Below are 87,648 nucleotides of genomic sequence, written 5' to 3' on the forward strand. Positions count from 1 at the left end.
GGACCGCGGACAGCTTCGGCGCAGGAGGGCCGCGGTTCACGCCTCGCTGCCGCTCGGCGGCTGCTCCGCGGTATCCGGACAGACCCCGGAGGCCGGCAGGGAGCGTCCCACCGGGGTTCGACCGCGGTCGCGAAGTGGAAGCCGGTGCTGATCGTGGTGACTGCCAATCGTCCACAGAGGGCGACTGGCGAGCCGACCGGATCAGGTCGGCCTCAACCGATGGCATGTCGGCGTAAGTTTCTCTCATGCTCAACACTCGTAGGCTCAGCCTGCTCCGGGACCTCGTCCGCACGGGGACCATCGCGGGAGCCGCTCAGCTGGCAGGCTGTACGCCTTCGGCGGCTTCGCAGCAGCTCTCCGCCCTGGAGCAGGAACTGGGGATCGCCCTGCTGGAGCGCTCCACCCGCAGCGTTCGCCTGACCGATGCGGGCCGGGTCCTGGTCGAACATGCGCATCGTGTCTTCGCCGAGCTCGATGCCGCCGAGGCCGCGGTGCACGCGGTGGCCGGACTGCGCGGGGGGAGAATCCGTGTCGCGGCGTTCAACAGTGTGGCGACCGGCCTCGTCGTGCCTGCCCTGATGGCCTTCCGGCAGCGCCACAAGGACGTGCGGATGACGTTCACCGAGGCGGAGCCGGAGTTGTCGATGCCGGCGGTGGCGAACGGCGACCTGGACCTCGCGGTCACCCACGAGTACGGGCGCCTGCCGAAGCCGGATCTTCGCGGCCTGCGGCAGGTACTCCTCCACCGCGACCGGCTGGTGCTGGCCGTGCCGCCCCACCTCCAGCGGGCGGGACAGATCAGCGCGAGGCTCCAGGACTACGCGGAGGCGACCTGGCTGTCCGCATTGCCCAGCTCCGGCTTCCAGGCAGCGACGGAGCTCCTCTGCCGCGCGGAGGGCTTCGAGCCGGACATCGCCTTCCGCACGGACCAGTACGACATCCTGCTGCTGCTGGTGGCTGCCGACTTCGGCGTCGCTCTCGTTCCCGCTCTTGCCGCGGTTCCGCGCAGTGGCGTGGCCTACCTCGAGGTCTCCCAACCGGCCGGTCTCACCCACGACATCCACGTGACGATGCGCGACGCCGACTCGTCACCGGCAGTCGAAGCCCTGACCGCTCTGCTCGTCCAACGCGGCTTCGGCGACGACGACCGGTCCGGTGATCGATCCGGCGGCGCACGGCGCTGAACTCCGGTCGTTCCGTGCGGCCGGCGTCACCCGAGTCCAGCCGAGCCGCCCGCTGGCGCGGGCTCCAGCGGTGCCGCCGCGGCTTCGGTCGCGGCCAGCCGCGAGTGCTTGCGGCCGTAACCGAAGTAGACGGCGAGTGCGAGCACCATCCAACCGGCGAAGAGAATGAAGGTGTCGGCCGGGAGGTTCGTGATCAGGTAGCCGCAGCAGAGCACCGACAGGGCCGGCACGACCGGGTGTCCGGGGACCTTGAAGAGGCGCTTCAGCCGGGGCTCGCGCACGCGCAGGACGATGACGCCGACCGAGACGACGGAGAAGGCGACCAGCGTACCCATCGAGGTGAGGTTGGCCAGCCAGTCCAGCGGGACGAACGCGGCGAGCACGGCGATGAACGCGCCGACGATGAGGGTGTTGGCGACGGGGGTGCCGCTGCGCGGGTTCACCTTGCGGAAGAGCGGCGGAAGCATGCCGTCGCGGCTCATGGAGTAGAGGATGCGGGTCTGGCCGTAGATGACGACCAGCGTGATGCTGACGATGGAGACGACCGCGCCCGCCGACAGGATCGCTCCGGGCCAGGTCCGACCCGTGACGCGCTGGAGGATCGCGGAGAGGCCCGCGTCCTGGCCGTCGAAGAGGGTCCACTGCTGCGCACCGACGCCGACGAGGGCGACGAGGCAGTAGAAGGCGGTGACCACCAGGAGCGCGCCGATGATCGCGCGGGGCAGCGCCCTCTGCGGGTTCTTGACCTCCTCACCGGCGGTGGAGACGGCGTCGAGGCCGATGAAGGAGAAGAAGACCGAGGAGGAGGCGGCACTGATGCCGGCGAAGCCGAGCGGCGCGAAGGGGTGCAGGTTGGCCGAGTGGAAGCCGGTGACGCCGACGGCGATGAAGAGGGTGAGTACGCCCAGCTTGATGAACACCATGACGGTGTTGGCCAGCGCCGACTCCTTCGCGCCCCGGATCAGCAGCAGACAGCACAGGACGACCAGGACGACCCCGGGCAGATTGATGTAGCCGCCGTGCCCGGGGGGCGCGGCGATCTCAGCGGGCATGGTGAAGCCGAAGAGGCGCCGGGTGAGGTCGTTGAGGTACTGCCCCCAGCTGACGGCCACCGCCGCGCCGGAGACGGCGTACTCCAGGATCAGGCAGGAGCCGACCGCCCAGGCGGCGAGCTCGCCGAGCGTCGCGTAGGCGTAGGAGTAGGACGAACCGGAGACCGGCACCGCCGAGGTGAGCTCGGCGTAGCAGAGGGCGGTCAGTGCGGCGGTGATCGCGCCGATCACGAAGGAGAGGATCACGGCGGGCCCGGCCTCGGGGACGGCCGTGCTGAGCACGAAGAAGATCCCCGTACCGATGGTGGCCCCGACACCGATCATCGTGAGGTGGAAGGTTCCGACGGTCCGGTGCAGTCCGCCGGCCGGATTCCCGCCCGCCTGGTCGGAGTCGGCCAGGAAGGCCGAGACCGGCTTGCGGCGCAGCAGCTGCTGACGGGGTCTTGCTTCGTCTGGCATGAGGTCGTGCCTTTCGTGGAGGCGGCGCTGACTCTTCGGCACGGGTGTGCGGAGGAAGGCCGACTTCCTGTGGTGTGATGCGGGGCCGCCGGTGATGATCCATCAGCTCGGCGGGTCGGGGTCCCCGCCACCTGCGCCGACCGGCGGGGGCGGCCGGGCAGCACGGAAGGCTCCTGCTGTGCCTCCGGGTCGGAATCGACGCAGGTGGGGGGTGCGACTGAGGCCGTGAGGTGAGGCCGTGAGGCTGGTCGCCCACGGGTGGGTTCAGACGGGAAGCGCCTTCGTTCAGGCGCCCTTCGCCGAAGCCCGGTTCTCGCTGAGTGCGATGAGCGAAATCAGTTCCCAGGCCGTGTGTGCCGCGGCGAGCCCGGTGACGCCGGCGTGGTCGTAGGCGGGGGCGACTTCCACGATGTCGCATCCGACGATATTCAGCCCCGACAGGCCGCGCAGGGTGGCGAAGAGTTCACGAGTCGTCAGTCCGCCGACTTCCGGGGTCCCGGTGGCGGGGGCATGGGCGGGGTCCAGTACGTCGATGTCCACGGAGACGTAGACGGGCCTCGCTCCCAGCCGTCGGCGGATCTGCGCGACGATGTCGCCGATCGGGCGGTCCTGGAACTCCTGGCTGTCGATCCGCTCGAAACCGGCCCTCCGGTCGTCGGCCAGTTCGCTGGGATCGTAGACGCCGCCGCGCGTTCCCACGTGCTGGCAGTGGTTCAGGTCGAGGATGCCCTCCTCGGAGGCGCGCCTGAAGGGCGAGCCGTGCCACACGCTCGCGCCCTGGCACGTGTCCCAGGTGTCCAGGTGCGCGTCGAAGTGGAGGACTGCGAGGGGACCGTGGGCCGCGGCCGCGGCCCGCATCAGGGGCAGCGCCACGGTGTGGTCGCCGCCGAGGGCCACGATGCGCGTTCCCCCTTCCACCAGGCGCCGCGCGGCCGCTTCGATCACCGCGACGGCGTGCTGGATGTCGAACGGGCCGGCCGCAACGTCGCCCGCGTCGGCCACCTGCTGGCAGGTGAACGGATACACGTCCAGGAACTGGTGGTAGGGGTGCAACTGCCGCGAGTTCTCACGGATGTGCGCGGGCCCGAACCGGGCCCCCGGCCGGAAGCTGGTTCCGCCGTCGAAGGGGACGCCGAGGACGGCCACATCGGCATGGGGCACTTCCTCGATGCGAGGCAGGAGCGCATAGGTGGCGAGCCCCCCGTAGCGAGGCATCCGGGAGTCGTCGCGCTGTCCGACTGGTGTGGGGTTGCCCATCGGGTGGTGCTCCGTTCGTGGCGGCGTGGAGCCGGCAGGGGTTTCTCCGGCCTCGGCCGAGGCCGCAGCCACGTGAGGACGTGCGGTGCGGCTCGACAGACGAAGGGTGACTCATCGGCGATCCACAGAAAAGGCAGTGCTTCTGATGCCGAGCATCAGCTTCTCTAACGGCGAACGGGGTGCCGGCCGTGCCCCTGACTCCCCTGCTCGGTTCGGCGGTGCGGAGGAGCTCGGGTCTCCCCCGGTCGACAGGAAGGGCCGGCCGAGGACGCCCCCGGTGGATCGGGGAAGCGTCCTCGGCCGGCCCTGGTGGTGCGGCGCGCTCGTTGCGCCGCACCTGGCTCCGCGCCTTCTCGGCGCCCGCGAGAAGGCGCGTACGGGTCAGGCCGGAACGGAGAGCGGCCAGGCGAAGGCCGACAGGTCGATCTCGGGGTGGACCGCCGAACAGTCGGCGCAGGTGCGCGCGCGGAGGTCGGCGGTGAATCGGGCGCAGGCCTCCGCGTACATGAGGGCGGCCGGCGTGTCGTTGTCGTGCTCCCACTCGTAGCGGTGCAGTTCCCTCTCGCACCCCGCGCAGAACCAGACCGCGCCCTGCAGGCCGGGCTTCAGCGGCAGGTACCGGATCGTGACGCCTTCCTGGAGGGGCACGATCCGGTGCGGGGTCCCGGCCGGCACGTAGATGTGGTCGCCCAGGTCCATCCGGAACCGGTTCACCGAGCTGTCGCGCAGGTGCACCTGCGCCGCTCCGGACAGCTGGCTGAGCACGGTGTCCTTCTCGCAGACCAGGTGGAAGGGCTGCGGCAGCCAGTTGCGCGAGAGGTAGATCTGGGGGTCGGTGTCGGCGGGCAGGACGGCGACGTCCTCGTAGTTGCCGATCCCGACGGCGGCGTCGAAGGCGTTGAGCGTGCGGCGACGGTTCACGACTGCTTCTCCTGATCGGTCGAAGTGGCTGCGGCATCGCGCAGCGCCTGGTGGGACGAGTTCACGGCGCGGGTCTGGGCGACCTCCCTGCGCCAGCCCCAGAGTTCGCCGGGGAAGAGGTCGTTGACGTGACCGCAGGCGTCGCACGTTCGGCCCTCGTCGGTGTTGCGCAGGACGCTGAATTCGGCGGAGCCGAGCGCGGTGGCGAACTGGCGTACCGGGACGCCCGGCCGGCCGTGACGCTCGGCGTCGTAGCCGGGCAGCGGGAAGGGCGTCGAGTCGTAGTCGTGCCGGAGGAGCTCCGCCTTGCAGTTCGTGCAGCGGGCGATCATCGCCTCACCCTGGTCGCCCTCGTCGGACTGGTGCTGGGTGACCACGATGACGGCGAAGGCCTCGGGGTTCTTCTCGTTGCGCAGGAAGGAGTTCACGCCGTGCAGGTTCTGGGCCGCCATGATCTGGCCGGAGGCGAGCATCGACTCGTTGGAGCCGTAGTTGACGATGACCTCGTTGACCGCGTTCCAGTGGAAGAAGTGCCCGTACGCCTTGTCGGGACCGCCCATGATCACGCTGCCGCACGGCACGATGGCGCCCGCTTCGTCGTACGGGAACAGCGGGGTGAGCTGAGCAGCGGCCTTCGCCATCTGCTCGTAGACATTGGCCTTGAGAGGTTCGCGGTCGGGGTCGGGCGAGGGGATCCGCCGCGTCTCCTTCAGTTTCTCCGACTCGATGATCGATGGGCTCGACTGGCTCACAACTTCTCCTTCTGAGAGGGATGTTGCATCATGCGGAACGATGTTCGCCATAGTGGCACTTAGCATGGTCGAGTGGCAAGCACCACAGACAGACCGGACCGATCCACCGGCCGGCGCGCGCCTCCGGCCCGCTGCCCGATTCGACGTGCGCCGGCAGCTGCTTAGAATGGATATTCTAGAGTCATCGTTCTAAGCGTGTTGAGGTGATCACAGGAATGACCGATCAACCGTTGCCGGACCCGACATCCCTCGACACCCCTGGGAGCTCACTGGCTCCGTCGGTCCTGTGGAAGGCCTTTCGGGTCCTGGGATCGTTCAGCCACAGCCGGCGGGTGCTGACGCTGGCGCAGATCATGCGCCGCAGCGGTCTGCCGAAGTCGACCACGCACCGGGTGCTGGCGATGCTGCTGGAGGTGGGCGCGGTCGAGCAGCACGAGGGCGGATACCGCGTGGGACTGCGCATGTTCACCCTGGGTGCCCTGCCCCCGGAGGTGGCGCTCCGGGACGCCGCGATGGTGCATCTCGAAGAGCTGCACCGCATCACCGGACAGACGCTGCACCTGGCGATCCTGCGGGACGGGGAGGCCGTCTACCTGGAGAAGCTCCGCAGCCGGAAGTCCGATCCGTCCCCCGCCGTGGTGGGTGGCCGGCTGCCCGCCCACTGCACCGCCATCGGCAAGGCCATGCTGGCGTTCTCGGAGGAACGGTTGGTGGCCGGGGCGCTGGGTGGGCCGCTGCACCGCAGGACGGCCCACTCCCTGGAATCGGCGGAGGACGTGCGTCGGCAACTGGCCGCCATCCGAGCGGACGGCTTCGCGGTCGACCGGGAGGAGGCCGTCGAGGGACTGGCCTGCGTAGCGGTGCCGGTGCTGGCCCAGCGTCGTGCCGTCGCCGCCGTCTCGGTCGCCTTCGCGGCCTCGGCCGGCAGCGGCCACGTCCTGATCAACGCGCTCCGCCAGGCTGCCGGGGCGATCTCCCGTTCGCTGGTATCCGTCTCCGGCCTCCAGCTCCTCACGGCGGGTGGATAGGGTGAACACCATGGATACGACCAGGTCGAACCGGGAGCAGATGCTGGATGCCGCCGAGAGCCTGTTCAGCTCGCGGGGCTATGCGGATGTCACCATCGTCCAGGTCTGCCAGGCATCCGGCCTGCCCGTCGGTTCGGTCTATCACCACTTCACCAACAAGCTCGGCCTCCTGGCGGCGGTCGTCGACCGTGCCTCCGGCCGGTTCTTCGACGACCTGCCCGCGGTGGAGGAGCTGTGCGGCACCGACCCGCTCGACCGCCTCGGCGCCTACTACGACCGGGCCGCCGAGGTCATGGGCGACCAGGCGCCCTTCATGCGGCTGATGTTCCTGCTGCAGTTGCAGGAGGACAAGGACGGAAGGATCGCACCCCTGGTCCACGAGGCACGCCGTCGCGTGCGGGACGAGCTGGCCGCCGCCATCGAACCGGTCGCCCGGGACAGCGGAGCGGCGGACGCGACGGAACTCGCGAGGGAACTGGCCGAACTCACCGTGTCGTTCACCGCCGGACTGGTGGTCTTCACCGAGAGCGGGACCTCCGGCGTCGCCACGGGGATGCGCCGCCTGCGCCAGTTCGTCCTGACGGCCATCACGGAGAGCGCCACCGGCCGGTCAGTGGCGACCCCCTGAACCCCGACGCCCCGGAGCACCGGCGGCGCGGGGTACGGGCAGTCCGAACCGCGCCAGGAGAACGACGGCCACGGCCATGGCCGCTCCGGTCGCCGCGAGCGCCACGAGGGCGTTCTCCCGCGGCGCACCACCCCCCTCCGGGGTGAAGGCGGCCAGCACCGCTGTGACGAGGCTGCTTCCGACCGCACCCCCCACCCAACGGGTCAGCGCGTTCGCGCTGTTCGCCATCCCGACCTGGGAGGGGGGTACGAACCGGGCCAGCAGCGCCGGGAGCGCGGCGTACGCCAGGCTCACCATCACCCCGATGGTGAAACCGGCGGCCACCACCTGCCAGGGCCGGTCGTGGGCCAGGGCGAGGACGGCGAAGCCCACGACGCCCGCGAGTCCGGACAGGACGAGGGTGCGGCGAATGCCGTGGCGGACGATCAGCCGACCGCCGACCGGCGCGGCGCACACGGCCGCCATGGCGAGCGGCAGCAGGTAGACCGAGGCGGTGGTCAGCGCCGAAGCGCCGAAGCCGTAACCCGAGGACTCCGGTGTGCTGCGCGCGAGGTGGCCCAGGAGCAGCGACGAGAGGTACATGACGGCTCCGACCAGCGCGGACACCAGGTTCGCGATCACGATCGGCCGGCGGCGCAGCAGTTCCAGGTCCAGCAGGGGGTCGTACCGGCGGCTCTCCGCCCGGAGGAAGAGCCAGAACGCCGCCACCGCGCCGACGGCCATCGCGACGACCGGCGTGGAGGCCCAGCCCCAGTCGGCCCCCTGCGACAGCGGCAGCATCACCAGCACCAGGGCGGTGCCCAGCAGGGTGGCTCCCATGACGTCCACCCGTCCGGTGTCGACGGCCGTTCCCCGCCGGGGCACGAACAGGAGCACCAGGAGCAGCGAGATCGTACCGAGCCCGGCGCAGAGCCAGAACAGGACCCGGTAGTCGGGGTCCACCCGGTTCAGCACGCCGGCGATCACCGGGCCGAGCCCGCCGCCCACGGCGAGCGTTCCGGACATCAGCGCCATGGCGGAGGTACGGCGCTGCTCGGGCACCTCGCGGTACAGCACCGTGATGGCCAAGGGGAACACGGCTCCCGTCGTGCCCTGGAGCGTGCGGCCCAGCATCAGCAGCCAGACGGACGGGGCGAGGGCGGACAGCACCGCGCCGGCGGTGAGCACCGACAGGCACCACACCAGCACACGGCGGCCGCCGCGCAGGTCGGCGATCCGGCCGAACACCGGGACGGTGACGGCCGACACCAACAGACCCGCCGTGACCGACCAGTTGACCGTGGAGACGGAGACATCCAGCTGGTGCGCGATGTTGGGCAGGACCGGCACGACGACGGCCGGCATCGCCCCGGCGACGACACCGGCGAAGCACAGGGCGAACAGCAAACGCCCGTAACGGGCGGAGGGTTGGTCCATGGGGCTCGGCATGGCGGCACCGTAGCCACCGGTCCGTCACGACGAGGCGCCGCTGTCCCGGTGGCCGGGACGCCCCCGATCACCGGCCCCGCACCGGAGGGCACCGGATCCCGCGTCCGGTGATGCGGACGCGATGGCGTTCCGACCACCGGAACGATCCTCCCCGCACGAGGTCCCGCACGCCGAGACTCCCCCTCAGTGGAGGCGATCGCGATGACCCCCGTGTCCTCACATCGCGGTCGCCTCCACCGCGCGGGCCATCGACAGCACACCGTCCGCACCCGCCCGTCCCCGCCGGGTCCCGCCGTCGTGACGGAGACCTCCGGCCCCGGGAGCGGGCAGCTGGTGCCCCCGGCCGCGGGTGCCAAGGCGACTCAATCAGTGGAGCAGAACTCATGGGCAACTCGATCGTCACATCCGACGTGACAACAGGGCAGCACAGCATCCGGCTCAACCGGGCCGGGGAGGGCAACGCGGAAGCCGTTCTCTTCCTGCACGGCTCGGGCCCCGGTGCCACCGGCATGTCCAACTTCAACGGCACCGTCCCGGAGTTCGCCCCTTCCTATGACTGCCTGGTCATCGACCAGGTCGGCTGGGGCGACTCCAGCCACCCGGACACCCCGCCCGGCGCCCGCATCCGCCAGAACGTCGAAGCCGTGCTGGGACTGCTGGACGGGCTCGGCCTCGACCGGGTCCACCTGGTCGGCAACTCGATGGGCGGCGCACTGGCGCTGCACCTGCTGGCCCGTGCCCCGGAGCGCTTCGGCAAGGCGGTTCTGATGGGGGCCGCGGGCGCCGGGAACACGACCGGGCCGACCCCGGCGATGATGCGGCTGATCAACTTCTACGACGACCCGACACCCCGGGCCATGGCCGAGCTGATCTCCTTCATGCTCCACGACCCCGACCTGTTCGGCGACCGGCTCGGAGCCATCGCCGAGGAGCGACTGGCGGTGGCGGTGCGCCCGGAGGTGGAGCGTTCCCACCGGCAGACGTTCACGATGGCGCCCGGCACGGGCCCCGGCCTGCCCGAGATCGCCTTGAACCGCATTCCCAACGACGTGCTGCTGGTGCACGGGCGGGAGGACGTGATCGTTCCGCCGGAGGGAAGCGAGTGGTTCGCGCGCCGCATCCCCAACGCCCGTCTGCACCTGATCCCGCACTGCGGGCACTGGGCGCAGATCGAGCAGGCCGCCCACTTCAACGCCGTGGCCCGTTCGTTCCTCGCCGGGCAGCTGTAGCCCGGCCGATCCACACCGAAGGAGAACCATGAGCATCGTGAGCGCCCTGGGCTACGTGGTCGTGCGCGGCCCCCTGGAGGAGTGGAGGCAGTTCGGCACGGACGTGCTGGGGCTCCAGCTCGGCCACTCGCCGGACCCGGACACCCTCCACTTCAAGAACGACAGCCGGTCCTGGCGGTTGGCGGTGGAGGCCGGTACTCCCGCCGGCCCGGCGTCCCTCGTCGCGCTCGGCCTGGAGGTCAGGTCGCGCGAGGGCCTGGACCAGCTGGCGGGAACGCTGCGCTCGCGCGGCATCGAGGTGCGCGAGGACGCGGCGCTGGCCGAGCGCCGCCGGGTCCGCCAGCTGATCACCTTCCGCGACGGCGGCGGCAACCGGGTCGAGGCGTACTGGGGAGCGACCGTCGACCGGGCCGGTTTCTCCTCCCCCCGCGGTGTCACCTTCGTCGCCGGGGAGACCGAGCACGGCGAAATCGGGATCGGCCACGCCTTCCTGCTGGCCGAGGACACGGCGAAGGCCGCGGCCTTCTACACGGACAACCTCGGATTCCTGCTCTCCGACACGATCGACTTCGGCCCGCAGTCCGCGCACTTCCTGCACTGCAATCCCCGCCACCACTCGGTCGCGTTCGCCGCGCTGGAGGGCGCGCCGGCCTCCGGCATCGGCCATCTGATGCTGGAGGTCACGAGCCTGGACGCGGTGGGCCGGGCGATGGACACGGTCAACCAGGCGGGCGCCCCCGTGCCGATCTCCCTCGGAGAGCACTCCAACGACCGGATGACGTCCTTCTACGTGCGCACGCCGTCCGGGTTCGACATCGAGTACGGCTGGAACGGCCGCGTCATCGACGACCGGGAGTGGACCGTGACGCACTACGAGACGACCAGCAACTGGGGCCACCGCTTCACCGCCCCGCCCACTCCCCCGACCGGCCGATAGCCGCGAAAGGCACCGTCATGCTCGATGTCAGCGAGCTGGTCCAGCCCGGGAAAGGGCTGATCCACCCCAGCATCTACACCGACCCCGAGATCTACCAGGCCGAACTGGAGCAGGTCTTCGCCCGCAGCTGGCTCTTCCTGGCGCACGACAGCCAGCTGCCCAAGCCCGGCAGTTTCGTCCAGGCGTACATGGCCGAGGACCCGGTGCTGGTGGTCCGCCAGCGCGACGGATCGGTCAAGGCGTTCCTCAACCAGTGCCGCCACCGCGGAATGCGCATCTGCCGCAGCGACGAAGGCGTGGCCAGGGCCTTCACCTGCACCTACCACGGCTGGGCGTACAACCTCGCCGGTGAGCTCGTGAACGTACCGATGCAGGAACGCGCCTACCACAACGAGATCGACAAGTCGCAGTGGGGCCCGCGGCGGGTCCCACGGGTGCACAACCACAAGGGCTTCTACTTCGGCACGTGGGACGAGGAGGCACCCTCCTTCGAGGAGTACCTGGGCGACATGGTGTGGAGGCTCGACGCCATGGCCGACCGGTACGACGAAGGCATCAGCCTGATCCCCGGCGCCACCAAGTGGGTCATCGACTGCAACTGGAAATTCGCCGCCGAACAGTTCGCCAGCGACATGTACCACGTGCCGTCCTCCCACACGTCCGCCCTGGTGGCCCTCGTCGAGGACCCCCAGGTGCTCGCCCGACTGCACGAGCTGAACCTGACCGTGCCGGGCCGCCAGTTCTCCGGGAACGGGCACGGCTCCGGGTTCGCCCTGCGGCCCGACATCATCCCCTCCCAGTCGGGGCCCGAGTTCGACGCCTGGCTCGACGCCCACCGCGAGGAGATCTACCGCCGCGGCGGCGAACAGCGTGCGCTCGCCGCGAACGGTCACAACACCGTCTTCCCCAACTTCTCGTGGCTCGACATCAACAACACCATGCGGGTCTGGCATCCGCGCGGCCCGGGGCAGATCGAGGTGTGGGCCTGGACCTTCGTGCCCCGGGGCGCGCCGGACGAGGTCCGCAACGAGATCCGGACCAGCACCATCCGCTCCTTCAGCCCCGCCGGCGTCTTCGAGACCGACGACGGGGAGAACTGGACGGAGATCCAGCAGGTCCTGCGCGGGCACATGGCCCGCAAATCGCTCTTCAACGCCCAGATGGGCCTGGGCCACGAGAAGCAGGGCACGGACGGCATGCCCGGCCGGGTCGCCGACGACATGTACACCGAGATGGCTGCCCGCGGCATGTACCAGCGCTGGGCCGACCTCATGTCCGGCCTGTCCTGGCAGCAGATCGCCGAACTCGACCGGAACCGGCAGCAGGAGGTGCACACGGCATGACCACCCCCACGCCCGACACCCCCACGCCCGACACCCGCAGGCCCGTCGACCCGACGGTCCGGCACGAGATCGAGCAGTTCCTCTACCGGGAGGCCGAACTCCTCGACGACCAGCGGTTCCAGGACTGGCTGGAGTTGTTCAGCGACGACGTGCACTACTGGCTGCCGACCCGGGTGACCCGGACCGTCCGCGAACGGAGCCTCGAGGTCGCGGGCCCGGACGGCGCCGCCTTCTTCGACGACGACAAGACGTTCCTGAGGGGTCGGGTACGCCGGCTCTCCTCGGGCCAGTCGTGGTCGGAGGAACCCCCGTCCAGGACCCGCCGGCTGATCACCAACGTCCGTCCCGTGGAACTGGCCGACGGCACCTTCGAGGTGCGGGCCAACTTCCATGTCCTGCGCAGCAGGGCGGAACGCCACCACGACACCTTCTTCGGCGAGCGGACCGATCTGCTGCGCCGGATCCCGCGGGAACCGGGTTTCCAGGTGGCCCGCCGCAAGATCGTGCTGGACACCACCACGCTGCTGGCACCGAGCATAAGCATCTTCCTGTGAGCGAACACAACACCGCATCGCCGTGGATCCGCGCCTGCCGGGTCGACGAGCTGGCCGACGAGCAGGCACGACGGCTGGACACCACTCCCCCCGTGTCGGTGTTCCGGACGAACGGTGAGTTCTTCTGCGTCGACGACACCTGTACCCACGAGGACTTCTCACTGGCCGAGGGCTGGGTGGAGGACTGCTCCGTCGAGTGCCCCCTGCACCTCGCGAAGTTCTGTCTGCGCACCGGCGCGGCGCTCTCCACGCCCGCCTACCGGCCGCTGCGGACTCACGAGGTGCGCGTGGACGGTGACGACCTGTACGTACGCATCGAACAGCGGCAGCCGGACGACCCGGCGTGCCCGAGCACGACCGGAGGTCTCGATGGGATGGCTTGACGGGACGTCGGCCGTCGTCACCGGAGGCGCCTGCGGCCTCGGCCGGTCGATAGTGGAGCGCTTCGTCACCGAAGGGGCGCGAGTGGTCGTACTCGACCGGTCCGCGGAGCGACTCGCCGACCTGAACGCCGGCCTGGGCGACGCCGTCCGTACCGTCAGGGGCGATGTCACCTCGTACGAGGACAACGCTCGCGCGTGTTCCCTCGCCGAGCGGGAGTTCGGCCGCCTGGACACCTTCGTCGCCAACGCCGGCGTGTGGGACTTCGCGCGCTCACTGACCGACACCCCCGTGGAGGAGCTGTCCGGCGGCTTCGACGAACTGTTCGCGATCAACGTCAAGGGGTACCTGCTGGGGGCCAAGGCCGCCGCACCGTGCTTGCGCAGGTCGCGAGGGAGCCTGATCCTCACGCTCTCCAGCGCCGCGCTCTTCCCCGGCCCCGGAGGAGGACCGATCTACACGGCGGCCAAGCACGCGGCACTCGGCCTGCTCCGCCAGTTCGCCTATGAACTGGCACCCGACATCCGGGTGAACGGGGTGGCGCCCGGCGTCCTGGAGACCGGTATCAGCGGGCCGCGGTCGATGGGGCTGGCGGATTCCCACCTCGACCGTGTCCTGCCGCTCGAACAGATCGTCAGCAAGGGCACGGCCCTCGGGGTCGTGGTCCGGCCCGAGGACGTGGTCGGACCGTACGTGCTGCTCGCGTCGAAGGACTCCTCGATCACCACGGGAACGGTGATCGACGTCAGTAGTGTCAGCGTCCCGCCCCGGAACTGAAAGTCGGCGAGGCACCGTCGGACTCCTCCCAGTCGGAGTCCGGCGGTGCCTCGCCGTCACGTCGGCAAACCGCCCCGGGCGAGACCACCGTCGGCCGGGAACGGGATCCGTTCGCCGGCGACCCCCGACGCCCGGGCCTGATGACGGCGTCCCACCCACCGGAACGCTTCTCCGCCCGTCCGGGAAGGCACTCCTAACCTTGCCACCGTCTGCCCAGTGGGGCACGGAAGAACGGAGGCGCACATGGACGGCGCGAAGCACCACCATGTCATCGTCGGGGGGAGCGCGGCCGGCATCGCGGCTGCTCTCGCGATGCGGCAGCACGGATTCGCCGGGCGGGTGACGGTCGTCGAATCGGGCGGCGAACTCCCCTACGAGCGGCCTCCGTTGTCCAAGAGCATCGCTGGTGGAGAAACGGGATCCCTGCGTCTCATCGCCCCTCGGGAGGCGTACGACGAGCACCGCATCGGCCTGCGCCTGGGCACCCGCGTCCAGGCCCTCGAACCGCGGCACCGTACCGTCGTGCTCGACAACGGCCAGGTGCTGCACGCCGACCGTGTGCTGCTGGCCACCGGAGTCGTCCCCCTCACCCTGCCGGTGCCCGGCTCCGGACTCTCCGGCGTCGTCACCCTTCGCGACGTGCGGGACGCCCGGGTCCTGGCGGCACGGCTGAGCGAGGGCGGGCCGCTGGTCGTCGTGGGCGGCGGCTTCATCGGGCTGGAGGTGGCGGCGGTCGCCCGGGAGGCCGGACTCGACGTCACCGTCGTCGAGATGGGCGCACAGCCGTTGGAGGGCCCGCTCGGCCCGACGCTGGCATCCCGGGTGACCGACCTGCACGAACGAGCGGGTGTCACGCTGCGCACCGGGATGTCCGTGGTCGCCTTCACCGGTACGGACACCGTCACCGGGGTCCAGCTGTCCACCGGGGAGCTGCTGCCGGCCGCGACCGTCGTGGTCGGCATCGGCGTGAGGCCCGACACCACCCTCGCGGAACGCGCCGGAGTGCACTGCGACCGGGGCATCGTCGTCGACCGACACTGCCGCACCAGTGTTCCCTGGATACTCGCCGCCGGTGACGTCACGAACCAACCGAACCCGTACCTGTCCGGTCGTGGCCGCATCGAGCACTGGGACAACGCCCAGAAGCAGGGCGCGGTGGCCGGGGCCGTCATGGCGGGCGTGCAGGAGTCGCACACCTCGCTGCCGTACTTCTATTCCGAGCAGTTCGGCCGCACCATCCAGATGTACGGACGGCCGGTCGCGGGGGACGAGTTCGTCCTCCGCGACGGGGAGACGGACAACGGATTCCTCGGATTCTGGACCCGCCGGGGCATCCTGGTCGCCGCCGCCGGCATGGCCCGCCCCCGGGAGCTGCGATCGGCGCGCACGCTGATCGAGCGCCGGACACCCGTCACCGGCGAGGCACTGGCCTCCCCCGCCACCGACCTGCGCGCGCTGGCCAGGGTGCCCGCGGCGCACTGAGGCCCGTGGCCGAGCCGGTCACCCACGCGGTGATCGGCTCGCGGACCGCCTGCCACCGCCGGCCCCTCGCATCGTTCAGCTATCCCAGCCGAGCGCCCAGCTCACGCGCGACGGCCGCGGTCGCGCCGCCGGTCTCGGCGGCCCAGACCGCGCCGGCGCGCGACAGCGGCGCCGTCGTGGCGAGCGCGGCGCGCGGGCGGCCCCGCTTGTCGCGCACCACGGCCGCGACCGCGCTGACGCCCTCCTCGCTCTCCGCGTCGTTGAGCGCGTAGCCGACGCGCCGCACCTCGGCCAGCTGCCGCCTCAGCTCGTCGAGCGTGGTGAGGGTGCGGGGGGTGACCGCCTCGAGTTCACCCGAGGGGTACAACGCGGCGAGTTCGGCGTCGGGCAGTTCGGCGAGCAGGGCCTTGCCGGCCGCGGTCCCGTGCGCGGGCAGCGTCCATCCGACCCGGCCGCCGGTACGCAGGACCTGCTTGCTCTCGACGCTGTCGAGATAGACCACATCGGTGCCGCGCAGCAGTGCCAGATGGGCGGTCTCGGTGGTCCTGTCACGCAGTTCCACGAGGGCGTTGTGGGCCAGGCCCCTGATGTCGATGTTGTCGAGCACGGCCAGGCCGATGTCGACGAGTGCGGGGCCCGGCTTGTACGCACGGGAGAACTCGTCCTGCTCGACGAACTGGTGGTGGCTCAGTGTCGCCAGCATGCGGTGGACGGTGGAGCGGGACAGGTTCATGTCGCGGGCGACCTGATTGACCCGGATCATCTCGTGGTCCTCGAACAGGCGCAGCAGGCGCAGGACGTTGTCGACCGCTCCGATCAGCCCGCTGGGGCGGTCGGCAGGGCCTGTCTCCTCGGCGTCTTCGCCTCTCGTCGCATCCACGAGAGCACAGTAGCGCAGCGATTTCCATCCCCCGTTCGGAGCCTTGATCTAGTCGCATCATGCGGTCTACTGTTCCGCATAGTGACACCATAACGAATGAGAGGACGTGTGATGTCTCTCTGCGGGAGCCTTCACCGGGCCTCCGGCCTGTCGCCGGAGGAGATCAAATGACCGAAAAGCCGCGCCTGGAGCGCCCGGTCACCCTGCAGTTCCGCGGTGACTGGGGCCAGGCCAACATGCACCGCATCTGCGGCTGGCTCGCCCAGGAGATCGGCGACCGGGCGCCCCAGGGCTCCCGGTTCGCCATCTGGTCGGGCACGGGCGGCCTGGACCAGATCGAGGCGCTGCGCGCCGGCGAGTGCGACATCACCGTCGTCACCCCGGCCGCCGCCGTGCGCACGCTCCATCGGGCGGGCGAGCTCGACGGCCTGTCCGCGTTGGGGGTGATCGGCCAGTACGACCGTCTCGTCGTGGCCGTCGACGCCGCCCTTCCGGTGAACAGCGTCCCCGAACTGGCCGCGATCGCCGACCGGCTGGTGGTAGCCACCTCGCCCGACGACGGCGTCAACCTCGTCGGGTTCGCGGCGCACAAGGCGCTGCGCCTCGCGGGCGTGGACCCGGACGGGCTCGCCTTCGCCTACAGCGAGCGCCCCTTCCCGGCCATCAGCCGCTTCGCCTCGGGCGAGGCGAACGTGCTGGTCCACGAGGCGTTGACGACTCCGCCGTGGCAGCGCATCGACCGGGCCCGCCCGGTCAGGTACCTGCCGTGGGGCGACGAGGTCCTCCGGGCCTTCGCCGCGGAGGGCTGGCCCGACGCCGTGGTGGAGGCCGGGTACCTGCCCGGGCTCCAGGAGGACCTGCGCACCCTCGAGTTCTCCGACTTCGTGGTGCTGTGCCGCGGCGATCTGCCCGAGGAGGTGGCCCACCTCACCGCGTGGTGCATGGTGCAGACCCGTCGGGCCCTGGAGGCGCAGTACGCGCACCTTCCGATGGACCACACGCCGGTCACGTATCCGATCGTTCCCGCCGACATGGCGCGTACGCCGCTGCCGCTGCACCCCGGAGCCGCCCGGGCCTACGCCGAGCTGGCATCCGCGAGCGTCCTGGACGAACCGTTGATGTGGGGCTGACCGTGTCCGTTCCCGTTTCGGAACCGATGACCTCGGAGACCGAGCTGCTGATCATCGGCGCCGGCCCCGCCGGTCTCTTCGCCTGCTTCTACGCGGGCATGCGCGGCCTGGGAGTCACCCTGCTCGACAGCCTGCCGCACCTCGGCGGGCAGGTCGCCGCCCTCTACCCGGCCAAGGAGATCTTCGACATCGCCGGCTTCCCCGCGATCACCGGGCGGGGCCTCGTCGACCGGCTGGTCCACCAGGCCCGGCTCGCCGAACCCGACATCCGGCTCGGCGAAGGTGCGGGCTCGCTGGACCGCGGACCCGACTCGGTCACGGTGTCCACGAGCAGCGGCCACCGCATCCGGGCCGGCGCCGTTCTCATCACCGCCGGGATCGGCCGCTTCACCCCGCGACCGCTGCCGGCACTGGAGGAGTACGACGGAAGCGGGGTGCACCACGTGGTGGCCGCCCCCGAGGAGTACTCGGGGCGGGACGTGGTGATCGTCGGCGGCGGCGACAGCGCCGTCGACTGGGCCAACACGCTCGCCCCGTACGCCCGTCGAATCACCCTCGTGCACCGGAGGAAGCGGTTCAGCGCTCACGAGCACTCGGTGAACCGGCTCATGGACTCCACCGTTCGGGTCCTGACCAACAGCGAGATCGCGACGGTCCACGGCGCCGGCCGGGTGGAAGCGGTGACCGTACGCGACTGCGGCACCCGGGCCTCGGTGCGTCTCGACGCCGACGTGCTGATCCCCGCCCTGGGACACATCGCCTCGCTGGGTGCCCTCAAGGACTGGGGACTGCGCCTGAGCGGCCAGCAGATCGAGGTCGGCACCGACATGTCCACCGGCGTCGACCGCGTCTACGCCGCCGGTGACATCACCACCTATCCCGGCAAGGTCCGGCTCATGGCCGTCGGGTTCGGCGAGGCCGCCACCGCGGTCAACAACCTCGCCGTGCGGTTGCACCCGGCGCTGGACGTCTTCCCCGGTCACTCCTCGGACCGGGCGTTCCGACCCATCCCACCGCAACCACAGGAAGAGGTGACGACATGGCGTATGTGATCAACGAGAAGTGCATCGGTGAACTCGACGGCTCGTGCGTCGACGTGTGTCCGGTCGACTGCATCTACGAGGGTCTCACCAAGCGCTACATCCAGCCCGCGGAGTGCATCGAGTGCGGCGCCTGCCTGGCCGAATGCCCGGTCTCCGCCATCACGGCGCCGGCCGGCACGGATCCGGTCTGGGCCGAGGACAACCGGGCCTTCTTCGCACTGCCCCTGCCCGGCCGCAGCGCGCCGCTGGACAGTCCCGGCGGCGCCTCCGGGAGCGGACCGATCGGCGTGGACACCCCGCTGGTGACGAACCGGAACCAGGGCTGACCGGAGACCGTGATGAAGGACGAGATAGCAGATACCGTACGTGCCGGCCGTGCGCTGGCTGCCGCCGGTCTGACCGACATGGTGTGGGGACACGCCGCCGTGCGCGACCACGACGGCCGCGGCGTCTGGATGAAGGCCGCCGGCTGGGGATTCGAGGAAGTGGACGCCGAGCGCGTACTCCTCGTCGACAGGGACGGGGAGGTGCACCACGGCCGGGGCCGGCGCCACATCGAGTTCCACATCCACACCGAGATCATGGAACGCCGCCCCGACGTCGGTTGCGTCGTGCACACCCACGCGCCCGCGCTCGCCGCCTTCGCCTCCCTGGACGCCGAACTGCGGCCGATCTCCCACGACGCGGTCCCCTTCTGCGAGCCGCGGTTGCCGCGGTTCGCGCACACGGGCTCGCTCATCGCGACGGCCGAACTCGGCGTCGCCCTGGCCCGGACGCTCGGTGATGCGCGCGCCTGCCTGATGCCGAACCACGGTGCCGTCACGGTCGGGCCCGACGCGGCCACCGCCGTGATGTACGCGGTCCTGCTGGAACGCGCCTGCCGGACGCAGCTCATGGCCATGGCCGCGGGCGGCCCGAGGATCTGGTCGGACCCCGCCGAGGCCGAGTTCAAGGACCGTCAGGTATGGAACTCGGCCCAGCGCGAGGCGGGCTGGCAGTACCTCCAGCGGCTTTCCGCGAGAAGCTCCCAGCCCTGAGGTCACCCGGTTCACCGCCTTGCCGGATCCCCCGGCTCTCCGATCCTACGAATGACCAGAGCAACCCCTTTGAAAGGTAGGACCCTTGTGAGCGGGACACCGCATCACGACCTCGGCCCGCGCCCGCTGTCCGACCGGGTGACCGCGCCTTCGAGCATCGACCTGCCCACGGCCGGCGAGGACCTCGTCTGGCGGCCGGTCACCGCCGCCGACATCGACCTGATCCTCGACCTGGAGCACGCCGCCGGCAAGGTCGACCACCCGCACTCGCTGGTGATGAGGGACGAGTTGGAGGAGGAGTTCGCCGGCGAGACCTTCGTGCCCGAGCAGGACGCGGTGATCGCGCTCGACGCCGGCAGGAGAGCCGTCGCCTACGGCTCGGCGGTGGCCCCGTCGGCCCCCGAGACGATCTTCTGGGTGGAACTCGACGGAACGGTGGCCCCGGACCGCCGGGGTGAGGGCATCGGCGCGGCGCTCCTCGCCTGGCAGGAGGCCCGCGGTCTCCAGCATCTCGCCTCCTGCGACGCCACCCTGCCCGGGTGGCTGGCCGTGGGCGCGGACGAGAGTGCCGCTCGAACGATCCGGCTCCTGGAGGCGCACGGCTACGAGCGCGCCCGGTGGTGGCTGGAGCTGGAACGCGACCTCACGGCGCCGCTCCCCGAACCGCCGTCGCCTCCGGAGACGCGGTTCGTGCCTTACGGCGAGGAATGGGCGGAGCGGGCCAGGTCGGCGTGGAACGAGGCCTTCCGCGACCACTGGGCCACTCAGCCGATGACCGCCGCCGAATGGGCCGCCGGTGACCGGCTGCAGGCGTCCCGTCCGGACCTCTCCGTGCTCGCGGTCGTCCCGGACGCCTCCGGGGGCGAGCGCGTCGTCGGCTTCGTCCTGGTGGACGTCACGCCGGAGGAATGGCCGCTGCGCGGGGCTCCGTTCGGGTACATCTCGTCCGTCGGAGTGAGGCGGGAGGCACGGGGGCAGGGCCTGGCCCGCGCCATGATGGCCCACGTGCTGCGGACGCTGCACGCCGACGGCCTGGACCGCGCCGTGCTGGACGTCGACGCCGAGAGCCCCACCGGGGCCCTCGGCCTGTACCAGAGCCTGGGATTCGCCGTCAGCGACCGCTCGGTCAGCCTCGTCAAGCGCTTCTGACCTCGAAGCTCCTCGCAGGAGCCGGCCGGCGCTGCACGCGACGGCACCGCCCGACCGACCCCGCCCGACCGCATCGGAGCAGGGCGGTCGGACGACGGCCCGCCTCCGGGCAACCGGAGGCGGGCCGTCGTCCGGGACCAGGTCCATGACGAATCCGTCCCTTCCCGACTCCACTGACTCCCCCACCACCGAAGGAGCTCACATGATGAGCGGCCAGCACGCCTCCGACGCCGTGAAGACCGACTGGCTCACCGTGGCCACCGCCGACGGCCCGATGCGCGTGTACGCGGCGCGTCCCGACCAGCCCGCCGACCGGGCGGTGATCGTCCTCCAGGAGGCGTTCGGCGTCAACGACCACATCCAGGACATCGCCCGGCGCTACGCGGCCCGGGGATTCCTCGCCCTCGCCCCCGACCTGTTCCACCGCAGCGGTGTCGGCACCCTCCCCTACGAGCAGCACGCCGACGCCATGCCGCTCATCGCCGCCATCGGACCGGACGCCGTCATCGCCGATGTCGAAGCCGTCCTCGCCCTCCTCGTCGACGACGAGGGCGTCTCGACGTCCCGAACCGTGATCAACGGATTCTGCTTCGGCGGCCGCGCCGCCTTCACCGCGGCCACGGCCGTCCGGGGGCTCGGCGCCACCGTCGTCTTCTACGGACCCGGCATCGCCGCCGGGCCGCACGCCGTCGTCGACCGTGCCGAGGGCATGGACGCTCCCGTGCTGATGCACGTGGGCGGCGAGGACCCCACCATTCCCGCCGATCACGTCTCGGCCGTCGACGCGGCGCTGCGTGACGCCGGCGTCGACTTCGAGAGCTACGTGTACGAGGGCGCCGGGCACGCCTTCGCCTGCGACGCCCGCCCGCACATGTACGTCGAGGACAGCGCGCGGACCGCGTGGCAGCGCACCTACGCGTTCCTCGACAAGCACGTGCCCCCGACCGCCTGAGTGCCCGTCACACCGGAACGGAGCGTGGGCGCCGGCCTGTTGGCCGGCGCCCACGACTGTCTTCGGTGCACAGCGGATCACCCGAGGGCGCGGTGGTGCAGCCGCGCGAGGTCCGCTCCGGACCCCGCGCGGCTGCACCGTTCGACGGCTCCTCAGAGCGGCGCTGTCTCCAGGGGGAGCGGCCGGAACATCTCCGCTTCCTCCTCCGGGTTCAGCGCCGTCGGACCGTAGATCCAGTCGACGAACGAGTAGTCGTAGGTGTCGCGGGCACGCAGGAGAGCGTTGCGCTGAACCCTCCGAACGCCGTCGAGGTGCCACAGCTCGCCCCATGACCGCGCCGTGTCGACGACCCTGCGGCAGTGCTCGGGCCGTACCGCCTCGTAGGCGGCGAGCACCGTGCCCCAGTCGACGCCCGAGCCGTTTCCGCTTCGTCGCGCGCGCTGGGCGGCGATGTGTTCTCCGAGGACCCAGCCGTCCTCGATCGCCATGATCGCGCCCTGCGCCATGTACTGCAGCGGCGGGTGCGCCGCGTCGCCGAGCAGGGCGATCCGGCCGCTCACCCAGGTCGTGATCGGGTCGCGGTCGTACATCCGCCACCACCGGTCGCGCCACATCAGCGCCAGTCCCTGCTGCACCTGGTCGCAGGTCGTGGCGAACGCCGCGTCCAACTCGTCCGGGGTGCCCCAGTCCTCCTCCCCCGCCAGCGCCTTCGGTGATTCGAACACCGCGACCTGGTTGAACATCGCGCCGCCCCGCAGCGGGTACTGCACGAAGTGGCAGTGGGGCCCGACGTACACGACGACGTCCTTGTCGTGGATGTCACGGGTGGCGACCTCCTCGAACGGTACGGCGGCGCGGTAGGCCACGTAGGCCGAACTGACCGGCTCGTCCCGGACCAGCAACTCGCGGGCGACCGAGTGCAGTCCGTCCGCGGCGATCACCAGTTCCGCCTCGTCGGCGCGGCCGTCGGCGAAACGGACCCGGGCGCCGGCACCGGTGTTCTCGTACGCCGTGCAGTGGGAGTCGGTGACAAGCTCCACCCCCGCCCGCTCACAGGCGCGGAGCAGGATTCCGTGCAGGTCGCTGCGATGGATCACCAGGTAGGGGTAGCCGTACCGGCGCTCCAGGTCGCGCAGGTCGAGGCGGGTCAGTTCACCGGCGTCCACGGCGTCCTTCATGATGATGTTCCCGGGCAGCACGCCCAGGGACGCCGCCTCCGCCAGGAGGCCGTAGCGGTCGAGGATACGGGTGCAGTTCGGCGCGAGCTGGAGTCCCGCGCCGACCTCGCCGAAGGCGGGGGCCTGCTCGTACACCCGGACCCGCAGGTCCTGGCGGGTCAGGGCGAGCGCCGCGGCGAGGCCGCCGATGCCGCCCCCGACGACGATCACGTCGGCGCGGGCGGAAGGGGATCGTTCCATGGATTCGGTCCTTGTCGTCACAGCCAGGCAGGAAGGGTCGGGGGGAGGCCGCCGTCGGCGGTGGTCACTCCGGTCGCGGAGCGTCCGGCCAGGTAGGCGGTCACCTCGGCCTGCGGTCCCCTGAGCTCGGGTACGGCGTCGCCGCCCCGCTTGGCGCGGATGTCCTCCTCCAGCGCCCGCAGGAAGCCGTCGGGGAGGCCGGCGAAGCGGACCCCGGTGGCGAGGTCCACGGCGTGCACCATCACCTCCCGGGCGCGCAGGTACGGGGTCTCGCTCACCGGCACCGTGCGGCCCTGCGCGGTGACCACCGGTGTCCGCCAGGCCTCCTCGGGCAGAGCCGACATCGCGGCGGCGAGGTTCACGGCCGAGTCGGTGAACCACCGGGTCAGCTCGTCCGCGCCCCGTCCGGCTCCCCTCTCGATCCCGGCAGCGCGTTCCCGCGGGTCGGCGTACATCGGGGTCCGCTCACCGGTGCGGGCCCAGTGGACGAGATTGCCGATCGCCTCGGCGTTCGCCGCCAGGTGCGCGACGAGGTGTTTGCGGGTCCAGCCCGGCAGGGCCGATGCGGCGGCGTACTCGTCCTCGGAGAGTCCGGCGATCGCCGAGGCGCACAGTGCCGTCCCCGTCCCGACCCAGCCGAGTGCGATGGCGCGGTCGTGTTCCATCAGGCGCTCTCGGGGACGACGGGGTTCTCCAGCCGGCCGATCGACTCGATCTCGGTGACGACCAGTTCGCCGCCCTCCAGGTAGACCTGGGGCTCGCGGGCGTGGCCGACGCCGCCGGGGGTGCCGGTCGCGATGATGTCGCCCGGGTTGAGCCGCACCATCGTCGAGACGTAGCGGACCAGGTCGACCGGGTCGAAGAGCAGGTCGCCGGTGTTGTCGGACTGCACCACCCGGCCGTCGACCTCGCAGCGGATGTCGAGGGCCGGCCGCGGACCGGTCTCGTCCGCGGTGACGAGGAACGGGCCGACAGGGGTGCTGGAGTCCCAGTTCTTGCCCTGCAGCCATTCCCGGGTCCGGAACTGCCAGTCACGGCAGGTGATGTCGTTGAGCACGGTGAATCCCGCGATCGCGCTGACCGCCTCGGCCTCGTCCGCCCGGCGCACCTGCCGGCCGATGACGAGGGCGAGTTCGGCCTCCCAGTCGAACCGCCCGGTCTCCGCCGGGCGCCGGATGGCGTCGTGGGCACCGATGAGGGTGTCGGCGTACTTGGCGAAGAGGGTGGGGTGTTCCGGCAGGTCCCGGCCCATCTCCTTGATGTGGTTCCGGTAGTTCAGTCCGACGCAGACGACCTTGCCCGGCTGCGGGACGACCGGGGCGAGGTCGGCCCCGGCGAGCGGGTGCCGCGGGCCGTCGGCCGTCGCGGCGGCGGCGAGGCCGCCGGGGGCGGCCAGGACCGCGCCGACGTCGGGCCGGCCGACCTCCACGAGCCGGTCGCCCTCGACGCGGACGGCGGCGGTGCGCCGCTCGTCCAGGCGGATGGTGGCGAGCTTCATCGGGTGCCCCTCTCGGTGTGGCTGCGGAACAGGTTGAGCTTCGTGAGGATCGGGGCGTCGCTGAACTGGAACAGGTCGAGCGCGCCCGAGTCGGAGTCCGAGGCCGAGGCTTCCGAACGGATCGACAGCGACTGCCAGGACGGGACGACGAAGAGGTCGCCGCGGGTCACCGCCCAGGAGCGGTCGCCGACCGTGACCCGTCCCGAGCCGTCGAAGACCTGGTAGACCGAGGAGCCGGTCTCCCGGTGCGGTGCGGTCTCCGTGCCGGCCGTGATCCGGTGGAACTGCGCCCGGATGGTGGGGAGCACGTCGTCGGCGCTGGTCGGGTTGGTGTAGCGGACCAGGGCGTGGCCGGGCTCGACCGTGCCCGGGTGGCCCTCGCGCTCCAGCGTCAGCTGGCCGGTGAGCGCGGCGTCGGTGTCGGCCCACCGGTAGCACAGCAGCGGAGTGCCCTCGCGCCGCCCGAACCGGGAGACCGGCACCAGGCCGGGGTAGCCCCACAGGCGCTGCGACCGGGAGCGGACGGGGGTGGTGTGCTCCTCCTCGCTGAGGACTTCCCGGCCGAAGTCGAAGAACTGTGCCTCGACGCCGTACTGGAAGGGGATGTCGAGCCCGTCGAGCCAGGCCATCGGCGCGTTCGCGGAGTTGTGGTGGGCGTGCCAGTGCATACCGGGCTGGGGCAGGAAGTCGCCGCGGCCCATCGGTACGGGGTCTCGCTCGACCACCGTCCACACGCCCTCACCCTCGACGACGAAACGGAACGCGTTCTGGGTGTGCCGGTGCTCGGGGGCGTCCTCGCCCGGCATCAGGTACTGGATCGCGGCCCACAGAGTGGGGGTCGCATAGGGCCGGCCGCCCAGGCCCGGGTTGGCGAGGGCGATCGCGCGGCGCTCCCCGCCGCGGCCGACCGGGACCAACTCCCCGGATCGTGCGGCGAGTTCGGACAGTTCGCGCCACGTCCAGCAGTGTGGCAGCGCACGGGAGCGCGGGTGCCGGGGCATCAGGTCGCCGATCTCGGTCCACAGCGGGACGAGCAGCGCCTCGTCGAAACCGCGGTAGAGGTTCAGGAGTTCGGGGGTGACGGGAGGCTGGTCAGGGCGGTCCTCGGCGGTGGGACCGGGCGGGGGCGTGAGGGCGTTCACTTCGGACATGGCCCGACTATCGGCCGCCAGGACGATCGCAGAACAGAGGATTCTGCACCGCGGAACAGCATGTGTGACGATCTGGGCATGGTGAAGTCGATGAAGATCCCGCCCACCTACGCGCCGAACAGCGTCGACCACGCCCTGCGGCTCGCCCAGATCCTCCAGCTCGACGGTTCGGTCACCGTGTCGGAGGCGGCCGCACGGCTGGGCGTCGCCCGCTCCACGGCCCACCGCCTGCTGACCGCGCTGGTCTACCGCGACTTCGCGGTGCGGAACGAGGACCGGACCTACCGGGTGGGCCCCGTCCTCGCCCTCGCCGAGCGCGCCCGCTCCGACCTCGGCGCGCTGCGCGCGGCGGCCCTCGGACCGATGCGCGCCCTGGTCGACCGGATCGACGAGACGGCGAACCTCAGCGTCCGCACCGGGCGCAACATCCGGTTCATCGCCTCGACGGAGTGCGCCCGGGCCCTGCGGGTGGGCAGCCGCGAGGGCATGGTCTTCCCGGCCCACCAGGCCACCGGCGGCCTGATCGAGCTGGCCGCTCTCCCGGACGAGGAGGTCGAGGCCCTGTACGCCGACGGCCCACGCGACCCGGGCGAGGAGATGCCGGACCTGGCCCACCTGCGCCGGGAGCTCCGGGTGGTACGGCGCAGCGGGGTCGCGCTCAATCTGGAGCGCACCGAGCGCGGCGTGGTGGCGGTGGGGTGCGCGGTGAAGGACCGCGCCGGCGGGACCACCGCGGCCCTGTCGGTCTCGATGCCCGGCGTCCGCTACTCGCCCGGGACGCTCAAGCCGCTCACCGCCGCACTCACGGTCACGGCCGAGGCGATCACCCGCGCGCTCTGAGGCGCCCCGCTCAGCGCGGGAAGTCGCGCCGGGCCAGTGTGCTGGCGAGCCCGGCCGCCGCCGCCCGTACCGGCGTCGTGTACCGGTCGGGCCGGAACCTTCCCACCGGCCCGGCCACGCTGATCGCGGCGAGCGGCTCGTCGTCGTACCCCAGTACCGGCGCGGCGACGCACAGGAGCCCCGGCGCCGACTCTTCGAGCTCGAAGGCGATGCCGGTCTCGGTGATCCGCCGCAGCTGGCGGCGCAGCGCGCCCGGTGCCACGACGGTGTGGGGTGTGCGCCGCTCCAGCGGCCCGGTGAGCACCTCGCGCCGCAGTGTGTCGTCGGCGTGTGCGAGCAGCGCCTTGCCGATGGCGGTGCAGTGCAGCGGCATCCGTCCGCCGATGCGCGAGGGGGCCTTGGCCTGCCGGTGGCCGCCGATCTTGGCGACGTAGACGACATCGTGGCCCTCGCGCACACCGAGGTGGACGGTCTCGTGGGTGCGTTCGTAGAGGTCCTGGAGGAAGGGCATCGCCATTTCGAGCAGGCTGCGCTCCGGCGACGCGAGCATCCCGAGCTCGAAGAGGCCGCCGCTGGGGCGGTAGCCGCCGTCGACCCGGTCGAGCAGGCGGTTGGCGACCAGGGCTCCGGCCAGTCGGTGCGTGGTCGCCTTGTGGAGGCCGGTGCGCCGCACCAGCTCGGCGAGGGAGACGGCCTGGTCCTCGGGCCGGAACGCCCGCAGGATCGTCAGCGCCTTGCCCAGCACCGTGTCGAGACCAGAGGTGTCCGCCATGGGCGCAGCGTATCGCTGAGCGAGACGAAGTGCTGGTTCGGCACGAGCCCCGGCCGCAGAGTGGGGCCGTGACCGATAACAACAGGCTCGCCACCGCGAGCAAGGACGACATCGCCGCAGCGGTCGCGCGGCTCGCCGGGGCGTCCGCCTCCGGTGTGCCCTGCGCACCGGTGCGGGACCTGATCGGCCGGGACGACCTGGCCGCCGCGTACGCCGTGCAGGCCGCGCTGACGCGGCGCCGCCTCGCCGCGGGCGCCCGGATCACCGGCCGCAAGATCGGCCTGACCTCGCCGGCGGTGCAGCGACAGCTCGGCGTCGACCAGCCCGACTTCGGCGTCCTCTTCGACGACATGGCCTACGCGGACGGCGACGCGGTCCCGGCCGGACGGATCCTCCAGCCCCGGGTCGAGGCGGAGATCGCGTTCCTGCTCCGTACCGATCTGGCCGACGGCCCGCTCGACGCCGCGCAGGTCCGGGACGCGATCGAGTACGGCATGGCCGCCTTGGAGATCTGTGACAGCCGGATCGCGTGGTGGGACATCAGCCTCGGCGACACGGTGGCCGACAACGCGTCCGCCGGCGCCTACGTGCTCGGGACGCAGGCCCGCACCCTCGGCCAGGTCGAGCCGGTGGACGTCACCATGACGATGAGCATCGACGGCGAGGAGGTCTCCACCGGATCCGGCTCGGACTGCCTCGGCGATCCGGTCGAGGCCGTCGTGTGGCTGGCCCGCACGGCCCGTGACCTCGGCGAGCCCCTGCGTGCGGGGCAGGTCGTGCTGTCCGGCGCGCTCGGTCCGATGCGGCCGGTGTTCCCCGGCAGCACCGTCACCGCCACCCTGTCCGGCCTCGGTGCCGTGACGGTCGGCTTCAGCGAGGGAGTGGCAGCATGAGCAGGACGAAGGTCGCGGTCATCGGGTCCGGCAACATCGGCACCGACTTGATGATCAAAGTACTCAGAGGGGCGCCGCACCTCGACATGGGCGCCATGGTCGGTATCGACCCCGCCTCCGACGGCCTCGCCCGTGCCGCGCGGTTCGGAGTCCGGACCACCCACGAGGGCGTCGACGGGCTGATCGCGATGCCGGACTTCGACGAGATCCGGATCGTCTTCGACGCGACCTCGGCGAAGGCGCACGAGGCGAACGCCGGCAAGCTGACCCCACTCGGGAAGCGGCTGATCGACCTCACCCCGGCGGCCGTCGGGCCCTACGTCGTCCCCGCCGTCAACCTCGACCAGCACCTCCACGCCGCCAACGTCAACATGGTCACCTGCGGCGGCCAGGCCACCATCCCGATCGTCGCCGCGATCAGCCGGGTCGTGCCGGTGGAGTACGCGGAGATCGTCGCGTCGATCGCGTCGAAGTCGGCCGGCCCGGGCACCCGCGCCAACATCGACGAGTTCACCGAGACGACCTCGTCCGCCATCGAACGGGTCGGCGGGGCCCGCCGCGGCAAGGCGGTCATCATCCTCAACCCCGCCGAGCCGCCGCTGATGATGCGCGACACGGTCCTCTGCCTCGTCACGGCCCCGGACCCGGCCACCCACGAGGAGATCCGGCGCTCGGTCGGGGACATGGTGTCCGACGTCGCCGCCTACGTCCCCGGCTACCGGCTCAAGCAACAGGTGCAGATCACCGCGATCCCCGCGGACCAGCCGGTCGCGACACTCCTCGCCGCAGGCGCCCCCCGGCCCACCCACCAGGTGTCCGTCTTCCTGGAGGTCGAGGGCGCCGCACACTACCTGCCGGCCTACGCCGGCAACCTCGACATCATGACCTCCGCCGCCATCCAGGTCGCGGAGCGCATCGCGGCCGGGAAGGCGGACCAGTGATGGGAACCCCGATCTTCGTCCAGGACGTCACCCTTCGGGACGGCATGCACGCCGTCCGCCACCGGATCACGCCGCGGGACGTCAAGCGCATCGTCACCGCGCTCGACCGGGCCGGCGTCGACGCGATCGAGGTGGCGCACGGCGACGGCCTCGCCGGCGGGTCTCTCACCTACGGCCCCGGGTCGCACACCGACTGGGAGTGGATCGAGGCGGCGGCCTCGGTACTGGAGAACGCCCGCCTCACCACGCTGCTGCTGCCGGGCGTCGGCACCCTCCACGAGCTGAAGCGCGCCCACGAACTCGGAGTCCGCTCCGTGCGCGTCGCCACCCACTGCACCGAGGCCGACATCTCCGCGCAGCACATCGCCGCGGCGCGGGATCTCGGCATGGACGTGTCCGGGTTCCTGATGCTCTCCCACATGGCGCCGCCCGAGGAACTCGCCCGGCAGGCGAAGCTGATGGAGTCCTACGGCGCGCACTGCGTCTACGTCACCGACTCCGGTGGCCGGCTGACGATGCGGGACGTGGCCGAGCGGGTCCGGGCCTACCGCGATGTCCTCGACGCCGGGACGGAGATCGGCATCCACGCCCACGAGAACCTCTCGCTCTCGGTCGCGAACTCCGTCGTCGCGGTCGAGAACGGCGTCCGCCGCGTCGACGCCTCGCTGGCCGGCCACGGCGCGGGCGCGGGCAACTGCCCGCTGGAGGCGTTCATCGCGGTCGCGGACCTCTCGGACTTCGATCACCGCTGCGACCTGTTCCGCCTCCAGGACGCCGCCGACGACCTCGTCCGCCCGCTCCAGGACCGCCCGGTGCGCGTCGACCGGGAGACCCTCACCCTGGGGTACGCGGGCGTCTACTCCTCCTTCCTCCGCCACGCGGAGGCCGCCGCCGCGCGCTACGGCGTCGATGTCCGCGACATCCTCATGGAGTGCGGACGCCGCCGCCTGGTGGGCGGGCAGGAGGACATGATCGTCGATATCGCGCTCACGCTGGCCGCCGAGCACGACCCGCTGCCGGCCTGATCGTTCCACGCCGGCGCTCCCGTCTCAACGGCGGGCGGTCGACGCCTCGCCGAGCGCCTCCCGGCGCAGCCGTACCCGGACGGGCGAGGGCATCCGCGACCGTGTTCGCGGTGCCCTCGCCCCCGGCGATGTGCCTGCCCGACGCGCCGGGCTAGAAGAATTCGTCGAGCAGCTGGTAGAAGGCCAACCTGTCCTCGTCCACACCGGCGCCGCCGTACCGCGCGAGGAAGCGCCGGGCGTACTCGGGACCGAACCAGGGGTCCTCCTCGATCTCCAGCTCACGGGTTGCCAGTGCGAGGTCGGCGTGGCGGTCGGCGAGACCGAGACGGCCCACGTCGATGACCCCGGTGACCTCGCACGTCCGGGGATCCAGCAGGACGTTGTTCGGGCAGAGGTCCCCGTGGCAGACGACGGTGTCCTCCGTCTCCGGCCGGGTGCGGTCGAGTTCGGCCAGGAGCTGTGCGCCGGACCAGCCCCGGCGCGCCTCGTCCAGGTCATCGAGGTCCACCAGCCCTGCCCGCAGGTTGTGGCGGGCCTCGTCCACCGCCACGGAGAGGGAACGGTCGAAGGGACAGTCCGCCACGGGCAGGCCGTGCAGGGCGCGGGCGACCCGGGCCATCGCCTCCGCGACGGCGAGCCGTTGGTGCTCGGGCCACTCCTCCGCGGCCGGGACGCCCGGTACGGCCTCGGTGACGATCCACACGGAGGTGTCGTCGCCCCCGCGCTCGACGACACGGGGGACCGGGATTCCGTGCCGGGCCAGCCATTCGAGCCGATCGGCCTCGCCCCCCAGATCGAAGGCCGAGTTGTCCGGGCCACGCGGGGCGATCTTCGCGTAGAGCTCGGACCGCGGCCCGGTGAGGCGGTGAACGAAGGCGCCCGACTCCCCTTCGGTGACGGGGTTCCACTCATGGTGCGGGTACTTCCGGTGCAGTGGGCTCTTCATGAGGTGCATGGTCTCCCGGCATTCGGCCTGATCCAAGGGGATGACGGAGCGGCTCTCCCGCGATCGCGGGAGCCCTGCGCGGCCGCCGCGTGCAGGGCCCCGGTCAACGGGCGAGCGCGCTGCGCGCGAGCGGGGCGACGTCAGTCGAGGCCGACCATCACGTGCTTGACACGGGTGTAGGCGTCGAGCGCGTACGTCGACAGGTCCTTGCCGTGGCCGGACTGCTTGAAGCCGCCGTGCGGCATCTCCGTGGCGTACACGCCGTGGCAGTTGAGCCAGACCGTGCCCGCGTCGATGCGGCCGGCCAGGCGTGCGCCGGCCGCCCCGTTCCGCGTCCACACCGAGGCCGCCAGGCCGTACGGGACGTCGTTGGCGAGCCGGACGGCGTCGTCCTCGTCCGTGAAGGGCTGGACGGTGAGCACCGGGCCGAACACCTCCTCCTGCACGATCGCGTCGTCCTGCCGCACCCCGGCCACCACGGTGGGCCGGAAGAAGAAGCCCGGACCGTCCGCCGGGCCGCCGCCCGCGACGACCGTGGCGTGCGCGGGCAGGCCGGTCAGGTAGGCGTTCACGCGGTCGAGGTGGGCGCGGCTGCTGAGCGGGCCGACCTCGGCCTTGGCCGCCCGGTCGGCGAGCAGCAGGACCATCCGGTCGTACGCCTCCTCGGCGACGAGCACCCGGCAGGCGGCGGTGCAGTCCTGGCCGGCGTTGTAGAACGCGGCCTCGGCGATGACGTCGGCCGCCCGCGCCAGGTCGGCGTCGGCCAGGACGACGGCGGGCGCGTCACCGCCCAGTTCCAGGTGGAGCCGCTTGACGCCGGCGGCGGCCGTGACCTCCAGGCCGGCCCGGGTGCTGCCGGTGAGCGAGACCAGGGCGGGGACGGGGTGGGCGACCAGGGCCCGGCCCGTGTCGCGGTCCCCGCACACCACGGTGACGACGCCCGGCGGCAGCACCTCCGCGCAGATCTCGCCGAGGATGCGGGCCGTCATCGGGGTCGTCTCGGCGGGCTTGAGGACGACGGTGTTCCCCGTCGCCAGCGCCGGGGCGAGCTTGTCCACCGCCGAGCCCAGCGGGTGGTTCCACGGCGCGATCAGCACGCAGACGCCGACCGGCTCGCGCAGCACCGACGAGCTGTATCCCTCGACGTATTCGCCCGCCACGGGCCCGTGGGCCCCGCGGGCGGCGCCGGCCATGAACCGGAAGGTGTCGATCACGGTCGTGATCTCGTCCTCGAACACCTCGGTGAAGTCCTTGCCCGTGTTGCGGCACTCGGCTCCGGCGAGTTCCACCGCCCGTGCGCCGATCGCGTCGGCGAGGGCGAGCAGGGCGTCCTGCCGTCGGGCCGGGGTCAGGCGCCGCCAGCCGTCGAAGGCGTCGGCGGCGGTGCGCACGGCGGTGTCCACCTCCTCAGCGGTGGCGACGGCCACGCGGTCGTAGACCTCGCCGGTGCGCGGGTCGGTGATGTCGGTGTAGGAGCGGGTGGTGTCGGTGGTGGTCACAGGATCTCCTGGAGGAAGGCGGCGATCCGCTCGCCGACGACGGTCGTCGGCAGGGCGGGGGTGGCACGGGGGACGTCGGGGAAGATCGAGGCGTCCGCGAGGTACAGGCCCTCTAGGCCGTGCACCTTGCCGGTGGGGTCGACGACCGCGCCCGGGTCGCCGTCCGGGCCCATCCGGCAGCTGCCGGCGGGGTGCCAGTAGTGCTGGTGGTTGGCCTTGATCCAGGCGGACAGGTCCCCGTCGGGGGTGAGCAGCGGGGTGCCCAGGTAGTGGGAGAGGTCGAGCTCCTGGACCCAGCGCACGCCGTGAGCGATCGCCGCGAGGTCGTCCGGGTGGCTCAGGTACGCGTGGTCGACGGCGGCCAGCGCCTGCGGATCGGCCGAGCGCAGCCGCACGGTGCCCCGGGAGCGGGGGTTCAGCAGACCGACCGGGAGGAAGCAGCGCCAGCCGTGCGGGAGCGTGTCATCGCGTTCGATCCACGGGTAGACGTGCAGGTCGTAGGGTGCGTCACCGGCGTACGGCGAGCGGAGTTTGGCGATCGCCTGCTCGTCCGGCAGCATCCTGGTCCGGGCGAACTCGGCCAGTTCGGCGCCGAGTTGCCCGGTGGCGGCGAACTCCAGGTGGACCGAGGGGTGGTCGTGCAGGTTCTCGCCGACACCGGGCAGGTGGTGCCGCGGGGGCACACCGACCTCGGTCAGGTGCTCGGCCGGGCCGATTCCGGAGCGCAGCAGTACCTCGGGGCTGCCGTAGGCGCCGGCGCTCAGCACCACCAGGCCGGCGTCGATCCGGCGCCGTGCGCCGTCCTGGGTTCGCACCTCCACCCCGGCCGCCCGGCCGCGGTCGAGGATCACGCGGTCGACCTTGACGCCGCCGACGACGGTCAGGTTGCCGTTGTCGCGGACCGGGTCCAGGTAGCCGAAGGCGGTGTTGAAGCGGACTCCGCCGGGGGTGATGTTCACCGGGGCGCAGCCGACGCCGAGCCCTCCGTCGAGGTGGTCGAAGTCGTGCCGGACGGGGAGGCCGAGTGCGGCGCCCGCGGTGATGAACGCCCGCTGGAAGGGCTGGACCTCGTCCTCGCGGTAGGTCCGGAAGCGCAGCGTCCTGGCCGCCTGGTCGAACAGCGGGGCGAGGGAGACGGAGTCCCATCCGGTCAGGCCGGCGGCGGCCCAGGCGTCGTAGTCGCCCGCCCAGCCGGCGCTCTGCGTGCAGCCGTTGTGGGTGGAGCAGCCGCCGATGACCCGGCAGCGCTCGAAGTTCAGGCCGGCGCCCCGGTAGCCCCAGTCGTGGGAGGCGGGCAGGGTGGTGGCGTCCAGCAGGTCGGCGGGCCAGGCGCCGAAGTCGGACCCGTAGTCGGGCCCGGCCTCCAGGAGCAGGACCTGATGGCGTTCGGCGAGGCGCCCGGCGACGACGCAGCCGGCCGTGCCGCCTCCGAGGACGACGATGTCGGCGCGGTCCGGTAGCGCGGCGGTGCGGGTGGCCGTGGTCCGGGCGGGTTCAGGACGGGACATCGGCGGTGACTCCTCGGTCGGGGTGTGCGGGGGCGGAGGTGGCGGCGGACGGGGCTGGGAGTTCGCGGCGGTGGCGGGTGCCGACGGCGTAGAAGACGCAGCCGAGCGTGAGGATCAGGGCGACCGGGACGAGTTGGCTGGCCGTGTAGGCGCCGCGCCGGCCCTCGAAGCCGGCGGGCAGGTAGGCGGCCGGGTCGCCCGCCGTTCCGAACCAGCCGACGCCCAGGCCGGGCCAGATCAGGGCGAGCACGGTGAAGCCCATGGTGCCGACGGTCAGCACGGTCGCCGTCCATGCGCCGAAGCTGCCGAGCGGCACCCGGTAGGGCCGTTCGACGTGCGGGAGCTTGTGGCGCAGGGCGATGAAGGAGGAGAAGGTGAGCAGGTAGGAGATGGCGGTGGCGGAGATCGCCAGGCTGATCCCGGCGGTGAAGTACGCCTGGACGTCACCGGCGCTGAGGCTGAGCGCGACGACCATCACCAGGAGGGCGATGGCGGTGGAGACCAGGTTGACCCGGGTGGGGGTGCCTTTCCGGGCGTCGGTCACGCCCAGCCAGCGCGGCCCGGCACCGTCGGCGCAGGCCACCGCCTGCGCCCGGCTGAGGCCCATCGCCCAGGCCGTCCCGCTGGTGAGCAGGCCGATGATCAGGCCGGCCGCCGCGACCTTGGCGAGCAGGGCACCGGCTCCGGTCAGCACGATCGTGCCGTCCTCGGCGATGTGTCCGCCGTAGACGGTGAAGACCGCGCGGCAGGCGTCGATGAAGCCGGTCAGCGAGCCGAGTCGGTCGCGCGGCAGGACGAGCAGGGTGCCGAGGATCGGTACGCCGTACAGCACGGCGGAGCCCAGGCCGCCGCGGAGCAGCGCGGCGGGCACGTCGCGCCGGGGGTCGGCCATCGCTCCCGCTGCCGTGCTCGGGATCTCGAAGCCCATGTAGTTGAAGACGATGATCGGGGTGAGGGCGACCAGTCCGAGGTACGTGGGGGCGTAGTCGCCGACCGAGAGCGGCTGGAGGCCGTTGCGCAGGGCGTAGACGACCAGCGAGACGACGAAGAACCCGAGCAGGACCACCCGGGCGATGGCGCCGACGATCGGCACCCAGCGGCCGATCACCACCGAGGAGTGGACGGCGAGTCCGGCCGCTCCGATGAAGAGCGCGCCGGCGAGGTACTTCCAGGCGCCGGGCAGGGGGTGAAAGAAGGTCTCGAACGTCGTGATCGCCACCACGCAGAGAGAGCCGCCGAGCCAGATCGGGTTGTTGATCCAGTAGAAGACCTGGTTGATGCCGGCGGCGAAGCGGCCGAAGGCCAGTTTGGTCCAAACGTAGGGCCCGCCCTCGGCGGGGAAGGCGGAGCCGAGTTCCGCGATCATCAGGCCGTACGGCACGAAGAAGAGGAGGCCGAGCACGGCCATCCAGGTCAGGCCCTCGGGGCCGTTCGCGGCGACCGAGCCGAGTGTGTCGAGGCCCACGATCGCGCACAGCAGCATGGCCAGCACATCGAGGCGCCGCAGTCCGTGAGCGGGCGCGGTGGAGTCGACCGATGTCATATCGGTTCCTTGGGGTGGGGGTGAGGGTGTCCCTGGGGCGAGGGTGTGGTGCCGGTGGAGTGCGAGGGCCGGTGTGGGTGGGTGCGGGACCGGCCGGGTCGGGATGACGCCCAGGGAGGGTGTGCCCGCCATGATGGCCAGACGCGTTCATAATCGTCAACAGTTCATGCGCAAATTGATCGCGCTAAGCTGTGCACCATGACCTCGACCTTCGACAGGGGCCTGGATCTGCTCGACGCGGTGCTGGCCGCCGAGGTGGGCGCGACCGGCTACCCCGGCAACGCCCAGCTCGCCGAACAGCTCGGCCTCGACCAGGCGCAGATCTCCCGCATGCTCAAGGACCTCGGTTCGCTCGGCCTGGTCGAGCGGGACGGGCAGGGACGCGGCTGGCGCGTCGGCCCGCACTACTTCGCGCTCGCCGCAGCCGCGGGTGACGCCGGGCTGCTGAGGGCGGCGCGCCCGCTACTGCGCGGGCTGGTGTCACGCTGGCACGAGCCGGCCTGGCTCTCGGTGCGCTCACGGGAGGTGGCGCTCACCGTCGAAGCGCAGCCCAGCCACTGGTCGTCCTCGGTGGCCGCGACACCGGGCGCGGTGACGCCGGTCTGGTGCACCGGGCCCGGGCGGGCGCTCCTGCTCGACCACTCGGAACAGGAACTCGCCGAACTGCTGGGCGGGGTCGAGTTCGTCGGCGGCGGCCCGCTGGCCGTTCGCGACGTGCCGGCACTCGCGGCCCGCAACGCCGCCGACCTGGCCGCCGGCGTGGTCATCGCCGACCGGGAGTTCGAGCACGACGTGGTCGACTTCTCGGCCCCCGTCCGGGACGGCTCCGGTGCCGTCGTCGCGGCGCTCAGCATCGCCGTGCCCCGGTTCCGGCTGGACGGGCGCTCGGCGGAGATCGCGGACTCGGTCCGAAGTGCCGCTCAGGCCTTGGAGGTCAGGGCTTCCAGCCGAGCAGAGCGGACAGCCGGTCGGCCGACCCCTTGATGATCCCGCCGTGGTGCCCGGCCAGCGGCGCGAGGCGGTCGGACGGCCCCTGGGTGTGCAGGGCGCAGACGATCTGGCCGGAGAAGTCCTTCACCGGGGCGGCCACCGCGAACACCCCGGGCTGCGACTCGCCGTCCACGACCGCGTAGCCGCGCCGCCGCGCCTCGAGCAGTCGCGCCTCGAACTCGGCCACCCCACTGGGTGCCTGCGGGCCGTGGGCGATGAACTCGGTGCCCGCGAACACCGTCTCCAGCTCCTCGCGGGTGCAGTCCCAGAGCAGCGCCTGGCCCGCGTCGTCGCAGTACAGCGGATACGAACGCCCGACCCAGGACAGCCCCGAGGGTACGTCCTCCAGGATGGCCACCGCTCCGTCCCCGCGCACCTCGGCGAGGAAGGCGCTGACGCCCGTCGCCTCCACCACCTCGCGCAGGATCCGCGGCCCCTCCACCATCAGCCGCGATCGTGCCGCGAGCGTCGCCCCGGTGCGCAGCCGCCAGCTGAGCCCGTACGTGCGGCTCCGGGAGTCGCGGGCCAGCAGGCCGGCGGCCTCCAGGCTGTGCAGGCTCCGGGCCACCTGCACCCGGTTCCGTCCGAGCCGCTCGGCGATCTCCGTCGAGGTCGCCGCCTCATCGAGGACGGCGACCTCGAGCAGCACGTCCAACCCCCGGCTCAGACTCTTCACGGTTCCAGCGCTCACCGGGAGAGCATAGTGGCCGCCCGTCGCCCGCCCGACCGCCCACCGGACCAGCACCGTCCGCGCCGCCGTCGAGCGGATCAGCGGGCTTCGCGGCCCGCGCTCAGCGGGGGTCCCGGCGCATGCACCAGGTGTAGGGGCCGCCGTCGAGCGGGACCTCGGCGGTGACCTCGAAGCCGAGGCGCCGGTAGAAGGCGACGTTGGACTCGGCGGAGGTCTCCAGGAAGGCCGGGTACCCCGCGCGGGCGGCCGCCTCGATGCCGGGGGCCAGCACCGCGGCGCCGAGGCCCCGCCCCTGGGCTTCGGGGGCGACGCCGACCGTGTTGAGGAACCACACCGGCTCCTGCGGCCGGTGTGGCTCGACGGCCTGCTCCGCGGCCCCGAAGGCGGCCGCGCGGTCCCCTGCCAGTTCGCCGAACAGTGGGCCGAGCTCGGCGAAGGCGGGCGAGGGGTCCTGCTCGGGGGTGGTCCAGGCGGCGACGGCGCGACCCCCGTCGGCAACCCATGTGCGTCCGTACACCATGCCTATGCGGGTCAGGCACAGCTCCTGGAAGCGCCGGATCCGCTCCTCATGGCCGTCGGCGGCGAGCACGTACCGGGTGAAGGGATAGTCCGCGAAGGCCCGGGTGAGGGTGTCGACCGCGGTGGGGACATCGGCCTCGGTGATCGGGCGAACGGCGACGATGTCCTGACGCTGAGTCATGCTCTCTCCAAGCGGTCGGGTCGGTCGACCGATCCCGGCACCGTCATGATGCCGGTACGGCCATGGGCAGCGAGGGGGTGAACTCCTTACGCTAACAGTTCTGACCGACGGCCCGGTACGCCCGGTTCCGGATCCCGCGCCCGGCGCCCCGTCCGGCGGCCGTCGCAGGGGCGGCGACGGTGAACGCGCCCCCGGCCGACCAGCAGGGTGCCGCTCAGGCCGCCACCGCGGACGGCGATCGCGCGGGACGCCCGTGCACCGCGTCCGCCCGGCCCGCTCGCAGTCGATGACGACCGAGAGGACCTTGCAGTCCGTGATCACTCGACAGCACGGCTGCTGGTCCAGGCCGGTTCGGGACCTTCGGCGAAGTTCAGGACCGTGACCGAGGGGCGGCGGGCGGCCAGCCACGGGACGGTCAGGGCGAGCGGCAGGAACGCGCCGAGGAAACCGCGTCCACCCGTCGGACGGACGTCGCGGACGGCCGCCACCGCCGGGCTCGCGGTGCGGAGCTTGTCACGCTCGCCGGCGTCCATCGCCCAGGGCATGGGGGGCACCTGGTAGGCGGTGGTGCTCATCCTCCCGCTCGCGGCGAGCCGGGCGAACCAGCGCGGTACGGCGTCCAGGACCATGGACCCCCCGGGGAACCGGTCCGCGCAGCCTGCGATCAGGGCCTTCACCCGGACCGGGGGAAGGTACATGCACAGGCCCTGCGCGGTGACCAGGACCGCACGGTCGCGGTCCACCTCGCCGGTCCACGTCAGGTCGGTGGCGTCGGCGGCCAGATAGCGCTGGCGCGGGCCGGGCGGCAGCAGGCGCTCGCGCAGGGCCACCGTCCCGGGGAGGTCGACGGAGAGCCAGCGGGCGCGGCCGTTGTCGACCCGCCAGTACTGCGTCTCCAGGCCCTCCCCCAGGCAGACCACCGTGCCGCGCGGCTCGCGGGCCAGGAAGTCCGCCACCTCACGGTCGAAGCAGGCCACCCGCAGCGCCTGGAGCTGGGACTGAAACCCACTCGTGCCGAACCGCTCCGCGAAGGGGTGGTCGATCCGCTCGACCAGCTCGACGGCCTTGGGGTCGTGGAGCACGGCATCCGGTCGGCGGGCCTCGACGGCCCGGTGCCAGAGCGTCCACAGCGCCGTCTCGGGCACCGCCGCCAGCTCCGGCCGCTCCACGCTGCTCATCTCTCGCTCGCTCCCTCGGCGGTGGCGGGTGTTCCCGCGCGGACCCGCCGATTCTGACACCGCCGGGCGCGCGAGCCGGGGTGCGGGCGGTGTCGGCGCGCCGACAGTCGCTTCACGCGCTCAGCCGACGCTGAACGCGCCGTCCGGGGGCGGCGGGGAGTCGGTGGCGGTGGCGTCGGTGACCGGCGCCGTGCGGGCCACGAAGGCGGCGAGGTCCTCGCCCTCGGTCAGCCGGGCCGGGAAGATGTCCCCGGCCAGCCGGCGGGCGAGGTCCTCGACCGGCAGCGGCCCGGCCGAGCCGACCAGCAGGATGTTGCCGTAGCGGCGCCCGCGCAGCACCGGCGGCTCGGCGATCAGGCAGACCTGCGGGAAGACCGCGCGCAGCGTCGCCGCCTGGGCGCGGGCGAAGGCGAGCGGCGGGCCGTCGGCGAGGTTCGCCGCGTAGCAGCCGCCCGGGCGCAGTGCGGCCGCCGCCAGCCGCAGGAACTCCACCGAGGTGAGGTGCCCGGGGGTGCGCGAGCCGTGGAAGACGTCCGCGACGACGAGGTCCAGCGAGCCGGGCGCGGCCTGCGCGGTCGCCGCGAGGGCGGTGCGGGCGTCCTCGACCTCGGCGGTGATGTCGACGCCGGGGCCGCGCCACGGCAGGTGCTGCTCGACCAGGGCGAGCAGCGGGCCGTCCACCTCCACCACGCGCTGGCGCGAGCCGGGGCGGGTGGCGGCCAGGTAGCGGGGCACGGTCAGCGCGCCGCCGCCCAGGTGCAGGGCGTGCAGCGGGCGGCCGGGCTCGGCGAGCGCGTCGACGAGGTGGCCCAGGCGCTGGGTGTACTCGAACTCCAGATGGGTCGGGTCGCCGAGGTCGACGTAGGACTGCGGGGTGTCGTCGAGGGTCAGCAGCCACCCGCCGTCGTGGTCGACGTCGGGGAGCAGCTTCGCCTGCCCGAGGTCGGTGCGCCGCGCCACCGGCACGGGTTCGTCGGCCGGGGGCCGCGGCGTGGCGCTCGCGTCCGGCGGCGAGTGGGGCGGGTCGGGCATCTCGGGCATGTGCGCAGCATAGGCGCCCGGCCCGAGTCGCCGTCACCCCGGAGGCTACCGGCCGGTATCGTCGGGGTTCCCCGAGATTCCGAGCAGAGAGCGGGTGCGTGCGGCCATGGAGTTCCGCGAAGACATCCTGGGTGCCCCCTACGAGGCGGCCGAACTGCCGCTGCGGCCGGACGAGGAGGGCGAGGTCTCGGCCACCCTGGTCCGCCGGCTGGTCCCCGGCTCGGACCGGGCCGTGCTGTACATCCACGGCTACAACGACTACTGGTTCCAGACCCACCTCGCCGACCACTACGCCGCCGCCGGCTTCTCCTTCTACGCGCTCGACCTGCGCAAGTACGGCCGCTCGCTGCGCCCGCACCACTCGCCGAACTTCGTCCGCGACCTCGCGACGTACGACGAGGAGCTGGACCGGGCGGTGCGGATCATCCGGGAGCAGGACGGCCACACCCGGCTGCTGGTCAACGGCCACTCCACCGGCGGGCTGATCGCCGCCCTGTGGGCCGGGCGCCGCAGCGGGCGGGGCCTGGTCGACGGCCTGTTCCTCAACAGCCCGTTCCTCTCCATGCCGGCCGCCGCCGCCGTCCGCACCCTCGGCGCCCCCGCGCTGGACGCGATCGGCCGCTTCGCACCCACCCGGGTGCTGCCCTCCGCCCTCAACCCGCACTACGTGCACAGCCTGCACCGCGACTTCCGCGGCGAGTGGGACTTCGACCTGAAGCTCAAGCCGGCCGAGGGCGTGCCGTTGTTCGCCGGCTGGCTGGCCGCCGTCCAGCGCGGCCACCGGGAGCTGCGGCGCGGACTGGGGATCGACGTGCCGGTGCTGCTGATGGCCTCCACCGCCTCCATCTCCACCACCCGCTGGCACGCCGCCCTGCACCACGCGGACGCCGTCCTGCGCGCCGACGACATCGCGGCCGCCGGCCCCCACCTGGGCCGCCATGTGACGATCGTCCGGATCAAGGGCGGCATGCACGACCTCGTGCTGTCCGGCGAGACCGCCCGCACCCAGGTCTTCGCCGAACTCGACCGCTGGCTCGGGGCCTACTTCCCGCTCGCCGTGCACTGAGCCGGCCGACGCCCCGCGGGGGGCCGGGGTGCGCGCCGCCCCCGGCCCCCCGCCCGCTCCCCGTGCGCCTGCTGTGCGCCCGCGAGTCTGTGGAAGGCTACCCGGGCCCCTGTCACTTCCCTTGCCGAACAGGCGAGTTGAGGAGCCAGCATGCCGCATGGACACGGCCCGCAGCACGACCGGCAGCCCGGCCACAGCGATCCCTCCCTGTACCGCACGCCCGCCGAGGCGATCGCCGCTCCGCCGGAGAAGCTCGCCTATGTGGCGGGCTTCGACCGGTCGGCGCAGCGGCCGGACGCGCTGATCACCGTCGACACCGACCCGGCGTCGGCGAGCTACGGGCGCGTGCTCAACCTCACCGACATGCCCGGGGTGGGCGACGAGCTGCACCACTTCGGCTGGAACGCCTGCTCCAGCGCGCTCGCGCACGCCGGCCACCACGACGCCGAGCGGCGCTATCTGCTGCTGCCGGGCCTGCGCTCCTCGCGGCTGCACGTCCTGGACACCCACCCCGACCCGGTCCGCCCGAGACTGGTGAAGACGGTGGCGGCGGAGGAACTGGCGGCCAGGGCCGGGTACTCGCGCCCGCACACCCTGCACTGCGGGCCGGACGGCGTGTTCCTGTCCTGCCTGGGCGCGGCGGCCGGCGGCGACGGACCCGGCGGGGTCGCCCTGCTCGACCACACCACCTTCGACGTGCTGCGCCCCTGGGAGACCGAGCGCGGCCCGCAGAACTTCGCCTACGACGTGTGGTGGCACCTGGGCACCAATGTGGGCGTGACCAGTGAGTGGGGCACGCCGTGGATGGTCGAGGACGGCGTGGTGCCGGAGCTGCTGCTCGGCCGCAAGTACGGGCACGCGCTGCACTTCTGGGAGCTGGACTCGGGGCGGCACCTGCAGCGGATCGACCTGGGCGACCAGTACCAGATGGTGCTGGAGCTGCGCCCGGCCCACGATCCGCAGGCCGAGTGGGGGTTCGCCGGGGTGGTCACCAATGTGGAGGACCTCTCGGCCTCGGTCTGGCTCTGGTACCGGGACGGCGAGGCGTTCACCGCGCGCAAGGTGATCGAGATCCCCGCCGAGCCGGCGAAGGCCGAGGACCTGCCGCCCGTGCTGCAGCCCTTCGGCGCCGTGCCGCCGCTGGTCACCGACATCAACCTGTCGGTCGACGACCGCTGGCTGTACGTCTCCGCCTGGGGCACCGGCGAGCTGCTGCAGTACGACGTGGCGGACCCGTTCCACCCCCGCCTCACCGCGTCGGTGCGGCTCGGCGGGGTGGCCGCCCGCACGCCGCACCCGGCCGAGCCGGACCGGCCGCTGAGCGGCGCGCCGCAGATGGTCGAGATCAGCCGGGACGGGCGGCGGGTCTACCTCACCAACTCGCTGTACGGGGCGTGGGACGACCAGTTCTACCCGGGCGGCATCGAGCCGTGGATCGTCAAGCTCGACGCCGACCCGGAGGCGGGCGGGCTCACCGTGGACCCGCGGTTCTTCCCGCACGGGGAGGACTTCCAGGGACTGCGGGTGCACCAGACGCACCTGGCGGGCGGGGACGCCTCCTCGGACTCGTACTGCTACCGGTAGCGGGGGCGGCCGCGGGTGCCGTTGCCGGCCGGGCCCGGGCTTCGGCGGGTGCCGGCCGGGGCGGCGGCGGCACGGGCCGGGGCGGCGGGTCCGGTCTCAGAGGCGGCTGAGCACCGGGTCGTGGTGGATCCGGGTGGCCGGCAGGCCGGAGGCGGTCAGCCGGGCGCGGACCTCGTCGACCAGTCCCGCCGGGCCGCTGACGCAGGCCAGGTGCTGGGACCAGTCGCCGGCCCGGCTGACCGCCTCGGCCAGCCGGCCGCCCGGGCCCGCGGGGCCGTCGGCGACGTCGTCGGCGACCGGGATCAGCTCCAGCCAGGGCTTGCGGCCGCCGAGTTCGGCGAGGGCCGGCCAGTCGTAGAGGTCGGCCCTCGCCCGCGCCCCGACGAACAGGTGGACCCGGCGCCCGCGCGGGCGGTGCTCCACCAGCTCCTCGACGATCGCCTTCATCGGCGCCAGCCCGGTGCCTCCGGCCACCAGCAGGAGGTCCCGGGTGTCGTCGTCCGGCATCAGCGTGCCGCGCGGCGGGCCGAGCCGCAGCCGGTCGCCGACGGCGGTGTGCTCGACCAGCGCCTCGCTCACCCCGCCCGGCCCGGTACGGCGGACGTGGAACTCCAGCTCGTTGTCGGCGCGCGGCGCGCAGCCCATCGAGTACTGCCGCCAGGTGTGCGGGAGCAGCGGGTGCTCGACCGTCCCGTACTGCCCGGCCCGGTACGGATAGGGCTCGCCGGTGCGCACCCGGACCACGGCGAGGTCGGCGCGGCGGCGCTCGTGGCCGACGACGGTGGCGTGCCAGTACGGGGGTTCGGTGAGCGCCGACTCGGCGCCCGCGACCATCGACCGGACGGCGAAGCGCAGCATCCGCGTCCAGGCGGCGTCCAGCTCGGCGCTCCAGCCCGCGCCGGCCCGGAGCCGGATCGCCTCGCGGAGCGCTTCCTCGAAGGCCTCGTAGTGGACCGGGCGGACGCCGAGCTTGCGGTGGTCGCGGCCGAGCTGGGCGAGCGTGGCGGCGAGCCGGTCGGGCTGGTGCAGGTGCTCGACCAGGTACTCGAACATCCGCTCCAGGTGGATCTGCTGGAACTCCATGGACTCCGGGAACAGCGCGCGCAGGAAGGGGCGGCGGCGGAACATGAACGTGTACAGGTGGTCGATCAGGTCGGCGAACGGGGTGACCAGGCCGAGGCCGCCGAGGATCAGCCGCTGATCGGCGGCGGCGTCGTGGTCCCGGTGGTAGGTCTCGTTCGGACCGCTCGCACCGCTCGCACCGCTCATGCCGGCCGCGCCCGGTCCGATGTGCGCACCGTGGCCGCCGTGTCCGCCGTGCGCCGAGCGGTCGCCGCCGGGTGCGCCGACCGGGCCGGCGGGCGCTGCGGCGAAGGACGGCGCCGGCGCCAGGATCTGCCGGCGCAGGCGCATGGCGTGGTGACGCGCGATCAACCGGTCGTACTCGGCGGTGCTGCTGGTGCTGTCCATGTCCATGAACCGCAGCCTAATCATCCGTCAGTCACCTCCCGGACGACGGCTGTTCACCGTTCGGACGGGTTCCGGCCCGGTTCCGGGCAGGGGGTGGCCAGGACCGGCGGCAGGTCCAGTAAACGGCCGCGCACGGGGTCCGGACAGGGTCGGCGGTCCCGGTGGACCCGGGACCATCGGACCAGGTCAGGCCGGGTGAAGAGGACTACCGGCCCGTCGACGGACCGGGTCCGGGTTCCGGTTCCGGCTCCGGTGCCGGCTCCGGTGCCGCCGTGGGTGCCGGTTGTGCTTCATGGACCGGTCCGGGGCCGGTCGCGCTCCAGCTGGCCAGCAGGCGCAGCGACTCGGCCGACGGGGAGCCCGGGGCGGCGTGGTAGGCGACCAGCACCTGGTCCGGGTCGCCGGCCAGGCGGAACGTCTCGTAGCGGAGGGTCAGCCGGCCGACCACCGGGTGGTGCAGTTCCTTGACGCCGTGGCCCTTGTCCCGGACGTCGTGCGCGGCCCAGAGCCGGCGGAAGTCCTCGCTCTTGACGGACAGCTCGCCGATCAGCGAGGCGAGCCGGGGGTCGTCCGGGTCGCGCCCCGCGTCGAGCCGGAGCATCCCCACCAGGTCGTTCGCCTTGCTCTCCCAGTCCAGGTACAGCTCCCGGGAGGCCCGGTCGAGGAAGACCAGCCAGGCCAGGTTCCGCTGCTCCGGCGGCAGCGCGGCGACATCGCCGACCAGGGCGTTGCCGAGGCGGTTCCAGGCGATCACGTCGAGCCGCCGGCCGAGGACGTACGCTGGGACGCCGTCCATCGCGTCCAGCAGCTGCTGCAGCTCGGGCCGCACCCGCTGCGGACGCGCCGAGCGGGACCGCCCCGGGGATCGGCGGGCCGGCTGGGTGATCCGGCGCAGGTGGTCGCGCTCGGCGGCGTCCAGGCGCAGGGCGCGGGCGATCGCGTCGAGGACGGCCGTCGAGACGTTCTCCCCGTGCCCCTGCTCCAGCCGCACGTAGTACGCCGTGCTCACCCCGGCCAGCTGGGCCAGCTCCTCGCGGCGCAGACCGGGCACCCGCCGCCGGCCCCCGTAGTCGGGCAGGCCGACGTCGGCGGGCCGCAGCCGCGCCCGGCGGGACCGCAGGAATTCGCTGAGCTCGGTGCGCTGGTCCATGCCAGCAGTATGGGCCCGCGCCCCGGGTCACGGGAGCGCCGAGGGTGACACTGCCCGTCGTAGGAACGGGGATCGTACGACGACCACTGGCCTGGCCGGCCCCGGACGGCGCGCCGAGCCTTGAGGCATGACGAACACGACGATCACCGACACCGAGGCCGACACCACCGCCGGTGCCGCTCGGGCGGATGCCCGGCCGACGGATGCCCGGCTGACGGATGCCCGGCCGGCGGGCGCCGCGGATGGGGCCGGCCGGATCGCGGTCTACGCCGCTCCGGCCCCCAAGGCGTCGCTGGTGCGGACCACCGTGCCGCGCCGGGCACTCGGCGCCCACGACATCCTCATCGACGTCCACTACGCGGGCATCTGTCACTCCGACATCCACCAGGTCGGCGAGGAGTGGGGACCGGGCATCTTCCCGATGGTCCCGGGCCACGAGATCGCCGGGGTGGTCGCGGAGGTCGGCTCCGCGGTCTCCCGCTGGTCGGTCGGCGACCGGGTCGGCGTCGGCTGCTTCGTCGACTCCTGCCGGGAGTGCGACAACTGCCGCGCCGGGCTGCAGCAGTACTGCACGGGCGAGGGCGGCGTCGTCTTCACCTACAACGCCCTCGGGCGCGACGGCGCGCCGACGTACGGCGGGTACGCCAGGCAGCTGGTGATCGACGAGCAGTACGCCCTGCGCATCCCCGACCCGCTGGCGCTGGACGTCGCCGCGCCGCTGCTCTGCGCGGGCATCACGCTCTACTCCCCGCTCACCCACTGGGGTGCCGGGCCGGGCCGGAAGGTCGCCATCGTCGGCCTCGGCGGGCTGGGCCACCTGGGGGTGCGGATCGCCCGGGCGAAGGGAGCCGAGGTCACCGTGCTCAGCCAGTCGTTGCGCAAGCGCGAGGACGGGCTGCGGCTCGGCGCCCACGACTACCGGGCCACCTCCGACCCGGCGACGTTCACGGAGCTGGCGGGCCGCTTCGACCTGGTCGTCAACACCGTCTCGGCCGACCTGGACCTCAGCTCCTACATCGGGCTGCTGCGGACCGACGGAACGCTGGTCCAGCTCGGCGCGCCGGAGAAGCCCGTGGGCCTGCACGCGCACGCGCTGCTCACCGGGCGGCGCTCGCTCGCCGGCTCGATGATCGGCGGGCTACCGGAGACCCAGGAGATGCTGGACTTCTGCGCGCAGCACGGGATCGGCGCGGAGATCGAGCTGATCCGGGCCGACCGGATCAACGAGGCGTACGAGCGCGTCCTGCGGAGCGACGTGCGCTACCGCTTCGTCATCGACGCGTCGACCATCTGACGCGTCGGCCGCCTGACGCATCGGCCGCCTGAGCCGTCGGCTGCCTGAGCCGTCGGCTGCCCGAGGCGTCGTCGGGCGTAGCTGTGCACGGCGCCCCGTCCCCGGCGCTCTCCCATCGCCGGGGGCGGGGCGCCGGTCCTGGGCGCACCGCCACCTGGCCGGCGGCGGGGCGGCCGGTCGCGGCCGCGCCGGACGCGGGGTCTGCGTCGGCGCCGGCCGCGACCGCCTCAGACGCCGGCCGGGCCGGCGGCCTTCCGGCGGGCCTGGCCCCGGCGCAGCAGGCGGCGGCGCGGGGGCTGGTCGGGTATCCAGCCGAAGGTGAGGCAGCTGCCGATCACGCCGAACAGCATGCCGATCAGGAAGCCGCCCAGGTTGGAGGTGAGCCAGCTGCCGAGTGAGGCCAGGACGGCGAGGATCGAGTAGAACAGCCGCTGGGCCGGGTTGAACAGGATCAGCAGGCCGCAGACCACCATCACCGTCGGGACCAGGTAACCGGAGAGCCCCTGGAGCCCGATGTGCAGGACGACGGGCAGCGGGGCGCGCAGGGTGAAGAGGATCTCCGCGCCGCCGAACAGGACCAGTACGCCGCCCCAGAACGGCCGCCGGCCCCGCCAGCCGCGCCAGGACGGGCGGCTCCGGGCGGCCGTGGCCGCCCCGGCCCGGGCGGTCGGCTCGGGCACGGCCGTCGGCACGGCCGTCGACGCGGCCTCGGGCGCCGGCTCGGGTGCTGACGCGGCCTCGGGCGTCGGCTCGGGCCCGGCCACCGTCAGCAGCCCTCGGAGCTGAAGCTCAGCCGCAGGTTGGGCAGCTTGAAGGCACCGGCCGTGGTGGCGTAGTTGTGCTGCCGCAGGTTGGTGATCTTGACGGTGTCGGCCTGCTGGCCGAAGACTCCGGGCAGGCCCTTCACGCCGGCCTTGGTGTAGGTGCTCGCGTCGCCGCCGATCTCGATGTTCTTGAACTCGGCGTCACCGGAGAGCAGGTCGGAGTCGGTGGTGAGGTCGGTGGCGGTCACCGGCGTCCCGGCGTCACCGGCCTTGATCAGCAGGTTGATGCCGCCGAGTTCGACGCTCTGGCAGAGCTTGGTGAGCGAGGCCTCCTTGATCGCGGAGACGGCGACGAGCACCTGCCCGCCGGTGTCCCCGGCGTTGGGGCTGTCCTCGATCATGTGGTCCAGGCTGCCGAACTGCTCGAATCCGACCCCGTCCAGGCTGTCGGCGGTGACGGTGAACGGCATGCCGGAGATCGCGAACTGCGCGGCGAGCACGCCCTGCGCGGTCAGGGTCATCAGCACGGCGCCGGCGGCGACGGCGGGAACGGCCATCAGCGCGGTGCGCTTCAGCCGGACCCGGCCTCTGCGCTGCGCGGGCGCCTCGGCGTCGGCGGTGCTCTCGGTGCTCTGGGCGGCGTCCTCGGACGTGGCCATGTGTGCTCCCTCGGGTGATGGGGACGGGCAGTCACTGGCACGTTGTCCTGGCGCGGACAGCGTTCTGCGGCACGGCCGGGAGGGACCGCCCCTCGGCAGCGGGGCGGGCCGGTCGGGCCGCAGTGGGTAACTGGGAAGCTACTGCCCGGTATTGAGCGGGTCAATACGGGTGCACGAAGGATCATCGTCCGCTTCTCCCGGTCGCCGGCCGCTGCCGCGCTCCTGCCGCGCTACGGCATCGGGTCCAGGGCCAGCCGGCGCGCGGCCTCGGCCGGACCGAGGAAGGGGGCCAGGCAGAAGAGGCTCAAGGTCGGCAGCAGGTCGGGGAGTTCGGTGGTCCGGTCGGTGTCGATGCAGCGCTGCAGGGCGCTGTAGACGCCGCCGACCACGGCGTCGACCATCGCCTCCGTCGTTACCCCGCCGGGGAGTTCGGGCACCTCGGCGAAGAACGCCCGAAAGCGGGTGAGGAGTTGATCGCGCTCACGACGGCCGGCCGGGCCGACCGCGTCCAGCTCGATGACCGCCATGGTCGCGAAAGCCGGCACCCCGGCCAGCAGTCCGAGCATCGCCCGCAGCGACTCGCGGATCCCGGTGCACCAGTCCGGCGCCGCCGCGAACGCCGCCGCCATCCGCCGGATCACCACCCCGGTGCCGTACCGGTGGGCGGCGAGGAAGGCGTCCTCCTTGCCGGTGAAGAGCTCGTAGAAGACCGGCCTGGTCACCCCGGCGGCGCGGCAGATGTCGCTCACCGTGGCCCGCTGGTACCCGTGTTGCGCCACGGTGAGCACCAGCCCGTCGAGCAACCGCTCGCGCTGGGTCGCGGCGACCACCCCCGGCGGCAGCCGGCTCGGTCCGCGCTTGATCGACCGGGCGGGGTCGCGCCCGGTGCGCGCGCCGGGCAGCAGGACGGTCTCGATGTTCCGACGGGCTTCCGGTTTCATCGCCAACTCCTGTGCTTCTTCTTGACATTGCCGCGACGTCCGGTTTACAACACTGGCGGGTTTCCAATCCGCGGCGGACGCCGCCGGAAGCCCGCACGCGTTCCGACTGCTCAGTATGGCGAACGCATGCCCGGCGGTGGCAGCCGCCGACGTGCACCCGCACCGCACGTACCCTCGTGCCCCACCCCGCACCGCCTCCGCTCCATTTCGCCGTACTCAGCCGTACTCGACCGCGGCCGGCCCCAGGTGGCCGTGAGCGGTCGACCCGGGCCGCGCCGTACCCGCCGCACAGCGTCGTGCCGCCGGTACCGCCGCCCGGACGGGTGGGCCCGTGGCGCCGGGCCCGCCGAGTCGCAGTCCGCGGCGCCCCACCCCGCACCACCCGTCGCGGTCATGTCGCGGCCGACGCCGCCGCGCGCCCCCTCACCGACCGCACGGGCCCCCACCCGACTCGCCCGGAGAGGCACACCCTCATGCGTATCCGCCGTTCCCTCGGAACCGCAGCCCTCGCCGCCGCCGCGGTGCTGGCCGCCGGCACCGTCGCCCCCGCCCAGGCCGCCGACGGCACCGCCCCGGCCGCCGCCTCCGTCGCCGTGCTCACCCACACCTCGCTCGGCGGCCCGAACGTCTCCGTCGGCGACGTGCTCGCCGCGGACCTGGTGGCCGGCACCAACGCCACCTTCTACTCCAGCGCCACCGGAACCAGCGGCATCAAGTGCGCCACCTCCTCGTTCTCCGCGACCGTCCTCACCAACCCGACCGCCCCGGGGGTCGCCACCGAGTCGCTCAACACCCAGTCCTTCGGCTCCTGCACCTCCAATGTGATCGGTGTGACCGGAGTGCAGAGCATCACCGTCAACAACCTCCCCTACACCAACTCGGTCAGCGACGCTCCGGGCAACCCGGTCTCGCTCGACCCGACCTCCGCCGGTCCCGTGCAGACCACCGTGGTGCTGAAGACCATCCTCGGCACCATCACCTGCGTCTACCGGGCCACCGGCGGCCTGAGCGGCACGACCAGCAACGTCGGCCAGACCATCGGCTTCAGCGCCCAGGCGCTGCCGAAGTCCTCCGGCCCGAGCACCTGCTTCCCGGTCGGCTACTTCACCGCCCTCTACGGCCAGGTCCGGGACATCTCGGTGCCCGGCAGCCCGATCGTCTGGGTCAACTGACGCCCGCGCGGCACCGGTGACACGCCCGGTCGGCGGACCCTCGGCCGCCGACCGGGCTCCCGCCCCGGTGCCGCCGTGCCCGGGACAGCGAAGTGACCCACCGGTAGGGTGCTGCCGACAGGCAGCGCACGACCGGGATGTGGGGCACGCATGGGCGGCGAGGGCACGCAGTTCTTCGAGTCGGTGGCCGACACGGCCGCCCGGCTGGCCGAGGCCGGCTACCTGGCCTCCACCGAGGTGGCGACCACCGTCTTCCTCGCCGACCGGCTCGGCAAGCCGCTGCTCGTCGAGGGGCCGGCCGGCGTCGGCAAGACCGAACTCGCCAAGGCCGTCGCCGCGATCGGCCGCGCCCGGCTGGTCCGGCTCCAGTGCTACGAGGGCATCGACGAGGCCCGCGCCCTCTACGAGTGGAACCACGCCAAGCAGCTGCTGCGGATCACCGCCGGGCGCGACGAGGGCTGGGACCAGGCCCGCAGCGACATCTTCGGCGAGGAGTTCCTGCTCACCCGACCGCTGCTGACCGCCATCCGCGGCGACGAGCCGACCGTGCTGCTCATCGACGAGATGGACAAGGCCGACGTCGAGGTCGAGGCGCTGCTGCTCGAAGTGCTCAGCGACTTCCAGGTCACCGTGCCCGAGCTGGGCACCATCACGGCGAGCCGCCGCCCGTTCGTCCTCCTCACCTCCAATGCCACCCGGGAGCTCTCCGAGGCGCTGCGCCGGCGCTGCCTCTTCCTCCACCTCGGCTACCCGGAGGCCGAGCTGGAACGCCGGATCGTCCGGCTGCGCGTCCCCGCCCTGGACGCGGCGCTGGCCGAGTCGCTGGTCCGGGTGGTCGGCGCGCTGCGGGCGATGGAACTGCGCAAGGCGCCCTCGGTGGCCGAGACCGTCGACTGGGCCCGCACCCTGCTCGCCCTCGGCGCCGACACCCTCGACGAGACGGTCGTACGCGCCACCCTCGGGGTGATCCTCAAGCACCAGGACGACGTGGTGAAGGCCGCCCAGAAGCTCACCCTCGCATGACCGTCCCGCCCCAGCCCGGCGACGGCACTGCGGCGCCCGCGGGCGGCCCGCCCGCCGACCTCGCCGCCCGGCTGACCGGCTTCGTTCGCACGCTGCGCACCCATGGCCTGCGGATCGGGCCGGCCGAGACGGTCGACGCCGCGGCCGTGCTGGACGTCCTCGGCCTCGCCGACCGCGAGCAGGTCAGGGCCGGGCTGGCCGCCGCCCTGCTGCGCTCCGACGGACAGCGCGGGGTCTTCGACTCCGCCTTCGACCTGTTCTTCCCGCTCGGCGTCGGCGATCCGGAGGCCGTACGCCGGGCCGCCGCCCCGGGCACACCCGATCCGGCCCCGCCCGATCCGGCCGCACCGGCCCCGGCCACCCTCGACCTCGCCGCCCTCGACCCGGCGGGCCTCGACCCCGCGGCCCTGCGCGAGGACCTCCGGGCGCGGATCGCCGCCGCGCTCGCCGCCGACGACCGGGCCGCCCTGGCCCGGCTCGCGGGCGAGGCGGTGGCCGCGTTCGGCCGTTACGGCACCGCCGGCGGCTCGGGCCGGCCCGGCAGCGACGGCTGGTCGGCCTACCAGACCCTCAGCAGGCTCGCCCCGGAGACCCTGCTGGCCCGGGTGCTCGCGGCGCTGCGGGCGGGCGCCGACGGCCGGGGCAGCGACGGTCCCGACCTGGCCGATCACCTCCTTCCCGACGAGATCCGCCGCCGCATCGAGAACTTCCGTGCCATGGTCGGCACCGAGGCGCGCCGGCGGGCGGCCGAGGTGCGCGGCACCGAGCACGTCGCCCAGCGGGCCGTCGCGCCCAGCCCCGATCGGATCGACTTCCTCGCCGCCGGGCACGACCAGCTCGCCGAACTCCGGCGCACCGTGCACCCGTTGGCCCGGAAGCTGGCGACCCGGCTGGCCGCGCGCCGGCGCCGGGCGGCGCGCGGGCACATCGACCTGCGCCGCACCCTGCGCCGCTCGCTGTCCACCGGTGGTGTCCCGCTGCGCCCGGCCCACCGGCTGCGCCGCCCCGTCCGGCCGGAGCTGGTACTGCTCTGCGACGTGTCCGGCTCGGTGGCGGGCTTCTCCGACTTCACCCTGCTGCTGGTCCAGGCGATGCGCGACCAGTTCAGCAAGGTCCGGGTGTTCGCCTTCGTCAACCGCACCGCCGAGGTGACCGACCTGCTCACCCGTGGCGGCGGCGACCCGGCCGCCCTGGCCCGGCGGATCCTCACCGAGGCCAAGGTCATGGGCTACCACGGCAACAGCGACTACGGCTCGGCGCTCGGCGAGTTCGCCGATCGCCACCTGGACGCCGTGGGCCCGCGCACCAGCGTGCTGATCCTCGGCGACGCCCGGAACAACTACCGGGACCCCAATCTCTCCTCTCTCCATCGCGTTTCCGCGCGCGCCCGCCGGGTCTACTGGCTCAACCCGGAGCAGCCCGCCCTCTGGGGCACCGGCGACTCGGCCGCCCCCGCCTACGCCCAGGTGGTCGAGATGCACTGCTGCCGCAACGCCCGCCGGCTGGGCGAGTTCATCGCCCGGCTCCTCCCGGTCTGAGGAGGAGGTGGCGGGGCGGAGCCGGCTGGACCGGTCCGGCCCGCCCCGCCGGTGGCCTCAGCCGTCCAGGTGCTGGAGGAAGTCCAGCAGGGCGGCGGTGACCTCGGCCGGGCTCTCCTGCTGCGTCCAGTGCCCGACACCCGGCAGGGTGACGCGCCGGTACAGCTTGGGCGTCAGGTGCTGCAGCAGCAGCCGCATCCCGTCCTCCGGGATCATCGACGTGACCATGTCCTGGTCCCCGGCCACGTAGAGGGCGGGGACCTCCACGGGCCGGCCGACGAGCCCGGCGAGCAGCTCGTTGTTCCGGTCGATGTTGCGGTACCAGTTCAGGCCGCCGGTGAACGCCCGCTCGCCGTGCTCGGCGTAGTCGGCGACGAAGGCCTCGATGTCCGCCTCCGACAGCCAGTCGGGCAGCTTCTCCGGCTCGACGAGGACGTCCAGCAGGGTCTGGCCCTCGCCGACCACCCAGGCCTGCGACTCCCCGCCGCGCGGACGGTCACCGGAGCCGCTGTAGAACAGCCGGCGGAACGTCGCGTGCGGATCCTGGACGAGTTCGGCGTCGGCGACGCCGGGGCGCTGGAAGTAGACCTGGTAGAAGCCGTCACCGAACCGCTCCCTGGCCTGCGACAGCGGCGGCAGGCTGAGGGTCGGCAGCGGCGGGACGCTGAGGCCGGCCACACCGCGCACCAGATCGGGGCGGAGCGTCGCGGTGGTCCAGGCGACCGGGGCGCCCCAGTCGTGCCCGACCAGCACCGCGCGCTCCTTGCCGAGCGCGCGGATCAGGCCGACGACATCGCCGACCAGGTGGAACAGGGTGTAGGCGTCGACCGACTCGGGCTGCTCGCTGCGGGCGTAGCCGCGCTGGTCGACGGCGACCACCCGGTAGCCGGCCTCGACGAGCGGCGCGAACTGGTTCCGCCAGGAGTACCAGCTCTCCGGAAAGCCGTGCAGCAGCAGGACCAGCGGCCCCTCCCCCTGCTCGGCGACGTGCAGCCGGACTCCGTTCACCTCGACGTGACGATGCGCGATCTGTCCGTACGCCTGCTTGGTCATGCGGCCCTCCTCATTGACGCTTCGTCAATCGGTCGAACGGATAGCGACCGACCGTTCGTTCCCTTCCCTGCCCATCCGGCCGTCCCGGGAAGCGCTTCTACCGCACCATGGGCTTCCTCCCGTCCCTCAAGGCTTCAGCCGATAGGCGTGCAGGATCGTCTGCTCGACCGTCGAACCGTCCGCGTCCTCAGCGGTGACCCGCAGCGAGACGTCCGCGTCGCCCTGCGCGGGCGGGTCGACGGTGATTCGCCGGCCGCCCTGGCCGGCTCCGCCCACGGTGGCGCCCCGCCAGGTGGCGCCGCCGTCGAAGGAGACCTCGGCGGTGAGCCGCGTGGTGGCGGGCGCGGGGGCGCCGCTCTGGCGCTCGACCTTGGCCGTCACCGTGTGCCGGCCGCGCGGTGCCCGGCTCTCGGCGTCCACCGGCGCGCTCAGCCGGACGACGCCGATCGGCAGGGGCGCGGTGCGCACGGCACCGTCGGGACCGGGCGCGACGGGGCCTGAGCGGAAGGTCCACGCGGCCTCGACGGTGCTGGAGAGCGCCCACGCTTCGGCGCGGGTCGCCTTCGCCGTCAGGCGGTAGGTGCCCTCGGCCGGCGGGACGGCGAAGGTCGCCTGCGGGGTGTCCGCGGCGCCGATCCGCCGCCCGTCGCCGGCCAGTTCCAGGTGGACGGTGTCGTCCAGCCGCAGCGGCAGCGGGGAGCCGTAGTGCCCGGGCGCGGGGTCGGAGAACAGCTGCGGGAAGACCGTCAGGAAGTGGTCGCTGGTACGGGCCATCGTGGCGGCGCCGTCCTTGCCGGCCGCGAGGCCCGGGCCGGTGACCGCACCGTTCCACCACTCCGTGCAGGACGTTCCGGCGGAGCAGGGCACCACGCCGATCTGGGTGACGGCCGGCGGGAAGAGCTCTCCGCCGGGGCCCGTCTCCTGGCCGAAGTACGTCTCGCGCTGCTGCCCCCGGGTGGTGAAGTACTCGGTGCGGGCCGCGGGCAGCGGGAAGGTCGGCTCGCCGTAGGTCATCCCACCGAGGCCGTCGGCTTCCGCGTAGCTGCTCATCACCCCGCTGGTGCCGGCGGACTGGGCGCCGTAGAGGGTGGAGACGGTGGCGAGATCGGCCCGGGTCACCCGGAACGCCGGGTCAGGCAGGCCACCCGTGGTGTGCAGGAACAGGTCGTAGCGGTCGGGCAGCCGGCCGTCCTTGCGGTCCGGCCCACGCTGCAGGCTCTGCACCGCGAAGTCCACCGTACCCCCGGTCGGCCGACCACCCGGGATGACGTAGAGGTTGCCGGGGGTGCCGAGGGTGAAGCCCTCGCCGGCGCACGGTGCGTCCTTCGCGCTCCGGTAGCAGAATCCGGCCCACAGCGAGAACGGCACGGCGTTCTCGTCCGGCACGGCTACGGTGATCTGCCGGCCCTGGCGGGCGTCGACGGCGAGCCTGCCATCGGTGCGCAGGTCCAGCTCCGGCTGGAGCAGCAGGGTGGCGGTGGGGCGACCGCCGTTCCTGCCGGGGGTGACGAGCTTGCCGACGAGGTTGTAACGGCCCTCCGGGACCCGGACGGTGGCGGTGCCGTCGGTGAACCGAAGCTCGTAGGCCGCGCGGGTGGCGAGGTCGACGAGGTGGAGCATGGAGCGGCCGGTCTGCCAGTCACCCGGGCCGAGCGGCGCGCCGTCGCGGTCCACGGCCTGGACGGTGATCTCGTGCTGCACGGCCTCCCGGCTCAGGGCGAACGCCGTGGTGACGGAGGGGGCCGCCGGGTCGGCCTGGTGGCCGCCGGCCCCGCTGATGCCCGCGGTGACCCGGCCACTGAGGGTGGCGCCGGCGGCCACCGCGGCCGGATCCACGGTGACGGTCGCCTGGCCGCTGCCGCCGGCCGGCAGCGTCAGCCGGGCGGGGGCCACGGTGAGCGCGCCCGCCGGTCCCGAGGCACCGTCGGTGGCGGTGACCGAGGTCGCCAGGTCGAGGGCGACCGGCTCCCGGCCGGTGTTCCGGTAGGTGATGGTGCGGGTCACCGCGGGGCCGCTCCGCTGGTCCGTGAAGCGGACCCCGGTGGCCTCGGCGGTGGCGAGGACGGTCTGCGCGGTGGCGCGGGCGACGTCCAGCCGGCCGGCCCCCTGCTGGTAGCTGCTCTGGTCGGCGGCCGGCCGGGCGGAGGAGGTGAGGGCGGCCTTGAGCTGCGGGCCCTTCCAGTCCGGGTGCTGCTGCAGCAGCAGGGCCGCGGCGCCGGCGACGTGCGGGGCGGCCATCGAGGTGCCGGAGATGGCGGTGTACTGGTCGCCGACCGGGCTCGGCCCGGTGGTGCCGGCGGCCCGCGCGGCGACGATGTCGCTGCCCGGCGCGGTGAGGTCCGGCTTGACCGCGTGGTCGCCGGTGCGCGGCCCCTGGCTGGAGAGCGGGGAGAGCCGGTCGGCCCGGTCGACCGCCCCGACGGTGAGCGCGGCGTCGGCCGAGCCCGGGGTGCCGACCGTCCCGGCCCGCCCGCTGTTGCCCGCGGCGGCGACGAAGAGCGTGCCGTACCGCTCCGAGAGGGTGTTGACGGCCTGGGCCATCGGGTCGGTGCCGTCGGTGGGCGCGCCGGTGAGGCTGATGTTCACGATCGGGGCCCGGGCGGCGGCCCACTCCAGGCCCTGCAGCACCCAGGACTCCTGGCCGTTGCCCTGGTCGTCGAGGACCTTGCCGACCAGCAGTTCGGCATCGGGGGCGACGCCCTTGAAGCGGCCCCCGGAGGCGGCGCCGTCGCCGCCGACGATCGAGGCGACGTGGGTGCCGTGCCCGTCGGCGTCGTTCACTCCGGCGGTCCCGCCGGTGAAGTCGGAGCTCTCGCCGAGCGACCCGGCGAGGTCGGGGTGGCCGCCGTCGATCCCGGTGTCCAGCACCGCGACCTTGACCCCCTGGCCGGTGAGGCCGGAGCGCCAGGCCGCGGGCGCGCCGATCTGCGCGGTGGAGCGGTCCAGGGCGGCGCCGACCTTGCCGTCCAGCCAGATCTTCGCGATGCCGGGGGCGAGCCCGGCGCCCTCGGCGAGGCCCACGGCGGGCGCGGCCGCGGCCGGACCGAGCCGCTGCCAGAGGTCCCCGGCGCGCTGCTTGTCGGCGCGAAGCGCCGTGCCGTGCACGCTCTCCAGCTCGCGGCCGACGGTGGTGCCCGGCGGCGGCGCGGTGGCGGCGAGGCCGGCGCCCGGGCTCGCCCCCGGCTCGCGGCCGACGATCAGCGGCAGCTCCCGGCTGCCGCCGTCGTCGTAGCCCTGGGCGATCAGCCCGGCGATGTCGAAGAGCCGCGGGTCGAGCCGCCCCTCACGCAGCGGCTGCTCGGCGTCCTGCGGAACCAGGTTGACGCTGCCGGGGGCGCCCGGTACCCGGCTGAAGGTCAATTCGGCGCGTCCGGGGCCGGGGCGGACGCCGACGAGCGCCACCCCGCCGTCGGCGCCGACCCGGGCGGTGACCCGGTCGCCGGTGATCAGGGTGACCTGGACCGGCCGCCCCGCCCCGGGCGCCCCGCCCGGGGTGCCGGCGGCGGGCGCGGCGGCCGGCCGCGCCCAGGCGGCCGGTGCGGCCACCGTCCCCACGAGCACCGCTCCCAGCAGAACGGCCGTCAGCCGCCCCGTCCTCGATGTCCTGCGCATGCGCACCCGTCCCCTCCGGCGGGGCCCGGTTTCGGGCCGGTCCCCGCGTGTTCGGTCTGTCGTGGGGTTCGACGGAAGGGAGGGCGGTGGAGGATGTCATGAGACGTCAGGAAAAATCCTCGGAAAAAATTCGCCGAGCCGTGTCATCTCCGGGGCCTGCCCGTTCCGTCGGTGTGTACAGAGACGAACGGAGGCCTCCCATGCGCACCTCTGACCTGGACGAGTTCCGCACCTTCGCCGAGGAGCGGCTGTCCGACATGCGGCGTACCGCCTACTGGATCTGCGGCGACTGGCACCACGCCGAGGACATCACCCAGATCGCGCTGACCAAGCTCTACGCGACCTGGGACCGTCGACACCGGATCGACAACCTGGAGGCGTACGCCCAGACCGTGGTGACCCGCGCCAGTATCGACCACTGCAGACGACGGTGGCGCAGGGAGCGGCCGACGGAGACGCTGCCCGACTCCGCCGGACCGGCGACGGACCTGTCCCTCAGCCTGCAGGTCAGAACGGCGCTCAACGCCCTGCCGACGCGTCAGCGCGCGGTCGTCGTCCTGAGGTTCTGGGTCGACATGGACATCCCGACGACGGCGCGGGCGCTCAACTGCAGCGTCGGCACCGTCAAGAGCCACACCGCCAGGGCGCTCGCCAAGCTCCGCGAGCTGCTGGGCGAGACCGATCCGTTCGAGCAGCTCACCGCCGCTCCCGCGCCCGTGCCCGCGACGCGCACCCGGTGAGCGCATCCCGTGAAGGAGATCCGATGAACCCCGTGAAGGACACCCCGTGAGACACGACGACACCCAGGACGACCAGGACCACATCCGCCTCCTCCTCGCGGCCGGGCTCGGCGCCGAACCGCCGCTGCGGGCCGGCACGGTCGAGGCGGCGATGGCCGCCGGCCGCCGCCGCGGCGGGGGGCGGGTGCTGGCCAGGACCGGGGTCGGTGCGGGCGTCACCGCCGCCCTCGCCGCCCTGGTGATGTGCCTCGGCTCGGCGGCGCCCGCCCCCGCCTCCGCCGGCGGGCCGACGGTCACCGCCGCCGATCCGCTGACCGGCCCGGTGGCACTGGTCGGCGAGACCGGCGAGGTCCCGCAGGCGCTGCGTCCCGATTCCTTCGGGGCCAGCAGTGACCGGCCGACCGGCTGGTCCAGCGAGCGGCTCGGGGCGACGCTCGCCGGACTGCTGCCGTCCGGCGCCGCCGACGTCCGGGCCGGCGACATCGCCGGGCGCACCTTCCGGGTCGTCTGGAACGGCGCGGCCGGCCCGGTGGAGTTCATCGGCGGCGCCGAGCGTTCGGCGGACGCGCCGAAGGTCCCGCTCTGCGCCACGGTGGCCTTCCCGAAGATCACCCCGGCCCCCGGTCACCCCAGACCCGAGGAGGTGTTGCCGAAGAACCGGTGCGAGCTGGTCGATCTGCCCGGCGGCGGCCGGGCCGAGGCGGTGACGCTCACCTTCCCGCAGGGTGGGCGCACCTCCCAGTACGTCCGCGTCCTGCGGGGCGACGGCCGGACGGTCACCCTCCAGCAGTTCCCGGAGCGGCCGGAGGGCTCGTTGGACACGGCGGCGCTGCTGGCGATCGCCAACGACCCGGCCTGGCGGTTCTGAGCGCGGGCCGCCTCCCGCCGGTCGGCATCCGGTCGACCGGCCGGAGACGGCCAGCGGGAGACGGCAGATGACAAGGACCGATGGGTTCCGGTCGGGGGACGGGGCGTGGGCGCCGCGTCCCGTTCCCCGACCCGCTTCCCCCGTGCAGCGCCCGGCATGCGGGGAGCGGGGTCAGCCGGCCTCGGCCCGGGCCGACTTCTCCCGGGCGTCCGCCAGGTCCTCCGCCGTGGGCGCGTCGTCCTGGGTGAAGCGGTGCCGCCAGTAGCCGCTGAACTCGACCGAGGCCTTCGGCACGCCTCGCTCCTCGACCAGGTGGCGGCGGAGCGTGCGGACCGCGGACGCCTCGCCGGCCAGCCAGGCGAACGGGGTGCCGGCCGGAAGGTCGGCGGCGGCGACGGCCTCGACCAGCCGTCGGCCGGGCGCGGCACCGTCACGGTGCAGCCACCGCACGGCCGTTCCGGCCGGGCCGGGCAGTGGCTGTTCCTCGGCGCGATCCTCGACCTCGGCGAACACCACGATGTCGGTGCCCTCCGGCAGCGCCTCCAGCAGGGTGCAGATCGCGGGCAGCGCCGACTCGTCACCCACCATCAGAACCCAGTCCGCCACCGCGGCGGCGGACGTGATCGACAGCGGGGAGGCATACATCGCGGAAGGTCCGACCATGCCCAAGCGGTCCCCGGGCCGGGCCCGTTCGGCCCAGGCGCTCGCCGGACCGGTGTCACCGTGCAGCACGAAGTCGATCTCCAGCCGCCGGCTCCCGGGCCGGCGCCGGCGGAGGGTGAAGCTGCGCATCCACGGCCGCTCCGCCTGCGGGATGGCCAGGTAGGCCTGGTACCAGCCCATGGCGTCGTCGGTCCGCCCGGGAAGGACGGGGGCGTCCTGGCCGGGGCGGGGGAAGCAGAGTTTGACCTGCTGGTCCGGCGAGGCGCCGACGCTCGCGTCGAGTTCCTCGGCCTGGAAGGTGATCCGGGCCGTCCGAGGCGTGATCCGCGCGACCTCGGCGACTTGGACGAAGGTGACGGGAAGGCTCATGGCTCAACCTCCGGTTTCGATCCCCCGTTGATACCTTATGCCGTAAAGAGTTCCTCGGAGCCGAGGTTACCTTATGCGATAAGGAGTTCCGTCGTGACCGTCTTCGCCGGACAGGGCGACGCCCGCCGCTCCATGGCGCTGCTGTGGCGCGCGCCCGAGACGCCGCGTCCCGGGCGCAGCGGGCCCAAGCCCGGGCTGAGTGTGGACGCCATCGTCCTCGCGGGGATCGCGGTCGCCGACGCGGACGGGATGGCCGCGCTCTCCATGCGCGCGGTCGGCGAGCGCCTCGGCCGCACCGCCATGGCCCTCTACACCTACGTCCCGGGCAAGGCCGAACTCCTCGACCTCATGCACGACCGGGTGCTCGCCGAACTGCCCGCCTCCCCCGACCCGGGCCGGGACTGGCGAGCGGGCGTCACCGCCTGGGCCGACGACGCCCTGGACTGCTACCTCCGGCACCCCTGGGTCCTGCAGATCTCCCAGGCCCGCCCCGTCCTCGGGCCCGGCGAGCTGGGCGCGATGGAGGCCCTGCTGGGGATCCTCCGGGGGGCCCGCCTCGGTCCCCGGGAGCTGCGGGGCGCGGTCGCGGCCCTGTGGCAGTTCGTCCGGGGGTCCGCGCAGACCGCGGCGGACGCCCGGGCCGCCGCGGCCACCACCGGTGTGCCGGACGAGGAGTGGTGGCACGCCCGGGCCGGCCGGCTCGCCGACCTCGCTCCCGACTTCGCCGAACGCTTCCCCCTGCTCACCGCCCTCGAACGGTCCGGCGCCGCCGAGGCCGGCACCGGCGACCCGGCTCCCGACCGCACCCGGGAGGCCTTCCGGACCGGGCTGGCCGTCCTGCTCGACGGCGTCGCCGCGGCCGCCGCCCGGACCGGCCCGTCCACCCCCGACCGGGATCCCGACCGCAATCCCGACCGCGGTCCCGAAGACCACCCCGGAGGTGATGCCTGACACCGGTCCCGACGACGGCCGCGCACCCCCACCCGGGGCTCAGTCCCTGCTGCCCAGGCGGTCCAGCAGGCCCGTGCCGACGGCGAGCAGAATGCCCAGTCCGATCATCACGAAGTAGCCCACCGTCTGGTGGTCGGCGGGGACGAGGTAGCGGACGAAGCCGAAGAGGCGAAAGCCCCACAGGTGGTCGGCGAGCAGGCCGCTGATCCCACCGACGATCAGGACGAAGCTCACGAAGCCGAGGAAGTTCTTCATGGCCACGACGCTAGGCAGCCGTGTCCGGCAGGGAATCCGACTTTCGGCGCGACCGGGCGTCACCAAAGTCGCGCGAGCGGAGCACCGGCACGGCGGCGAGGGCCGGGGCCGCGGCCAGGGCGAAGCAGAGCGGCAGCGGGAGATGACCGACCAGCAGGCCCACGCTTGCGCCGCCGGCGGCCGACCCGGCATTGAAGGCGGTGTTCACCCAGGCACCGGCGCGCGTGCGGGCGTCGGGGGCGACCGCCTCGTCCGCCACCAGGTAGGCGGTGGTGAGAGCGGGTGAGACGAAGAGCCCGGCGAGCGCGACGACCGCGCCGAGCACCAGGAGGTTCGGCGCGAGCCCGGCGACGGCCAGCGCCAGGCCGAGGCCGGCCGTCAGCAGCGGCAGCCGGACGGCGTTGGGCACCGGACGGTCCAGCGCGCCGAGCCCGAGGCCGCCGACCGCGCTGCCGACCGACAGTGCGGCCAGGACCCAGCCGACCGCCTCCGGCCGCCCCTGCCGCTCGGCGAAGGCGACCACCATGAGGTCGAGCGCACCCAGCGCCAGCCCGGTCACGGCCGCCGCGAGCACCGCGCACCGCAGCGCCCTCCCACCACCGAGCCGCCCGGCGCGCCGCGACCGGCGTCCACCAGTCCGGCGTCCACCGGTCGTAACGTCCCCGGTCGCGCCGTCCCCCATCGCGCCGTCCTCCGTCGCGCCGTCCTCCGGGACGCCCGCCGCCGCCAGGGGCGAGGCGACCAGCAGCAGGGCGCCGGTGAGCAGCAGGGCCGCGCCCGCGACCACGGCGCCGGAGGGACCGACCAGTGGCAGCAGCACCCCGACCAGCAGCGGGCCGGTGACGAAGAGCAGTTCCTCGGAGACCCCGTCGAGGCTGTAGGCGCGGCGGAGCAGTGCCGGGTCGGGAAGGAGCCGGCGCCAGAGCGTGCGCATCACCGGCCCGAGCGGCGGGGTGCAGGCGCCCGCCGCGACGACCAGCGCCGCGAGCGCCGCCGGTGCCGTGCCGGGCCGCGCGGTGGCGGCGGCCACGGCGAGCAGCAGGGCGGTGTACAGCACGGCCATCGGCGGCAGCGCGCGCCGGGGGCCGTGACGGTCGACCAGGCCGGCCCTGACCGGGGAGAGGAGGACGCTGGCGAGACCGAACAGGGCCATCGCCGCGCCGGCGGCGGAGTAGGAGCCGGTGGCATCGCGGACGGCCAGCAGCAACGCGAGCGGGACCACGCCGTACGAGAGGCGGCCGAGCAGCGCCGCCCCGAAGGTGCGGCCGGCGTGCGGGGCGGCGAGGACGGCGCGGTAGCCGGGGCGCGCGGAGGAGGCGTGCGGAGGCACGGAAGCGGAGGAGGGCATGGGCACGTTCCTCGGTGAAGACCGGGCGGCGGGCGGGGAACGCCCAGCGGCACCGGATGTGTGCGGGGACACCGGAGGACCGCGCCGACGGCAAGTCGGGGCGCGGTCGCGACGGGTCGCACTACACACAGGGAACGAACATGCCCCGTACCGTACCAGCCGGGAATCCGGGCCGGGGCCCGGACGGAGCAGCGGGCAGGGCGGGGCGGTGGTCGCCCGGGTTACGTTCGCCATGTGCAGCAGAGGCCACCCCACGTCAGCAGCCGCGCCCGGGTCCGGATACCGGCGGCGGCCGGCGCCGTCGCCGCGCTGGCCCTCGCGGCCGGCTCGCCCGCAGCCCCGGCCGCGGCGCTCCCGGCCGACCGGCCGGGCGCCGTCAGCGCGGCCTCCGTCACCGCGACCTCCGTCACCACGGCCTCCCCCACGGCGGTCTCACCCGCCCCCGAACCCGCCGCCGAGCCCGCCCCCGAGCCCCCCGGGCTCCCCACCGCCGTCCCCGAAGCGGCGCAGGACGCGACCACGGTGGTCGGCGGCGAGCGGCTGGCGCGCCCCACCGTCCAGGTGGCGCCCCGGGCCGGGGCACCGGCGTTGCCCGCCGGACTGACCGGGCGGTCCTGGCTGATCGCCGACGCCGCGACCGGCGAGGTGCTGGCGGCCCGCAACGCGCACCTCCCGCTGCCGCCCGCCAGCACGCTCAAGATGCTCTTCGCCGACACCGTGCTGCCCAAGTTCGACCGCTCGCTGGAGCACCGGGTGAGCCCGGCCGAGCTGGCCGAGGTGGGAGCGGGCAGCAGCCTGGTCGGGATCAAGGAGAACCTGCCGTACCGGGTGGAGGACCTCTGGCACGGGGTCTTCCTCGCCTCGGGCAACGACGCCGTGCACGTGCTCTCCCACATGAACGGCGGGCTGGCCCTGACGGTCGCGCAGATGCAGGAGCGGGCGGACGCCCTGCAGGCCCGGGACACCCGGGTGGTCACCCCGGACGGCTACGACCAGGACGGCCAGGTCTCCTCGGCGTACGACCTCACGCTGTTCGCCCGGGCCGGGCTGCGCAACCCCGACTTCCGCAGCTACTGCGCGACCCGCACCGCGCGCTTCCCCGGCGGGCTCGACCTGGCGACCGGGCAGCGGACCGCCTTCGACATCGCCAACACCGACCGCCTGCTGGGCAAGTACCCCGGGCTGATCGGGGTGAAGAACGGCTACACCACCAACGCGGGCGCCACCTTCACCGGCGCGGCCGAACGCGGCGGCCGCACGCTGCTGGTGACGGTGATGCACCCGGAACAGCAGTCCAAGGTGTACGACGAGGCGGCGGCGCTGCTGGACTGGGGCTTCGCGGCGGCCGGCAAGGTCGAGCCGGTCGGCGTCCTGGTGGAGGAAGACGGCGCGGACGCCCCGGCCGACGGTACCGAGGAGCCGGCCGACGGGGGGCTGCCGCACGCGGCCGGGGAGGACGGCCCCGCCATCCGGCGGATCGACCACGCGCTCGGCCCGGCCGGGTGGACGGCGGCCGCCCTGTGCGGGGCACTCGCGATGTGGGCGGCGGCCCGGATCCGCGTCCGCCGGCGGCTGTACACCCGCACCCCCGTGGCCGCCCGGCCACCGGTGCTGCCCGCCGCCCCCACCGTCCCCGCGCACCCGGCGCCCGCCCCGTACGGCACCGTCACCCCCTACCGCACCGCCGCCCTGCGCGGCGCCACCGCGGTGGGCGGGTCCACGGCGGTGGGCGGTGGCGGTCGCCGCCGGTTCGCCCGCCGGGCCAGGAGCCTGGTCCGCTCCGCCCGCACCCGGCTCGGCTCGGCCGGCGCCCGGCGGCCGTGATCACGGGCCCTAGAATGCCCGGCATGAGCGCCGCCACCCCCAACCCCGACCCGCACCGGCAGAAGCGGCTCGAACGCCTCGTCAGCCTCTGCTCCGGAAGCTATCTGCTGGTCACCACCTTCAAGAAGGACGGCACCGCCGTGCCCACCCCGGTGTGGGTGGTGCGCGACGGCGAGGCGCTCGGCATCTGGACCGTCGCCGACTCCTGGAAGGTCAAGCGGATCCGCAACCGCCCGGACGTCCTGGTCGGCCCCTGCGACGTGCGCGGCAACCCCACCGGCGAATCCCACCCGGCCACCGCCGAGATCCTCGACCCCGAGCGCACCGCCGCCTACCGGACGCTGCTGCGGCAGAAGTACGGCCTGGTCGGCGTCGTCACCCTGCTCGGCAGCCGGCTACGCCGCGGCGAACGCGGCACCGTCGGCATCCGGCTCACCCTCACCGAGGACTGACGGCTGACGGCTGACGGCAGGCGACTGACGGCAGGCGACTGACGTCCGACGTCCGACCGTCACCTCCGCCTCCTCCGTCACCCGGGCCACAGGCGACTCGGCCGGTTCATGTCAGCCGAAACGTTCTTCCGTTGTACGTCTGGCTGTCCGCCAGAGCGCGCGGTATGGCAACGGTGGCGCTGCTACAACACACAGCGCCCCACCATCATCCGTTCGCGCGTCAGGAGGACGCCCCATGCGGCGAACCGATCGAGTCCGGCTCCGTGTGCTGGCGGTGGCATCGGCCGCCGCCGTCGTGGGAGCGGTGACAGCCCTGCCGGCCGGCACCGCGCAGGCGGTGTCGCCGGACCTCGTGATCAGCCAGGTGTACGGCGGCGGCGGCAACTCCGGCGCCCCGTACACCAATGACTTCATCGAGCTGTACAACCGCGGCACCGCGCCGGTCACGGTCACCGGCTGGACCGTCCAGTACGCCTCGGCGGCCGGCTCGTCGTGGTCGAAGACCACGCTCTCGGGCACCATCGCCCCCGGCGCCTACTACCTGGTGCAGGAGGCGGCCGGGGCCGGCGCCGGCGCGGCCCTCCCGACGCCCGACGCCACCGGCACCATCGCCATGGGCGCCAACGCCGGCAAGGTCGCGCTGGTCACCAACTCCACCGCGCTGACCTGCTCCACCGGCTGCGCCACCCAGCCCGGGGTGAGGGACTTCGTCGGGTACGGCACCACCGCCAGCTCGGCCGAGGGCTCGCCGACCGGCAACCTCGCCAACACCACCGCCGCCGTGCGGGCGGGCGGCGGCGCCACCGACACCGACACCAACGCGAGCGACTTCGCCGTCACCGCGCCCACCCCGCGCAACTCGTCCTCCACCGGCGGCGGGACCGGCGGCACCCGCATCCACGACATCCAGGGCGCCGCCCGCACCTCCCCGCTGGCCGGCCAGTCGGTCAGCGCCGTCCCCGGTGTCGTCACGGCGGTCGGCCCGAGCGGCTACTGGTTCCAGGACCCGCAGCCCGACGCCGACCCGGCCACCAGCGAGGCGGTCTACGTCTACACCGCGGGCGCGCCCGGCGTGGCCGTCGGCGACTCGGTCAAGGTCGCCGGCACGGTGAGCGAGTTCCGCCCGGGCGGCACCGGCGGCACCACCAACCTCACCATCACCGAGCTCACCGGGGCCACCACCGGTGTCCTCGCCCACAACGTCGCGCTGCCCGCCGCCACCGTGGTCGGCGCGGGCGGCCGGGTCCCGCCGGCCGCGGTGATCTCCGGCGTCACCACGGGCGACGTCGAGACCGCCGGCGGCTTCCAGCCGGCCACCGACGGCCTGGACTTCTGGGAGTCCCTGGAGGGCATGCGGGTCCAGCTGAACAACGCCGCCGTGGTCGGCCCGAGCAGTTCCTTCGGCGAGATCCCGGTCGTCCCGCAGGGCTCGACCACCCGCACCAACCGCGGCGGCATCCTGCTGCAGGCCGCCGACGGCAACCCCGAGCGGGTCCTGCTGGACGACGTGCTCGCCCCGACGCCGACCGCCAACGTGGGCGACACCCTCTCCGGCGCCACCGTCGGCGTCCTCGACTACTCCTTCGGCAACTTCAAGCTGCTGGTCACCGCGACCCCGACCGTCGCCCCGGGCGGCCTCACCGCCGAGACCACCGCCGCCCCGGCCGCCGGCGAGCTCGCCACCGCGACCTTCAACGTCGAGAACCTCGCCCCGAGCGACCCGCAGAGCAAGTTCGACGGCCTCGCCGCGGCCGTCGTCAACCACCTCCGCTCGCCCGACCTGGTCGCCCTGGAAGAGATCCAGGACAACTCCGGCGCGACCGACAACGGGGTCGTCGCCGCCGACCAGACCGTCGCCAAGCTGGTCGCCGCGATCGGCGCGGCCGGCGGCCCGGCCTACTCCTACCGCCAGATCAACCCGGTGAACGACCAGGACGGCGGCCAGCCCGGCGGCAACATCCGCCAGGTCTTCCTCTACCGCACCGACCGCGGCCTGACCTTCACCGACCGCGCCGGCGCGGGCTCCACCACCGCCAACTCGGTCGTCAACAACGCCGGCACGCCGGCCCTCGCCTACTCCCCCGGCCGGATCGACCCGGCCGACTCCGCCTTCAACGCCAGCCGCAAGCCGCTCGCGGGCGAGTTCCGCTGGAACGGCCGCCCGGTCTTCGTGATAGCCAACCACTTCAACTCCAAGGGCGGCGACCAGCCCCTCTTCGGCCGCTACCAGCAGCCGGCCCGCCCCTCCGAGACCCAGCGGCACGCGCAGGCCACCGTGGTGAAGAACTTCACCGACCAGATCCTCGCCGTGGACCCGAACGCCTCGGTCATCGTCCTCGGCGACCTCAACGACTTCGAGTTCTCCCAGACCACCGCGCTGCTCACGGCCGGCGGCTCCCTGGTCGACCTCCCCCGCACCCTGCCCCTCGCCGAGCGCTACACCTACGTCTACGAGGGCAACTCCCAGGTGCTGGACCACATCCTCATCTCCCCCGCCCTCGCGGCCAAGGCGTACAGCTACGACATCGTCCACCTCAACAGCGAGTTCGCCACCCAGCTGAGCGACCACGACCCCCAGGTCGTCCGCATCCCCCTGCCCTAGCGCACCCCACCCGGCCCCACTGCCCCGGCGTCATCTCCCCGACGCCGGGGCAGTGCCGTACCCACGGTCCGCAGGGCCATCAATGAGGAAGCGCCCGTGGACGGAGACCCGCGCGCCATCCAGGTGATGGGGAGCCGGGAGCGTCCGATCCGCCAGGTCCGCTTCCAGGACCGGCGGCGAACCCGGCGTCAAGGTGCTGGCGGCCCAGGCCCGACGCGGCGCGCGGGCGCTGGGGCGCTTGCGGGTCGCACGGACCGCACAGACCGACCCGGCGACCCGGGGGCGCCGCCCGTCGCCGGGCGATCGGCTGCCGGAGGGCTCCTCACGGAATCGCCGGGTTCCTGCTGGAGCCGGCCAGGACCGCGGGAGCACCCGAATCAACGCCCAGAGCGGGTTCGTCCGGGGTACCGGCGCGGGAACGGGCACGGGGTAGGGGTATGTGATTCGGGTCATTCGGGGTGTTCGGGAACTCTCCGGGGCGGTGGGACGACTGGTGGGGGGTGAGTGGGATGTCGCCGGGTGGCCGGCCGTTGAGTGTGCTGGCGGGGTTCGCCCTGCTGCTGGTGGTGGTGTTCGTCGTGGCCTTCGCGGTGGGGCGCGGGGCCGGGCCGGTGACGCCCGGGCTGACGCCCGGGGGCGGAGGCGGCGGTAAACCCGGGATGGGGCACGACATGGGGGCGGGCCGGTGACATCCGTGACGGAGGGTACGGACGCCCAGGTGAGCACCGATCTGACGGTCGGCGGGATGACCTGCGCGGCCTGTGTGAGCCGGGTCGAGAAGCGGCTGGCGCGGATCGAGGGCGTGACCGCCGGGGTCAACCTGGCCACCGGACGGGCGCGGGTGCTCCACCCGGCCTCGGTGGGCGTGGACGAGCTGGTCGCGGCGGTGGAACGCGCCGGGTACACCGCCGAGCCCGCGCCCGACGGGGTGCCGGCGACCGGCCCGGCCGCGGAGGACGCCGGGGACCGCCGGCGGCTGCTGGTGACGGCCCTGCTGACCGTTCCCGTGCTGGTGCTGTCGATGGTGCCCGCGCTGCAGTTCCCGGCCTGGCAGTGGGTCTGCTTCGGGCTGGCGCTGCCGGTGGTGAGCTGGGGCTCGGCCGCCTTCCACCGGCGGGCCTGGCAGGGCCTGCGGCACGCGGCGGCGACCATGGACACCCTGGTGAGCCTCGGTGTGGTCGCGTCGTTCGGCTGGTCCGCGTACGCGCTGCTGTTCGGCGGGGCGGGCGCGATCGGCATGCGGATGCCGTTCTCGCTGACCGCGGACGGCGGCGGCACCGCGCACGTCTACCTGGAGGCGGCCGTCGGGGTGCCGCTGTTCGTGCTGGCCGGGCGGCTGCTGGAGGGCCGGGTGCGGCGGCGCAGCGGTTCGGCGCTGCGGGCGCTGGCCGAACTGGGTGCCAAGGAGGTCTGCGTCCGCGATCCGCGGGACGGCGAGGAACGGCTGCTGCCGATCGAACGGCTGCTGCCGGGGCAGGAGTTCGTGGTCCGGCCGGGCGAGCGGGTGGCCACCGACGGGGTGGTGGTGGAGGGCGGTTCGGCGCTGGACCTGAGCCTGCTGACCGGCGAGTCGGTGCCGGTGGAGGTCGGGCCGGGCGACCGGGTCGCGGGCGCCACGGTGAACGTCGGCGGGGCGCTGGTGGTGCGGGCGACGGCGGTCGGCGCGGACACCCAACTGGCCCGGATCACCGCGCTGGTGGCGGACGCCCAGGCCGGCAAGGCCAAGGCGCAGCGGCTCGCGGACACGGTCGCCGGGGTGTTCGTGCCCTGTGTGCTGACGGTGGCGGTCTGCGTGCTGGGCTTCTGGCTGGGCGCGGGCGCCGACCCGCAGGCGGCGGTGACGGCGGCGGTCTCCGTGCTGGTGGTGGCCTGTCCGTGCGCGCTGGGACTGGCCACCCCGACCGCGCTGCTGGCGGCGACCGGGCGCGGCGCGGAACTGGGTGTGCTGGTGCGCGGCCCGGAGGTGCTGGAGAGCCTGCGCCGGGTCGACACCGTGGTGCTGGACAAGACGGGCACGCTGACCACCGGCCGGATGGAGCTCGCGGCGGTGGCCGTGGCCGCCGGCGCGGGGGTCGACGAGGACCGGGTGCTGCGGCTGGCGGGAGCCGTCGAGCACCGCTCGGAGCACCCGATCGGGCGGGCCGTCGTGGGGGCGGCCCGGGCCCGGTGCGGCTCCGAGCCCCTTCCGGCGGTGGCCGGCTTCACGGCCACCGCCGGAGTCGGGGTGTCCGGCGAGGTCGAGGGAGTCCGGGTGCAGGTGGTGCGCCCGGACGAGGCCGGCGGGCCGCTGCCGGACGGGCTGGCGCGGGCGCTGGCGGACGCCTCGGCGGCGGGCCGCACGCCGGTGCTGGTGGAGCTGGACGGGCGGCCGGCGGCCGTGCTGACGGTCGGCGACACGCTGCGCTCGGGCAGTTGGCGCGCGCTGCACCGGCTGCGCGGCATGGGTCTGGAGCCGGTGCTGCTGACCGGGGACGGGCCGGGCGCGGCGCGGGCGGTCGCGGCGGAGCTGGGCATCGAGCGGGTGCACTCCTCGGCCTCTCCGGAGCGCAAGGCCGAGGTGGTCGCCGAGTTGAAGGCGGCCGGGCGGACCACGGCGGTGGTCGGCGACGGGGTCAACGACGCCGTCGCGCTGGCCTCGGCGGACCTCGGGGTGGCGCTCGCCTCGGGCAGTGACGCGGCGATCGGCGCGGCCGGGCTGACCCTGGTGCGCGGGGACATCGAGGCGGTGGTGGACGCCGTGCGGCTGGCCCGGCGCACGCTGGCCACGATCCGGGTCAACCTGCTGTGGGCGTTCGGGTACAACGTGGTGCTGATCCCGCTGGCGGCGGTGGGGCTGCTGAATCCGATGCTGGCGGCGGTGGCGATGTCGCTGAGTTCGCTGCTGGTGGTGGGCAACAGCCTGCGGCTGCGGACGTGGCGTCCCGGGCGGGGCACCGCGGACGGGCGCGGCGGCGGGGCGCGGGACGGCGGTCCGGGCGCCGGCGGCACGACGGGCGCCGCACGGCGGCCGGCCCGGGCGCGGCGTTCGGCGGGTGCGGCGTGGTGAGCGGGCGGGCGGACGGACGGTTCACGGCGGCCCGGCGGTCCAGGACGGCCGAGCGGCTGCGGGTGGCCGGGCCGCCGGTGGCGGCCGCCGCGGTGGCGCTCGCGCTGCTCTCGGGATGGACGGCGGTCGGCGGGGCGGGGCGGGCGCGCCCGGTCGAGGTGGGGCCGGGCTGGCTGCTGCTGCCCACGGCGGGCGGGGCACCGGCCACCGCCGCCTTCTTCACGGTCCGCAACCCGGGCGACATCCCGGACGAGCTCACCGCGGCCAGCTGGGAGTTCGGCGGCAAGGTGACGCTGAAGCGGCATCTGCACCAGGGCGCCTCGGGCCGCTGGGAGCCGGCCGCGGCGCTGCCGGTGCCGGAGCGCGGCGAGTTGGTGATGTCTCCGGAGGACTCCGATCTGATGATCACCAATCCGCCCCCGTTGAAGGTCGGGCAGTGGGTGGAGTTCACGCTCAGCTTCCGCAACAGCCCGCAACTGCGGGTCAGGGCGGAGGTCCTGCCGCCCGGCGGACGGCGCGCCGGCGGCTGAGCACGGTGCGGCGGGCACGGCGGGCACGGCGGGCACGGCGGGCAGCAGCGCAGCAGGGCACCAGGGCACCAGGGCACCAGGGCACCAGCGCACAGGCACACCGGGACACCCCGACACCGGAACACCCGGGGTCCTCGAACGAATTGTCGGTCGGGTCCGGTAGTTTGTGCCCAACCCGAGGAGGCTCCCGGGAAAATCGGGTGCCCGCCCCGAGGGTCCTGTGCTTTTCTGTGCCACGCCGTCAGGTCGCACACGAACGCACGCCCGTACCCGCCGCACCGGCACCCGCCGACCGCACCCAGGAGCGCCCCATCAACACCGTGATACGCCGGTCCGCCCGCACCACCCTGGTCGCGGCCGCCTGCAGCGCCGTTCTCGCCACCGGGCTCGCCGCGTGCGGCACCGTGCAGCAGCTCAGCGCCGCCGACAAGGTGTCGACCGCCTTCGACAAGCTCGGCCAGGGCAAGTCCTTCAGCGCCAAACTGTCGGTCGAGGCCACCGCCGACCAGATCGAGGCGTTCGGGGCGGCCGCCGGCGAGAAGATCGACAAGGAGAGCGCGGCCGCGCTCTCCGCCGTGAGCCTGTCCGTCGCGTTCAGCGCGGACAAGCCGCTGAAGGACGTCCAGCCGTCCAAGGGCACCGGCAACGGCGGGGCCCCGAAGCCGGACCCGTCGCTCTCCTCCTCGTTCGCGCTCACCGGCAAGGGCGGCGCGTCGCTGTTCGAGCTGCGCCAGATCGGTGACCGGGCCTTCGCCCGGGCGGACCTCGCCGCCGTCGGGGGCCTGTTCGGCGAGGACGTCTCCGAGCTCGACGAGCTGACCAAGGACCTGCCCGCCACCCTGCAGGGCGCGCTGAAGGGCAAGTGGGTCGCCTTCGACGCGAAGGAACTGGAGAAGGCCGGCGGGTCGGACGCCGCGGGCGGCGGCGCCTCCCCCACCCCGACGGTCGACCCCAAGCTCGAGGACGGGCTGGCCGCGTCGCTGAAGGACATCCTCAACCACGACCTGTCCTTCGAGGACAAGGGCAAGCAGGACGGCAAGGAGCGAATCACCGTCACCGCCCCGGCGCGCAAGCTGGCGGACGACCTGCTGAAGGCCTTCGAGCCGCTCGCCAAGGAGGTCCCGGAGCTCGGCAAGCTGCCGAAGACCGCCCCGACGGAGGTGCCGGACCGCAACCTGGCGCTGGACGTCTACCTCGACGGCGGCGCGCTGTCCGCGGTGACCTTCGACCTCGCCCAGCTGGACGCGAAGGCCGGCACCGGTACGCCCCTGCCGCTGCGGATCGCGTTCGGCAAGGACGCGCCGGCGGTCCAGGCGCCCGCCGACGCCACCACGATCACCTCGGACGACATCGCCGGCCTCCTCGGCGGGTTCGCCGGCGGCCTGCTGGGCTCCGGCTTCGACGGCACCGGCCTCGACGGCACCGGCGCCGGCTCGGGTGAGCCGGGTCAGCCGGGTGAGGCGGCCACGCCGCTCACCGACGCCCAGGTCAAGGAGCTGACCGCCGGCGGCGCCATGAACGAGGAGCAGGTCCGGCTCTACAACAAGCTGGGCCTGAGCTACCAGGACATCAAGGACCTCGCCACCATGGGTTCCTGACCGTGAACCCCCCGCCGCCGGGCGTCCGTCTCCTTCACTGAGGGGGCCGTCCGTCGGCGGGCGGCCTCGGTCAGGACCGACTGAGGAGTGTCCGTGAAGCAGATCAAGACCGCGGTGGCCGCCGCCGTGCTCGCCGGTGTCGCGGTGACCGCGGTGCCCGCCACGGCCACGGCGGCGCCCGTCGTCGCCGCGACGGAGCCGATGCACTGCGTCAGCCCGGCCTGGGGCGGGGAGTACCTCTGCGGCGGCGAGTACGGCTCGCCCGGCATCATCGAGTACGCCTACCGGGACGGCCGCCGGCAGGTGTTCGTCATCGGCACCGACCACGCCGTGTGGACGCGTTCGAGCAGCACGTCCGGCAAGAAGGGCTCCTGGTCGTCCCTGGGCGGCTACCTGATCGGCGGGGTCGGCATCACCGCCTCCGACATGGGCAACGGCCGGTTCGAGATCGCCGCCCGGGGCACCGACTACAACCTCTGGGCACGGCGCCACGCCTCGGACGGCAGCTGGTCCGCCTGGGCCCGGATCTCCTAGCGGGGAACAGGTCCGCCGGGCGGCCGGGGAAGCGACCCCGGATCCGCCCGGCGGACCTCCGCGGAGCGCCCTCGCTACGCCGTCGGCAGGTCGAGGACGTCCTCCAGCGGCCGGCGCGGCGTGGCGGCCCCGGGCGGCCCGTAGCCCACCCGCAGCACCAGCTGGACGTGCCCGGGCCCCTCGACGGGGTCGCGCAGGCGCCAGCGCAGATCCGGCCATTCGACCGCCTGGTGCCACACTGTCAGCCGCAGCCCGTGCACGGTGGCCAGCAGCCAGACCCGCTCCAGCGCCTGCCCGGTGCACAGCCAGTCGGCCGGGCCGTCCCCGGTGGTCGCGAGCGTGCACAGCTGGGGCAGCGCCTCGAAGCGCTGGGAGGGCTGCGACGGCCCCTCGTGGTGCGGCGGGCGCCCGGCGAACTCGCGCATCGGCACCCGGGCGTCGTGGTCCTGCGGGCCGAGCACGGCGTACGGCAGGCCGTCGGCGGCGGTGCCCGCGTCGGACCGCAGCCAGGAACGGGTCTCGGCCTGCCGGTCCGGGTCGTGGGCGATCCGGTCCTCGGCCTCGACGGTGACCTCCAGCACCCGGCGCACCCCGGCCTCCTCCAGCACCGCGAGCGCCACGCCCTCCTCCCGCGCGGCCGCGATCAGCTCCGCGGCGACCGTCTCGGGGACGTCGCGGTTGGTGAACGGCTGGCGGCTGGAGTGGCGCTCGGCGATCGCCGGGTAGAGGTCCCGTCCGAACGGCCCGTGCCCGTCCGCCGGGAGGGCTCCCCCGGCGGCGGGGACGGCGAGGTCGAGGATCGCCAGCAGCCGCGGGTCGGCCGGGTCCGGGAGCAGCCGGACGGAGGCCTCCCGGCCGAGTCGCGCGGAGGCGACCCGGAGGTTGAACAGGGCGGCGCCCGCCGCGACGTGCAGGGCCGCGCCGTTGGCGTCCGCGAGCGGGACGGAGCGGTCCGGGTCGGCGAGCACCTCCACCCCGCCCCCGTCCGGGGTGGGACGGAACCGCCACGGCTGGCTGTTGTGCAGCGAGGGCGCGGCGCCACCGGCGGCGGCGAGCAGCCGCAGGTCGGCCGGAGTGAGGGCTGCCTGGGTCATGGTGATCCTCTCCTTGCCTCGACGCTCCGGAGCCGGTCGCCACGGCCGGCACGGACACGAGTCCCGGTACTCCCGAGGGTGCGCCGGGCCGGCCGGCGGCGACAGGGTCCAACGGCCCGGATGCCGCCGGCGGCCGGCCCGACCGTACGGGGCGGCGGACCGCCCCCGGGTCAGTCGTGCGGGACGACCGCCACCGGCGCCTGGGCGTGGTGCAGCACGGCGTGGGCGACGCGGCCCAGCCGGGGTCCGAGGTCGAGGGGGCGGCGACGGCGGCCGACCACGACCAGGCCGGCGCCGGCGGAGTCCTCGACCAGGGTGCGGGCGGCGCCGAGCCGGACCTGCTGGACGACCTCGACCTCGGGGTGGCGCTCGCGGTGCGCGGCGAGGGCGGCGGCCAGCGACTTCTCCTCCGCCGCCTGGAGCTGGGCCATCTCGACACCGGACGGCAGGAAGCCGACCACCGCGAAGGCGGGCGGCAGGTCCCAGCCGTGGACGGCGCGGATCCGGGCGCCGCGCAGGGCGGCCTCCCGGAAGGCGAAGTCGAGCACCGCGTCGTCGGGCGCGGTGGCGTCCACGCCGACCACCACCTCGGGCACCGCCGGCGCCTCGCCGGGCGCGTCCGCCGCCGTGTCCGCCGCCTCGGCCGGCTCGGTCGGCTCGGTCGGCCGGACGACCACCACCGGCACGGCCGCACGGGCGGCGACCGCCATGCTCACCGAGCCGAGCAGCAGTCCGGTGAAGCCGCCCAGTCCGCGCGAGCCGAGCACCAGCAGGCCGGCGTCCTCGGCGGCGGCGACCATGCCGTCCACGGCGGCGTCCAGCACCACGTCGGTCCGGACGGTCAGGCCGGGGTGCCGGGCCTGGACGTCCTCGGCCACGGCGGCCAGCATCCGCTGGGCGGCGACCGGCAGGTCCTCGGGGTCGGCGAACGCGGCGCGGCCGTCGGTCAGCCAGGGCCAGGCGTGCAGCAGTCGCAGCGGGGCCCCGCGCCGCAGCGCCTCCTCGGCGGCCCAGTGGGCGGCGGCGGTGCTCTCGGGCGATCCGTCGACTCCGGCCAGGACTGCGGGCGTCATGGGAGGTTCCTTCCGCTGCTGGCCCGCCGCACGGGGCGGGCCTTCGGGGTGGCTGCCGGTTCGGTCGGCCGGGGTGCGCTGACGCACCGTCGGCCCCTGGTCACCACCCTGGTCCCGGGCCGCGGCGCCCGCCAGAGGCCGCAGGGCCCTTCGGCCAGGGCCGTAGGTCCCGTGGACCGTCCGCAGGGATGGCGCGAACAGCGCGCAACCGGCGCGCGAGTGGCCGGTTGCACCCCGTCCGGCGCGTTCATGACCGACCCCGGCGTTTCGCGCACATGCCTGCGGCACTAACGTGAATCCGGCAATCCGACCGGTCGGCCGACCGGGATCGGACCCGGACCAGCAGCACGGAACCACGAGGAGGACGCCGGTGGGCGGCGCGGAGGACACGCGGGCGGGCACCGGCGGAGACCAGCGCGGACGGGCGGACGACGCCCCGCCGCCCGGCTGCCCGGCCCACGCGGGGACGGCGCTCACGGGCACGGTGGAGCCCGCGCCCGCACCGGCGGCGCGCGCCAAGGTCGCGCACGCCGCCCCGCCCGCCTCCGCCGCCCCCGGCGGCCCGCGGATCCCGCAGCTGCGCCTGGACGAGTTGCTGGAGGAGCTCCAGTGGCGGATCGACGCGGCGCGCGGCACCCGGGACCGGGTGCACAGCCTGCTGGAGGCGGTACTCGCGGTCGGCCGCGAGCTGGACCTCTCCCAGGCGCTGCACCGCATCGTCGAGGCCGCCGCCGACCTGGTCGACGCCCGCTACGCGGCGCTCGGCGTGATCGGCGCGGACGGCTACACGCTCTCCCAGTTCCTGACCGTCGGCCTCACCCAGGAGGAGATCGACGCGATCGGCCCGCCACCGACCGGCCAGGGCATCCTCGGCGAGCTGATCCGCGACCCGCAGCCGCTGCGCTGCCCGGTGCTCTCCGAGCACCCGGCCTCGGTGGGCTTCCCGCCGAACCACCCGCCGATGCACACCTTCCTCGGGGTGCCGGTCCGGGTGCGCGGCGAGGTGTTCGGCAACCTCTACCTGACCGACAAGCGCGGCGGCCTGGACTTCGACGCGGACGACGAGGCGGTCATCTCGACGCTCGCGGTGGCCGCCGGGGTCGCGATCGACAACGCCCGGCTGTACGAGGAGGCCCACCGCCAGCAGCGCTGGCTGCGGGCGAGCGCCGAGATCACCCGCAGCCTGCTGTCGGGCGCGCCCCGGCTGGAGGTCGTGGAGCTGATCGCGCGCCGGGCCCAGGAGATCGCGGGCGCCGAGCTGGCGGACGTCTCGGTGGCGCTGGCCGAACCGGGCGAGCGGGCGGCCGAGCTGACCGTCGAGGTGGCGCTGGGCGGCCGGGCGGAGGCCCGGCTCGGGGTGACGGTGCCGGTGGACGGCACGCTGTCCGGCGCCGCGTACGCCTCGGGCTCGCCGGTGACCAGTGACGAGCTGGAGCACGACCGGCGGTTCCCGGCCGGTCCGCCCGGGCGGTTCACAGGGCTGGGGCCGGCCGTGGCGGTGCCGCTGGGCACCGGCGAGGGGTTCGGGCGCGGCGTGCTGCTGCTGGCCCGGGAGAGCGGCCGTCCGCCGTTCACGGCCGAGGAGACGGGTCCGCTGCTGGGCTTCGCCGACCAGGCCGCGCTCGCCCTGGAGCTGGCCGAGCGGCGGCGGGACGCCGAGCAGCTGACCCTCCTGGAGGACCGCGACCGGATCGCCCGGGACCTGCACGACCTGGCCATCCAGCGACTGTTCGCGACCGGTATGACGCTGCAGAGCGCGGGCCGGCTGATCGAGAGCCAGAGCGCGGCCGACCGGGTGAGTCGGGCGGTCGCGGACCTGGACGAGACCATCAAGATCATCCGCTCGACCATCTTCGGCCTGCGCGCCCACAGCGAGCCGGACCGGGGGCTGCGCGCCCGCGCCACCCGGGTCGTCGGCGAGGCGCAGGCCACCCTCGGCTTCGCGCCCCGGCTCAGCATGGAGGGCCTGCTGGACACCGACGTGCCGCAGGAGCTCGCCGAGCACGTGATGGCGGTGCTCGGCGAGGCGCTGAGCAACGCCGCCCGGCACGCCCGCGCGGGCCGGGTCGAGGTGGCGCTGCGCGCGGCCGGCGGGACGGTGACGCTCACCGTGACCGACGACGGCGTGGGCGTGCCCGCCGGCGGCCGCCGCAGCGGCCTGCGCAACCTCGCCGAGCGCGCCGAGCGGGCGGGCGGCAGCTTCGAGCTGCTCCCGGCCGAGGGCGGCGGCACCCGGCTGGTCTGGCAGGCCCCGCTGGGCGTCTGACCGGCCCGGCCTCCCCCGCCGGGCCCCGCGCCGCGGACGGCGCGGGGCCTCAGGACGGATCGGGCGCCAGGTGCCGGCCGACGACCAGTTCGGGGGCGATCCGGATCTCCGCGCGGGTACCGGGCGCCGGGGACGGCCGGCGGACCTCGGCGCGGCCGAGGACCGTGACGCACCAGCCGGTGCCGTCGCGGCCGTCCACCTCGTCGGCCTCGAAGGCGATCACCGCGCCCTCCACGGCGCGGGCCAGTTCGGAATCGGCCGCCGTGGAGAGCAGGACACCGCCGAGCGGGTCCAGCCGGAAGCGGACCGGGAGGACGGCGGGCAGCGCGCCGACGGTGTAGACCACGCGGCCCACTCCCGTACGGCCCAGCAGCTCCAGCGCCCTGGTCTCGTCGAGTTCCCGCGGGTGGCGGGGCTGCGGCCGGACCCGTGGCTCGACCTGCACGGACGCGGCTTCAGGATCGGCGTTCATAACACCGATCGTCGCCCGCCGGGCCCGGACCGGGCGAGGGCCGATGGTCCCGCCGAGAGTCCCACCCGGCCTACGGCGAACGTCCCTGGCGTGAACGGAAGAGAACGGGAACGATCCGGACCGGACGGGAACGAACGGACACCCGGGGGCCCGGACGGCGGACGGCCCCGGTCACCGCAGGCGGGCGGGCGACCGGGGCCGGGTACGGGGGGCGACGGCGTCAGCCGCGCGGGCCGTGGCCGAGGATGCGCGGATGGTGGGACCGGTCGGCGGCCGACTGGCGCAGCTCGGTGGCGATCAGCGCCGCCTGCACCCGTCGCTCCACGCCGAGCTTGGCGAGCAGCCGGGAGACGTGGTTCTTGACCGTCTTCTCGGCCAGGAAGAGCCGTTCGCCGATCTGCCGGTTGGTCAGTCCCTCGCCGATCAGCGCCAGCACCTCCTGCTCGCGGGCGGTCAGCTCCGGGCCGCCGCCGGACGGCTGCTCGGGCTCGGCCTCGCTGCGCAGCCGGTTGAGCAGCCGGGTCGCCGCGCCGGGGTCCAGCATCGAACGGCCGGAGGCGACCGTGCGCACGGCGGCGATCAGGTCGGTGCCGCTGATCTGCTTGAGCACATAGCCGGCGGCGCCCGCCATCACGGCGTCGAGCAGGGCCTCCTCGTCGTCGAAGGAGGTGAGCATCAGGCAGGCGAGGTCGGGCATCCGGGAGCGCAGCTCGCGGCAGACGGCCACGCCGTCGCCGTCGCCGAGCCGCACGTCCAGGACGGCGACGTCCGGGCGCAGCGCCGGGATGCGGACCAGGGCCTGCTCGGCGGTGCCGGCCTCGCCGACCACCTCCAGGTCGGGCTCGCCGTCCAGCAGGTCGTGCACGCCGCGGCGCACCACCTCGTGGTCGTCCAGCAGGAACACCCTGACCGGTGCCGGCGTCTCGGTCCCGGTCGTCTCGCTCGCCATGTCGCGGCTCCACCCTCTCCGTGCCCGGCACACCACACGCCGGGTCCATCGCATCATGCCCCACCACCCGGGCCCCGCCCAGGGCCGAACGGCCCCATTCGGCTCGCCGGCGCTACCGGTCCCGGAGGGCTCCGAGCACCCGCTCGACCGCGCCGAAGGCCACCGCGCTGTCCAGCGGGTTGGAGTAGGTGCGCGACCAGGTGATCAGTCCGCCGCGCACCCGGGCGAACACCACCATGTCGAGGGTGAAGCGCTTGCCGGTGGCCAGGACCTCGCCGTGCAGGCGGTACTCGGCGACGGCCAGCTCGGGGTCGGTGGTGCCGTGCACGCTGACCCGGTCCACGGCGTCGAAGCGCTGCATCGCCGCGCCGCGCCGCAGGTGCTCGACGAAGGCCTCCCGGCCGGGCCGCTGCGGGGGCACGCCGGGCAGCAGGTAGGGCAGTTCGAAGACGGAGTCGGTGGTGACCAGCTCGGCCACCGCCGGGTCGGGGCCCTTGCCCATGAGCTGGACGAACTGCTCCAGCACCTCGCTCGGGGAGGCGGTGGCGGTCATCGGACGCTCCTCTCGACGGGCCGGGGCGGCACCCCGGTCTCCTGATTGACATCCGGACCGGCCTCGGCTCAGCAAGGGTACGGCGAAAGAGGACTGACTGTCGGTCAGATGCGGTGCCGGCGGGCGTTGCCGAGACCGATGAGCAGGAAGGCGGTGGAGACCGCGACCGCGCTGCCCGCGGCGGCGGCCAGCCGGGGGGCGAGCGGGCCGCCGCCGGAGAGCAGGATGGAGGCGGCGCCGAGCGAGGCGACGGCCAGGCCGACGAGCAGCCAGCCGAGCAGGGCCCGGGGCGAGGGGCGCACCGGCAGCGGCGCGGTGTTCGGGTCGATCAGGGCCCAGCGCACGGCTTCCTCGCGCTGTTCGGTCCGGCTCTGGAGGTGGGCGCGGACCCGCAGCAGGACGCCGGCGACCAGGCCGGCGAGCGCGATCTGGGCGGCGGGCTGCCAGGCGGGGACGGCCAGCAGCAGGCCGCCGGCCAGGGCCAGGCAGGCCCACCAGGTCACGCAGGCGGCCGCGGCGGTGCGGGCCGAGCGGGGGCGGTCCTCGGCGGCCTGGAGGTCGGCGATGGCGGGCAGGTACCAGACGCAGCCGGACGCGGTGATCGCGGCGGTGCCGATGGCCAGGACGATGTGGGACATGGTGCCGTGCACTCCTCAAGCCTCGGGCGGTTCGGAGGGAGCCGCTCCCGCCCGCCCGGGGGCGACGCGCGGGCGGGAGCGGCGTTCTGGGGGCCGGGGCCCACGAGGGGCGTCGGCCTTTCAGCGGTCGGTCGTCAGGGTTCGGTCGTCAGCGGTCGGTCGCCGCCGTCAGCCGCCGTCAGCCGCCGTCGTCCGGACGGCCGGACGCGGCGCCGCCGTCGAGCGCGTGGGCGCGGCGCGACCTCGGCTCGTCGTAGGCGGCGGGGACGACCCCGGCCAGGTGCTTGGCGCGCTCACCGTTGTGGTCCAGGTAGTCGCGGGCGGCGATCTCCGGGTGGTGCAGGTCGAACGCCGGGGACTCGGAGCGGATCCGCGGCAGGGTGACGAAGTTGTGCCGCGGCGGCGGGCAGGAGGTGGCCCACTCCAGGGAGCGGCCCCAGCCCCACGGGTCGTCGACGGTGACCTTCTCGCCGTACTTGGCGGTCTTCCAGACGTTGTAGAGGAACGGCAGGAGGGACAGGCCCAGCAGGAAGGAGCCGATGGTGGACACCGTGTTGAGCGTGGTGAAGCCGTCGGAGGCCAGGTAGTCGGCGTAGCGGCGGGGCATGCCCTCGGCGCCGAGCCAGTGCTGGACCAGGAAGGTGGAGTGGAACCCGACGGTCAGCGTCCAGAAGCAGATCCGGCCGAGCCGCTCGTCGAGCATCTTGCCGGTCATCTTGGGCCACCAGAAGTGGAACCCGGCGAACATCGCGTACACCACGGTGCCGAACAGCGTGTAGTGGAAGTGCGCGACGACGAAGTAGGAGTCGGAGACGTGGAAGTCGATCGGGGGGGCGGCGAGCAGCACACCGGTCAGGCCGCCGAACAGGAAGGTGACCAGGAAGCCGACGGTCCAGAGCATCGGTGTCTCGAAGCTCAGTGAGCCCTTCCACATGGTGCCGACCCAGTTGAAGAACTTCACGCCGGTGGGCACCGCGATCAGGAAGGTCATGAACGAGAAGAACGGCAGCAGCACTTGTCCGGTGACGTACATGTGGTGCGCCCACACCGTGACCGAGAGGCCGGCGATGGCGACGGTCGCGGCGATCAGGCCTCCGTAGCCGAACATCGGCTTGCGGCTGAACACCGGGATGACCTCGGAGACGATGCCGAAGAACGGCAGCGCCAGGATGTACACCTCGGGATGGCCGAAGAACCAGAACAGGTGTTGCCAGAGCATGGCCCCGCCGGAGGACGGGTCGAAGACGTGCGAGCCGAACTTGCGGTCGCACTCCAGGGCCAGCAGCGCGGCGGCCAGCACCGGGAAGACCAGCAGCACCAGGACCGAGGTGAGCAGGACGTTCCAGCAGAAGATGGACATCCGGAACATGGTCAGGCCCGGGGCCCGCATGCAGATGATCGTGGTGATGAAGTTGACCGCGCCGAGGATGGAGCCGAAGCCGGAGAGCGTGACGCCCATGATCCACATGTCGGCGCCGACGCCGGGCGAGTGGATCGCGTCGGACAGCGGCGCGTAGAGGAACCAGCCGAAGTCGGCGGCGCCCTGGGGGGTGGCGAAGCCGGCGGCCGCGATCAGCGAGCCGAACATGAACAGCCAGTAGGCCAGCATGTTCAGGCGCGGGAAGGCGACGTCGGGGGCGCCGATCTGCAGCGGCATGATCCAGTTGGCGAAGCCGGTGAACAGCGGCATCGCGAACAGCAGCAGCATCACCGAACCGTGCATGGTGAACGCCTGGTTGAACTGCTCATTGGAGAGGATCTGCGTCCCCGGCCGGGCGAGTTCGGCGCGCATGACCAGGGCGAGGATGCCGCCGATCAGGAAGAAACCGAACGACGACACCAGGTACATGGTGCCGATCGTCTTGTGGTCGGTGGTCGTCAGCAGCCGGACCAGGGACGAGCCGGGTCGTTTGACCCGTGCCCGCCCCGGTCGGGCGGCCGACGGCGGCAGCGCGCTGTCGCCCTGTGCCTCGATGGCGCTCAAGGACGCACTCCTTCGAAACTTTCTGCGGATGGATGGCGATCCATGATCGGAACCCTCCACCCGTGCGCCCTAGGGCCGTTGGACCCAGCGGGCCCGGGCCGGTGGGCCTCGGATCCGGGCCCTCGGGCGGGACCACTGTCCGCCCGGCCGCCCGGCCCGCCGCGGCCGGCCCCGGGTACGACGAAGAACCGGCGCGGCCGGGAGAGTTGACGTTCTCCCGGCCGCGCCGGCGGGGCGCGGAACGGTTCTTCCGCGCCGGGGTCCCGGTCCGCCGGACGTCCCGCCCGGGAAGGGGGCGTCCGGGGACCGGGACCCGGATCGGGGCCCGCGTCGGGGCGGATCACGGACCCCGGGCCGGGAGGCGGCCGCGGTGCTCGGCGGCGGCCGTGCTCAGGAGGCGGCGGCCGTGCCCGCGATGAGCCGGTAGCCGGCCACCAGGTCGGGCTGGATGGCCACCGTGTGGTCCATCGAGGCGTTCACCCAGGGGCTCAACAGGGCGCGGTAGCGGGCCAGTCGGGCGGGGTCGGTGACCGGACGGGCGAAGCCGGTGACCACCACGCTCCAGCCGAGCCGGGTCACCGGGTCGATCGCGTCGGCCTCGTAGGCGACCACCACACCGGTGTCCTCGCTGCCCGCCGCGGCCGCGGTCAGCGCGGCGCCGTCGTGCGTGCGGATCACGATGGTGTCGTCGACCAGGAGGTGGTTGACCGGGCGGATCGCGGGCAGCGCCCGCACCGTGAAGACGATCCGGCCGAACGGCGCGCCGCCCAGCAGCCGCAGCGCCTCGGCCCGTTCCAGCGGCACCAGTTCGCGCGGCGGCGCCTCGGCGGGCGGCCGGGGGCGCACCACCGCCGCGGCACGGCGGGCCGGCGGTTGCGACCCGCCGGAGCGGCGCCGCTCGCGCAGCCGGCGGCGCACGGATCCGCCGCTCACGAGGCGGCCGCGATCAGGCCGAGGCCGCCGTCGAAGCGCCGGTAGAGCACCCGGCCGCGTCCCGAGCCCGGCTGGGCGAAGAACAGGTAGGGCAGTTCGGCGGCGGTCAGCCGCCGCACGGCCTGGTCCTCCGTCAGTTCCGGCGCGCCGCACGGGCTGAGGGTGAGCGGGGCGGCCGGACGGGTGGGTGGTCCGGCGGCCACCGTGCGGGCCAGCCGGTAGCCGGTCGGGCCGACCCGGTAGACCACCGCGTCGGTCTCGGTGGCCGGGTCGGTGAACAGGTGGATGTCGAAGTCCATCGCGTCCATGGTGCGGGCGGCGGCGTCCGGCGAGCACCACACCAGCTGGGCCCGCTTGCGCCGGACGATGCGCTGCGGCCAGGCCGGGTACGGGAGTTCGGGGCGCGCCACGGCGGCCTCCGGGCCGGCCGGCGCCGCCGGCCCGGCGGCCGTCAGCAGCGCGCGGGCGCGGGTCCGGCGCGGCCACGGCCGGGGCGTCCAGCCCGAGGTGACGGCGCCCATCCGGGCGCGCAGCCCCTCGGTGAGCCGGTCCAGCGCCTCCCCGAGGTCGGCGGCGGCCTCCTGGACGCGGATCCGCCGGCCGTCCACCTCGGCGTTGACCTGGGTCAGCACGCCCGCCCGGTCCGCCCCGTCCGGGGAGCCCGCCGTGCCGAGCGTGCCGACCCGTACCCGCAGCGACTCCACCAGGGCGTCCGCTCCGCCCACCACGGCGGCGATCCGGGCTCTCGCGTCGGCCGCGAAGCCCCGCGAAATCCCCTCGCACACCCGCACCGTGACCAACTCGCCCACCTCAGGCCTCTTCCCGTTCCGCCACACTCTGGTCCTTCCGCGCCGACCCGCCCCCGGCGGCCCCGCACTGCGGCGCGGCGATCACCATCCCTCCCCGCCATCCCGCTCACAAGGGCCGAACGGCCCCATCGGCCCGCGCCCACCGGCCCCTTCGCCCCCGGAACACCCCGGGAGCCGAACCGCCGTTCACCCGTGGCATCATCGGCCCATGACGGCCCCAGACGACCAGACCGCGTACTGGAACTCCACTGGAACCACCAAGACCTTCGGCCACCCCCTGAACCCCGCCTGGACGGCGGGCCTCGCCCGGGACGCCGCCCTGCTCGACTACGGCTGCGGCTACGGCCGGCTCGCCGGCGAGCTCGCCGCCCTGGGCTTCACCGACGTCGAGGGGGTGGACGTGGCGCCCGAACTGGTCGCCCGCGCCCGCGCCGAACAGCCCGCCGCCCGCTTCACGGTGCTGGCCGACCCGCCGCGGATCGGGCGGCCGGACGCCGCCTACGACGCGGCCTTCCTGTTCGCCGTGCTCACCTGCGTCCCGGACGACGCTGCGCAGCAGGCCCTGGTCGCCGAACTCCACCGGGTGCTGCGCCCGGGCGGCCTGCTCCAGGTCAGCGACTACCTGCTCCAGCCGGACGAGCGCAACCGGGAGCGCTACCGGCGGTTCGAGGCGCGCTACGGCCGCCACGGGGTGTTCGAGACCAGCGACGGCGCGGTCTGCCGCCACCACACCCGGGAGCGGCTGGACGGGCTGTTCGCCCCGCTGTTCGAACCGGTCGACGAACGCGAGCTCGCGGTGCTCACCATGAGCGGCCGCCCGGCGGTGGCGACCCAGCTGCTGCTCACCCGGAGGTAGGGGTCCGTCCCCGCCGATGGGCGGGGGCGGGGCGGATCGTGCGGGCCGGCCGTCACAAAGATGGGGGCCGGTCCCCCATGCCCCGACGGCCGCGTCGACGACAGGATCAGCAGCGAGGGCGGCGCCTTCGACGGCAGCGCGGCCCTCTCCCGGCATCGGAGGTGCGGTGGTGGCAGAGGTGGACGCCGTGCGCAGCACGCGCCTCGACGGGGGCGCCGGACCGGTTCAGGGCCCGGTCGCAGCGGCGGTCCCCTCGGCCACACCGTTCCCGCACACTCCGATGCCCGGCGACTTCCCCGCCCGGACTCCCCGCTCCCACCCCGGTCGGCTCCGGTCCCCCCGTGCCGGCGGCCCCCCGTGGTGGGAGCGGGGCCTGACCCCGGGTCGGCCGGTGCCCGCCGCCCGCCCGGACTGGGCCGCCTTCACCGAGGCCGCGGTGGCCGCAGCGCCGGTGCGCCCGATGGTGCCGCGCGCCGCCTACCCGGGCCTGAGCGGCTTCGCGCTCGTCCTGCAGCCCTTCGCCGACCGCGCGCAGGTGCGGCTGCTGACCGCGCTCTCCCCCGCCGTGCGCGCCGCCGACCAGCTGGGCCGGATCGACCTGGCCGCCCTGCGGGCCGAGTTCACCGCGCGGCTGACCGAGCGGCTGGCCCGGATCGCCGCGCGCACCCTGGTGCTGGAGCTCCACACCGCCCGCGGCGCCGGGCGGCTGGCCGGCGGCACCCCGCAGGAGCGGTTCCGCTCGTTCCTCGCGCTCACCGCCCGCCGTGAGGGCCTGGCCGCGCTGCTGCGCGACTACCCGGTCCTGGCCCGGCTGCTGGCCCGCGCCTGCCTGGACGCCGCCGACGCGCACGCCGAGCTGCTCGACCGGTTCACCGCCGACCGGAACCTGCTGGTCGCCGGGCTGCTGCACGGCCGCGACCCGGGCGCGCTGGTCGCCGTCACCGCCGACGCGGGCGACCGCCACCGGCGCGGGCGGGCCGTCGCCGTGCTGCACTTCGCCAACGGCACCGCCGTGGTCCACCGGCCCCGCCCGCCCGCCGCGCACCGGCACTTCAACGCGCTGCTCGGCTGGTACGGCGGGCGGCCCGGGGTGCCCCGGCTGCGCGCGCTGGGCCTGCTCGACCGGGGCACCCACGGCTGGACCGAGTTCGCCGAGGCCCGCCCCTGTCTGACCCGCTTCGACGTCGAGCGCTTCTACCGGCGCCAGGGAGCGCTGCTCGCCCTGCTGCACGTCCTGGACGGCACCGACCTGCACTTCGAGAACCTGGTCGCCTGCGGGGACCAGCCGGTGCTGGTGGACGTCGAGACGCTGTTCCACCCGCCGGCCGGCGGCCCCGTGCCGGCCGAGGACCCGGCGGCCCGCGCGCTCGCCGAGTCCGTCCACCGGGTCGGCCTGCTGCCGCAGCTGCTGCTCGGCGACGACGGCGCGGTGGACGTCTCCGGCATCGGCGGCGGCTGCGGCGGGCGGCGGCTGTCCCCGGTCGACGGCGTGGACTGGGCGGCCGCCGGCACCGACGAGATGCGCCTGGTGCGCCGCCCCCGCCCGTTCGGCGAGGCGCACAACCGGCCCCGGCTGGGCGGCGCGCCGGTCGAACCGGCCGAGCACACCGAGGCGCTGGTGGCCGGCTTCCGCGCCGGGTACACCGCGCTCGCCGAGGGCCGGGGCGAACTCCTCGGCCCGCGCGGGCTGTTGCGCTCCTTCGCGGACGCCGAGGTGCGGGTGGTGCCGCGAGCCACCCGGGTCTACGCCCGGCTGCTCGACGAGTCCACCCACCCGGACGTGCTGCGCGAGGCGGGCGCCCGGCAGGCCGTGCTCGACCTGCTGCGCACCGACGCGGTCGACGACCCGGGGCGCCCCGGGCTGGCCGACCACGAGGTCGCCGACCTGTGGACCGGCGACGTCCCGCTGTTCACCGCGCGGCCCGGTTCGCGCGACCTGTGGACCTCCGACGGCCGCCGGCTGCCGGGCGAACTGGTCGAGCCGGGGCTGGCCCGGGTCGAGGCCAAGCTCGCCGCGCTCGGCGCCGTCGACCGCAAGGACCAGGAGTGGATCGTCCGCGCGGCCATGGCGGGCGCCGCCGGCACCCCCGCCCACCGGCCGGGCCGCCCGGTGCCCGAGAACGTCTGGGCCACCGCGCCCGAGCCGGAGCAGCTGCTGGCCGCCGCCCGGGGCCTCGGCGACCAGCTGGTCGCCGCCGCCTACCAGGGGCGCTCCCGCACCAACTGGCTGGGGATGGAGCTGCTCGCCGACCGCTACTGGCGGGTGCGGCCGCTCGGCGCGGACCTGGCCGGCGGCTACACCGGCACGGCGCTGTTCCTCGCCCAGCTCGCCGCGCTCACCGGGACCGAGCGCTACGCCGAGGTCGCCCGCCGGGCCCTGGCGCCCGTCCCCGGGCTGTTCGACGCGCTGGCCGCCCACCCCGACCACCCGGCCGCCGTCGGCTCCGGCGCCTTCGCCGGCCTCGGCGGCATCGCCTACGCGCTCACCGAACTCGCCCGGCTGCTCGGCGATCCGCTGGTCGCGGCGTGGGCCGGCCCGGCGGTGGCGCTCACGGCGGCGGCCGCCGAGCGCGAGGAGGACCCCGGGGTGCACAGCGGCACCGCCGGCGGGCTCGCCGCGCTGCTGGCCGTGCACGCGGCGGGCGCCGACGGGCAGCCGGGCGCCGACGGGCGGCCGG

General features: G+C 73.9%; 80 protein-coding genes (1 of these 80 running past the window's edge). 42 read left to right on the top strand and 38 right to left on the bottom strand.

Annotated features, from left to right (window positions below; genetic code table 11):
* Both ABTX81_RS24125 and ABTX81_RS24130 read left to right on the top strand, forming a co-directional pair.
* Window positions 1-236: the 3' portion of a hypothetical protein gene (locus ABTX81_RS24125; protein ID WP_350549070.1), read on the top strand. 214 nt of this gene lie to the left of the window's left edge; the window shows 236 of its 450 coding nt (coding positions 215-450); the start codon falls outside the window, past its left edge; the stop codon is at window positions 234-236.
* A gap of 9 nt (window positions 237-245) precedes the next feature.
* Window positions 246-1,184 carry a LysR family transcriptional regulator gene (locus ABTX81_RS24130; RefSeq protein WP_350549072.1) on the top strand — a complete coding sequence of 313 codons (939 nt, stop codon included), beginning with the start codon at window positions 246-248 and terminating at the stop codon, window positions 1,182-1,184.
* 26 nt (window positions 1,185-1,210) lie between these two features.
* Here ABTX81_RS24130 and ABTX81_RS24135 read toward each other — a convergent pair whose 3' ends face one another.
* From ABTX81_RS24135 to ABTX81_RS24150, 4 genes are all read right to left on the bottom strand, one after another.
* Window positions 1,211-2,695, bottom strand: a complete 1,485-nt coding sequence (locus tag ABTX81_RS24135) for an APC family permease (RefSeq protein WP_350549074.1) — start codon at window positions 2,693-2,695, stop codon at window positions 1,211-1,213.
* A 285-nt stretch (window positions 2,696-2,980) separates the two neighbouring features.
* The gene (gene speB, locus ABTX81_RS24140) at window positions 2,981-3,952 is read right to left on the bottom strand and encodes an agmatinase (protein WP_350549076.1); all 972 of its coding nucleotides are present in this window, start codon (window positions 3,950-3,952) and stop codon (window positions 2,981-2,983) included.
* Between the two features lie 381 nt (window positions 3,953-4,333).
* Window positions 4,334-4,873, bottom strand: coding sequence for a cupin domain-containing protein (locus tag ABTX81_RS24145; protein WP_350549078.1), 540 nt, complete (start codon window positions 4,871-4,873; stop codon window positions 4,334-4,336).
* The gene (locus ABTX81_RS24150) at window positions 4,870-5,625 is read right to left on the bottom strand and encodes a hypothetical protein (RefSeq protein WP_350549080.1); all 756 of its coding nucleotides are present in this window, start codon (window positions 5,623-5,625) and stop codon (window positions 4,870-4,872) included. The genes ABTX81_RS24145 and ABTX81_RS24150 overlap by 4 nt, the downstream gene beginning before the upstream one ends.
* A 215-nt stretch (window positions 5,626-5,840) precedes the next feature.
* Between ABTX81_RS24150 and ABTX81_RS24155 the strand changes: the two genes are divergently transcribed.
* Complete coding sequence (locus ABTX81_RS24155) at window positions 5,841-6,653, top strand: IclR family transcriptional regulator (protein ID WP_350549082.1); 813 nt, start codon at window positions 5,841-5,843, stop codon at window positions 6,651-6,653.
* 10 nt (window positions 6,654-6,663) lie between these two features.
* On the top strand, window positions 6,664-7,281 hold the full coding sequence (locus ABTX81_RS24160) for a TetR/AcrR family transcriptional regulator (protein ID WP_350549084.1): 618 nt from the start codon (window positions 6,664-6,666) through the stop codon (window positions 7,279-7,281).
* On the opposite strand, the gene ABTX81_RS24165 is transcribed toward ABTX81_RS24160, so the two are convergent.
* Window positions 7,264-8,709, bottom strand: coding sequence for an MFS transporter (locus ABTX81_RS24165; RefSeq protein WP_350549086.1), 1,446 nt, complete (start codon window positions 8,707-8,709; stop codon window positions 7,264-7,266). The two genes, ABTX81_RS24160 and ABTX81_RS24165, sit on opposite strands and share 18 nt — an antisense overlap.
* Window positions 8,710-9,119: 410 nt before the next feature.
* Here ABTX81_RS24165 and ABTX81_RS24170 point away from each other — a divergent pair, with 410 nt between their 5' ends.
* The 7 genes from ABTX81_RS24170 (at window position 9,120) to ABTX81_RS24200 (ending at window position 15,412) form a co-directional block, all read left to right on the top strand.
* Window positions 9,120-9,938, top strand: a complete 819-nt coding sequence (locus ABTX81_RS24170) for an alpha/beta fold hydrolase (RefSeq protein WP_350549088.1) — start codon at window positions 9,120-9,122, stop codon at window positions 9,936-9,938.
* A gap of 28 nt (window positions 9,939-9,966) precedes the next feature.
* Window positions 9,967-10,875, top strand: coding sequence for a VOC family protein (locus ABTX81_RS24175; RefSeq protein WP_350549090.1), 909 nt, complete (start codon window positions 9,967-9,969; stop codon window positions 10,873-10,875).
* Window positions 10,876-10,892: 17 nt separating this feature from the next.
* Window positions 10,893-12,218 carry an aromatic ring-hydroxylating dioxygenase subunit alpha gene (locus ABTX81_RS24180; protein WP_350549092.1) on the top strand — a complete coding sequence of 442 codons (1,326 nt, stop codon included), beginning with the start codon at window positions 10,893-10,895 and terminating at the stop codon, window positions 12,216-12,218.
* Window positions 12,215-12,772 carry an aromatic-ring-hydroxylating dioxygenase subunit beta gene (locus ABTX81_RS24185; protein WP_350549094.1) on the top strand — a complete coding sequence of 186 codons (558 nt, stop codon included), beginning with the start codon at window positions 12,215-12,217 and terminating at the stop codon, window positions 12,770-12,772. The genes ABTX81_RS24180 and ABTX81_RS24185 overlap by 4 nt, the downstream gene beginning before the upstream one ends.
* Window positions 12,769-13,155 (top strand): bifunctional 3-phenylpropionate/cinnamic acid dioxygenase ferredoxin subunit, encoded by a 387-nt coding sequence (locus ABTX81_RS24190; protein WP_350549096.1) that lies wholly within the window; start codon window positions 12,769-12,771, stop codon window positions 13,153-13,155. Before ABTX81_RS24185 ends, ABTX81_RS24190 begins: the two co-directional genes overlap by 4 nt.
* Window positions 13,142-13,930, top strand: coding sequence for an SDR family NAD(P)-dependent oxidoreductase (locus ABTX81_RS24195; protein WP_350549098.1), 789 nt, complete (start codon window positions 13,142-13,144; stop codon window positions 13,928-13,930). Before ABTX81_RS24190 ends, ABTX81_RS24195 begins: the two co-directional genes overlap by 14 nt.
* 243 nt (window positions 13,931-14,173) lie before the next feature.
* Complete coding sequence (locus tag ABTX81_RS24200) at window positions 14,174-15,412, top strand: NAD(P)/FAD-dependent oxidoreductase (RefSeq protein WP_350549100.1); 1,239 nt, start codon at window positions 14,174-14,176, stop codon at window positions 15,410-15,412.
* A gap of 79 nt (window positions 15,413-15,491) precedes the next feature.
* Here ABTX81_RS24200 and ABTX81_RS24205 read toward each other — a convergent pair whose 3' ends face one another.
* A complete protein-coding gene (locus tag ABTX81_RS24205) occupies window positions 15,492-16,292 on the bottom strand; it encodes an IclR family transcriptional regulator (protein WP_350549102.1) in 801 nt (266 codons plus the stop codon).
* Window positions 16,293-16,459: 167 nt separating this feature from the next.
* On the opposite strand from ABTX81_RS24205, the gene ABTX81_RS24210 reads away from it, so the two are divergent.
* From ABTX81_RS24210 to ABTX81_RS24235, 6 genes are all read left to right on the top strand, one after another.
* Window positions 16,460-17,422, top strand: coding sequence for a TAXI family TRAP transporter solute-binding subunit (locus ABTX81_RS24210; RefSeq protein WP_350549104.1), 963 nt, complete (start codon window positions 16,460-16,462; stop codon window positions 17,420-17,422).
* A 26-nt stretch (window positions 17,423-17,448) separates the two neighbouring features.
* Window positions 17,449-18,474, top strand: a complete 1,026-nt coding sequence (locus ABTX81_RS24215; protein WP_350549106.1) for an NAD(P)/FAD-dependent oxidoreductase — start codon at window positions 17,449-17,451, stop codon at window positions 18,472-18,474.
* Window positions 18,462-18,791 (top strand): ferredoxin family protein, encoded by a 330-nt coding sequence (locus ABTX81_RS24220; RefSeq protein WP_350549108.1) that lies wholly within the window; start codon window positions 18,462-18,464, stop codon window positions 18,789-18,791. Before ABTX81_RS24215 ends, ABTX81_RS24220 begins: the two co-directional genes overlap by 13 nt.
* A 12-nt stretch (window positions 18,792-18,803) precedes the next feature.
* Window positions 18,804-19,502 (top strand): class II aldolase/adducin family protein, encoded by a 699-nt coding sequence (locus ABTX81_RS24225; protein ID WP_350549110.1) that lies wholly within the window; start codon window positions 18,804-18,806, stop codon window positions 19,500-19,502.
* A gap of 87 nt (window positions 19,503-19,589) precedes the next feature.
* The gene (locus ABTX81_RS24230; RefSeq protein ID WP_350549112.1) at window positions 19,590-20,651 is read left to right on the top strand and encodes a GNAT family N-acetyltransferase; all 1,062 of its coding nucleotides are present in this window, start codon (window positions 19,590-19,592) and stop codon (window positions 20,649-20,651) included.
* 205 nt (window positions 20,652-20,856) lie between these two features.
* Entirely contained in the window at window positions 20,857-21,603 is a 747-nt protein-coding gene (locus tag ABTX81_RS24235) for a dienelactone hydrolase family protein (protein ID WP_350549113.1), read from the top strand.
* Between the two features lie 152 nt (window positions 21,604-21,755).
* On the opposite strand, the gene ABTX81_RS24240 is transcribed toward ABTX81_RS24235, so the two are convergent.
* Genes ABTX81_RS24240 through ABTX81_RS24255 form a run of 4 tightly spaced genes read right to left on the bottom strand, consistent with a single transcriptional unit; the run spans window position 21,756 to window position 25,670 of the window.
* A complete protein-coding gene (locus ABTX81_RS24240; protein WP_350549115.1) occupies window positions 21,756-23,021 on the bottom strand; it encodes an FAD-dependent monooxygenase in 1,266 nt (421 codons plus the stop codon).
* A 17-nt stretch (window positions 23,022-23,038) separates the two neighbouring features.
* Window positions 23,039-23,686 carry a maleylpyruvate isomerase family mycothiol-dependent enzyme gene (locus ABTX81_RS24245; protein ID WP_350549117.1) on the bottom strand — a complete coding sequence of 216 codons (648 nt, stop codon included), beginning with the start codon at window positions 23,684-23,686 and terminating at the stop codon, window positions 23,039-23,041.
* The gene (locus ABTX81_RS24250) at window positions 23,686-24,519 is read right to left on the bottom strand and encodes a fumarylacetoacetate hydrolase family protein (protein WP_350549119.1); all 834 of its coding nucleotides are present in this window, start codon (window positions 24,517-24,519) and stop codon (window positions 23,686-23,688) included. The genes ABTX81_RS24245 and ABTX81_RS24250 overlap by 1 nt, the downstream gene beginning before the upstream one ends.
* Entirely contained in the window at window positions 24,516-25,670 is a 1,155-nt protein-coding gene (locus ABTX81_RS24255; protein ID WP_350549121.1) for a cupin domain-containing protein, read from the bottom strand. Before ABTX81_RS24255 ends, ABTX81_RS24250 begins: the two co-directional genes overlap by 4 nt.
* 60 nt (window positions 25,671-25,730) lie before the next feature.
* Between ABTX81_RS24255 and ABTX81_RS24260 the strand changes: the two genes are divergently transcribed.
* The gene (locus tag ABTX81_RS24260; RefSeq protein WP_350549123.1) at window positions 25,731-26,510 is read left to right on the top strand and encodes an IclR family transcriptional regulator; all 780 of its coding nucleotides are present in this window, start codon (window positions 25,731-25,733) and stop codon (window positions 26,508-26,510) included.
* A gap of 10 nt (window positions 26,511-26,520) precedes the next feature.
* Here ABTX81_RS24260 and ABTX81_RS24265 read toward each other — a convergent pair whose 3' ends face one another.
* The gene (locus ABTX81_RS24265; RefSeq protein WP_350549125.1) at window positions 26,521-27,282 is read right to left on the bottom strand and encodes an IclR family transcriptional regulator; all 762 of its coding nucleotides are present in this window, start codon (window positions 27,280-27,282) and stop codon (window positions 26,521-26,523) included.
* 68 nt (window positions 27,283-27,350) lie between these two features.
* On the opposite strand from ABTX81_RS24265, the gene ABTX81_RS24270 reads away from it, so the two are divergent.
* The 3 genes from ABTX81_RS24270 to dmpG are packed head-to-tail and all read left to right on the top strand — an operon-like array spanning window position 27,351 to window position 30,141.
* The gene (locus ABTX81_RS24270; RefSeq protein ID WP_350549126.1) at window positions 27,351-28,175 is read left to right on the top strand and encodes a 2-keto-4-pentenoate hydratase; all 825 of its coding nucleotides are present in this window, start codon (window positions 27,351-27,353) and stop codon (window positions 28,173-28,175) included.
* Window positions 28,172-29,116 (top strand): acetaldehyde dehydrogenase (acetylating), encoded by a 945-nt coding sequence (locus ABTX81_RS24275; RefSeq protein ID WP_350549128.1) that lies wholly within the window; start codon window positions 28,172-28,174, stop codon window positions 29,114-29,116. Before ABTX81_RS24270 ends, ABTX81_RS24275 begins: the two co-directional genes overlap by 4 nt.
* On the top strand, window positions 29,116-30,141 hold the full coding sequence (gene dmpG, locus ABTX81_RS24280; protein ID WP_350549130.1) for a 4-hydroxy-2-oxovalerate aldolase: 1,026 nt from the start codon (window positions 29,116-29,118) through the stop codon (window positions 30,139-30,141). Before ABTX81_RS24275 ends, dmpG begins: the two co-directional genes overlap by 1 nt.
* 151 nt (window positions 30,142-30,292) lie before the next feature.
* Here dmpG and ABTX81_RS24285 read toward each other — a convergent pair whose 3' ends face one another.
* From ABTX81_RS24285 to ABTX81_RS24300, 4 genes are all read right to left on the bottom strand, one after another.
* Complete coding sequence (locus ABTX81_RS24285; RefSeq protein ID WP_502892836.1) at window positions 30,293-31,087, bottom strand: APH(3')-V family aminoglycoside O-phosphotransferase; 795 nt, start codon at window positions 31,085-31,087, stop codon at window positions 30,293-30,295.
* 140 nt (window positions 31,088-31,227) lie between these two features.
* Window positions 31,228-32,586: an aldehyde dehydrogenase family protein gene (locus ABTX81_RS24290; RefSeq protein WP_350549134.1), complete on the bottom strand. Its 1,359-nt coding sequence runs from the start codon at window positions 32,584-32,586 to the stop codon at window positions 31,228-31,230.
* Window positions 32,583-34,094, bottom strand: a complete 1,512-nt coding sequence (locus ABTX81_RS24295; protein ID WP_350549136.1) for a GMC family oxidoreductase — start codon at window positions 34,092-34,094, stop codon at window positions 32,583-32,585. The genes ABTX81_RS24290 and ABTX81_RS24295 overlap by 4 nt, the downstream gene beginning before the upstream one ends.
* Window positions 34,081-35,637: an APC family permease gene (locus ABTX81_RS24300; RefSeq protein WP_350549138.1), complete on the bottom strand. Its 1,557-nt coding sequence runs from the start codon at window positions 35,635-35,637 to the stop codon at window positions 34,081-34,083. Before ABTX81_RS24300 ends, ABTX81_RS24295 begins: the two co-directional genes overlap by 14 nt.
* A gap of 198 nt (window positions 35,638-35,835) precedes the next feature.
* Between ABTX81_RS24300 and ABTX81_RS24305 the strand changes: the two genes are divergently transcribed.
* Window positions 35,836-36,621: an IclR family transcriptional regulator gene (locus ABTX81_RS24305; RefSeq protein ID WP_350549140.1), complete on the top strand. Its 786-nt coding sequence runs from the start codon at window positions 35,836-35,838 to the stop codon at window positions 36,619-36,621.
* Here the strand turns inward: ABTX81_RS24305 and ABTX81_RS24310 are convergent.
* The 4 genes from ABTX81_RS24310 to ABTX81_RS24325 form a co-directional block, all read right to left on the bottom strand.
* Window positions 36,572-37,318: an IclR family transcriptional regulator gene (locus ABTX81_RS24310; RefSeq protein ID WP_350549142.1), complete on the bottom strand. Its 747-nt coding sequence runs from the start codon at window positions 37,316-37,318 to the stop codon at window positions 36,572-36,574. The genes ABTX81_RS24305 and ABTX81_RS24310 overlap by 50 nt on opposite strands.
* A gap of 100 nt (window positions 37,319-37,418) precedes the next feature.
* Window positions 37,419-38,018, bottom strand: coding sequence for a GNAT family N-acetyltransferase (locus ABTX81_RS24315; protein ID WP_350549144.1), 600 nt, complete (start codon window positions 38,016-38,018; stop codon window positions 37,419-37,421).
* Between the two features lie 317 nt (window positions 38,019-38,335).
* Complete coding sequence (locus tag ABTX81_RS24320) at window positions 38,336-39,196, bottom strand: class I SAM-dependent methyltransferase (protein ID WP_350549146.1); 861 nt, start codon at window positions 39,194-39,196, stop codon at window positions 38,336-38,338.
* A 120-nt stretch (window positions 39,197-39,316) separates the two neighbouring features.
* Window positions 39,317-40,228, bottom strand: coding sequence for a spermidine synthase (locus tag ABTX81_RS24325; protein WP_350549228.1), 912 nt, complete (start codon window positions 40,226-40,228; stop codon window positions 39,317-39,319).
* Between the two features lie 115 nt (window positions 40,229-40,343).
* Here ABTX81_RS24325 and ABTX81_RS24330 point away from each other — a divergent pair, with 115 nt between their 5' ends.
* Both ABTX81_RS24330 and ABTX81_RS24335 read left to right on the top strand, forming a co-directional pair.
* Window positions 40,344-41,303, top strand: a complete 960-nt coding sequence (locus ABTX81_RS24330; protein ID WP_350549148.1) for an alpha/beta hydrolase — start codon at window positions 40,344-40,346, stop codon at window positions 41,301-41,303.
* A 150-nt stretch (window positions 41,304-41,453) separates the two neighbouring features.
* Window positions 41,454-42,887: a selenium-binding protein SBP56-related protein gene (locus ABTX81_RS24335; RefSeq protein WP_350549150.1), complete on the top strand. Its 1,434-nt coding sequence runs from the start codon at window positions 41,454-41,456 to the stop codon at window positions 42,885-42,887.
* Between the two features lie 96 nt (window positions 42,888-42,983).
* Here ABTX81_RS24335 and ABTX81_RS24340 read toward each other — a convergent pair whose 3' ends face one another.
* Together ABTX81_RS24340 and ABTX81_RS24345 are read right to left on the bottom strand one after the other, a co-directional pair.
* On the bottom strand, window positions 42,984-44,363 hold the full coding sequence (locus tag ABTX81_RS24340) for a globin domain-containing protein (RefSeq protein WP_350549152.1): 1,380 nt from the start codon (window positions 44,361-44,363) through the stop codon (window positions 42,984-42,986).
* Between the two features lie 199 nt (window positions 44,364-44,562).
* On the bottom strand, window positions 44,563-45,507 hold the full coding sequence (locus ABTX81_RS24345; protein ID WP_350549154.1) for a helix-turn-helix domain-containing protein: 945 nt from the start codon (window positions 45,505-45,507) through the stop codon (window positions 44,563-44,565).
* A gap of 127 nt (window positions 45,508-45,634) precedes the next feature.
* On the opposite strand from ABTX81_RS24345, the gene ABTX81_RS24350 reads away from it, so the two are divergent.
* On the top strand, window positions 45,635-46,801 hold the full coding sequence (locus ABTX81_RS24350) for an NAD(P)-dependent alcohol dehydrogenase (RefSeq protein ID WP_350549156.1): 1,167 nt from the start codon (window positions 45,635-45,637) through the stop codon (window positions 46,799-46,801).
* Window positions 46,802-47,028: 227 nt separating this feature from the next.
* Here the strand turns inward: ABTX81_RS24350 and ABTX81_RS24355 are convergent, their stop codons facing one another.
* The 3 genes from ABTX81_RS24355 to ABTX81_RS24365 all read right to left on the bottom strand — a co-directional run bounded on the left by ABTX81_RS24355 (window position 47,029) and on the right by ABTX81_RS24365 (window position 49,165).
* A complete protein-coding gene (locus ABTX81_RS24355; RefSeq protein ID WP_502892837.1) occupies window positions 47,029-47,565 on the bottom strand; it encodes a DUF6114 domain-containing protein in 537 nt (178 codons plus the stop codon).
* A gap of 2 nt (window positions 47,566-47,567) precedes the next feature.
* Window positions 47,568-48,224, bottom strand: a complete 657-nt coding sequence (locus ABTX81_RS24360) for a DUF6230 family protein (RefSeq protein WP_350549158.1) — start codon at window positions 48,222-48,224, stop codon at window positions 47,568-47,570.
* Between the two features lie 230 nt (window positions 48,225-48,454).
* Window positions 48,455-49,165 (bottom strand): TetR/AcrR family transcriptional regulator, encoded by a 711-nt coding sequence (locus ABTX81_RS24365; RefSeq protein ID WP_350549160.1) that lies wholly within the window; start codon window positions 49,163-49,165, stop codon window positions 48,455-48,457.
* 473 nt (window positions 49,166-49,638) lie between these two features.
* Here ABTX81_RS24365 and ABTX81_RS24370 point away from each other — a divergent pair, with 473 nt between their 5' ends.
* From ABTX81_RS24370 to ABTX81_RS24380, 3 genes are all read left to right on the top strand, one after another.
* Window positions 49,639-50,337 (top strand): Tat pathway signal sequence domain protein, encoded by a 699-nt coding sequence (locus tag ABTX81_RS24370; RefSeq protein ID WP_350549162.1) that lies wholly within the window; start codon window positions 49,639-49,641, stop codon window positions 50,335-50,337.
* 150 nt (window positions 50,338-50,487) lie between these two features.
* Window positions 50,488-51,360 (top strand): AAA family ATPase, encoded by an 873-nt coding sequence (locus tag ABTX81_RS24375; RefSeq protein WP_350549164.1) that lies wholly within the window; start codon window positions 50,488-50,490, stop codon window positions 51,358-51,360.
* Window positions 51,357-52,898: a vWA domain-containing protein gene (locus ABTX81_RS24380; RefSeq protein ID WP_350549166.1), complete on the top strand. Its 1,542-nt coding sequence runs from the start codon at window positions 51,357-51,359 to the stop codon at window positions 52,896-52,898. The genes ABTX81_RS24375 and ABTX81_RS24380 overlap by 4 nt, the downstream gene beginning before the upstream one ends.
* A 57-nt stretch (window positions 52,899-52,955) precedes the next feature.
* Here ABTX81_RS24380 and ABTX81_RS24385 read toward each other — a convergent pair whose 3' ends face one another.
* Both ABTX81_RS24385 and ABTX81_RS24390 read right to left on the bottom strand, forming a co-directional pair.
* Entirely contained in the window at window positions 52,956-53,951 is a 996-nt protein-coding gene (locus ABTX81_RS24385; RefSeq protein ID WP_350549168.1) for an alpha/beta fold hydrolase, read from the bottom strand.
* 126 nt (window positions 53,952-54,077) lie between these two features.
* Window positions 54,078-57,563, bottom strand: a complete 3,486-nt coding sequence (locus ABTX81_RS24390; RefSeq protein ID WP_350549170.1) for a S8 family serine peptidase — start codon at window positions 57,561-57,563, stop codon at window positions 54,078-54,080.
* 200 nt (window positions 57,564-57,763) lie between these two features.
* Here ABTX81_RS24390 and ABTX81_RS24395 point away from each other — a divergent pair, with 200 nt between their 5' ends.
* Window positions 57,764-58,303 carry a SigE family RNA polymerase sigma factor gene (locus tag ABTX81_RS24395; RefSeq protein WP_350549172.1) on the top strand — a complete coding sequence of 180 codons (540 nt, stop codon included), beginning with the start codon at window positions 57,764-57,766 and terminating at the stop codon, window positions 58,301-58,303.
* Between the two features lie 46 nt (window positions 58,304-58,349).
* Window positions 58,350-59,171, top strand: coding sequence for a hypothetical protein (locus ABTX81_RS24400; RefSeq protein ID WP_350549174.1), 822 nt, complete (start codon window positions 58,350-58,352; stop codon window positions 59,169-59,171).
* A gap of 171 nt (window positions 59,172-59,342) precedes the next feature.
* On the opposite strand, the gene ABTX81_RS24405 is transcribed toward ABTX81_RS24400, so the two are convergent.
* Window positions 59,343-60,203, bottom strand: a complete 861-nt coding sequence (locus ABTX81_RS24405; protein WP_350549176.1) for a siderophore-interacting protein — start codon at window positions 60,201-60,203, stop codon at window positions 59,343-59,345.
* Between the two features lie 93 nt (window positions 60,204-60,296).
* Here ABTX81_RS24405 and ABTX81_RS24410 point away from each other — a divergent pair, with 93 nt between their 5' ends.
* Complete coding sequence (locus tag ABTX81_RS24410) at window positions 60,297-61,154, top strand: TetR/AcrR family transcriptional regulator C-terminal domain-containing protein (protein ID WP_350549178.1); 858 nt, start codon at window positions 60,297-60,299, stop codon at window positions 61,152-61,154.
* Between the two features lie 39 nt (window positions 61,155-61,193).
* Here the strand turns inward: ABTX81_RS24410 and ABTX81_RS24415 are convergent, their stop codons facing one another.
* Complete coding sequence (locus tag ABTX81_RS24415) at window positions 61,194-61,409, bottom strand: hypothetical protein (RefSeq protein WP_350549180.1); 216 nt, start codon at window positions 61,407-61,409, stop codon at window positions 61,194-61,196.
* Window positions 61,410-61,419: 10 nt separating this feature from the next.
* Window positions 61,420-62,757, bottom strand: a complete 1,338-nt coding sequence (locus tag ABTX81_RS24420) for an MFS transporter (protein ID WP_350549182.1) — start codon at window positions 62,755-62,757, stop codon at window positions 61,420-61,422.
* A 234-nt stretch (window positions 62,758-62,991) separates the two neighbouring features.
* On the opposite strand from ABTX81_RS24420, the gene ABTX81_RS24425 reads away from it, so the two are divergent.
* The 8 genes from ABTX81_RS24425 (at window position 62,992) to ABTX81_RS24460 (ending at window position 73,343) form a co-directional block, all read left to right on the top strand.
* Window positions 62,992-64,581: a D-alanyl-D-alanine carboxypeptidase family protein gene (locus tag ABTX81_RS24425; RefSeq protein WP_350549184.1), complete on the top strand. Its 1,590-nt coding sequence runs from the start codon at window positions 62,992-62,994 to the stop codon at window positions 64,579-64,581.
* Between the two features lie 23 nt (window positions 64,582-64,604).
* Window positions 64,605-65,033, top strand: coding sequence for a PPOX class F420-dependent oxidoreductase (locus ABTX81_RS24430; protein WP_350549186.1), 429 nt, complete (start codon window positions 64,605-64,607; stop codon window positions 65,031-65,033).
* A gap of 235 nt (window positions 65,034-65,268) precedes the next feature.
* Entirely contained in the window at window positions 65,269-67,635 is a 2,367-nt protein-coding gene (locus tag ABTX81_RS24435; RefSeq protein WP_350549188.1) for a DUF8508 domain-containing protein, read from the top strand.
* A 530-nt stretch (window positions 67,636-68,165) separates the two neighbouring features.
* Window positions 68,166-68,324 (top strand): hypothetical protein, encoded by a 159-nt coding sequence (locus ABTX81_RS24440; RefSeq protein ID WP_350549190.1) that lies wholly within the window; start codon window positions 68,166-68,168, stop codon window positions 68,322-68,324.
* Window positions 68,325-68,380: 56 nt separating this feature from the next.
* Complete coding sequence (locus ABTX81_RS24445; protein ID WP_502892839.1) at window positions 68,381-70,681, top strand: heavy metal translocating P-type ATPase; 2,301 nt, start codon at window positions 68,381-68,383, stop codon at window positions 70,679-70,681.
* Window positions 70,678-71,211 (top strand): copper chaperone PCu(A)C, encoded by a 534-nt coding sequence (locus ABTX81_RS24450; protein WP_350549194.1) that lies wholly within the window; start codon window positions 70,678-70,680, stop codon window positions 71,209-71,211. The genes ABTX81_RS24445 and ABTX81_RS24450 overlap by 4 nt, the downstream gene beginning before the upstream one ends.
* 320 nt (window positions 71,212-71,531) lie before the next feature.
* On the top strand, window positions 71,532-72,809 hold the full coding sequence (locus ABTX81_RS24455; protein WP_350549196.1) for a hypothetical protein: 1,278 nt from the start codon (window positions 71,532-71,534) through the stop codon (window positions 72,807-72,809).
* Window positions 72,810-72,902: 93 nt separating this feature from the next.
* A complete protein-coding gene (locus tag ABTX81_RS24460) occupies window positions 72,903-73,343 on the top strand; it encodes a DUF8189 domain-containing protein (RefSeq protein ID WP_350549198.1) in 441 nt (146 codons plus the stop codon).
* Window positions 73,344-73,417: 74 nt separating this feature from the next.
* Here the strand turns inward: ABTX81_RS24460 and ABTX81_RS24465 are convergent, their stop codons facing one another.
* Together ABTX81_RS24465 and ABTX81_RS24470 are read right to left on the bottom strand one after the other, a co-directional pair.
* The gene (locus ABTX81_RS24465) at window positions 73,418-74,437 is read right to left on the bottom strand and encodes an Acg family FMN-binding oxidoreductase (protein WP_350549200.1); all 1,020 of its coding nucleotides are present in this window, start codon (window positions 74,435-74,437) and stop codon (window positions 73,418-73,420) included.
* A 170-nt stretch (window positions 74,438-74,607) separates the two neighbouring features.
* On the bottom strand, window positions 74,608-75,510 hold the full coding sequence (locus tag ABTX81_RS24470) for a universal stress protein (RefSeq protein ID WP_350549202.1): 903 nt from the start codon (window positions 75,508-75,510) through the stop codon (window positions 74,608-74,610).
* Window positions 75,511-76,078: 568 nt separating this feature from the next.
* Here ABTX81_RS24470 and ABTX81_RS24475 point away from each other — a divergent pair.
* Complete coding sequence (locus ABTX81_RS24475) at window positions 76,079-77,776, top strand: sensor histidine kinase (RefSeq protein ID WP_350549232.1); 1,698 nt, start codon at window positions 76,079-76,081, stop codon at window positions 77,774-77,776.
* 49 nt (window positions 77,777-77,825) lie between these two features.
* On the opposite strand, the gene ABTX81_RS24480 is transcribed toward ABTX81_RS24475, so the two are convergent.
* The 7 genes from ABTX81_RS24480 to ABTX81_RS24510 all read right to left on the bottom strand — a co-directional run bounded on the left by ABTX81_RS24480 (window position 77,826) and on the right by ABTX81_RS24510 (window position 84,114).
* Window positions 77,826-78,248 (bottom strand): pyridoxamine 5'-phosphate oxidase family protein, encoded by a 423-nt coding sequence (locus tag ABTX81_RS24480; RefSeq protein ID WP_350549204.1) that lies wholly within the window; start codon window positions 78,246-78,248, stop codon window positions 77,826-77,828.
* Window positions 78,249-78,468: 220 nt separating this feature from the next.
* Entirely contained in the window at window positions 78,469-79,197 is a 729-nt protein-coding gene (locus ABTX81_RS24485; protein WP_350549206.1) for a response regulator, read from the bottom strand.
* 112 nt (window positions 79,198-79,309) lie between these two features.
* On the bottom strand, window positions 79,310-79,750 hold the full coding sequence (locus ABTX81_RS24490) for a nuclear transport factor 2 family protein (protein ID WP_350549208.1): 441 nt from the start codon (window positions 79,748-79,750) through the stop codon (window positions 79,310-79,312).
* 104 nt (window positions 79,751-79,854) lie between these two features.
* Window positions 79,855-80,388 carry a hypothetical protein gene (locus tag ABTX81_RS24495; protein WP_350549210.1) on the bottom strand — a complete coding sequence of 178 codons (534 nt, stop codon included), beginning with the start codon at window positions 80,386-80,388 and terminating at the stop codon, window positions 79,855-79,857.
* Between the two features lie 178 nt (window positions 80,389-80,566).
* On the bottom strand, window positions 80,567-82,363 hold the full coding sequence (gene ctaD, locus ABTX81_RS24500) for an aa3-type cytochrome oxidase subunit I (protein ID WP_502892840.1): 1,797 nt from the start codon (window positions 82,361-82,363) through the stop codon (window positions 80,567-80,569).
* A 399-nt stretch (window positions 82,364-82,762) separates the two neighbouring features.
* Complete coding sequence (locus tag ABTX81_RS24505; protein ID WP_502892841.1) at window positions 82,763-83,221, bottom strand: pyridoxamine 5'-phosphate oxidase family protein; 459 nt, start codon at window positions 83,219-83,221, stop codon at window positions 82,763-82,765.
* Between the two features lie 80 nt (window positions 83,222-83,301).
* Entirely contained in the window at window positions 83,302-84,114 is an 813-nt protein-coding gene (locus tag ABTX81_RS24510; RefSeq protein WP_350549212.1) for a sigma 54 modulation/S30EA ribosomal C-terminal domain-containing protein, read from the bottom strand.
* A 208-nt stretch (window positions 84,115-84,322) separates the two neighbouring features.
* Between ABTX81_RS24510 and ABTX81_RS24515 the strand changes: the two genes are divergently transcribed.
* Together ABTX81_RS24515 and ABTX81_RS24520 are read left to right on the top strand one after the other, a co-directional pair.
* Complete coding sequence (locus tag ABTX81_RS24515; RefSeq protein ID WP_350549214.1) at window positions 84,323-84,970, top strand: class I SAM-dependent methyltransferase; 648 nt, start codon at window positions 84,323-84,325, stop codon at window positions 84,968-84,970.
* A 391-nt stretch (window positions 84,971-85,361) separates the two neighbouring features.
* Window positions 85,362-87,648, top strand: a 2,287-nt coding sequence (locus ABTX81_RS24520) for a type 2 lanthipeptide synthetase LanM family protein (protein WP_350549216.1), incomplete at its 3' end; no start/stop codon positions are given.

It is taken from the genome of Kitasatospora sp. NPDC097605, from assembly GCF_040302725.1.
In the GTDB taxonomy this organism is placed as follows: domain Bacteria; phylum Actinomycetota; class Actinomycetes; order Streptomycetales; family Streptomycetaceae; genus Kitasatospora.

Bases quoted from the DNA above. Each gene is read 5' to 3' on its own strand.
- ABTX81_RS24390 (WP_350549170.1), bottom strand. From the start codon at position 57,563: ATGCGCAGGACATCGAGGACGGGGCGGCTGACGGCCGTTCTGCTGGGA.
- ABTX81_RS24350 (WP_350549156.1), top strand. From the start codon at position 45,635: ATGACGAACACGACGATCACCGACACCGAGGCCGACACCACCGCCGGT.
- ABTX81_RS24470 (WP_350549202.1), bottom strand. From the start codon at position 75,510: ATGACGCCCGCAGTCCTGGCCGGAGTCGACGGATCGCCCGAGAGCACC.
- speB (WP_350549076.1), bottom strand. From the start codon at position 3,952: ATGGGCAACCCCACACCAGTCGGACAGCGCGACGACTCCCGGATGCCT.
- ABTX81_RS24325 (WP_350549228.1), bottom strand. From the start codon at position 40,228: ATGCCCGACCCGCCCCACTCGCCGCCGGACGCGAGCGCCACGCCGCGG.
- ABTX81_RS24175 (WP_350549090.1), top strand. From the start codon at position 9,967: ATGAGCATCGTGAGCGCCCTGGGCTACGTGGTCGTGCGCGGCCCCCTG.
- ABTX81_RS24160 (WP_350549084.1), top strand. From the start codon at position 6,664: ATGGATACGACCAGGTCGAACCGGGAGCAGATGCTGGATGCCGCCGAG.
- ABTX81_RS24315 (WP_350549144.1), bottom strand. From the start codon at position 38,018: ATGACTCAGCGTCAGGACATCGTCGCCGTTCGCCCGATCACCGAGGCC.
- ABTX81_RS24360 (WP_350549158.1), bottom strand. From the start codon at position 48,224: ATGGCCACGTCCGAGGACGCCGCCCAGAGCACCGAGAGCACCGCCGAC.
- ABTX81_RS24250 (WP_350549119.1), bottom strand. From the start codon at position 24,519: ATGAAGCTCGCCACCATCCGCCTGGACGAGCGGCGCACCGCCGCCGTC.
- ABTX81_RS24155 (WP_350549082.1), top strand. From the start codon at position 5,841: ATGACCGATCAACCGTTGCCGGACCCGACATCCCTCGACACCCCTGGG.
- ABTX81_RS24335 (WP_350549150.1), top strand. From the start codon at position 41,454: ATGCCGCATGGACACGGCCCGCAGCACGACCGGCAGCCCGGCCACAGC.
- ABTX81_RS24275 (WP_350549128.1), top strand. From the start codon at position 28,172: ATGAGCAGGACGAAGGTCGCGGTCATCGGGTCCGGCAACATCGGCACC.
- ABTX81_RS24185 (WP_350549094.1), top strand. From the start codon at position 12,215: ATGACCACCCCCACGCCCGACACCCCCACGCCCGACACCCGCAGGCCC.
- ABTX81_RS24340 (WP_350549152.1), bottom strand. From the start codon at position 44,363: ATGGACATGGACAGCACCAGCAGCACCGCCGAGTACGACCGGTTGATC.
- ABTX81_RS24165 (WP_350549086.1), bottom strand. From the start codon at position 8,709: ATGCCGAGCCCCATGGACCAACCCTCCGCCCGTTACGGGCGTTTGCTG.
- ABTX81_RS24200 (WP_350549100.1), top strand. From the start codon at position 14,174: ATGGACGGCGCGAAGCACCACCATGTCATCGTCGGGGGGAGCGCGGCC.
- ABTX81_RS24480 (WP_350549204.1), bottom strand. From the start codon at position 78,248: ATGAACGCCGATCCTGAAGCCGCGTCCGTGCAGGTCGAGCCACGGGTC.
- ABTX81_RS24420 (WP_350549182.1), bottom strand. From the start codon at position 62,757: ATGCCCTCCTCCGCTTCCGTGCCTCCGCACGCCTCCTCCGCGCGCCCC.
- dmpG (WP_350549130.1), top strand. From the start codon at position 29,116: ATGGGAACCCCGATCTTCGTCCAGGACGTCACCCTTCGGGACGGCATG.
- ABTX81_RS24180 (WP_350549092.1), top strand. From the start codon at position 10,893: ATGCTCGATGTCAGCGAGCTGGTCCAGCCCGGGAAAGGGCTGATCCAC.
- ABTX81_RS24330 (WP_350549148.1), top strand. From the start codon at position 40,344: ATGGAGTTCCGCGAAGACATCCTGGGTGCCCCCTACGAGGCGGCCGAA.
- ABTX81_RS24370 (WP_350549162.1), top strand. From the start codon at position 49,639: ATGCGTATCCGCCGTTCCCTCGGAACCGCAGCCCTCGCCGCCGCCGCG.
- ABTX81_RS24380 (WP_350549166.1), top strand. From the start codon at position 51,357: ATGACCGTCCCGCCCCAGCCCGGCGACGGCACTGCGGCGCCCGCGGGC.
- ABTX81_RS24240 (WP_350549115.1), bottom strand. From the start codon at position 23,021: ATGGAACGATCCCCTTCCGCCCGCGCCGACGTGATCGTCGTCGGGGGC.
- ABTX81_RS24255 (WP_350549121.1), bottom strand. From the start codon at position 25,670: ATGTCCGAAGTGAACGCCCTCACGCCCCCGCCCGGTCCCACCGCCGAG.
- ABTX81_RS24245 (WP_350549117.1), bottom strand. From the start codon at position 23,686: ATGGAACACGACCGCGCCATCGCACTCGGCTGGGTCGGGACGGGGACG.
- ABTX81_RS24195 (WP_350549098.1), top strand. From the start codon at position 13,142: ATGGGATGGCTTGACGGGACGTCGGCCGTCGTCACCGGAGGCGCCTGC.
- ABTX81_RS24300 (WP_350549138.1), bottom strand. From the start codon at position 35,637: ATGACATCGGTCGACTCCACCGCGCCCGCTCACGGACTGCGGCGCCTC.
- ABTX81_RS24445 (WP_502892839.1), top strand. From the start codon at position 68,381: ATGACCTGCGCGGCCTGTGTGAGCCGGGTCGAGAAGCGGCTGGCGCGG.
- ABTX81_RS24210 (WP_350549104.1), top strand. From the start codon at position 16,460: ATGACCGAAAAGCCGCGCCTGGAGCGCCCGGTCACCCTGCAGTTCCGC.
- ABTX81_RS24285 (WP_502892836.1), bottom strand. From the start codon at position 31,087: ATGAAGAGCCCACTGCACCGGAAGTACCCGCACCATGAGTGGAACCCC.
- ABTX81_RS24220 (WP_350549108.1), top strand. From the start codon at position 18,462: ATGGCGTATGTGATCAACGAGAAGTGCATCGGTGAACTCGACGGCTCG.
- ABTX81_RS24135 (WP_350549074.1), bottom strand. From the start codon at position 2,695: ATGCCAGACGAAGCAAGACCCCGTCAGCAGCTGCTGCGCCGCAAGCCG.
- ABTX81_RS24295 (WP_350549136.1), bottom strand. From the start codon at position 34,094: ATGTCCCGTCCTGAACCCGCCCGGACCACGGCCACCCGCACCGCCGCG.
- ABTX81_RS24320 (WP_350549146.1), bottom strand. From the start codon at position 39,196: ATGAGCAGCGTGGAGCGGCCGGAGCTGGCGGCGGTGCCCGAGACGGCG.
- ABTX81_RS24215 (WP_350549106.1), top strand. From the start codon at position 17,449: ATGACCTCGGAGACCGAGCTGCTGATCATCGGCGCCGGCCCCGCCGGT.
- ABTX81_RS24465 (WP_350549200.1), bottom strand. From the start codon at position 74,437: ATGACCCAGGCAGCCCTCACTCCGGCCGACCTGCGGCTGCTCGCCGCC.
- ABTX81_RS24225 (WP_350549110.1), top strand. From the start codon at position 18,804: ATGAAGGACGAGATAGCAGATACCGTACGTGCCGGCCGTGCGCTGGCT.
- ABTX81_RS24395 (WP_350549172.1), top strand. From the start codon at position 57,764: ATGCGCACCTCTGACCTGGACGAGTTCCGCACCTTCGCCGAGGAGCGG.
- ABTX81_RS24405 (WP_350549176.1), bottom strand. From the start codon at position 60,203: ATGAGCCTTCCCGTCACCTTCGTCCAAGTCGCCGAGGTCGCGCGGATC.
- ABTX81_RS24415 (WP_350549180.1), bottom strand. From the start codon at position 61,409: ATGAAGAACTTCCTCGGCTTCGTGAGCTTCGTCCTGATCGTCGGTGGG.
- ABTX81_RS24490 (WP_350549208.1), bottom strand. From the start codon at position 79,750: ATGACCGCCACCGCCTCCCCGAGCGAGGTGCTGGAGCAGTTCGTCCAG.
- ABTX81_RS24495 (WP_350549210.1), bottom strand. From the start codon at position 80,388: ATGTCCCACATCGTCCTGGCCATCGGCACCGCCGCGATCACCGCGTCC.
- ABTX81_RS24130 (WP_350549072.1), top strand. From the start codon at position 246: ATGCTCAACACTCGTAGGCTCAGCCTGCTCCGGGACCTCGTCCGCACG.
- ABTX81_RS24265 (WP_350549125.1), bottom strand. From the start codon at position 27,282: ATGGCGGACACCTCTGGTCTCGACACGGTGCTGGGCAAGGCGCTGACG.
- ABTX81_RS24515 (WP_350549214.1), top strand. From the start codon at position 84,323: ATGACGGCCCCAGACGACCAGACCGCGTACTGGAACTCCACTGGAACC.
- ABTX81_RS24305 (WP_350549140.1), top strand. From the start codon at position 35,836: ATGACCTCGACCTTCGACAGGGGCCTGGATCTGCTCGACGCGGTGCTG.
- ABTX81_RS24365 (WP_350549160.1), bottom strand. From the start codon at position 49,165: ATGAAACCGGAAGCCCGTCGGAACATCGAGACCGTCCTGCTGCCCGGC.
- ABTX81_RS24235 (WP_350549113.1), top strand. From the start codon at position 20,857: ATGAGCGGCCAGCACGCCTCCGACGCCGTGAAGACCGACTGGCTCACC.
- ABTX81_RS24385 (WP_350549168.1), bottom strand. From the start codon at position 53,951: ATGACCAAGCAGGCGTACGGACAGATCGCGCATCGTCACGTCGAGGTG.
- ABTX81_RS24435 (WP_350549188.1), top strand. From the start codon at position 65,269: ATGCGGCGAACCGATCGAGTCCGGCTCCGTGTGCTGGCGGTGGCATCG.
- ABTX81_RS24375 (WP_350549164.1), top strand. From the start codon at position 50,488: ATGGGCGGCGAGGGCACGCAGTTCTTCGAGTCGGTGGCCGACACGGCC.
- ABTX81_RS24485 (WP_350549206.1), bottom strand. From the start codon at position 79,197: ATGGCGAGCGAGACGACCGGGACCGAGACGCCGGCACCGGTCAGGGTG.
- ABTX81_RS24260 (WP_350549123.1), top strand. From the start codon at position 25,731: ATGTGTGACGATCTGGGCATGGTGAAGTCGATGAAGATCCCGCCCACC.
- ABTX81_RS24430 (WP_350549186.1), top strand. From the start codon at position 64,605: ATGAGCGCCGCCACCCCCAACCCCGACCCGCACCGGCAGAAGCGGCTC.
- ABTX81_RS24345 (WP_350549154.1), bottom strand. From the start codon at position 45,507: ATGGACCAGCGCACCGAGCTCAGCGAATTCCTGCGGTCCCGCCGGGCG.